Genomic DNA, 115,343 nt, shown 5'->3' with positions numbered 1-115,343 from the left:
ACGGTTCCTCGCCGATGGACATGCCCCATCCTCCGTAGGATCGAAGAGCGCCCCGCCGGTGGGCCGGCGGCGGATGACGCGCAACGTTACCGCTGCTCCGACTGCTCTGTCGTCCCACCCCGGTACGGTTTCCGAGGCTCCCGGCGGGTGACCCGGCATCGGCGACCCGGTTGCGTGGCACCGGTGGGTCATCGCTGGGTTGTCTTCGGCGACCGGTCCGCTACTGGGTCAGCGCATCGCTCCCCGTCCACCAGCACCGATGGGACGGGGCACGGCTCGGAAACCGACTCGGGCCCGCGACTTGACTGACACTTAGGTTAGGTTAACCTAACCGCATGTCGAGCGGACCGACGTCGAACGACGCCCAGCAGAGCCTACGCGGTGTCGACCTCTGCCTGGGCTACCACGGCACCACTGTGGTACACGACGCGGCGATAACCCTGCGCCCCGGAGCGGTCACCGCGCTCGTGGGTCCCAACGGCAGCGGTAAGTCCACTTTGCTGCGGGGGTTGGCGCGGCTGCATCCGCTCGACGGCGGCAGCGTGCTCTTCGCCGACGGCGTCGCCGCTTCGGATCTGCCCGCGAAGGAGTACGCGCGTCGCCTGACCCTGCTCGCCCAGAGCCGGCCGATCCCCAACGGCGTCACCGTCCGCGACGTCGTCGGCTACGGCCGACACCCCTACCGGGGCCGGTGGCGCGCGGACGACCCGGCCGGACCGGCCGCCATCGCCCGGGCGATGGCGGTGACAGGCGTCAGTGCGATGGCAGGTCGGCCGGTGGACGAACTCTCCGGCGGCGAACTACAGCGGGTCTGGCTGGCCACCTGTCTGGCCCAGGACACCCCGGTCCTCCTGCTGGACGAACCCACCACCTTCCTCGACCTGCGGTACCAGGTCGAGATCCTCGACCTGATGCGTGACCTCGCCGACGACCACGGTGTCGCGGTCGGCGTCGTGCTGCACGACCTCAACCAGGCCGCTGCGGTGGCCGACGAGGTGGTCCTGCTGCACGGAGGCCGGGTGCGCGCCACCGGCACCCCGGCCGAGGTCCTCACCGAACACGCCCTGACCGAGACCTACGGCATCCGGATCGAAGTCAGTACCGACCCGCTCAGTGGGCTGGTGACGACCCGCCCCGTGGGCCGACACCCGGCCCGGATCCCGGTCTGAACCCAGACCGGACACGACACCCACTCTCCGAGAAAGAACATGATGTCCCGTACCCGTGTAACCGCCCTGATGGCCGCCGCGACCGCGGTGCTGTTGGCCGCCTGCGGCACCACCGAGAACACCACCGAAGCGGCCGTTGCCACCTCGGCCGCCACCGGCCCGGTCACCGTCACCGACAGCCGGGGCAAGGAGGTCAAACTCGACGCTCCCGCCAGCAAGGTGGTCGGCCTCGAGTGGGGCGAGGTCGAGATGCTCGTCAGCCTCGGCGTCATGCCGGTCGGCGTCGCCGATCCCAAGGGGTACGCGACCTGGGTCAGCGCCGCCTCACTCGATTCGGACGTCAAGGACGTCGGTACGCGCGGTGAGCCGAGCATCGACTCCATCGTGGCGTTGCAACCCGACCTCGTCGTCATGGAGGACGACCGGGGAGCCAACGTGATCACGCAGCTGGAGAAGTACGTTCCGGTGCTCGTCACCAAGGGCAGTGACGCTGCGGACAACCTCGGCCGGATGCGGGCGGACCTGAACATGATCGCCACCGCGGTCGGCAAGACCGCCGAGGCGGAGAAGCTGCTCGCCGACTTCGACGCCGCCATCGCCGACGGCCGGAAGAAGATCGCCGACGCCGGTGCCGCCGGCAAGCCGTTCGCCATCGCCGACGGCTGGCAGGAGGGCAGCACGGTCAGCATCCGGATGTTCGGCGAGGGTGCCCTGGTCTCCCAGATCGGTATCGAGCTCGGCCTCACCAACGGCTGGACCGGCGAGACCGACCCGGCGTGGGGCCTGGGTCAGACCGACGTCGAGGGCCTGACCGTCCTGAAGAGCCCTGACCTTCACTTCTTCTACAACGCCTCAGACGGCACCGACGTCTTCGCCGACGGCCTGAGCAGCAACGCCATCTGGCAGTCGTTGCCCTTCGTCCAGCAGGGCAACCTGCACCGGATGCCCGACGGGGTCTGGACCTTCGGTGGGCCGCTGTCCGGCAAGCAGTACATCGACCAGTTCGTCGACACCTACGCGGTGTGACCACACTGTCCGCGCCCCCGCGTCCGGAGCCGGCCGTCAAGCCGGCTCCGGACGAGCGCCCCTCGGCTCCCCGCGTCGTCGGGGTCTTCGTCGCAGCCACCGCGCTGCTGTTGGTGATCGTGGCGGTGCACCTCACTCAGGGAACCTCCGCCGTGGGGGCGGTCGACCTGCTCCGCCTGCTGACCGGCGGGGACGACGAGACCGCCCGGGTGTTCGTTGCCTCCCGGGTGCCCCGGCTGCTCGCCGGGCTGACCATCGGGGTCGCTCTCGGCTTCGCCGGTGCGGCACTCCAGTCGATCGCCCGCAACCCGCTCGCCTCCCCGGACACCCTCGCCGTCAACGCCGGTGCGCATCTGGCGATCGTCTCGGTCGCCGCGTTCGGTATCGCGCTACCCGCGTTGCCCGCCGGTGGCCTGGCCTTCTGCGGTGGTCTCGTCGCCGCCGGCCTGGTGATGGCGATGTCCTCCGGCGGTCAGGCCGGCACCACCCGGCTGATCCTCGCCGGCTCGGCCACCGCGATGGCGCTCAGCTCGGTGACCACGCTGATGCTCCTGCTGTTCGAGCAGGCCACCATCGGTCTGTTCGCCTGGGGCAACGGCTCCCTGGTGCAGAGCGACCTCGACACACTGACCCAACTCGCCCCCGTGATCGTGGCTGCCGTTGCGGTGTTGATGCTGTTCGGTCACCGCCTCGACATCCTCGCCCTCGGCGACGACACGGCCACCGTACTCGGCATCGACGTACGCCGGACCCGGCTGCTCGTCACCGTGCTGGCGGTGCTGCTGTCCGCCGCGGCGGTGACCCTCACCGGCCCGGTCGGCTTCGTCGGTCTCTGCGCGCCGGTGATCGTCCGGTTGCTGGGCCCGCTGGTACCCGGGGTCCACCGGCACCGGATCCTGCTGCCGCTGTCCGGCATGGCCGGCGTCGGCATCGTTCTCGGCTCCGACGTGCTGCTGCGTGCCCTGATGGGCGCCCAGGCCGGCGTCGACATCCCGACCGGCGTGGTGACCACCCTGTTCGGCGCGGGAATCCTGATCTGGCTGGCCCGTCGGCACCGTGACGCCGGCCCCACCCGTCGCCCGCCCGGCGGTCACGCCGCCGTACGCTCCGTGTTCTTCCACCGCACCGTGGTGGCGGTCGCCACCGTGGTCACCATCGCGGCGGTGCTGATCGGCATGCTCGCCGGGGACACCTGGCTGCTGCTCGGCGACCTCGTCAACTGGGTCAACGGCAGTACCGGGCCGGCGTACACCTTCGTGCTCGACCAACGGTGGCCCCGGGTTGGCGCGGCGCTGCTGGCCGGTGCGGCCCTGGCCGTCGCCGGCACCACCGTGCAGGCGGTCTGCCGTAATCCGCTCGCCGAGCCTGGCATCCTCGGCATCACCGCCGGTGCCGGGCTGGGTGCGGTCTCGCTGCTCACCTTCGTGCCGCTGGCCGGTGTCTGGGCCGTCTCCGGAGTCGCCGGGCTCGGTGCCATGCTGGCCTTCGCCCTGGTGTACGGCGCGGCGTGGCGCGGCGGTCTCAGCTCCGACCGGCTGGTGCTGATCGGCTTCGGTGCGTGGCAGGGTGGCATGGCGATGATCACCTTCGTGATCGTCGCCTACGACCCCTGGAACACCGGCAAGGCGCTCACCTGGCTCTCCGGCTCCACCTACGGCCGGACCGCGACGCAGGTGCTGCCGGTGGCGATAGCACTGCTGGTGCTCACTCCCGCAGTGGTGGCCGCCCGGCGTGAGCTGGACCTGATGACGCTCGACGACGACACTCCACGGGTACTCGGCGTCCGGTTGGAACGGACCCGCCTCGTCGCACTCGGCGCGGCGGCCCTGCTCACCTCGACGGCGGTCTCCGCCGTCGGCGTGATCGGCTTCGTTGGTCTGGTCGCGCCGCACGCGGCCCGTGCCCTCGTCGGCGGCCGGCACGCCCGGGTGATCCCGGTCGCGGTGCTCTTCGGCGCGGCGTTGGTCAGCCTGGCCGACACCTTCGGCCGCACCGTGATCGCACCGGCCCAGATTCCCGCCGGTCTGGTCACCGCCATGATCGGCACTCCCTACTTCGTCTGGCTGCTGTGGCGTTCCCGCGCCGCAGCGCCGCCCCGGTAGAGCGCATCCGACCCGGAGAGGCAACCATGATCGAAACCTTGCCCGTCGCACCGTGGCGGCTGTTCGCCGTCGAGGTCCGTTCGGTACGTCGACTCAGCCCGTCCTTCGTCCGGGTCACCTTCACCGGTCCCGACCTGGACCGCTTCGCCGACAACGGCTACGACCAGCGGATAAAACTGGCGTTTCCGCTACCCGACCAGGTCGGCGTGCACCTGCCACAGGGGCCGGACTGGTACGCGTGCTGGCGGGCCCTGCCGGTCGAGGAACGCAACCCGATCCGGACGTACACGGTGCGCGCGGTCCGACCGGAGCTGAACGAGGTCGACGTCGACCTGGTGTTGCACGGTGACGGCGGGCCGGCGACCCGGTGGGCACGGCGGGTGGGTGCCGGCGACCGGATCGCTGTCGTGGGCCCGGATTCGGCGTACGACGGTGACCACGGTGGGGTCGAGTTCCGGCCCCCGTCGTCCGGGTGCCTTCTGCTGGCTGGTGACGAGACGGCGGTACCGGCGATCAGCGGCATCTGTGAGCGGCTGCCGCACGAGGCACGCGGTCGGGTGCTGCTTGAGGTCCCGGCGGCCGGCGACGCGCTGCCGCTGGTCATGCCGCCCGGTATCCAGGTGACCTGGCTGCCCCGGGGCTCCGGTGGCTACGGCAGCCGGCTCGTAGCCGCCGTCACCGCTGCGGCCGGTGACCTGCTGGCCGGCGCCGCGACCAGCAGGAGTGTGCCGGTCCCGCAACCGGTGAACGATGTGGACGTGGATCGGGAAATTCTGTGGGAGGTTCCCGACGCACCCCCGTCGGCACCGCTCTACGCCTGGTTGGCGGGTGAGGCCGGAGTGATCCGCACCCTCCGTCGGCATCTGGTCGACGAACGCGGCTTGGACCGTCGCGCCGTGGCCTTCATGGGTTACTGGCGCGAAGGTCGCGCCGACCCCTCCTGACCAATGTCGATCATGAGGTTGTCGGCATTCGGGAAGATCGGTGCCGCCGTCAACCTCATGATCGACGGGTGGGCGCTGCTCACGGCACGATGACGGCCCGGCCCTCCAGCGTGCCGTCCAACATCATCCGGTAGGCGCTCATCGCGTCGTCCAGACTGAACGTGGTCGTCTTCGGGCGCACCAATCCGCGTGCGCCGAGCTCCAGCACCTCCAGCAGCTCCGGACGGCTACCCCAGTAGGTGGTCTGGATGCTGACCTCGTACGGCACGGAGAAGAAGCCGACCGACAGCGAGCCACCGCCGATCCCCACGATGGTCAGGTCACCCACGGTCCGGGCGACAGCGACGCCCAGCTTCAGGGTGGCGTCGGCACCGACGAAGTCGAGCACCACGTCGGCCCCCCGACCGCCGGTGATCCTGCGGATCTCGTCGGCGGTGCTGTCGGCCGAACGCAACGTCACATCGGCACCGCAATCCTCGGCGAGACGCAACGCCTCGTCGCGGGTGTCCACCGCGATGACCCGAGCGGCGGTGGTGGCTTTGAGGATCTGCACGCCGACGTGCCCGAGCCCACCGACGCCGATCACCACCGCCGTGCTGGCGGGCGTCAACTTCGGCCAGGACCGGCGGATCGCGTGGTACGGGGTGAGACCAGCGTCGGTGAGCGGCGCGGCGTCGACCGGTTCGAGCCCCTCGGGCAGCGGCAGCACGTGCCGGGCGTCCGGCACCAACTCGTACTCGGTCATGCCGCCGTCCAGCCCCAGTCCGCCACCGCCCCCCGGCACCGGCGCGGCGACCGGATTCTCACAGTAGTTGTCGACGCCGACCCGGCAGCGGGCGCAGCGACCGCAGCCCCAGGGACCGTAGACCGCGACCGGCTGCCCCACCTCCAACCCGGTCACGCCGGAGCCGAGTCGGTGGACCCAACCCGCGTTCTCGTGCCCGAGTGTGAACGGCGGATCCCAGGGCAGGCCGCCGGCCTCGAAGTCGTGCATGAGATGCAGGTCCGAGTGGCAGGCACCGGCGGCGCCGATCCGCACCACCACCTCACCCGGGCCGGGTGTCGGCTCGTCGACCTCGACCAGCTCCGGCTCCGTCTTCCAAGCGGGTAGCCGTAGTGCACGCATCCCAGTCTCCTGTCGGTCGGTGACACCTCTCTCCGGCTCCCCGGCAGGTCCCGACCCAAACCCCTCGGCAGGTGTTTGGTGTCATCAAGGTGGGCGTCCCTCCCGGTGGCCTCCGTCAGCGCGTCGTCCGGAGACCACCGTCGGCGGCACCGTCGTCAGCGACCGGCCATCGTCATCTGCCGGATCGCCCTGGCCGTCGCCATCCCGCCGGCACCTTTGCCCATCGTCCGCGACGCGTGCCCGAGGCCGCCCGCACGGCCGAGCATGCCGCGCAGCACCTGCCCGGGCTTCTGTTGCTCACCCATGTAGGCGGTGACGACGATCAGGGCGCCGGTCAGCGCCGGGATCGCCCACTGCAGCGCCTTCATCTGGCGTTGGCAGGAGGCCACGTTCGACGGTGTCTGCTGGTTCGGCTCGGTGACTCCCTCGACCGAAGGCTGACCGGCCCTGGACATTCGCATACCGAGCAGCCGGCTGTACCCGGTCACCGCCAGGGCACTGACGGTGAGTGCGGTCTTCACCGTGCTCGCCCGGCCGACGCCGGCCTGAACGGCCATGCGCGGACTTTCGGTCACCAGCTCGCCTACCGCTCCGGCGAGGTGGGCACCGATCGCCGCAGCGTTGACCGGTGTCCACCGGTTCCAACCGGTCGACGCCATCGGGAGCCGTTGGGTCGAGTCACCGATCCGGGCCGCGGCACCGTTGACGCCGAAGGCGCCCATCAGAGAGCCGCCGAACCAGGCCGCCAGGCCCAGGTCGTGCATCGAACGCAGTGCGGTGTGGCTGTCAGACATCTGGGTCCCCTTCCACCGTGTCGGGCGCAGCGGCTTACCCAGGTTGGGGACCGCTAATCGCGCGACCGGGCGAGGCGGGCGAGCCGCCGCGGGCCCCTTCCCCCTCAGGCGCCGGTGGCTCGGTCGCGCGCGGGGTAGCCGAGGATCTCGACGAGGTCGCCGGTGGCTGCGGTGAAAGCGTCGTAGATCTCGTCATCGAAGTGATTGCGCCAGTCTCCAGCCTTGCCCTTGCGGTAATGGGAGATGCGGCCCGAGTCCTCCTGCTCCTTCCGCATCCTGGAGAAGCTGTAGCGGTCGAGGAGTTCCGTCAACTCGGACGGCGGCAGGACGATCCCGCAGTGCCGCATGAGTTGATCCACCTCGTCGAACTGTGACTCGCCGGTGAGGGCTTCGTACCGGAACAGGCGGAACTTGTCCGTTGGCTTGGCGATCGCCCACGACCGGAGGCTCTTGAAGAGCTTTCGTTCGACGAGGCGGTCGATCACATGCAGCATCCCCTCCTTCATCGGCCTCTCCTGCAGAATGCTCCGAGCCTGCAGGATGTCACCCATCGGCGCATGTGAGTTCCGCAGGGAGAAGTAGCTGGAGACGACGATGTCGCGGGGATCCCGGATCACGAAGAATGCGCGATGGTTGTCGGATTTGGATATGGTTCGGAACCGTCCGTAGCCGCGAAAGACCGCGAGTGCCGCACGCCCCGGCGGGATGTCGTTCAGGCGTCCTTTGTAAAAGCGCGGGTCGTAGGGGAGGAGCCCGGAATTGCGGTACACGATAGGGTCACTGAAGAGTGCCTTCACCCATTGGCTACCCGTCTTGTGCACCGTGCAGTGATAGATGTTGTCGTATTCGCAACGAGCAACCACCGGAACTGTGAGTCGCAGCCTGGCGTTGTGGGCCTCAAGCTGTGCGCGTCGCACCACGACACGCACCGAGTTGGGTGCGTGTTGCTTGGCGAAGTCAAGAGTTCGATTGATCATCGCTCTAACCTTATCCGTGCCTGCGGGACGAAGGGGTCCGATGCTTGTTCGTCGGGGCTCGGGTCAGCCAGAACCCGTCAGGCTTCGCCTTCTCCGCACCGTACGACGACGTGACGCTAGGAATATCCCCGACCGTCCTATTAAAGTCAATCCCCGCTGACGTGTGCGGCCGGTGCGACGATACCTACGACCATGGGTGTCGGCGCAGATACCTTCTGATTCGTCGACGGATACCGGTCCGCTGTGCCGCGAGTCGATTACATAACGTACGTCAGGCTGAACCAGAACGTCAGGGCCGCAGCACGGCCCGCCGCCGGCCGAGGTCGCGCCGGAAGGCGAGGTGGGCGGCGGCGCCGGTGATCAGCGCGACAAGCGCCACCGACGCCGGTAGCGCGACCGTCGCGACAAAGACCAGCAGCAGGAAGACCGCTGTGGCAGCTCCGGTCGCCTCCACCGCCGCCACGACGGCCCGTCGGCGGTTGCCGTCGCCCACCGTCACAAGGAACGCGACCGCGCCGACGAAGGTCGCCGTGGCGCCGACGAGGATTGCCAGGGACGAGTCCTCGAGGGTCCACCTTCGATAGGGGAAGTTGTGTGGGGACTCCGGGATCATGGAGAGGCGGGACGAAACCGTCAGCTGTGGACAGTCAGCCCGTGGGGAGGTCGGCGGCGAAGCTGGCGACCCGTGCGGCGAACGGATCGGCGGCACGAGCCCAGGTGAAGTGGTCCACCGTGGTGCCGGGTGGTGGGGAGAACCGCTCCCGCTCGACGCGGGCCGAGGTCAGCTTCGCGCAGAGTCGATCAAGGGTCGGGTGCGGCGTGTACTGGTCGCCGTCGACGCTGATCGCCAACACGGGGGTGCGGATCCGACCCACCGCCGCCTCGGCGTCCAACCCGTCGATGGGTGGGAAGCAGCCGGTGCGGGCGGTGTGTGCCCAGTCACGGATCACCCCGCGTGCCTGCCGGCCGCCGAAACCCCAACCTGGCCAGACTCCGAGCAGTCGGGTGGTGGCGGCGATGCCACGGGCATAGGGCAGTACGCCGTAGCGCCGCAGACCGGTGAAGTCACGCCAGTAGGGGATGCCGACCGCGACGAGGGCCAGCCCGTCGACCTCGTGTTCGCGGTGCAGGGCCAGGTGCAGCACAGCGGCCTGACCGCCGAGGGAGTGACCGAGTAGCAGGCTTCGGCGGCCAGCGAGCCGGGGTTTGAGCGCCGTCAGCACCGTCCCGATGTCGGTGGCCAGTTCGGCGTAGCCGTACCGGCAGGAACGGCTCGGGCGGGGGGTGCTCTCGCCGGTGCCGCGGAGGTCCGCCACGGCCACGGCCAGACCGACGGCACGCATCTCGACGGCGAAGTGCCGGTAGTAGCGGGCCGGCACCCCCATCGCCGGCACGACCAGAACCACCGGGGCGTCGGTCACCCCCTCCGGCTCCGGGTAGACCTGCACGCCGAGACGTGCGCCGTCGACCTGAACGAACTCCTGCTGGTACTCCCGCGTGTCCACGGCCACATGTTACTGGCTGGTAGGCAGTGGTGGCGTGCCGCCCTGCGATGGCGTCTGCCGGTGGTCCGTGGCGCTTCGACGGGGTCGGGCTCGGAGTGGTAGGAGGCGGCCACCGGCCAGCTCCTGCCGCCGACGACGGGCATAAAAGCCGGCGGTCGGGGTGTTGCCCAGAGCAGGTCCGGCAGCAGCGTCCGCGGCGTGCCGGGCGGGTGTCCGCACCGGCTGTCGGGGCGTACGGCTACGCTCGCTGCGGCGTGTCCGCGCCGGGCCGACCGCCGACGACGCGGGGGAGCACATCGCCGAGACCGGGGAGTACGACCAGTTGACCGCAGAGCCTGACACCCTGTATGGGGCCGACGACCTCACCCACCTCGAGGGGCTGGACGCCGTCCGCAAGCGGCCCGGCATGTACATCGGCTCGACCGACAGCCGTGGCGTGGGTCACCTCGTCAACGAGATCCTCGACAACTCGACCGACGAGGGCGTCGCTGGCCACGCCACCGCCATCGAGGTCGTCCTGCACGCCGACGGCTCGGTGCAGGTCGACGACGACGGCCGCGGCATCCCCACCGACGTGCACGCCCGCTCTGGCATCTCCGGCGTCGAGCTGGTGCTCACCCGCCTGCACGCCGGTGGCAAGTTCGGTGGCTCCGGCTACAAGACCTCCGGCGGCCTGCACGGCGTGGGGGCCTCGGCGGTGAACGCCCTGTCCCGCCGCTTCGACGTCACCGTGCGTCGGGGCGGCAAGGTGCACACCATGTCGTTCCGGCACGGGGTGCCGGGCATCTTCGACGGCGACGGTCCCGAGGCGCCCTTCACCGCCGGCCCAGGGCTCCAGGTCGTCGGCGCCATGAAGCGCGGCAGCCGCACCGGCACCTCGATCCGCTACTGGCACGACCCCCGCTACTTCGAGACCGGTGCCACCCTCGACCACGACGCCGTGCGGGCCAAGCTGCGCAACACCGCCTTCCTGGTCCCCGGCGTCGGCTACACCCTGCGCGACCGCACCACGGAGGAACCCACCGAGGAGCGCTTCCACTATCCCGACGGCCTCACCGACATGGTGGAGTTCCTCGCCCCGGCCGGCGATCGGCCGGTCTCCGGCACCCTGCTCGTCACCGGCGAGGGGACGTACCGGGAGAACGCCGCCGACGCCAACGGGGTCATGCAGTCCAACGTGCAGCGCCGGGCCGAGGTCGAGATCGCTTTCCGCTGGGGCACCGGATACGAACGCACCGTCGAGTGCTTCACCAACACCATTCGCAACGCCCACGGCGGCACCCACCGGAAAGGCTTCGAGCGTGCGTTGGCGCGCACCCTGGCTGATGCCGTGCGCACCGCCCGGGGTCTGCTCAAGGCCAAGGAGGACGCGCCCACGCTCGACGACGTGCTGGAGGGCATGACGGCGGTGGTGCACGTCCGGGTGCCCGAGCCGCAGTTCACCTCGCAGACCAAGGACGAGCTATCCACCGCCGGGATCACGAAGGTCGTGCAGGGCCTGGTCGAGCAGCACGTCAAGTCCTGGCTCGACGACCGTAGGACGCGTACCGAGGCGCGTACGGTCCTCCAGAAGATCGTCGACGCGTCCCGGGTACGCCTCACCCAGAAGCAGCAGAAGGACGCGGCCCGGCGCAAGACCGCCCTCGAAGGTGCGGCGATGCCCGCGAAACTCGTCGACTGCAGAGCCTCGGGCATCGACAGGAGCGAGCTGTTCATCGTGGAGGGGGACAGCGCCCTGGGCACCGGTAGGCTCGCCCGCTCCGCCGAGTACCAGGCGCTGCTGCCGATCCGCGGCAAGATCCTCAACGTGCAGAAGGCCAATCTGCAGCAGGTGCTCGACAACGCCGAGTGCGCGGCGATCGTGCAGGTGCTCGGTGCCGGTTCCGGGCGCACCTTCGACCTGTCGGCGCTGCGCTACGGTCGGGTGCTCATCATGGCCGACGCCGATGTCGACGGGGCGCACATCCGGACGCTGCTCATCACCCTCTTCGCCCGGTACATGCGACCGTTGATCGAGGCGGGCCGGCTCTACGCCGCGATGCCGCCCCTGCACAAGATCACCACCAGAGGGCGTAACCCGGAGACCGTCTACACCTACACCCAGGCGGAGATGGAGGCGACGGTGCGCCGGTTCGAGAAGGCCGGCAAGCAGATCGTCACCCCGGTGCCCCGGTTCAAGGGTCTCGGTGAGATGGACGCCGACGAGCTGTGGGACACCACCATGAACCCCGCCACCCGCGCCGTACGCCGGATCACCCTCGACGACGTCGACGCCGCCGAGCGGATCCTCGAACTGCTCATGGGGGAGAAGGTCGAGCCGCGGCGCAACTGGTTGATCGACTCCGCCGACCGGGTCGACCGTGACGCCATCGACGCCTGACCATCGCGTCTGTCGGAAGGAAAGCTGAGCCATGGCACGCCGCAAGGAGACGAAGGTCGACCATTCCGCGTTCGACCGGGCCGGCGCGCGGGTCATCGACAACCCGCTCACCACCGAGGTGTCCGACTCCTACCTGGAGTACGCCTTCTCGGTCATCCACTCCCGGGCGCTACCCGACGCGCGCGACGGCCTCAAGCCGGTGCATCGACGCATCCTCTGGTCGATGTACGAGCAGGGTCACCGCCCGGACCGGGCGCACGTGAAATCCGCCCGGATCGTCGGCGACGCGATGGGTAAGTACCATCCGCACGGCGACACCGCGATCTACGACGCGATGGTCCGGCTGGCACAGGACTTCTCACTCAACGTGCCACTCATCGACGGGCACGGAAACTTCGGCTCCCCTGACGACGGGCCAGCGGCGGCGAGGTACACCGAGGCCCGGATGTCACGCGAGGCCATGCTGCTCGTCGGTGAGCTGGGCGAGGACACCGTCGACGTCGAGCCCAACTACGACGGCTCGCTGACCCAGCCCACCGTGCTGCCGGCCGCCTTCCCGAACCTGCTCGTCAACGGTGCCGCCGGGATCGCCGTCGGGATGGCGACGAACATGATCCCACACAACCTGGGTGAGGTCGTCGCGGCGGCCCGGTGGCTGATCCGGCACCCGAACGCCACCCTCGACAAGCTGATGGAGTTCGTGCCCGGTCCCGACCTGCCCACCGGCGGCATGCTGCTCGGCCTCGACGAGGTACGTCGGGCGTACGAGACCGGTCGGGGCGTGGTGCGGATGCGCGGCAAGGTGGAGATCGGGCCACTGGAGGGCAGCCGGGGCCGGCAGGCCATCACGGTTGTCGAGTTGCCCTACGGTGTCGGCGCGGAGAAGGTCATCGCGGCCATCACGAACGAGGTGACCAAGACCAAGCGGCTCACCGGGATCGCCGACGTCAAGGACCTCACCGACCGGGAGAGCGGCACCCGCCTGGTGATCGAGTGCAAGGTCGGTGTCAACCCGCAGGCACTGCTGGCCGACCTCTACCGGTTGACCCCGCTGGAGCAGTCCTTCGGCGTCAACAATCTGGTGCTCGTCGACGGTCAGCCGCGCACCCTGGGGCTCAAGGAACTGCTCGAGGTGTTCCTGGCCCACCGCTACGAGGTGGTGACCCGGCGCAGCGCGTACCGCAAGCGCCGGCGGGAGGAGCGGCTGCACCTCGTCGACGGTCTGCTCGTCGCTCTGCTCGACATCGACAAGGTTGTCAAGCTGATCCGGGGCAGCGAGGACGCCCAGGCGGCCCGTAGCGGCCTGATGCGCCAGTTCGGGCTCTCCGAGACTCAGGCCAACTACATCCTGGACACTCCGCTGCGCCGGCTGACCAAGTACGACCGGCTGGAACTGGAGGCCGAGCAGCAGAAGCTGCGTGCCGAGATCGCCGAGCTGTCGACGATCCTGGACGACGATAACGTGCTGAAGAAGGTCGTCTCGGACGAGTTGGCGGCCGTGGTCAAGCAGTTCGCCGCACCCCGGCGGACGACGCTCGTCGACGGTGACCTCAAGGAGGTGCTGGCCGCGTCCGTGCCGGCCGGGCCGTTGGAGGTTGCCGACGATCCCTGTCAGGTGATCCTGTCGGCCACCGGGCTGGTGGCCCGCACCGCGGCCGAGTCGGAGGAGTCCGCCGAGGGGCGTCGCCGGCACGGTCGGGTCAAGCACGACGCGGTACGCGCCGTGGTACACACCACGGCCCGGGGACGGGTGTTGTTGGTGACGAGCGCCGGCCGCGCGTTCAAGGTGGACGTGTTGCCGCTACCGGTGCTGCCGGAGCAGGCCGGCACCGTGTCGTTGCGCGGCGGTATGTCCGCCGCCGAGCTGGTGTCGTTGGAGCCGGGCGAGACCGTGGTCGGTCTGGCCCCGCTCGGTGCCTTGGCCGAGGGCTCACCTGGCCTGGCACTCGGCACCCGGCACGGCGTGGTGAAGGTGTGTGCCCCAGACTGGCCGGTGCGCTCCGACGAGTTCGAGGTGATCGGGCTGCGCGACGGAGACGCAGTGGTCGGGGCTACCTGGCTGACCGACGGCGCCGAGACGCTCGCCTTCCTGACCAGTGCGGCTGCATTGCTGCGGTTCCCTGCTGGGACGATTCGGCCGCAGGGGCTCAAGGGCGGCGGGATGGCTGGCGTCGCCGTGCCGTCCGGTGCGCGGGTGGTGTTCTTCGGCGCGGTCCGCACCGACGACGCGGAGCACGGTGAGCCGATGGTGGTCACCTCGACCGGCGCGACGGTCAAGGTGACGCCCCTGTCGGCGTACCCGGCGAAGGGGCGGGCGACCGGCGGGGTGCGTGCCCACCGGTTCCTCAAGGGCGAGACCGACGTGGTGGTCGGCTGGGTCGGCCCCCGGCCGGTGGGCTCGACGGCCAACGGCGATGCGGTGGAGCTGCCGGCGGCCGATCCGCGCCGCGACGGCTCCGGCTTCGCGGTCATGCTCGGCCCGGCCGTGGTCGGCCACCAGATCGACCGTGAGTGAGGCGTGCTGCTGTCCCGGCACACCGACCTCGGCCGCGCGCATCCGGCAGCCCGGCCCGCTCCAGACTGTTAGGCAAGTGAGGAAACCTCGACCCGGTGGGCGAGGCCAGCAGTGGGCGACCGCAGCAGAGCTTCAGTGCGCCTCTGCGACTCGCTGGTGCCGTAGTGCGTCGATCACCGCGTCGACCACCCGTTGTCGTCCGCGTCCGTCCACGGCCGCCCAGGCGCGGGCTGACAGCTCCGCCCGGCGTGCCCCGTCGTCGAGTAGTGCCGCGAGGGTAGCGACGGCGGCGCGGGTCGCCGGACCGCCGCTGGCCAGCGCGGGCAGCTCACCGAGCCCGGCGACCAGACCCGCCTGCACCACCCGGTGGTACGACTCACGCTGGTTGTCCACCACACAGACCAGCGCCGACGGCGCCCCGAGGCAGCAGAGTTCCCAGGTGGAGGTACCAGCGGCGCTGACCACCAGGTCCGCCGCGGCGATCAGGGCGGGCAGCGTACCGGTGGGCGGCACCGGCAGCAGCGACTGCCCGGGCCCCGGCGTCAGTCGGGCCATCCGCGCCGCCAGTTCGGGCCGGCCGACGACGACGGTGAGTTCCATCGGTTGGCCGGTCGACAGCAGCATCTCGGTCAGCGTCGGTGCCGCGCCGGCCGCGTCGGTGCCGCCGAAGAAGGCCAGCACCGAGGGGGGATCCACGGTCACCGCCGGGCGCGGGGCCGCTGGCCGGGCGGCCAGCACACCCTCGCGCAGCAGGGCGTACCCGCTGCCGGCCAGCAGCCGGCCCGCCGGTACCGCCAGGTCGGTGGCGAAGTTCTGGTCGAGATAGAGGTCGGCGTCCTGGCCGCGGGTGTCCCCGTCGACGATGGCCAGGGTCAGCACCCCGGCGGCCCGCAGCGCGCCCGCACCGGCCGGATCCAGCTCGTACGAGTCGAGGACCAGCACGTCGAGGTCGTGCCGGCGGGCCATGGCGACCAGACCGTCCGGGGTGTCCGGGCCGGGTCGCAACGCGATACCCCGGACGGTGAGCTGGTCGGCCGCCCAACCGACGCCGTCGACCGTGCCGAAGACCTCGACGGTGGCACCCCGGGCCTGGAACTCCTCACCGAGGGCGAGACAACGGACCAGGTGCCCGACACCGCGTAGCGGTCCGGCATCGCAGCGCAGCCCGACGCGTACCGTGCTCAGCGTTCCTCCAACCGCTTCTGACGGACATCGGCGTTGAGCGTGCGCAGGGCCGGCTGACCGTCGAGCCAGTCGGCGAGCTTGGCCAGTGGCACACTGACGTCACCGAAGTGGTCGACCACCGCCCGGACCAACTCCCAGTCGCGGTCGGTGTCGAGGGTGAGGCGCAGATTCGAGCGGGCCGGGGTGAGGGTGACCCCGAGCACCCGGAACACCTCCGGATGCGCGTACGCGTATGAGGTCACGTGCACGCGATGGTGTTCCGTGGCGAGCCGGTCGACGGTTCGCAGCGCGTCCGCCCTGATGATCTCCACGTCCAGCCCCCGGGGGAGGGTGCGTGCGATCGACGTGCTGGCGTAGTCCAGCCCCGGCACGGCCCGGTACACTGCGGCGACCAGACTGACGATCTCCGGGTCCAGCAGTGGACAGTCGGCGGTGAACCGCATGACCGCGTCGGCGGGGTGAGCGTCCAGGGCGCCGACGAAGCGGGTGAGTACGTCGTCGACCGGCCCCCGGTGCCAGGCGACACCGAGCCGGTCGCACTCGGCGACGACCGCGTCGTCACTGCTGTCGCTGCTGGTCGCCACGACAATTTCGGCGAGCACGCCGCTGTCCTGGGCGGCCCGCACCACCCGGCCCAGTACGGTGCGTCCGGCCAACGGGCGCAGCACCTTACCGGGCAGCCGGGACGAGCCCATCCGCGCCTGTACGATGCCGACGATCCGGTCGGTCACTGCTGTCCTCCCTGCTTCGTGGCGATGGCGGCACGGGCCCGGCGTTTGGCGGCGCGTGCACCGCGCTTGGCCATCCGGGCCGGGGTGATGGCCAGCCGTCCGACCTTGTAGCTGAGCGAGCCGCTCAGCAGGTTGATCTTCGCTTCGGCCCGGCGGAGTGCCCGCTCCCGAGAGGTGAGCAGGTCCTCGGTCCACTTCAGCAACGCGGCCAGCCGGGTGTTCTCCTCCTGCTGACGCAGCCACGCCTCACGGAGCTGCTGGTAGCTGCGGGGGCCCGGCGGCGGGTCGGTCGGGCTGGGCGTGGCTGTCACCTCCGGCTGCGTCGCGGCCTCGACGACGGCCCGGTCGAAGTCGCGTCCGGCGACCCCACCGAGCACCACGGTCAGCCCTGCCACGTCCAGTGTGGACGTCCACGGGTGGGCGTACCCGCCGGTGAGCAGGTCGGCGGCGAAGTGTCTCAACGTCCGGGCCAGCACCACGTCGACGGTCAGCGGGGTGTCGGCCGTCCAACCCCGGTCGAGTACCGCCCAGCGATCACCGTCGACGACCAGGTTGTCCGCCCGGGCCACGGCTGCCGCTCCGGCGACGAGCCCCTGCTCGGCCTGGCCGTCGAGCCAGTCGGCGTACCCGCGCAGCAGCCGACGCAGCAGTGCCGTGTCCCGGCGCAGGCACCCGTCGAGCAGCAGGCTGCGCAGCAGACGTCCGTCCGGCACCGGACCCTCCGCTGCGGCCGGGTCGCGGTGGGCCGACTCCGAACCGGAATGCACCGCGTCGGGTGAGGTGCAGGGCACGGTGATGCCGCTGGGGTGCCAGTGCCAGCCCTGCGGCCCGTCCCGCACCTCGACGACGGTGCCGCCCACCGCGTCGGCGACGAACGCCACCGGCAGCCGGTCGGCCCCCTCGGACCCGGGTGGCGGGTTGTCCGACCGGTCGACGCGCCGTAGCCGGTGAGCCGCGTCGCCGGTGTCGGCCGGCTCGGGGTCGTGCCCGGGACCGGTTGGCCGGCGGGCGAGGACCAGCCAGGACGGGGCCAGTTCGGCGGCGCGTCCCGCGTGCAGGGCGTCCACGGCCAACCGGGCCGGATCGGCCAGGACGAACTGACCGGTGTACCCGGCGGTGCAGGCGGTGTGCAGCACCGCGTCGAACAGCCCGCTCGTGGTACGCCGAGCCAACTCGTCGACGGTCAGCAGCGCGGTGGTCAGGTCGGGACGCGGATAGCCGGCATAGCAGGTGCCGGGGAGCATCCCGGCATCGTCCAACCGCTGACGTACCTGCTCCAGGCTGCCCGGCCGGCCGGCGTCGAGCACCCCGCCCACGGTCCAGTCGGCATCGTTCCGGCCGGCGTACCAGCTCCCGGCGGCGACCAGCCGATGTACGCCGAGAGGATTGTCCAGACGTAGCAGCAGGTCGCCGCCGGGACGGACAGCCGCCACCAGGCGGGCCAGCAGCCCGCCCCAACCGAGCCGCTCACCCTCGACCGACTCGACCGCGTCCAACCCGGCACCGGCGATCACCACGTCGTACTCCTCGCCGGCGGGCAGGCCGTAGGGTCCGGCGACCAGCACCCGGTCCACCCGTCCGGCCACCGCCGCCGCATCCGGGTAGCCGCGCAGCAGGCAGGTGAGCCGGGCGTGGGCCAGCGCGTCGAGCAGCGCCGGGCTGTGCGGCCCGGCCAGCAGCACCCGAGCGCCGGCCGGCACCAGGTGGGCGGCCAGCGCGGCGAGGGGGCCGTCGTCGGCCGCTTCGACCCGGTCGGACCAGGTGAGCATCTCGCCACCGGGCAGCGTCACCGCTGACGTGGTCTCGGTTGTCACGTCGTCTCCTCCTGCGGGTACGCCCACCCCAGCAGCTCCCGCAGCGCGGCAGGCGGGTGGCGGTGCTCGGTGCCCAACTCTGCGTGGGCGATGTCCACGGCGGTCGGCAGGTGCACCTGCTCGCCGTGTAGTTGTGGCCACTGCCGGCGGATGCGGGCGGTGCCGCCGAAGGTCGGGTCCTCGTCGGCGAGCACCATCGGGTCGCCGTACACGGCTGGTTCGCAGCCGGCCGCTATGCCGTAGAAGATGGCGCTCGTCAGCCGGTTGGAGGCGACCCGGCGGTGCCGGCGCAGCTCGACGAGCTGATTGTCCAGGAACCGGGGGTCGGTGTCCTTCCACCAGTGCCCGCGGTAGCCGTGGCAGATCACCCGGAAGCCGGCGTTCTCGTAGAGCCGGCGGACCCGTCTCATCCGGTGCTCGTGCCAGTACAGGCAGACCGTCACCGGGCCGGGTTCGGTGTCCCGGATCCGTGATATCAGCTCCTTGTGGTCGCCCTTGACGTGCTGGCCCTCCCAGCCGTGGAACGGGTACCAGATGGTGCCCTCGCGGGGTGGCTGCGGTTCCTCGGCAGCCTGCATGGCCAGCAGGTAGACGAACGGTGCCCCGATCACCGTGACGTTGCGCCGCCCGACCGACCAGGCCCGCCGCCGGGTCTGCTCCGACCAGAGCAGACTCGGCGTGCGTTCGGCGTACGGGTGGCCGGGGGCGAGGCCGTCGCCGATGTTCCAGCCGTGCTGGACGTACCCGTTGATGCGGGGTGGATGGCCGTCACCCAGCCCCGCGTAGCGGGCCAGCACGTGGGCGTGACCGTAGAAGTGGTTCGCGTGGTGCATCGGGCATTCCCTCAGGCGGCGGGCCGGAGCGATACGCCGCGCAGGGCCGCGGCCAACGCGTCGATGACGCGGTCCTGGTCGGCATCGCGCAGTCCAGGGTAGAGCGGCAGCGACAACTGCTGGGCGTAGAAGGACTCCGACACGGGGCAGCTGCCACGTCGGTAGCCGAGATCGGCGAAGGCCGGGTGCCAGTGCGCGGGAATGTAGTTGACCTGGACGCCGATGCCGGCGGCGCGCATCCGTTCGTAGAGTTCGCGGCGACGTCCGTCGAGCACCCGGATCGGATACAGGTGCCAGGCCGGTGCGGCCCAGTCGCGCCGGCCGGGGACGATTACGCCGGGCAGCTCCGCGAGGGCCGCGTCGTAGCGGGCCACCAGTTCGGCGCGGCGGGCGAGGAAGGCACCGAGGCGGCGTAGCTGGCTGCGGCCGAGTGCGCACAACACGTCCGGTAGCCGGTAGTTGAGGCCGAACTCGTGCACCTCCTGGTGCCAGCCGCCTTCGTCCGGCCACCGCAGCTCGTCGGGTTCACGGACCAGGCCGATGTTGCGGAACCGGCGGGCCCGCTTGAGTAGTTCCGGATCGGTGGTGGCCACGGCGCCGCCCTCGGCCGTGGTCAGGTTCTTGGTGGGGAAGAACGAGAACGTGGTCAGGTCGGCCAGCGATCCCACCGGCCGGCCCCGGTAGGTGGCTCCGATCGAGTGGGCCGCGTCGGCGAGCAGCAACGCGTCGGTGCCGTCGAGCGCGGTGCGCAGGGCATCGTAGTCGGCCGGGTGCCCGGCGTAGTCCACCGCGGCGACGACCTTCGTCCGTTCGGTGGTCGCTGCGGCCACCGCTGCCGGGTCCAGGGTGAACGTCTCCTCTTCCACGTCGGCGAAGACGACCCGAGCGCCGAGGGCGACCGCACTGCTGGCGGTGGCCACGAACGTCATCGGCGGCACGATCACCTCGTCGCCGGGGCCGACACCGGCCGCCGCGTACGCCACGTGCAGTGCGGCGGTGCCGTTGGAGACCGTCGCGACCCCGGCGCCACCGGCCCACGCGGAGATGTCCGCTTCGAAGGCGGCCACCTCCGGGCCGGTGGTCAGCCAGTCGCTGCGCAGGGCGGCTACCACGGCGGCGACGTCGTCGTCGGTCACCGACTGGCGTCCGTACGGAAGAAAAGAAGAGGTCATGCCGCGATGCCGAGCATCTCGCGTAGCTGGGGCACGGTGAGCCACTGGTCGTTGGTGTCCGACTGGTACGCGAAGCCGTCCGCTACCGGCTCGCACCCGAACGGGGGCTGGTAGCCCCAGGTGGCGATCGTCGGCTGCACGATGAACCGGTCCTTGGCGATCAGCGTCCGGCGGCTGTCGTCCGGGGCGATCATCTCCTCGTGCAGCTTCTCGCCGGGGCGGATACCGATCTCGTGGGTGGTGGCCGCCGGGGCGACAGCCTCGACCAGGTCGAGGATGCGCATGCTGGGGATGCGGGGCACGAAGAGTTCACCGCCCTGCATCTGGTCGAACGAGTCGATGACGAACTGCACAGCCTGGTCCAGGGTGATCCAGAAGCGGGTCATCCGCTTGTCGGTGATCGGCAGGCTCTTGCCCTCGGCCGCGAGCCGCCGGAACAACGGGACCACCGAACCACGGCTGCCGACCACGTTGCCGTAGCGAACCACCGCGAAGCGGGTCGGGTGCTGCGCCGCGTAGTGGTTGGCGGAGATGAACAGCTTGTCGCCGACCAGCTTCGTCGCACCGTACAGGTTGATGGGGCTGGACGCCTTGTCGGTGGAGAGGGCCACCACCTTCTGTACGCCGGCCTCGATGGCCGCGTCGACGACGTGCTGCGAACCGGTGATGTTCGTGGCGATGAACTCCGACGGGTTGTACTCCGCGGTGTCGACCTGCTTGAGGGCGGCGGCGTGCACGACATGGTCCACACCGTGCATGGCCCGGGTCAACCGGTGCCGGTCCCGGACGTCGCCGATGAACCAGCGCAGCCGCGGGTCGTCGCCCAGCTGCTGACGCAGTTCGTACTGCTTGAGTTCGTCGCGGGAGAAGACAACCACCCGGGCCGGATCCGTCTCGGCGAGTAGGTGCCGCAGGAAGGTCCTGCCGAAGGAACCCGTTCCCCCTGTGACGAGGATGGACGATCCGTTCAGCTCGCTCAACTGGTGCTCCCGTGTGTGTCGGATTCGCGGTCGGCCTCGGCCGGCCGGGTGGGAACGCTAGACGCGGCGGGTTAACGGGCCCATGCCCCGCGGTTAACCGCATGACGTACAACGGTGAATGGCGGGCACCCAGCTGGCGAACACCTGTCGTCGTCGCGGCGTGCCCACCGACTCGCGTCGACCTGACCGCTAGGGTCTCGACCCGACCGGGAACCGGGGCGCGGACGGCCGCCACCCGCCCGGTCGCGTCGTGGGAGGGACGATGACCGTCGAGATCGAAGCGGCACGCGCCGAGCACGGGTCGCCGGATCCACGCGGGTGGGCGCCGGACCACCGCCGACGCCTGTTGCTGCCCCTGCTCATGGTGGGTGGCTGGTTGCTGGCGACCGCCTGGCGGATCTGGCTGGCCCGGCACGCCGGTATGCCGTTCGCGCACACCGACGAGGACAGCTACCTCAACACCGCACGCGCCCTGGCCGGTGGCCCGGGCGGCTTCAGCAGCGAGAACGAGACGCTACGCCGGATCGGCTACCCGCTGCTGATCGCACCGGCCTTCCTCCTCGGCCGGGAGTTCTCCGACACCTACCTGCTCGTACGGGTGATCAACGCGGCGCTCAACGCGACGGTCCTGCCGCTGGCGTACCTGCTCGGCCGGCGGCTGCTGGCGCTACGGCCCGTTCCCGCCTTCGTGGCGGCCCTCGCCGCGGCGACGCTACCGGCGGTGGTCTTCCACACCACGGTGGCGATGACCGACGCGGTGCTCGGACCACTGCTGCTGGCCTGGTTGCTCGCCGTGCACCGGCTCGTCGACCGGCCGGGTCTGGCCACCGCGACGATGTGCGGCGCGTTCGCGGGCGCCTGTCATCTGATGCATTCGCGCGGCGTGGTGATCGTTGCCGGGTACGCGCTGCTGGCTTTGGTCCTGTTCGTCCGCCGTCGGCTGGGTCCGGCCGCGCTGCTGGCGGCGGTCATTGCGGTGCTGGCCGCAGTGCTGACCAACGAGGTGGGGATACGACTGCTCGGTGAGTCGGTGCAGCTGCTCGGCAAGCCGGCAGATGGCAATGCCGCGCGGGCGCTCACCTCGGTGCGGGGGCTCTCGCAGGTGCTGGCGTCGGTCGGCACGCAGCTCTGGTATCTGACGGTCGTCACTTTCGGACTGGCCGGTCTGGCCGGTGCCGAGGCGGTGATTAGGGTGTTCCGTCGGGGCGGTGCGGCCACCAGGTGGACGTTCGGTGTGGCCCTGCTGGTCACCGTCGGGGTCGCCTTCGGTGCGGAGCTCGTCCTGGCCGGGGTGCCGGACCGGGTGCCGGACGCCATCTACGCCCGCTACGTGCAGATGTTCGCCTCGTTCTGGTTGCTTGTCGGTGTCGGACTGCTGTTCGGCACGGCGTACCGTCCGTTGCTGCGCCGGGCCGGGGTCGCCGTGCTGCTGCTCGCGGTGGGCGGTGCACTGATCCGCCTACGCCTGGACCGCGCCGAGGCCCGGGGTGTGCCGCTGCGGTGGGGTGGATTCAGCGCACCGGACCTGGTGGCCCTGACCGACGGGTGGCAGCAGATGCGTCCCCTGGTCGGCTCGGCCATCGGGATCGCCGGTTGTCTGCTGGTCGTGCTGGTGCTCGCGGTCCGTCGACGCAACACGCGTACCGTACTGCTGGCGGTGATGCTCACCGCGCTTGTCGTGGTCAACGTGGCGACCACGCAGGTGCTCATGCAGCGGCTGGTTCGCCCGCTGGCGGTGGAAGGTACGCCGGTACCTGGTGTGACCGAGTTGGGTATCCGGTCACCTGAGCGGGTCGCTGCCTCCACCGGCGTGCCCTACCAGCTCCGCTTCAACCTCAGCCATCAGGTCACCTGGACCGAGGTCCCGTGGTTCGGGGACCGGCCGCCAGTCGACGCCGACGTGGTCTTCGCGCGTTGGGCGCCTGGCGAGCCGGGGGACTGGGACGGCACCCGGTTCGGCTTCGTCCGGCTGGGCGGCGACCCGCAGCGGAAGTGGGCCGGGTGGCGGCGCGGCTGACACCCGGCATTCCCCAATCGACGGCAAACACCACTCGTCCGCTACGTGAACAATGAGTGGACGAAACGTCGCTGATCAGCGAACACGACGGTTGATGCGCTCCAGGGAAATGGGTATCACCGTGATTTCCCGGCCGTCATGGGTCTCCTGGCGGCCGGTTCCCTCGACGAATCGGAACCGGCGGTTCATCTGACGCACCACCGTGTTGTGGGCGAGCACCTCACCGTCGAGCCGCTCCAGGTCCAGCACGTCGAACGCGTGGTCCACCGCCTCCCGCATCACCTCCAGCCAGGCGGGCAGCGTCTCGCCCCGGTCGGCCAACCCCTCGGCGTCCAGGTAGAAGCCCCACCCGCCGGTACGCGGCTCGGACAACCGTAGGTCGAAGAAGGCGACCGCGCCGCTGGGCACACCGTCCCGCAGGTAGGTCAACACCTGGCGGGTGGGGTCCTGGCGAACCGCCGACCACCACCGCCGGTGCTCCTCGGCAGTGATGACGTGACTGGTCTTGCTGACCTGCCGATTGATTTCCTGATTACGCCAGGACAACATCAGGTTAACGTCGTCCTCGGTGGCGTCACGCAACACGTACCGCTCGCTTTCCGTCTCGTTCACCTGTCCCGGGGCACCCTAATCACGATTCACCTGGCTGTACACTCCGCCGCATGAAGGAATTGAGTCGGGCGCAGATCCGCGACCTCATGGGCGAGGTTCTCAAGAACCAGGGCAAGGCGTTGCCCTCCGACGACGCCGCCGACCTACGCGAGATCGGTTTCCGGTCGCTTGACTTCTCCGAGTTGGCGCTGCGCGTCGAGGACGCCACGGGAGAGGAACTCAACTTCGACGCGCCCGGGCTGCGTCGGATCACCACCGTCGGCGACGTGCTCGACTTCCTCGTCGAGTTGCAGCGGCAGTGAGCGTCGAGACCGTCCCGCAGGCTCCCGTCCACCCGGCGGGGGCGGACAACCGGGTCGTCGTCGACGGTACCCCGCTGACCTGGCGTGACCTGCCGGAGCTGATCCTGCCGGAGCCCGCGGCCGTGCTGGTCCACTCCGCCCGGTACGCGCTCGCCGCCGCCCGGCACCACGCCGCGCACGGCACCGAGCTGCTGCTCAGCACCGCCAGCCGGGTCGACGCGGCGATGCGTGACGACCTGCGGGACACCGGGTTCGTGGTGACCGAACTGGGTGCGCAGACAACCGGGGAGGCAGTGACCACGGGTACGCGTACCGCCGAGCGTGGCCGGTTGTGGCTACTGACCTCCGGATCCACCGGCCGTCCCAAGCGGGTCGGTCACACCCTCGAATCGTTGACCACCGTCCGGGGGCAGCAGCCCGCACGGACCTGGCTGTGCCCGTACGCCCCCGGCACGTACGCCTGGTGGCAGGTGGTCACGCTGTCGCTGACCCAGCCCGGACAGCACCTGGTGGTGGTGGAGCCGGACCAGCTCGACGACTGGCCGGCGCTGGCGGCCGAGCACGGGGTGGACGCCGCCTCCGGCACGCCGACCTTCTGGCGGCGGGCCCTGCACCGTGACCCGGACGGGCTGGCCCGGGTGCCGCTCCGTCAGCTGACCCTCGGCGGCGAACCGGTGGACCAGACGATCCTGGACCGGCTGCGGGAGGTCTTCCCGGCCGCTCGGATCTCCTGGATCTACGCCTCATCCGAGGTGGGCGCGGCCATCGTGGTGCACGACGGACAGGCCGGGTTCCCGGCAGACTGGCTGGACCGCGAGGTTGCGGGGCGTCCCACCATCGGGGTCCGCGACGGGGAACTGGTGATCACTTCGCCGTACCACGGTGCCGGGCTCGACGGTCCGGTCCGCACCGGCGACCGGGCGCAGCTGGTCGGTGACCGGGTGCTGATCACCGGCCGGCTCGACGCCGACGAGATCAACGTCGGCGGCAGCAAGGTCTCGGCGGGTCTTGTCCGCGACGTGCTGACCGCCCACCCGCAGGTGGCCTGGGCGCGGGTCACCGGTCGACGTGCCCCGCTGCTCGGCCACATGGTCGTCGCCGAGGTGGTACCGACGGGAGGTGTGGCCGACCCCCGGCCGGTGCCTGCCGAGGCGATGGTGGACGAGGCGACGCTGGTGCGCTGGTGCGCCGACCAGTTGCCCGAGTACGCGGTCCCACGGCGGATCCGCGTACTGACCGAGATTCCCGTCAAGGAGACCCTGAAGAGCGATGTCTGACCCCACCACCCCCGCCCGACCCGTACCGCCCAGCTCCGTGGTGCTGGTCTCCGGCGGCTCCCGCGGCCTCGGCCTCGCCATCGTCACCGACCTGCTCGAAGCGGGTCTGAAGGTGGCCGCCTTCGCCCGTACCGTCACCCCCGAACTGGCCAAGCTCGCAGACGCCCATTCGGAGCGGGCACACGTCGGCTCGGTCGACGTCACCGACCTCGCCGCCGCGCAGGCGTTCGTCCGGGCGGCCGAGGAGCGGCTCGGCCCGATCGACGGTGTGGTGAACAACGCCGCCGTCGGGCAGGACTCGCTGCACGTGCACACCGCCAACGCCGACATCGCCCGGATCATCGAGACCAATTTGACCGCTCCGTTGCAGCTCACCCGGCTGGCCGTACGCCGGATGCTGGCTCAGGGCCGGCGGGGACGCATCGTCAACATCACCTCGATCTGTGCGCAGCGCGGCTTCCCGGGCTTGGTGGCGTACTCCGCGACCAAGGGCGGGATGGACGCGGCGACCCGTTCGCTCGCCCGGGAACTCGGTGGGCGGGTGCTGGTCAACGCGGTCGCGCCGGGCTTCTTCGCCTCGGAGATGTCGGCGGTGCTCGGCCAGACCCAACTCGACCAGATCGTGCGCCGTACGCCGACCGGTCAGCTGACCGAGCCGGAGGAGGTGGTGCCGGTGGTGCGGCTGCTGCTGCGCGACCAGACGAACATCAACGGCCAGGTCATCGTGGTGGACGGTGCCGCCTCGATCTGATTCGCCGCAGCCGGTGGCCCGCACCCACGGAGGTGCGGGCCACCGGGTGTCCGCCATGCTCGCCGCCGCACCCCGGCACCTGCGGGTGACGGCGGCAGCCGACTCGGGTGACGCCGTCACCCGTAGCCATCTGGGTGACGGACGCTGCGCCGGCTGGTACGCCCCGCCGGTGCCCGGCTGGCGGGTCGCGATCGACGCCGAGTGCACCGACGCTGCACCACCGGTGACGTTGGCCCGCCGGTTCGGGTCCACCGATTTCTGGGGCCGGTGGACCCGGGTGGAGTGTCTGGCCAAGCTCGCCGACGTACCGGTGGCCCTCTGGTGGCGTCGACATGGTCTGGAGGTGCCGCCCGGCACTGTGTGGCTGTGGCGCACCCTGCCGCTGGCCGACCTGGTCGTCACCGTCGCCTTCGCCCCGGCGGACCTCACCGACCGCGTCGACCTCAACCGGATGGGCCGGTCCCGTTCCGACGGTGGCGCCTCGAACGTCGGGTGACCCCCGCAGAATCCGCGCCCGCCAACGCCAAGACACTTTCGCGCGTCGGGGGCGCGTCTACCCGTCCGGTTGGGCGAACCCGATCGGTGGGCCGTCGTCGGTGATCCCGAGCACCGACCAGCCGCGCAGCGCCACGAAGAACGGCAGCGACTCGGAGAGCAACTCGTGGACCAACTCGTCGCCGCCCGATGGGCGATCGAACCGCGCCCCCAGCTTGTCGACCAGCCGGGCGTGCAGCCGGCGTAGGACCTCGTCGTGAGCTGCGTTGTCCGCCGCCGGCCTGCTGCTCGCCGGGAGCAGATGACGGCCCAGGTAACGAGTGGTGATGGTGTCCTGGAGTCGAAGCAGGGCGTACGCCAGCTCCTCCGCCCGGGGTCGGAGACCGCGCCAGGGTTCACACCTGGCGACCAGCAGCGCCGCGACGGTGACAGCGGCCATCTGTTCCAGGGCGGGCTCGATGTCGTAGTCGCGACGGCGGGGCCGGTAGGTGAGGGCGACCAGGGGATACCGGCGGACGGTGTCGTCGACCTCCCGCAGGCTCGCGGCCCAGGCCCTGCACCGCTCCCGGGTCACGTCGACCCCCTCGTCGGTCAGGCTCCGCGTGAGCAGGCCCACCCCGTCGGTGCCGCGCACCTGGTCGTAGATGGTCAGTGCGAACCGGTTGCGGACCGTCAGCCCGGTGATCAGCTCGATCAGGTAGGTGGCCAGCGCGGCGAAGAAGCCGAAGCCGAGGGCGCCGGCCGTCACGGCGAACAGCTTCTGCGCACCGGTGTCCGGGGTGATGTCGCCGAAGCCGAGTACGGTCAGCAGCCCGGTGGCGTAGTAGAGGGCGTCGACGAAACCGGCTGGTCCGTAGCCGGTGATCCGGTGATAGCCGTGCAGGTTCGGCCAGACGACGAGTGCGACCCCCAGGATCAGCGGCCCGAGCCAGGCGAGGAACGTGCCGGTGACCAGGATCGGTCCCGCCCACACCAGCGGCGTGCGGCGGGGCGTGCGACGTCGGCCGGCGGTCAGCGACGAGGCCCGCCAGACAAGCCGCCGGACCGTACGGGCGATAACTCCCTCCGCGTCCGGATGAAGCACGGTGAGCCAAACGTCGACCACCACCACGGCGATCAGGGCCAGACCCGCCGTAACCGTCACGAAGGTCATACGCAGAGGTATACCTCTCGCCCGGCAGAAGCCGGTACGACGCGCCCGGACCCCGTCAGACGAGATCCCAGCTGAGCGCGGTGCCGCGCGCCACGTCGGCGGTGAAGCGGCGGCCCAGCACCCGGTCGATCTCCACCGGGGGGAGACCACCGGCCGGTCGGATCGACCGGACATTGTGCACGGTCACCTCGTCGCCCGCGCGCACGTCCGCCACCACGTACAGCGAGCGCCGGAAGCGCAGGCCCTCCTGCTCGGCCGGAGTCGGCCCGACCACCGTGCCACCCAGTGCCGCGTACGCCCGCTCAGACTCGACCACCAGGGCGGCCAACTCGCTGGGGTCGAGGGAGAAGTCGGAGTCCACCCCGCCGTCGGCGCGGTCCAGGGTCACGTGTTTTTCGATGAAGCAGGCGCCGAGCGCCACCGAGGCGACCGGCACCCCGATGCCCGGAGTGTGGTCGGACAGCCCCACCGGCACGCCGAACGTGTCGGCCAGCACCGGGATGCGACGCAGGTTGCTGTCAGCCGGCGGTGCGGGATAGGAGGCGGTGCAGGCCAGCAGGATGATCCCGCCGGCACCACCTTCCCTGGCGGTGCGTACGGCGGCGTCGATCTCAGCCAGGGTGGCCATCCCGGTCGAGATGACCATCGGCTTGCCGGTGGCCGCGACCAGCCGGATCAGCGGCAGGTCGACAAGCTCCGATGAGGCGATCTTGTAGGCAGGGGCGTCGAGTTCCTCCAGCAGCCGCACGGCGGAGGCGTCGAACGGGGAGGAGAAGACGGTCAGCCCCTGGGCACGGGCTCGCTCGAAGATCGGCCGGTGCCACTCGTACGGGGTGTGCGCCTTCTCGTAGAGCCGGTACAGGTTCTGGCCACCCCACAGCTCGTGCCCGCCGGAGATGCGGAAGTCCGGCGTGTCCACGTCTATGGTGATGGTGTCCGGCCGGTACGTCTGCAGCTTCAGTGCGTGCGCGCCGCTGGCTGCCACCGCATCCACGATGGACAACGCGCGGTCCAGGTCACCGTTGTGGTTGCCGGACATCTCCGCCACCACGAAGGGGCGCTCCCCGGTGCCGACCAGATGCGACCCGATCTTCAGCGTCATTCCGATCCGTTCCCGTGCGTGCGTACCAGTGTGCGATTCTGTGCCGTGCCGCCCGGCGTCGAGTCCGACCCGCCTGCGGGATTCCCGACGTCGTTACCGCGTACCCGACCGGCGAGCCGGTGGGCCCGGCGCAACGCAGCGTACGCCAGGTAGCTGTCCCGGCCGACCAGTCGGTGTTTGAGTCCCGACACCCCGCCCGGTCGGGGGTAGCCGCCGCTGGGCAGGTACCTGCGGTAGTGCGCGGCGACCCGCCGGAAGAAGTCCCGGCGCAGATGCGGGTGCAACCGGTCGTCGTTGCCCACCACCACCAGGAAGTGGCTCACCATCAGATCGAACAGTTCGGCCTGCCAACGCCCGTCGGGATAGCGGTGACGCAGCCAGGCGAACAGGCGGTCGTACTGCTCGAAGGCGTCGAAGTGCCGACCGCTGCGGGTCGAGGTGATCGCGCCCTGGCGACCCTGGCGGTAGAGGTAACAGACCCGGTTCAGCACACTGATGCGTTCCGCGCCGATCAGGAGTGGATGACTGAACGGAATGTCCTCGTACCAGCCGGGATGGAAGCGCAACCCCAACTCGGCCATGAACTCCCGACGTACCACCTTGTTCCAGGCTGTGTGCTGGACCCGCAGCAGTTGCGGTCGATCGGTCAGCCGGACCACGCCGGGGGTCGCGCGCAGCAGCCGACTGCTCGCGTCCACCTCCTGGCGCCCGCACTCGTGCACCCGAAGGTGATCGATCATCATCACGTCCGGGTGGTCCACGCGCAGCCGCTCCAGCACGGCCGGGATCGTCCCGGCGGGCAGCCAGTCGTCGCTGTCGACGAACCAGACGTAGCGACCGGTGGCCACGTCCAGACCCTCGTTGCGGGCCAGCCCGAGGCCGACGTTGCGGTCGAGGTGCAGCACGCGCAGACGGGGATGGTCGACGGCACACTCACGCAGCAGTTCGCCGCACCGGTCCGGTGAGGCGTCGTCGACGGCGACCACCTCGACCTCGGTCATCTCGTCGCACGGGATGTCGGCGTGGATCGAGTCCAGGCACTGACGCAGGTACGCCTCGACGCCGTAGACCGGCACGACGATGCTCAGCAGCGGCGTTGGCGTCGGCTGTGTGACCACCCGGAAACTTTCGGGCATCCGGGTGGACGGACCTGAAACCTGACGTGGCCGGGTGCGGTGCAGTTTTTGAACAGCCGACGAGTGTCAGGTTAACGGTGCGCGGACTCGTAAGGTCGACGAGGCATGCGGTGGCGTGCCCGCCACCCGGGTAGGGTGCCGGCGGGTCACACCAGCCCGGCTACCGCGGGAGCATCCGGCAGCCGTCGGGGTGGCCGGGAGGAGATGGGCATGCGAGTGATGTGGTCGAGAACCGGATGGTGGGCATGACGAGTACGTCCCTTGCGGCGTCGGCGACCACCTCACGCGAGCGTACGGACGCCGACCGTCTGCCGTCGCTGACCGGTCTGCGGTGGATAGCCGCGCTGCTGGTCTTCGGCTTCCACGCCGGCACCATGCGCATCATCGCCGATCCCGGCCCGCAGGCGGTAGTGGGAGAGATCTTCACCCTGGGCCTGTCCGGGGTGCAGTTCTTCTTCATCCTCAGTGGCTTCGTGCTGGTCTGGTCCGCGCGTCCCGGCGCCTCCCGGCGTCGGTTCTGGCGACGGCGATTCGCCAAGATCTATCCCAACCATCTGGTGCTGTGGGCGCTCGCCATGCTGGCGATGCTCTGGTTCGCTGATCCGATCGACCCGGTGGCGGCACTGGAGAACCTTCTCCTGGTGCAGGCCTGGGATCCCCGGCCGGGCCACTTCTACAGCATCAACAACGTCAGCTGGTCGCTCTCCTGCGAGCTGTTCTTCTACCTGTGCCTACCGTTGGTGCTGCCGACGGTGCGGCGGGCCCGCCCGTGGCTGCTGTGGGCCGTGGTGGTCGCGGTGCCGCTGCTGATCCTGGCACTCTGGCCCGGGCAGGCACTGGTACCGGAGTCGGATCGCTGGTGGTTCACCCAGGTCTTCCCGCTGGTCCGATCGCTGGAGTTCTGGATGGGCGTGGCCGCGGCCGAGCTCATGCTGCGTGGGCGCTGGCGGGGGCCACGGCTACCAATGGCAAGTCTGATCTTCGTGCTGACCTGGGTGGCGGCCTCCCAGTGGATCCGGGCGGAACTCTGGGCAGCGCTGCTGTCCGCGGCGTACGTCCTGGTGATCGCCGCGGCAGCGGACGCGGACGTGCACGGTCGGCGCTCGCCGCTGCGCTCCCGCACGATGGTCTGGCTCGGCGAGGTCTCCTTCGCCTTCTACCTGGTGCACGTCTTCGTGATCATGACGATCCTGCGGCTGACCGGGGACTGGGGCACCGGCCTGCCCGGCTGGTGGGGCCCGCTCTCGGTGATCGGCTTCCTGCTGCTCACCCTGGGACTGGCCGCTCTGCTGCACCGGTACGTGGAACAGCCGATGATGCGCCGCCTGGCCTCGCCACGTTCCGGCCGGCGAAGCGGCGCGGCACCGTCGGCGTCGGCTGAACCCGGTGCGCACGGGCTGCCCCGACAGCGGGTGTCCGGCGGTGACCCGGACCCTGCCACGAGCGCGGAGAGTCACCGCGGCGTCACGCACGCGCCGTAGCATCGGCCCGGTCGCAGCCCGTGGCGGCACCGACGCTCGCCTTTCGATCCGCTCCCGGTACGGCCACCGACGCCGTACCGACATCTCCGAGGTGCCGTCATGGAGAAGGCAGTTCTCTACCAGTTCCTGATCGAGGTGCCACGCGCCGCCGCCATCTGGTCGGTCCTGCTCGTGATCGCGTTGGGCGTACTCACCGCGTTGGTCGTCCGCCCCGAGCCGGTCGCGCCGGTGGACCGAGCCGCCGACCGGGACGCGGCCCGTTCCGCGACCGACGAGGCCGACAAGCGCCGGTACGCCGGGGAGGTGGCGGTCGCGGCAGTCGGCGCCGGGCAGAACGCCGAGCGACGACGTACGGCCTGGCGGGTTGCCCAGGCGGAACTCGACCGCGCCTGGGCCAGTTACGACGAGGCGGAGGCCGCCGCCCGCCGGCTGGCCGGGGGCGCCGCACTGCCGACCCCGCGTACCCCGCGTACCCCCGCCGAGTATGCGGCCCGGGAGCGCTGGCTGCACCGAGCCGCGATGGCGGCCTACTGGCGCGGCGACCTGACCGCCCGGCAGCTCAGCGACGTGCTGGCGCACCGGTCGGGCTGGGATGCCCGGCGTCACCCGGCCGCGCAGGAGGTTGTCCTCGCCCGAGTGGTACGCGACAACCGGCTGGCCGCCTACCGGTCGGCCGTCGAGCGGGAGCGTGTCCGGTGGCGGGAGGCGGAACTGGCCGCTGAGGCGGCGCATGCCCTCTCCGCCGAGGCGTACGCGGCGGCCGATCGGCTCCGATTGGAGCGGCTGCCGGTCCGGAGCCGGGCCAGCGTCGCACCTGCCGACCTGCTCCGACGGTGGGACCCGGCACGGCTTGGTCGGAATTCCGTGAGCTGGGTCACGTTCCTCGAGAACTCGGTCACTCTTCGTAGGTGATTCGATTGGCGTAGCTATCGCCGGGTGCGTTGTCCGTAAGTCGTCCGGTTGTTACCCCGAGGCGACCGGTACGCCGTCGGTCCCATTCCGCTCCGCCCGCTCCCAGGTATCCGAAAATTGCTGAGCTGGATCATGTTTATGCAGGTCAGAGCGGGTTGGCCGGGAGGTGACCGGCCAGTAGTGTCAGCACGTCCGGTGCGGTAACCGATCGCAGAAAGCGACGCCGTACCGACCCGCTCAATCGTGATCTCACGAACCGGGGACCCACTGCACCACTGGGGTGAATCCGCGAGTCTCGGCCCGCGGTAGGGCGTCTTCCCGCCCGAATCCGTCAGCTAACCCGGTCGGCGGTGATGGAAGGAGAACCAGCCCTCGTGCAGTCCGATGTGATTCCCCCGTTTCCCTGCCTCCACGGCACCGCGGTGCCCGTGCTTGCCGGCCTGAGCGCCGCGAGCTGACCCCGGTCATCGCCACCGCCCGGTTCTTGCCGGGTGCATCCCTGAACGGCCCCTCCCGCTCATCCGGGCGGTCGTCGGCGTCCAGACGCCGACCCGACCGCCGGAGCCGGCATGCCGTTCTCCCCTCAGCCAGTGGAGGAACCATGAAGCGCACCCTTTCCCGCCGGCTTCGTCGGCTGGTCACCGAACGTCCCTACCAGATCGTCGCCGGCTCCGCCGCGGCACTCGTGCTGGCCACCGGCACCGGCGCGGCCATCGCCGGCACCGGGACCGCCCCGGCCCCCACCCGTACCACCACCGCTGCCGCAGAGCTGCTCGCCGACACCGCGGTGACACCGGAGGCGATCCGGGCTGAGGTCGCCTCGCCCCAGGCCGCCGCGAAGACTGCCGTACCGAGAAGTGCCGTGCCGGCCAGCGCGGCACCGGCCAGCGCCTCGCCGTCGCCGAAGCCCAGCCCGACGACTGCGGACCCTGACGTGGCCAGCAAGGAGCCGGCGCCGGCTCCGCCTGCCTCGAAGATCCTCGAGTACGACCACCAGGCACAGACCACGGGCTACTACTGCGGCCCGGCCGCCGTACGAAACGCGTTGAGTGCCGCGAGCATCGAGCGGGGACAGGACGCACTCGCCACCCAACTCGGCACCACGTACGCCGGCACCAACTCGGCCGAGGACACCACCCGCGTCCTCAACGCTGTCGTCGACGGCGACCCGTACGAGACCACGATGATCCGTGGCGGTGCCGCCACGCCGGCTCAGATGGACCAGCTCCAGGCGGACGTGGTCGCGGCCATCGCCGACGAGCGAGGCGTCGTGGTCAACGTCGCCGGCAGTGTGACCGACACGAACGGCCGCTGGCACTCTTTCCCCGGCGGCCACTACGTCGCGGTGGTCGGCTACGAGGACTCTGGCCGGATGGTGAAGATCGCTGACTCGGCCGACGTTTCGTACCCGTCGTACTGGCTCAGCACCACCGACCTGGCCAACTGGGCCGCCACCCGCGGATACTCGGCCTGATCACGCCGGTCCCACCGCAGGCGGCGGGTGCGGATCAGGTCTTGCATCCGCACCCGCCGTCGGGCGACTCGGCGTCGGTTGATTACCCGCTGCTGCCGTCGGGGCACCGCCGATGTCGCGGTCTCGCCGGACAGCGGTCCAGCGGCAATCCAGCTCGCGCCGGACCGCAGCGAGGAAGACCTCGGCGTACGAGTCGGCGGGGAAGTCGCCCAGGTAGCGGCGACGGGTGGCCCAACGGGCCTCCGCAGCCGGGTCGGTGTCGAGCAGCCGGGTCAGGACGTCGTCGAGACCGGTCAGGTCCCGGCGCAGCACGTAGCCGGCGGCGGCCAGCGGAAAACGTTCGACGAACCGGTCGCCGTCGGTGCCCATGTCGGTCACCGCGTACGGCTTGCCCGAGTAGAGCCAGTCGGAGACCACCCCGGAGACATCGGAGACCAACGCGTCCGCACGGTTGACACAGTCCGCCAGGGTGAGCCGGCTCGCTGCGGCACCGTAGACATGCACCCGGCCGGACCGGGCCCGGTCGGCGGCGAGCAGGTCGTGCAGTCGTGCCAGCTGCCGGGCCGAGGTCGGGTTCTGCGCGGTGTAGGGGTGGGCACGTAACACGACCGTGGCCCCCCGGTCCAGCAGGCGTCGCAGCAGCGGCTCCGCCACCGGCAGCGAGCAGTAGTCGGCGTCGGCGTTGTGCCCGGTCCACGTGGGGGTGTAGAGCACTGTCGGGTTCCGGGGCGGCGCCGGTCGTGAGCACACCTCGATCGCCTCGACCTGGGGGCGGCCGACCACCACGAACTTCTCGGCGGGGATGTCGACTCCGGCGCGGGCGTACCGCTCGATGGCCGCCTCGCCGGCGACGAAGATCCGATCGAAGACCGCCGAGACCGGGTTGGCGCTGGGGGCCTTGTCACTGTCACCGTGATGCAACTGCACGTGGGTGAGTTGGGTGAACCTGATGCAGTGGCTGTTCTTGGCTCCGTGGTTGACGTAGAACGCGACCCGCAGGCTCGGTACCAGGACCTCGTCCATACTGCGGGTGGTGGGGCAGTACACCACCGGGGCGGTGGTGGCCGCCGCCAGCGGGGCCAGGAACTCCGATTCCCGCACCATCACCACGAAAGGGCGACCGATCCGTTCCAGGTACGGCAGCCACATGGTGACCTGGTACTCGGAGCCGGTTGGGGCGGAGAAGTGCAGGACGAACTCGGGTTGGTGCCGGCGTAGCGCCCGGGCGACCACCGACCCGTCGCGCGGCGGCCGGAACCGCCGCCGGGCCAGGTCGAGGGCGACCGCCCCGATCGCGACGCCCACCAGCAGCGTCACCGACAGTCCGACGGTCGCGGGTGACGCCACCAGCGCGGTCAGGGCCAGCAGGGCGAGCAGTGTCGCCACGGCATCCCCGAGCACCACCGCGACCTGCGCCACCCAGGTGCGTACCGGCAGGTTGGCGGCGCGGATCTCCAGGTTCCCGGCTTGGCGCAGCGGAGCGGCGAGCAGCACCAGACCCAGCAGTACCACGGCGGTCCCGGCCAGGGCCGGATCGAAGCCGGCGTCGAGCTGCCGGGCGTAGCCGACGAGCACCGCAGCGGCGATCAGCGTGGTCTCCGCGACGTTGTCGGCTGCGGGCCGCACCCGGCGTTCCCAGACCGTGGCGGCAAGCGCCGTCACGGCCAGGCAGAGCCCCCAGACGGTGGCGCCGGTGAGTGCGACCACCAGGAAGCTCAGGATCGCCCCACCGGTGGCCAGGCTGCGTGCGGCCAACTTCCGGACCAGGTCACCACGCATGTCGGTGTCGCTTTCGCGGTCGGGTGGCGGGACGGTCAGCCGACGGCAGCGACGTCGGCTGACCGGTCGGTCTGGGCGGGTACGGCGACGGCGACGGGTGCCTCGCCCGGCGGCCTGCGGACGTCGATCACCTGACCGGTCAGGTCCGAGATCAGGACGTCGAGCGACGACTGGGCAACCGTCTCGGCGGCGAGCAGCGTGTGCTCGGGTTCGGCGCCGAACGCCTTCGTCCGCATCGGGGTGGCGGTCCGCTCCGGGTTGATGATGTTGACCCGTACGCCGGACTCCGCCCACTCGTCAGCGAGCGCCTGGGTGAGGTTGACCAGGGCGGCCTTGGTCGCGGAGTAGAGCGCGTAGTCGGCCCGACCACGGGTGTACGAGCTGGAGGTGTATAGCAGCAGTTGGCCCTTGGTCTGCTGGAGGTAGGGCAGGGCCTGTCGGGCGACGGTGACCGGGCCGACGAAGTTGACCTGGAGTACCCGGTCGATGGTCTCCTGGTCCATCTCGGCGAGCGCGCCCTTCTCGAGGATTCCGGCGGTGACCACGACGTGGTCGATGCGGCCGGTGGCCTCGAAGGCGGTCCGTAGCGCGGCCTCGACGTCCTCGGGGCGTTCCACGTGGGTGCCGGTGCTGGAGCGGCTGAACGGGAAGACCTGGGCGCCGTAGCGGCGGGCCAGATCGGTGAGGTCGTGACCGATGCCGTAGCTGCCGCCGAAGACGACGATCGTGCGGCCGGAGACCTCCTCGCTGTAGGCGCGGTGGTCGGTCAGCCGGGGCACCTTGGCGGCGGCCAGTTGGAACAGTTTGTCCGCCAGGTGCACGTCGACCGGGTGGGTGACCTTGATGTTCTCGTCCGAGCCGTCGATCACCTTGATCGGGGTCTCGGGGAGGTAGCGCAGCACCACGCCGCAGTCGTCGGTGGCGGCGAAGTTCGGGTCGCCCTCGGCCCGGCGGTACGCCTCCCGGATGGTGCCGGAGCGGAACGCCTGCGGGGTCTGCCCCCGACGTAGCGTGGCCCGCACCGGGATGTCGGTGATGCACTCGTTGGCGTCGACCTGGATGATCGTGTCGGCCGACGGGATGGCCACGTCGACGGCCGCGTAGGTCCACAGCGCGTTCACGCATTCCCGGACGATCCGGCCGCTGAGCAGCGGGCGCACCGCGTCGTGGAAGAGGATGTTGCAGTCGCCCCCACCGACCGCGTCCAGTGCGACCCGGGTGGTGGCGTTGCGGGTGTCACCACCCTCGATCACTTTGGTGACCTTGCGGAAGCCGGCCTTGTCGACGATCTTCTGCGCCTCGGCCACGTGCCCGGCGGCCATCAGCACGATGATCTCGTCGATCTCGGGCGCGGCCTCGAAGACTGCAAGCGTGTGCTCGATGATCGGCTTTCCGGCGATCTTGAGTAGCTGCTTGGGGATGCCCAGACCCAGCCGGGTGCCGGTGCCGCCGGCCAGCACCACCGCCACCGTCCGTGTGGGTCGCCACGGCGCTCGGTCCTGCGGCGTGGGACCCGGATCGGTGGTCTGGTCCTGCGTCATTGCGGTCCTCGCTCTCGGGGTGCATGACTGTCGTGCGTTACATGAACGGAAGGTTCCGCCGACACGGCGACAGAGTGAACCATAACGCGTGGGCCGCGTTGCCCCAACGGGACAACGCGGCCCACAGCGCCGCTCGTTCACCCAAACTCTACTTGCCGTTCGTGAACGCCTCGTAGGCCGCCAGTACCTCGGAGGTCGGGCCGTCCATCCGAACTTCGCCGGATTCCAGCCAGATGGTTCGTTCGCAGGTGTCCCGTACGGAGGAGAGCTGGTGACTGACCAGGAAGACCGTGCCGGCGCTCTCCCGCAGCTCGCGCACCCGTTGCTCGCTGCGCTTGCGGAACGCCTTGTCCCCGGTGGCGAGCGCCTCGTCGATCAGCAGCACGTCGTGCTGTTTCGCGGCGGCGATGGAGAAACGCAGCCGGGCCGACATGCCGGAGGAGTAGGTGCGCATCGGCAGCGAGGCGAAGTCGCCCCGCTGATTGATCCCGGAGAACTCGATGATCTCCGGCACCTTGCGTCGTACCTCGTCCGGTGGCATGCCCATGGCCAGGCAGCCGAGCGTGACGTTGCGTTCGCCCGGCAGGTCGTTGAGCAGGGCGGCGTTCACGCCCAGCAGCGAGGGCTGCCCCTGGGTGTATATGGCCCCCCGCTCCACCGGCAGCAGTCCGGCGATGGCCCGCAGCAGGGTCGACTTGCCGGAGCCGTTGGTGCCGATCAGCCCGATGGCCTCGCCCCGGTACGCGGTGAACGAGACCCCGCGAACCGCGTGCACCTCTCGGACGTTGGGCGCGGAGTTGCGGCTGACCATCCGCTTCAAGGCGGCGACCGCGCTGAGGTTGTTGCCGCTGCCCCCGTGCACCCGGTAGACGACGTGCGCGTCGTCCACGACCACGGTGGGGATCCGTTCCTGGATCTGGGGGAGGGTCATCGTCACATCATTGGACATTTCAAGGTTAACCACGGCCGTACTCCTGTTCGCCACGCCAGAAGTAGAGGTATCCGCCGACGCCTGCGACGAGCGCCCAGCCGAGCGCGATCAGCCAGGTCAGGAGCAGCGAGTCGGTGAGCAGGTGAGTGTTCTCCAGCAGGGAGATCCGGGCCAGCTCGATGTAGACCAGCATGGGGTTGAACTGCACGACGGTGGTGGCCCAGCCCGGCAGGTTCTCGGCGAACAGGTCGACGCTGTAGAGCACGCCGGAGCCGTACATCCAGGCCCGTAGGACGAAGGGCATGACCTGTTTCAGATCGGTTGCCTTCGCGCCCAGCCGGGCCATCACCATGGTGAGCCCGGCGGTGAAGACCGTCTGGACCAGCAACGCCGGCACCAGCATCAGCCAGCTCAGGGTGATCGGCTCACCGGTGACGACCACGATGCCGATCAGCACCACCATCGAGCCGAGCATCTGCTGGAACTGGGTGGCGGTGATGGCCAGCGGCAGGGACGCCCGGGGGAAGTGCAGGGCGCGGATCAGGCCGAGGTTGCCGCTGATCGCCTGGGTGCCGTGCATCAGGCTGGTTTGGGTGAAGTTGAAGATGAACAACCCGGTGGTCAGGTAGGCGATGAAGTTGTCCATGCCCCGGGTCTGTTCGAGCACCAGACCGAAGATCAGGAAGTAGACCGCCGCGTTGGTCAGCGGAGTGAGCACCTGCCACAGTTGCCCGAGGCGGGCGTTGCTGAACGAGGCGGTTAGCTTGGCGTGGGAGTACTCGGAGATGAAGTGCCGGTAGCGCCACAGTTGGCCGCTGTAACGACCGAACGAGGGCCGCTCGCCGGCCACCCGTAGCCCGTGTCGGGCGGCCAGTTGGGCTGGGGTGAGGCCGGAGTCGGGGTCGGCCAGCAGGTTGGCCATGGGGATGGGCGCTCCGATCTGTCGTGCCGGCGTTATGTCTCGCGGTGAGTGAATCTAGCGCGGGTCGGTGTGTGGAGCGCCGCCCCCGGTCGCTGGCTGGACAGTAGTCCGAAATACGTCGGGACGCAACCGTAGCGTCGTTGCGCTAAGCTGTCCCGGTGACAGTCGAGAAGAGTCCCAGGTGACGGCCGAAAAGAGGCGCGCCCCGGCCGGTGCGGCGGTGCTCCGCGATGAGATCACCTCGGCCATCCGTCGCGCCCTCATGCAGGAACTCGCCGCAGTCGGATACGGCCGGCTCTCCATCGAGGCGGTGGCCCGCCGGGCCGGGGTCGGCAAGACCGCGATCTACCGCCGCTGGAACTCGAAGCTCGACCTGGTGCTGGACGTGGTCTCGACTGCCGCGAGCCGGAAGCTGCCGATGCTCGACACCGGCACCCTCGACGGCGACGTCCGGCTGCTCCTGCTGGTCGTCAGCGGGGCACTGGGCCATCCGGTGGCATCGCAGATCATCCCCGACCTGCTCGCCGAGGCGGCGCGTAACCCGCAGATCGCCGGGACTCTGCAGGGCGCGTTGAAGGACTACCAGGACCGCATCGGCAACATCGTCATCGGGCGCGCGGTGGAGCGCGGCGAGCTACCCGGCGGCGCCGACCCGCGGACCGTGGCGGACCTGATAGTCGGGCCGATCTACTGGCGGATGGCCATCGCCCGGTTACCACTGGACCCACCCGAGCTGGACCGGATGGCACGGGCCGCCGTGGCTGCACTGAGAGTGGCCTGCGCCGTGCCGAGCGACGATCGCGTCTGAGGCCGTCCCGAAACCTCGCAGCGGCTGCGGCGTGCCCCGCCGATGACCGACAGTGGCGGGAAATCGGTCCGGATGCCGGTGTGGTGTGTCCGGACCGAAGCCCCACCGTGCCGGATCACCGCCTGGACCTGCACCGGTGCGCGCCCGACCAGTGATTCCTGAACGGCAGACGGACGCACCGTGAACGCTCTTTCTGTCCCCCGTTAACGGCCGGCTAGTATCACATCCCGAACTCGCGAAACAGTCTTGCGATTGGGAGGACTACATGACGGGGCAGCACCCGGCCTTCATACCGCCAGCCCGCCCGATCATCGGCGAAGCCGAGATCGAGGCGGCTGTCAGGGTGTTGCGCAGCGGCAAGGTGGTACAGGGTCCCGAGGTCGCCGCGTTCGAGCAGGAGTTCGGCGAACTCGTGGCCGACCGACACTGTGTCGCCGTCAACTCCGGCACCTCCGCCCTCCAGCTGACCCTGCTGGCGCTCGGCGTCGGCCCGGGCGACGAGGTCATCGTGCCGTCGTTCTCCTTCGCGGCCAGCGCCAACGCGGTGCGACTGGTCGGCGCTGCGCCGATCTTCGTGGACATCGAGTCGGGCAGCTTCTGCCTCGACCCGGAGGCGGTCGCCGCCGCGGTCACCCCGCGGACCGTCGCCATCGTGCCGGTCCACCTGTACGGTCACCCCGCCGCGATGGACCGGATCATGGCGGTGGCGCAGCGGCACGACCTGGCCGTCGTGGAGGACGCCGCCCAGGCCCACGGTGCCAGCCTGAACGGCACCCCGGTCGGCGCATTCGGCACCGCCGGTTGCTTCAGCTTCTATCCCACCAAGAACATGCACTCCCTGGAAGGAGGCATGATCAGCACTGCGGACGCCGGGCTGGCCCGCACCCTGCGGCTGCTACGCAACCAGGGCATGGAGCAGCGGTACGCGAACGAGATCGTCGGGGCCAACATGCGGATGACCGACGTGGCCGCGGCGATCGGCCGGGTACAGCTGACCCAGCTCGCCGAATGGACCGAGCAGCGCCGCGCGAACGCCAAGTACCTCGACTCGAACATCACCGGCATGATCACGCCGCCGGTGGCCGACGCCGCCCGGCACGTCTACCACCAGTACACCGTCCGGGTCCGGGGCGACCGGGACGCCGCCCAGACCCGCCTGCAGGAGCTGGGCATCGGCAATGCCGTCTACTACCCGACCCCGATCCACCGGCTCAAACCGTACCTGGACGAGGACGGCCAGCCCGGCCCCTGGGAACTGCCGGAGACCGAGCGGGCCGCTGCCGAGGTGATCTCACTGCCGGTGCACCCCACGCTGAGCGCCGACGACCTCGATCGGATCGTAGAGGCCGCGAACCTCGCCGGTGGTGCCCGGTGAACCCGCGACACGGCGGCAGACTGCGCGCCGGCCTGATCGGCCTCGGCGCGATGGGCCGCAACCACGCCCGCGTACTCTCCGGGCTGGACGGGGTGGAGCTGGTCGGGATCGTCGAACCGGCGGGTGACCAGGGCGGCCTGTTCCGGGCACCGGTGCTGCCCGACCTCGGCGAACTGCTGGCCCTGGGCATCGACTACGCGGTGATCGCCTGCCCGACCGCACTGCACGAGCAGGTCGGCCTCGAACTCGCCGCACACGGGGTGCCCGCGCTGATCGAGAAACCGATCGCGCAGTCGGTCGAGGCGGCGACCCGCCTGGTCGAGGCGTTCGAGAGCCGTGGGCTGGTGGCCGGGGTCGGCCACATCGAGCGGTACAACCCCGCCCTGCAGAGCCTGCGGAATCGCCTGGAGGCGGGTGAGCTGGGCGAGGTCTACCAGGTGGTGACCCGACGGCAGGGCCCGTTCCCGCACCGCATCGCCGACGTCGGCGTGGTGATGGACCTCGCCACCCACGACATCGACCTGACCAGCTGGGTGACCGGCCGGGAGTACGTCTCGGTGTCGGCCAGGACGGTCTCCCGCAGCGGCCGACTGCACGAGGACATGGTCGCGGTCGTCGGTCAGCTCTCCGACGGCACGATGGTCAACCACCTGGTCAACTGGCTCAGCCCGCTCAAGGAGCGGTCCACGGTCATCACCGGTGAGCGGGGCTGCTTCGTCGCCGACACCCTCACCGCCGACCTGACCTTCTACGCCAACGGCGCGATCGGCACCGAGTGGGAGGCGCTACGGGCCTTCCGCGGCGTCGCCGAGGGGGACATGATCCGCTACGCCATCCCGAAGCGCGAGCCGCTGCTGGTCGAACACGAGCGCTTCCGGGATGCGGTCGAGGGCAAGGAAAGCGACATTGTCACCCTCCGGCAGGGACTGCGCACCGTCGAAGTTGCCGGAATGGCACTGGAGTCGGCGCGCAACGGCGACACTCGCTCTCTTCCGTCTCCCGTCGGCGCGTAGCGCTCGGACGCCTCCCTTGGATAGTTCGCGCTCTCCGGAGCCCATCGGGACAGGACAGTCCATGGAGTTCGACCACCAACCGAATGATCACGGCAATGGGCGGGTCGTGATGCTGGTAGACAGCTCCGTGCGAGGTGATTCCCGGTCCGCGAAGACTGTGCGCTCGATGCGTGAGGCTGGCTGGGAGGTCATCGTGCTCGGCCGGTCGCCCGACGGCCAGCCGCAGACGGCCGAGTGCGAAGGAGCTCCGGTGTACCTCGTGCCCGTGCCGACTCCGTTGCATCGGGAGCGCCACGAACTCCGCAGATCCCTGCTCCGCTGGCCACTCGCGTACCCCAAGACAAAGACCGCGAGTGACCGGGCGCAGCGGCTCGCCGCCTGGCGGGCCGACGTCCGGGTACGGCGGATCGCGTTGCGGTCCGGTTCTCATGGAACCGGTGCGGGGATCGTCGAGCGGTTCCGGCTGGCAGCTTCCGTGCTGGGCATCGGACTGACCGAGCGTGTGGTCGGTCTGCGGTCCCGGCAGACGAAGGCCGCTCAGCAGGGGCGGCGGGTCCTCGACGGCCGGCTCGACCGAATTCACGCGTACGTGTGGCGGACGGTGCGCGGCGACCGGTGCTGGCGCCGTTTGGAGCCGCTGCTCTGGGACTACGAGCTCGCGTTCGCTGAGCCGCTGGACCGGCTCGAGCCGGAACTCATCCACGCCAACGACTTTCGGATGCTCGGCGTCGGCGCACGGGCCGCGTTGCGGGCTCGTGGCGAGGGGCGTGTCGTGAAGCTGGTCTGGGAGGCGCGGGAGTACTTGCCGGGCTTGAAGCCGCGATCCGCCGACGCGCACTGGCGGCTGGCCAACATGGCGCACGAGAGGGAGTACTCCCGGTACGCCGACGCGGTGATAACCGTCTCCGACACACTTGCCGACCTGCTGAAGCGACGCCACCGGCTGTCACGTCAGCCGTACGTGTTACTCAATGCACCGGAGCTGAGTCAGCCGGCCGATGCGGACGGCGGGGCGGCATCGGATGTTCGGCAGCAATGCGGCCTGGCACCTGAGGTGCCGCTGCTCGTCTACAGCGGCGCCGTAGCCGAACAGCGAGGGATCGCAACCATGATCAAGGGTTTGGTCGCGATGAGCGACGTGCACCTGGCCCTGGTGGTGCTGGATCCCTCGGCGGCCTATCTGACGGCACAGCTGTCCAGAGCGGCGGCAATGGGGGTCCGGGAACGGATACATGTGCTGCCCTATGTGCCGCACTGGCAGGTGGTGTCGTTCCTGACGTCGGCCGATGTCGGCGTGATTCCGATCCACCGTTGGCTCAACCACGAGATTTCCCTGATCACGAAGTTCTTCGAGTATTCCCACGCCCGGCTGCCGCTGGTCGTGAGCGATGTCCGGACGATGGCGGAGGCGACCCGGAGAAGCGGGCAGGGCGAGGTGTTCCGGGCCAAGGACGTGGACGACTACGTTCGTGCGGTACGTGCGGTCCTGGCGGATCCACACCGATACCGGGCCGCCTACGAGACTCCGGGCATGCTGGACGAGTGGACTTGGCGCTCCCAGGCGTCCGTACTCGATCGCGTCTACCGCGAATTGGTGCCGGGCCCGACAGGTCCTTCGCTGCGGAAGGAGTCCGTCGATGAGACGGCGGAAACCCGCTGGTCCGCGCAGGCGGCGAGCTGAGCCCCGCCCACGTTCGTAGTGCAGCGAATGGTCCGACGGTACATCGCACAGTCGTTCTGACAGCGGCAGGGCATCGACCGGCCGAAGGCAACAGAGAGGCAGAGAGTCGAAAGATGGAGCTGGACGCGGCAAGGCAGCCGGGCACCCGCGGGCGGGTCGTCATGCTTGTTGATAATGCCGTCAACGGGGACTCCCGGGTGCAGAAGATTGCGCGCTCGGCAGCGGAAGCAGGCTGGGAGGTGACACTGCTCGGCCGATCCCCGGACAAAGACGTGCACACCTGGCAGCTGGGGCAGGCAGAGGTTCGACTGCTGCCGATGTCGAGCCCGCTCAGCACCCGACGTCACCAGTTCCGTCGTAGCTGGATTCGGGGTCCACTCGGCTACCCGCCCAACGGCGTGGCGGCCAACCGCGTACAGCAGATGAAAGCGTGGCAGGCGGACCTGCGGGTCCGCCGGGCCGAACTGGACCTCGCCGCCGCGTCGGGCACGCCGACAGGACTCCGGCGGCAGGTGCTTCGCGCCGAGCTGCTCACCGCCAAGGTGCTCGAACGGTGGGTCCGGCTCCGCCGCAACCAGTCGCAGCGTGCCCGGGAGGCTCGCCAGCGGCTCGACGGCCCGTGGGATCGGCTCTACACCCGCTTCTGGCAGTCCGTCAGAGGTGACCACTCCTGGCGTCGACTGGAACCGGCACTGTGGGACTGGGAACTCGCCTTCGGGAAGGTCGTCGACCGGCTCAAGCCGGACCTGATCCACGCCCACGACTTTCGGATGATCGGTGTCGGTGCCCGTAGCGTACTGCGCGCCCGCTCTGCCGGCCGTACCGTGAAGCTGGTCTGGGATGCGCACGAGTTTCTGCCTGGCATTCGGCCCCGTCGAGACGATGCACGATGGATGCCCGCGCACTGTGCACACGAACGTGAGTACGCCGTGTACGCAGATGCGGTGATGACTGTGTCGGACGGTCTTGCCGAACTGCTTCAGGAGCAGCACGGCCTTGCGGAGCGACCAGAGGTGGTTCTCAACGCGCCCGGCAAGCTCGACAGCCTGGTCGACGCCGATGAGTCGACGCCCGATCTGCGCCAGTTGTGCGGCATCGACGGGGCCACCCCATTGCTGGTTTACAGTGGCGCGGCGGCCGAGCAGCGGGGCATGGGGACCGTGGTCGAGGCGTTGCCGCAACTCGGCGAGGTCCACGCCGCTTTCGTGGTCAACTCGCCGTCCGGCCGTTACACGCGGGGTCTGGTCGCCCGGGCTGAAGAGCTCGGCGTGGCCGACCGGCTGCATGTGCTGCCGTATGTGCCGCACCACCAGGTGGTCTCCTTCCTCGCGGCGGCCACTGTGGGGGTGATCCCGATCCATCACTGGCCGAATCACGAAATCGCCCTGATCACGAAGTTCTTCGAGTACTCGCATGCCCGGCTGCCGATGGTCGTTTCCGACGTACGGACCATGGCCGCGAAAGTTCGGGAGACAGGCCAGGGCGAGGTGTTCACCGCTGAGGACGTAGCCGACTTCGTGCGCGCGGTTCGCGCAGTGTTGGCCGACCCGGCGCGCTACCGCGCCGCCTACGACCGGCCCGGCCTCCTGGAGCAGTGGACGTGGGAGGCGCAGGCGCAGGTGCTGGACAGGTTGTACTCCCGCCTGCTGCCCGATCGGCTCGCGTCGACCCCGGACGCGGATCTGACCGTCGAGGCGACCTCACTCTCGGTCGGAGCGCCCGGGTGAACCAGCCAGACGTGACCGTCGTCGTCGCCGTCTACAACACCATGCCGTACCTCACGGACTGCCTGGAGTCGCTGGTCGGGCAGAGCATCGGCCTGGAGCGGCTCGAAGTGGTCGCGGTGGACGACGGCTCGACCGACGGCAGTGGTGAGGAACTGGATAGCTACGCCAAGCGGTACCCGGGCACTGTCACCGTGCTGCACCAGCCCAACTCGGGAGGCCCGGCGGGGCCGAGCAACCGGGCCTTGGAGGTCGCGCAGGGGCGTTACGTCTTCTTCATCGGCTCGGATGACCACCTGGGACCGGAGGCGTTGGAACGACTGGTGGACGCCGCCGACCGGTGGGGTTCGGACGTGGTGCTCGGCCGGATGGTCGGCACCAACAACCGCTACGTGCACCAGGCCATCTACGCCAGCACCGAGGAGCAGGTCGACCTGTTCGACAGCGACCTGCCTTGGTCGCTGTCGAACACCAAGCTGTTCCGGCGAGACCTGATCGAGCGGCACGGCCTGCGGTTCCGCGAGGACATGCGGATGGGCAGCGACCAGCCCTTCACCCTGGAGGCGTGCGTACGCGCCGGGCGAATCTCGGTCCTGGCCGACTACGTCTACTACTACGCAGTCAAACGGGACAACGCGCAGAACATCACCTATGCGAGTCGGTTCGAGGAGCGGCTGCGCTGCGCCGAGGAGCTGATCGACTTCGTCGTCGGGCTGATCGAGCCCGGGCCCCGACGCGACGCGATCCTGCTACGGAACTTCAGCTGGGAGGTGGCCAAGCTGCTCCGGGCAGAGTTCCTCGAACTCGAACCGGTTCTGCAGGAGCAGGCCCACCAACGAATCCGTCGGCTGCTCGTGAGCTACCTGACCGACGGCATCCGGCACCGCCTCGCGGCCGCTGTCCGGTTACGCCTGCTGGCCGCCCGACACGGCGACCTGCACCACCTTCGTCAGTTGATCAGCCAGCAGAGGGACAAGTCACTACCCGAGCTGACCATCGTCGGTGACCGCTGCTACGCCCACTACTTCGGCTTCCGTGACCCGGAACTGGGCTTTCCGGACGAGTGGTACGACGTCACCGAGCGGGCTGCCAAGCTGGCGGTCAAGCTCAGCGTCACCGACCTGGCCTGGGGACGCGACGAAACCGGTGCAAAGACGTTCGTGGTCACGGCGCACAGCCACGGGGCACACCTGGCCGGGTTCACGCCGGAGGCGGTGGAGGTCAGCATCGGCGAGCTGCCGGCCGTCGTCACGCTGCGTCCGGGCGGGCCCGGTACCGTCGTACGGGCGCAATGGCCACTGAACCAGTTGCTCACCCTCGGTGTACCGGGTGGAGAGCCGCGCAAGGTCGAGGTCAAGCTCAGCGTGCTGGGTGGGGCGGCCACCACGTCGCTGCGGGCGGAGGGACGCCTCGCAGTGCCTCGCCGGGCGGCATGGCACGGATTCCGCTTGTGCCTGGTCACGCCCTACACGGACAGCAAACACCGGATCAAGTTGATGATCACGTCTGTCACGCCGCGCCGGACAGTCGCCCGTTTGGCCACCAAGTGGTCGTCGAGAGGAAAGTAGTCCCATGAACATCTGCGTCGTCGCCCTCGGGAAGATCGGCTTGCCGTTGGCCGTGCAGTTCGCCGCCAAGGGACACCGGGTGGTCGGCGCCGACGTCTCCGAGCGGGTCGTCGAGCTGGTCAACGACGGGGCCGTACCGTTTCCGGGCGAGGCGGACCTGGACGTCAGGCTGAAGGAGGTGGTGGCCGCCGGTCTGCTGTCGGCGACCACCGACACCACCGCAGCGGTGGCTGGTGCCGAGGCGGTCGTGGTGGTCGTGCCGCTCTTCGTCGACGCTGACGGCGTACCGGACTTCGGTTGGATGGACGATGCCACCCGGGCCATCGCCGCAGGTCTGAAGCCGGGCACCCTCGTCAGCTACGAGACCACGCTGCCGGTCGGTACGACCAGGGGCCGCTGGGCGCCGATGCTGGCGGAGGGTTCCGGGCTCACCGCCGGTACGGACTTCCACCTGGTCTTCAGTCCGGAGCGGGTGCTCACCGGCCGGGTCTTCGCCGACCTGCGCCGGTATCCGAAGCTGGTCGGTGGCCTCGACGAGGCGTCCGGCGAGCACGGTGTGCGCTTCTACGAGGCGGTGCTGGACTTCGACGAGCGGCCCGACCTGACCCGCCCGAACGGTGTCTGGGACCTGGGCTCGGCCGAGGCGTCCGAGCTGGCGAAGCTGGCGGAGACGACGTACCGGGACGTCAACATCGGCCTGGCGAACCAGTTCGCCCGGTTCGCCGACACGGTGGGCGTCGACGTCATGAAGGTGATCGAGGCGTGCAACACCCAGCCGTACAGCCACATCCACTCTCCGGGCATCGCTGTCGGCGGGCACTGCATCCCGGTCTATCCACGCATGTACCTGTGGAACGACCCGACGGCCACCGTGGTGCGCTCGGCCCGGGAAGCCAACGTCGCCATGCCGGAGTACGCCGTCGATCTGCTGGCCGCCGCCTACGGCGACCTGACCGGCGTCGGTGTGCTGGTGCTCGGGGCTGCCTACCGGGGCGGTGTCAAGGAGACCGCATTCTCCGGTGTCTTCCCGACGGTGCAGGCGCTACACCGGCGAGGCGCGAAGCCGTACGTCAGCGACCCGATGTACACGAACGAGGAACTGGTGGCGCACGGTCTGCCGGGCTACCACGGTGAGCCGGTCAGTGCCGCCGTCGTCCAGGCCGACCACGCCGAGTACCGGACGCTCGGCTCCGCTGATCTGCCCGGTGTGACGGTGCTGGTCGACGGACGCCGGGTCACTGAACCATCCAGGTGGCCGAATGTCCGTCGGGTGGTCATCGGCGGCTGAGGCAGCCGTACCGGGGCCCGGCGGCTACCGCCCGGGCCCCGGCCCTACCCAGGTCAGCGACCCTGCCGGGGCGGGTTGTCCGGGTCCCGCGAGACGATCTCGCCTCGCTCGTCGACCCAGCCCTTCGGCCGGGCCGGGTTGCCCGCGACCAGTTGGTAGGGCGCAACGTCCCGGGTGACCACCGAACCGGCCGCGATCATCGCGTACTCGCCGACCTCGACGCCACAGACCAGGGTGGCGTTCGCGCCGATCGAGGCACCACGGCGTACCACCGTGGGAGTGATCTTCCAGTCCGGGTTCTGGGCACGGGGCCGCAGGTCATTGGTGAAGACCGCGCACGGGCCGACGAACACCTCGTCCTCCAGGAGCACCCCCTGGTAGACGGAGACGTTGTTCTGGATCTTGACGAGATCGCCGACCGTCACGCCCGCGTCGACATAGACGTTACGGCCGATGACGCAGCCGGCGCCGACCCGGGCCGACGATCGGATGTGGGCCAGATGCCACACCTTGGTGCCGTCGCCGACCGTGGCTCCGGGCTCGACGTCGGCGGTGGGATGGACGAAGACGGAGGGCGGGTTCGTGTCAGTCAACTTCAGGTCCCATCGGGTGTGCACGGTCTGGCGGAACTCGGCGCAGCATACCGGGCCGGTGACGACCGGGATCGTGCCCGAATCCGTTTACGCTGCTTGCCGATCCGCCGGCACCATCAGCAGCGCACGCGCAGGGTACGCGCCGAACTGGACCCGCCCGTACGACGACAAGGACGTCCCGTGTCGATGACCGACCAGGTTGCCACCTCCCCGGCGGCGATCGACGAACCCTCCGCTTTCGGCCGGTCTTGGCCCGTCGTCGGCCGGCTCGGTGCGGTCGTCGCCGGGCTGCCCGCAGCGCTGACCGACGGGGCCGTCCTGGTGTTCGCGCTCTGGACGCTGCTGTACCACGCCGCACTCCCGCTCGGCCTCGCCCCGTCGTGGACGTTCCGGGTCTGGTTGGTGACCAGCCTGGTGTCGGCTCTGCTCGTCCCGCTGATCCGGTGGCGCCACCGACGTGGTGTGCCAGCAGACCCGGTCGGCGCACCGGACACGATGGACGCAGCGCCGGATGCGACAGGCTCGGGTCCGGCGTCCGGCGCCGATCCGGCGGCGGCACGTACCGGCCGGACAGCGGTCGCCCGGCGTACGTTGACGGTACTGGTCCTGGTCTTCGGCACCATCGCGGCGGTCACCGCCGGGCTGGCCGGTACGCCGACCGGTGCCGACCTGACCTGGTGGGTGCCGGCCTCGGCCGGAACGACGGCGGCTACAGGTCTGGTTCTGCTGGCCTGGCGGACCCGACGGGAAACTGCGGCGATCCGGCCGCCGGGAACGACCGGCTGGCAGTCGGCGTACGCGCTGCTGACCGCCGGGGGTGCTGCCGCCGCCTCGCTCATCCTGGCGCGTAGCACCCCGGACGACATCTACTACGTGGGGCGATCGGTGTGGGTCGCCGAACGCGACGACGTCCCGCTCAACGACTTCCTGTTCAGCGAGAACGTGCTGCCGGCGATGGCGTCCCAACCGCCGATCGCGAGCATCGAGGTACTGGCCGGCGCGTTGGCCCGTTTCCTCGGCATCTCCGCTGCCTCGGCGACCTGGTACCTGCTGCTGCCGGTCATGGCGGTGCTCGCCGTGCTGGCTCTCTGGCGGCTGGTCCAGCGCTGGGCGCCGCGGCGTCCGGTGCTCGCCTTCACCGTCGCCATCGCCTTCCTCGCGTTGGTCTGCGGCCCCGACGCCGCCCTGGGCAACTTTCACCTACCCCGGCTGTACCAGGGCAAGGGCATGTTCGTCTCCGCGGTCGTGCCGTTGATGTGGCTCTACCTCACCCGCTGGTTCGACGACCGGTCCCGGTGGGGACTGCTGTTGATCACCGCGCTGTCGATCACCGCTACCGGGCTCACCACCACGGCGGCGATCGTCCTGCCGCTGCTGGTGGGCGGGGCGGGGCTGATGATGCTGCTGGTGGGTCGATGGAGATCGGCGCTCGCCGTCGGTGCCGCCGCGCTCACCTACCCGATCGGCGCGGTGGTGGTCACGCAGCTGACTCTCGGCTCGGCCAACGAGGCCGCCGCCGACGTCAACTTCTACGACGCCGCGCACACGTACCGTCGGACGTTCGAGGTCGGCATCGTCGGCGTGATCGGTGGACTCGCGCTGTGGTGCGGGCCGCTGCTGGCCCGCCGCGGCAGTCCGGCGTTACTGGCGGCCGGCGGCACCGTCACGCTGAGCGTGCTGCTGGTGCCCGGGGTGCTGGAGTGGCTCAGCGCGCTCACCGGCATCTCCGTGGTGCTGTGGCGGGTGTCGTGGTTGTTCGCCCTGCCGGCGCTCATCGGTCTGCTGTGCACGGTCTGGTTGCCGACCCGGCTGTCGGCGGTGCGGGCGCTGACCGGTGTGGTGCTGGCCGGCGCGATGGTGGCCTCGTTCGCCGCCTACGCGGTGCCGATGTGGGACGAGCGCAGCGGGGTGCTGGTACACGACGGGCCGACCTGGAAGATCCGCACGAAACAGCTGGCCATCGCGAGGTTCGTCGTGGGTCTCGACCGACCGGACGGCCTGGTGTTGGCCCCGGCGAGCATCATGCGGACCATCCCGCTGCTGACGACCCGGACCCGGGTGGTCCTGCCGCGTGACTTCTTCCTGATCGAGTACGACCTCGATTCGCAGTTCTCCCAGGACCGGTTGCTGGTGACCCGGTTCGCCAACGGGGGCCCGGCCGCCCAGCGGCCCGCCGCCGAGGAGGTGGGCGCCGCGCTGAAGCGGCTGGACGTGGGCACGATCTGCGTGTACAGCCAGAACCGTTACGCCCGGCAGACCGGTGAAGAGTTCGGCTACACCACGTTCGCCAGTCGGAGGGCGGATCCGCCCGTGCACCCGAACGCCGTCACCTGCCTTCGTCGCGGGTGAGCCGACACCCGGGCGTCACCACGTCGATGTCTCGCGTTAAGGTCGCTGCTGCGCTGCTGCGCTGCTGCCGGGACGCGGCCGGCCGTCGATCTCGATAGGGAGAGCCACCCCTTGTTCGGCATGTTGACTGTGCGCGTCGGAGTGGCGGCGCGCGGGGCCCTACTGGTGGGGGCGTACCTCCTCCTGCTCGTCACCGGCGCGCTCGGCCAGGTCGCCGCGTTCGTGGTCGCCGCCCTGGCGGCGGTACTCGGGGAGTTCGCCGTGCAGCGGTGGTCACCGGCCACCGCGACGCTGCTGGGGAAGGCGGGCCTCGGTCTGGGCTACCGCCAGCTGGCCCGCGACGTGTCCGTCGTGCTGCTGGTCGTCGCCCAGGTCACGCCGACCGGCGGCGCACTGACCCTGCTGCTCCTGTTGCCCACCCTGGTGTGGGTGATCGCTGTCTTCGCGGGAGCGTTCGAGCGGATCATCGACCGGCGTAGTCCTGGCGGTTCGATGGTGCGCAACATCGACCTGGGGCGGCTCGGTGGGGGGCCGCAGCTGCCCCGGTGGGCCGTGGCGCTCAGCGGCGACCGGCTGCCATGGGTGAACGCGCTGCTCGTGCCGGCGGCGGTGGCCGCCGCCCTTGCCGGCACGGTGACGCCCGTCCACCTGGCCGGCGTGATCGCCGTCGGGTCGGCCGCCGTGGTCGGCGCGATGCTCGCCTGGATCTGGCTGCAGGGCCGGGGCACCGGGCACGGCCACCGGTTGTCGGCGGTGCAGCGGTGGCTCGACAGCTACCGTCCGGAGGTCGCCCTCTACTTCGCCGGGCCCGGGAAGGACATCTACCAGGCCAACATGTGGCTCGCACCGATCGAGGCGGTGGACCGGCCGACGGTGGTCTTCCTCCGTAACCGGGCGGCCCTGGCGGAGCTGGCCGACACCCGGCTGCCGGTGGTCTGCGTGCCGCCCGGTGCGGATTTCATGAATCTCGGCAAGACGAGCATCCGGGTGGCCCTGTATCCCGCCAACGCCGGGGAGAACATCCACATGCTGCGGGAGCCCGGTGTGCGGCACGTCTTCGTCGGTCACGGCGACAGCGACAAAGCCGCCAGCGTCAATCCGTTCTGCAAGGTCTACGACGAGGTCTGGGTCGCCGGCCCGGCCGGCCGGGAACGTTTCGCCCGCGCCGGGACCGGTGTACGGGACGTGAACGTGGTGGAGATCGGTCGGCCGCAACTGGCCGGTCTGCGTACCGCCGCCGGGTCCGCCGAACGCACCTTCACCGTGCTCTACGCACCCACCTGGGAAGGTTGGCTCGCCAACGACCCCTTCCACACCTCGGTGCTGTCGATGGGGGAGCGGATCGTCGCCGAACTGCTGTCGATCCGGCCGGAGGTCCGGCTGATCTACAAGCCGCATCCGCTCACCGGAAGTCGGTCGGGGCGGGTCCGGGCGGCACACGAGCGGATCGTGCAGCGCATCCGGGCCGCCGGTGGCGACGTCGACGCGAGCAACCTGGACGGGCCGGCCCACCGGGTCGTCACCGGTGCTGTGCCGGCACTCTTCGACTGCTTCAACCAGACCGACCTGCTGGTCAGCGACGTGTCGAGCGTGGTGTCGGACTTCGTGCAGAGCCAGCGACCGTACGTGGTGGCAAACCCCGGTGGGCTACCCGAGGACGAGTTCCGACGTTCCTTCCCGACCTCCCGGGCGGCGTACCTGCTGGCCGCGGACTGTGCGGAGCTGAAGGAAATCGTCGCGGTGACGCGGGCCGGTGACGATCCGATGACCGGGGCCCGCCGGGAGCTGAAGACCTACCTGCTCGGCCCGGCCGACGCCAACCCGTTGGACCGGCTCGCCGAGGAGGTCGGTCGGCTCTGCCGCTGACCTCCATCGTCCGCCGGATAGCGTCGATCGAGGACCACGACCTCACCGTCCGGTGCCCGGCGGCACCGACCGGGCCGACGACCCCGACACGCCGCCGGAGCACCTGCGGTACGTACCTTGGCCGCCCCGGGCCTGTGCACCGGGCCGCTCGTCTGCAACCATCTGGTCGCAGATAGTCGAGCAAACCGAACGGGGAGGCCGGGTGCGCATCCTGCTGGTCGAGGACGACCGACGGGTGGCCGCCGCACTGTTGTCGGCCCTGACCCGACGCGGATACGAGGTGGAGCACGCCGCCACCGTCGCCGCCGCGCTCTCCGCCGCCCCCTGTGACCTGGTGCTGCTCGACCTCACCCTGCCCGATGGCGACGGCACCGACGTGTGCCGGCAGCTGCGGCGGCGCAGCAACCAACTCGGCATCATCGCCGTGACGGCCCGCGGCGAGGAACGCGACCGGGTGCTCGGCCTACGGATCGGCGCGGACGACTACGTGGTCAAGCCTTTCTCGATGGTGGAGCTCCAGGCCCGCATCGAGGCGGTGTTGCGGCGGGCCGCGCACGCGGCGCCGGAGCGCAATCTGATCGAGGTCGGGTCGGTGTACATCGACGTGGCGGCCCGTACCGTTGCGGTGGCCGGGCGGTCGGTGTCACTGACCCGCAAGGAGTTCGACGTCCTGCTCTCGTTGGCCCGGCAACCCGGGGTCGCAGTGGCCCGCGACCGGATCCTGCTCGACGCCTGGGGCACCACGTTCGCCGATCGGCACACCGTCGAGGTGCACGTCGGGTCGCTGCGCGGCAAGCTCGGCGACCCGCGGCTGGTGGAGACCGTCCGCGGCGTCGGCTACCGGCTTCGGGGCGAGTGAGGAGCCGGCGTGCGACGGCGGTTGGTGATCAGCTATCTGCTGCTGATGGTGCTCGTGGTGGTGGCGCTGGGCACACCGCTGGCGATGACGCTCACCACCCGGGAGACCGATCGGGTACGCGCCGACCGGCTGGCCGACGCCACCCGCTTCGCGTCGCTGGCCGGGCCGGCTCTGCGCGATGGCACGCCCGGTCCACTCGACCACGAACTGGCTAGCTACGACGAGCTTTACGGCATAGGCGCGGCAGTGGTGGACCGGGACCGGCGGGAGGTGGTGGCCTCGGCGAGCTGGCGAGCGGCCCCGGGTACCCGGGAAGCGTTGGATGTCGCGCTTTCCGGCCAGCAGACCAGCGGACCCGACTCGGTCTGGCCGTGGGTGGACGGGCCGATCGTGGTGGCGGTGCCGATCAACGACGGTGGCGAGGTGCTCGGCGCGGTGGTCACCGCCACCCCGGCCGACGGGGTCCGGCGTACCGTCGCCACCTGGTGGACGCTTGTCGCCGCGCTGGGCCTACTCGCGGTGCTGGCCTGCGTGCTCACCGCTTTCGGGCTGGCCGGCTGGGTGTTGCGTCCGGTCACCGAGCTGGACGCGGTCACCCACGAGATCGCCGAGGGCGATCGCGGTGCCCGGGTGCAGCATCGGCTGGGGCCACCGGAACTGCGCCGCCTCGCGACGAGTTTCAACCACATGGCGGACGTGGTCTCCGACGTGATGGACCGCCAGCGTGCCTTCGTCGCGCACGCCAGTCACCAGCTCCGCAACCCGTTGACCGCGTTGCGGCTGCGGGTGGAGGAACTGGGGCCGAGCGTCACCGACGAGCAGGGGCGCACCGAGCACCGGTTGGCGTTGGAGGAGACCGACCGGCTCGCCCTGCTGCTCGACGCGTTGCTCACCCTCGCCCGCGCGGAGCGCCGCGAGAACCAGCGGGTCGTCGTGGACGCGACGGCGGTGGCCGGGTCCCGGGTCGCGGCCTGGGAGCCGCTGGCCCGCCACCGGTCGGTCACCCTGAAGCTTGCCGTCGAACCCGGCCCGGTGTACGCCCGGACCGTGCCGACCGCCATCGACCAGGCCCTCGACGCCCTGATCGACAACGCGGTGAAGTTCAGCGGCGCCGGTGGTGAGGTGACGGTCACGGTGGCGGCCCGCGATGGCGGGACGACCCTGGAGGTACGCGACACCGGCCCGGGGATGACCCGCAGCCAGCTCGGCCGGGCCACCGAACGGTTCTGGCGGGCGCCGGAGGTGCAGAACGTCGACGGTGCCGGGCTGGGTCTGACCATCGCAGCGGTGCTGGTCGACGCCTCCGACGGCCGGCTGACGATGCACCCGAACTCACCGCGCGGGCTGGTCGCCGCGCTGTGGTTCCCGCAGCCGGCGGAGCTGCCCGACTCTTCCGATCCGGTCGGCGCGGCTGGATGGTCGGTATCCACCGAACCGGCGTCGTCCGCGGTGGCCGGAGCGTAGCGCCGCCCGACGGAAACGGCTGGGCAGGGAACCCCGGCCAGCACCGGGAGCCCCGGCACACGGTCCGTCTGATCAGCGTGGTCAGGGTTTGCTGGACCGGTAGTAGGCGACAGCGCCCGGGTGCAGTGGCAACGGGGAGGTGGCGATGGCCGAGCGGGGGCTCATCCGGCCGGCCGCCGGGTGCGCGGCAGCCAGCTCGGAACGGCGTTCCATGAGCAACCGGGTCACCTCGCGGACCAGCGACGCCGGCAGGTCGGCCCGCACCACCAGATAGTTCGGGTTGGCCACGGTGGTGACCGGGTCGACGCCGTACACCGAGCGGGGGATGTCCCGTGGTACGTACACCTCGGGGTTGCCCCGGCGTAGTGGCGCCGTCCACTCGCCGAGATCGACGATACGGGTGCGGGTGTCCTCGGCGAACTGGGCGACCGCGCGTACCGGCAGCCCACCGGAGAAGAAGAAGGCGTCGATCCGACCGGCGCGCAACGCGGCCACCGAATCGTCGAGTCCGAGGTGTTCCTGTCGTACCTGAGTCCCGTCGAGACCGGCCGCGGCCAGCAGCCGATCAACTGTGATCTTCGTACCCGAGCCGGCCGCGCCCACCGAGACCCGTCGGCCGCGCAGGTCGGTCAGGGTCCGCACCGGGCTGCCAGCGGTGGTGACCAGGTGCAGCAGGTCGTCGTAGACCCGGGCGACCGCCACCACCGGTGGATCCGGACCCGGGTCGGCCTGCAGCACGTCGGCCTGGGTGAAGCCGAGTTCGGCCTCCCCGGCGTTGAGTAGCTGCACGTTCTCCGCCGAGGCCGCGGTGACCAGCACCTCCGCCCGCACCCGGGGTAGTTCCCGGTTGAGGATGGCCGCCAGCGATTCGCCGAAGGCATGGTAGACGGCGGTGGGGCTGCCGGTGGCTATCCGGATGACCACCGGTGCACCCGGATCGTCGCGGCAGCCGCCGAGGCTGGGCAGGGCCAGCAGCACGGCTAGCGCCAACGTCACGCGGGCGCCTCGCCACCGCCGGGCTCGCACGGGGTACCGGGTACGGGTCACGGGCAGCACTGTGCGCCGCCGGACCCGGATGGCGCAACCCCGGGACGACGTAGCACGGTACGGCCGGGCGTCGGCCGCCGGGTCAGGCCACCGGCCGCTGCACCGCCTCCTCCGCCGCGTACCGCAGGATCTGGTCCCGGTCGCGGCCGTGGGCCACGCTGACCAGGAAACAACCGGTACTCGGCCGCAGCAGCGCCGGCACGTCCAGTAGCGCTGCGCCGCGCACCAGGACCGCGCCGAGCTCCCGGTCGGTGATCCGCACCCCGAGGATGTGCCGCCGGACGTGTCTACCGCCGGCCAGCAGCGCGGCCCGCCAGGCGGCGGCGGCCAGCCGGGTGCGCCACAACCGGCGGGCCGTCGAGGCACCCGGCACCGAGCCGCCGAGCATCTCACGCCGGCCCCGTCGCCAGCCGTTCTCCACGATCGCCGCGTACGTCGGCCGGTGCTCCCGCTCGACGTGCAACCGGTGCAACTCGTATCGGCGGCGCAGCCCACCGACGGCCAACTCGTGCCGGACCGGGATGTCGAGTCGATCGAGGAGCTGCCCGGTACGCCGCGCCGCCTCCTCCCGGTTGAACTCGATGGTCACCGGCTGGACGGGTTGCTGCGCGGCGAGCCGGTTCCCGGGCATGGCGGGCGGTGGCATGCAGCGCAGCAGGCAGGCCGTCTCGAAGGCGTCGGCCAGGGTCATCCAGTCCAACGGTGCCGGCGCAGGCCGGGCCGACGGTGTGGATGGGTGGGCCGTCGCGGGGCGGGACCGGTCGAGCAGGATCGGTTCGGCAAGCACCGGGAGGGCCTCCTCGTCGCGTCGGGTCCTCATACGGTGACCCGGGACACGGATCGGCGGTACCGATCCGGTCCAGCCTTGAGGAAATCTTGCGTCTGGTTACAGCTCCGAAACGATCACGTCGACCTGACCCGGTCGACCGGGCACACCGGACTGTTCACACACCGTGTACTTCAGGTCCCGCAGGGTCGTCACCAGTGCCCCCACCGAACGTGGCCGGGCGCCGGCGAGCAGCAGGTCCCGCACCAGCCGTCCCTTGGTGGCCTTGTTGAAGTGGCTCACCACCGAGCGCACCGGCACCCCGTCGACCTCCCGCTCGTGCAGCACCCGGACGGTGAGGGTGCGCTCGGCCAGCTCACCGCGGGGCGTCCAGGCCGCCGCGTACGCCCCGGAACGCAGGTCCAGCACCGGGCCGCGACCGGCCGCCGCGGTCAGCGCGGCCCCCAGGTCCCGGCGCCACAGCGCCGGCAACGAGCCGATGCCGGGCAGCCGGGCCCCGATCGGGCAGCGGTACGGCGGGATGCGGTCGGCAAGCCGCACCGCTCCCCACAGCCCGGAGCTGACCAGCACCTGCCGCCCGGCCGCGCGCTGCGCCGACGGGGGAAGGCTGGCCAGGTCGAGAGCCTCGTAGAGCACTCCGGTGTAGATCCGGCCGGCAGGGGCGGTGGCGGCCTGCCGCAGCCGGGCGTTGCGCCGCAACTCGCCGTGCTGCCCGGGGTTGAGTCCGAGTGCGGCGAGCGCCGTCTCCGCAGACCCGGCGCTGAGGTCGACGAGTGCGGACAACAACGTCTCCCGTACCGGGTTCAGCTCCGGCAGGGACAGCCGATCCAGGTCCAGTCGGCGTCCAGAGCCGGACTCGGCTTTGCCCTCCGAGGGCGGCAGCAGGATGAGCATGGGTGACTCTAACGCCAGGGTCGCAGCGGCTCCGGCGGATGGTACACCCGGAAGCCGCCCACCTCGGCGAGCAGTGCCTTGCCGACCCGGTCACCGAGCATCTCCCGCAGCCGCCGGTCCGCCGGGGCATCGGCGGCCAGCACGTACCCGGGCCGCTGCGCTCGGGCCAGCCGCCACCAGTACGCCGGGTACCGGTTCTGTCCGGGTCGCAGCCCGTCGTCCACCACGGCGCAGATCACCTCCTCGTCGGTGTTGAAGACCAGGCGGTTGCAGGTCCAGTATTCGCCGTACACCTCGCGAAGGCCGGCGGTGCGCACCATCTCGGCCAACTGGCGGGCCTGTCGTTCCTCGGTGCGCCCCGGAGCCGCGCCGGTGGTGGCGAACAGCACTGTCGTCGCCAGCGAGCCGGCCGCCAGGGCAACCAGTACGGCGGTGGCCGTCGCACCGACCACCCGGCCCGCCACGCCGGTGATGCCCCGTCGGGCGGCGACCGCCGACACCCACAACGGCCAGAGCACCGCTGGCATTGACAGTTGCAGCACCGACAGGTAGCGGGCGTTGCCCAGTGGCTCCGCTGCCGCCAGCGGACTGCGCACGTACGCCAGCAGGGTCAACGCGGCGCCTGCGAGCAGCGTGAGGTGCACGACCGGACCGACCCGGTCGTCGCGTCCGCTGGCCCGCCGGTAGGCGAGCCCGGCGAGCGTCGCCGCCGCCACCAGCAGCAGAGGGTAGAGCAGACCGAACCAGTTCTGCCAACGGGCGCAGCCGTCGACCGGGCAGAGGCCGGAAGCCAGCGGCACGCCCTCCAGCAGTCCACCGTCGAGCCGTCGCGACCACGGTGGCACCGGCCCGTTTCCACCGCTGATGCCACGCAGCACCGACAGGGAGTCCTGCCCGGGTGGTGCCACCAGGTTGTCGCGGATCATCGGGGCGAGTCCGACGGTGAAGCCGACGACGAGCAGCAGCCCCGCCCGGCCGAGCAGTTCCCGGCGCAGGGTCCACACGAGCGCCAGGCCGACCATCGCCAGGTACGGCACGATCAGCCAGTCCGACCACAGTGCCACCCCGGCGAGCAGACCGAAGCCGCCTACGGTCAGCGCCCGGTGCCGCACCGTTCCCCGGGCCAGCGCCACCACGACCAGCAGCATCGCCAGCACCGCCACCTTGACCTCCGGTCGCCCGCCGACCGCGGTCACCTGGTCCCGGACGACCCGCTCGGAGCCGAGCGCCAGCAGCCCGACGATCACGGTGGCGAACCAGGGTGAGCCGATCTGCCTGGTCAACCGGTGGATCAGCCAGAGGAACAGCGCGTAGAGGGCGAGCACCGGCAGTCGGAGCACCGGCCAGCTCGGGCCGGACACCGCGAGCAGCGGCGCGGCCAGGTACGACTCCAGCATGCCCATGTACCGCTGTCCGTACAGGAAGATCGGCTGCTCGCGGCCCTGTGCGATGTGCAGCGCGGCCAACCCGAAGGTCGCCTCGTCGCTGTTGGAGACGGGCACGGTGGTCAGCACCAGAGCCAGCCGGTAGCCGACTCCGACGATCCCGAACAGCAGGGCGACCGACGCCGGCCGGTCGAGCCGTTGCCGTCGCCCTGGTTCCGCCGCTGCCTGTGGCACGACCTCGCCCCCGTCGCCGTCCGACCGGAGTGTGTCACGGCGACGACGTCGGGCGTGGCGGTTCGGCTCAGCTCACGTGGCCGAGGAGACTGGTCTGTGGCAGGGTTGCTTGCGTGTCACCGACTCCCGCAGGCCGACTGGCCGTACCGAACCTGCACCGGGCCGCGCGGATCGAGGACGCCGTGCACGGCCTGGTGGAACGCCGGCTGCGGCGGACCGGCTGGCGGATGAACATCATCGCGTACACCGGTTACGGGGGGCCCGGTTGGGTGCGGGTGATGTGCCGGGTGCTGCTGGGGCGGCCGGACACCCGCCAGCGCGGCCGGCTGGAGAAGGTCCGGGGGTGGCGCAGCTTCACCACCCTGCCGGCCAAGCACGTGACCGTGACCATCGAGACCGGTGGGGTGGTGCACGAGGCGCAGGCCGACCGCAGCGGCTTCGTCGACACCGTGGTCGCGGCGGGCCTGCCACCTGGTTGGGGTACGGTGCGGCTGGGCGTGCCCGACGCCGATCCGGTCGAGGCTCCGGTGCGCATCCTCGACCCGGAGGTGCGCTTCGGCATCCTCTCCGACATCGACGACACGGTCATGGTGACGGCGCTGCCCCGGCCACTGCTCGCCGCGTGGAACACGTTCGTCCTCGACGAACACGCTCGCGCGGCGGTGCCCGGCATGGCGGTGCTCTACGAGCGGTTGGTCACCGCTCACCCCGGCGCGCCGGTGTTCTATCTGTCCACCGGCGCGTGGAACGTCGCGCCGACGTTGACCCGGTTCCTGTCGCGGCACCTCTACCCGGCCGGGCCGCTGCTGCTGACCGACTGGGGACCGACCCAGGACCGCTGGTTCCGCAGCGGCCGGGAACACAAGCGGGCCACCCTGGCCCGGCTGGCCAAGGAGTTCCCCGACGTACGCTGGCTGCTCGTCGGCGACGACGGTCAGCACGACCAGGAAATCTACCGCGAGTTCGCGGTCGCCCACCCGGACAGCATCGCCGGGGTGGCGATCCGTCGGCTGTCTCCCACCCAGGCGGTTCTGGCCGGTAGCCTGCCCGTCCCGCACGACAGTCCCACCGAGGGGCCGGTGGGGCAGAAGTGGCTCTCCGCCCCCGACGGCGCCGGCCTGTGGACCCTGCTGCGCGGGGCGGGTCTGGTCTGAGTCTGCCGTCCCCACCGGCTGTTTCGGCTGCGCACGGTGAGCGTGGCGGGTCAGGTAGCTGCCGGTCGTGGGTCTGTCCCCGCCGATGGGCGCCGAGGTGCGGGCCCGAGGTGTTCGGGTGTCCGTCGCCGTGGGCGGCACAGGTAGAGCGCCAACAGGGTGATCATTCCGGTGACGGATTCCGGGGACATGCCGAGCTGGTTGTTGGCCGGCAGATAGGCGATGAGGATCCAGAGTTGAGCGAAGATCAGTAGCGGTAGTACGCGTCTGGCGACGAAAGCCTCCGACCACACCCGGGCGAAGAACCACCCGACCAGCCCCATGAACAGCGCGGCGCCGGGGAAGGTGAGGTCGGAGGCGAGCCAGGGGTAGATCGTCGCCCAGTACAACTGGGCGGGCCAGCCGGTGGCGTTCTCCGTACGCTCCGGGTAGCTCGGGTTGTCCGACGCGTCCACACCGAGCTGCTGTTCGGCGAGGAGGGTCGCGGCGGGTGCGTTGCCCAGGCCGTTGGACCATTCGAACGGCACCTGTAGGTTGTGTGCCAGTCCCAGGTAGCCGTGGGTCGGGTAGAACAGCACGGCGGCGATGCCGTGCGCCACGTGGGGGCCGGTCACGTCGACCACGGCGGGGTTGGCCTTGACCATGTCGCTCGTGCCGAAGACGGTGCTGCGCGCCGCCTGGCTGAAGACCATGTAGACCGTGAAGGCGACGACGATCGTGGCACCGAGCGCGAGAAGTCTGCCGCGTCGCCTTCCCATCCGGCGGCGGGTTGTCACCGCGACGACGAGCAGTCCCGCCCCCAGCATGACCGAGACGTCGCCGAGGCCCTTGAGCGTGCCGACGAAAAGGTAGTACGTCACGTGGAAGGCGAGGCCGAGCAGGCCGAACGCCCGGATCGGCCAGGACAGCCGGCGCCAGTACACCACCAGGAGCGGTGCCAGCATGGTGCCGCAGACACCGAATAGTGCGAGCAGCGTCAGGATTCCGTTGCCCTGGCCGGCGCCCTGCGCGTACGCGTCCAGTTTGTGCAGGTAGGCGTCGGCTGGGTCGCGCACGTTGGACCATATGCCCGTCGGCCCTGTCGCGCCCAGCGTGGCCAGTGCGGCGGCGCTCGCGACAACGTGGTAGCCGGCTGCGACGACGAGAAGTTTCCGGACCGTGGTGTATCGGGTCGGTGTGACGCGGCGGAACCTGGCGGGTGGGCAATGCCACATGTGGACGGTGTATCCGAGGGCGAACAGAGCGGTGGCGCCGAACACGAAGACACACAGTTGCGTCCCGTTCTGCACCTGCTCGTCCAGTTCGCTGAGCCAGAAGACAGCGAAGGTGCCGAGCATCCAGGACAGGGCGAGCAGTAGCGGAAGCCAGATCGATCGCTGGCTGGGCGGCTCCCACGTGTCGGACTCCTGCCCTGCGGCTGGCGAGGCCGTAGCGACCCGGCCGTCTGGATGTGGTCGCAGTTCCCAGTCGCGTTCCGCATCTACGGATGCCACCTACAGCACCTTCCGGTCGGGCTCGCCTCCGCTGCACGGGTCGTGCGCGGCTGGTCAGGGCGGATCACCACCGCGCTACCGGATCAGGGCTCGCTGCCGTGCCAATCCACCCGGTAAGAGAATAATCGTGGCTTAACACCCATTTTCGGCTGTTTGTCCTTTTGGTGGTGATGCATCCGGTAGACCTCGTCTAGGGGGCATCGGCCTCCGCTCCTGGCAGAAGCGACAGCTATGAAGGGATCTCGATGACACCTTTTGAGCCCGAGGCGACGGTCCTCGTCACCGGCGGCACCGGCTCGTTCGGCCAGACGATGGTTCGTCGACTGCTCGACAGGGGCGTGGCCGAGATACGAGTCCTCAGCCGGGACGAGGCCAAACAGGATGCGATGCGGCACGCGCTCGCGGACGACCGGGTGCGATATCACCTCGGTGACGTCCGGGATTTCGAAACCGTGCTGCGTGCCACCCGCGACGTCGACCACATCTTCCACGCCGCCGCGCTCAAACAGGTCCCGGCCTGTGAGTTCTTCCCGATCGAGGCAGTCCGGACCAACGTGTCGGGCAGCGCCAACGTGGTGGAGGCGGCAGAGCGTCAGGGTGTCCGCTCCGTCGTCCTGCTGAGCACCGACAAGGCGGTCCAGCCGGTCAACACGATGGGAATGACCAAGGCGATCATGGAGAAGCTGGCCCAGGCGCACGCCCGCAACCACCCCGACAGCGACACCACGGTGTCCTGTGTGCGCTACGGCAACGTGATGTACTCACGCGGCTCGGTCATTCCGTTGTTCGTCAAGCAGATCCGGACCGGGCGGGCACCGACAGTCACCGATCCCGACATGACCCGCTTCCTGATGTCACTCGCGGACTCGGTGCAACTGGTCGAACACGCGTTCGCGCACGCGCACCCCGGAGACGTCTTCATCCACAAAGCCAGCGCCTGCCGGGTCGGGGAACTGGCGCTGGCCATGTGCCAGCTGTTCGACGCACCGGAGAAGTACGACACGGTGGGCGCACGGCTCGGTGAGAAGCTGCACGAGTGCCTGGCCAGCGCGGAAGAGGTGGCGCGGGCCGACGATTTCGGTGACTTCCTGCGGGTGCCGATGGACGGCCCTACGGTGCACTCCCTGCCACCCAGTCTCGCCATCTCCGGAACGGCCGTCGTGCAGGAACTCAACTCGGCGAACGCGTTGCGCCTGGACGTGTCGGAGATTAGGGAGGTGCTGCTCGGCCTTCCGGAGATCCGGGCAGAACTGGCCGTACGCGAACCGGCCCTGGTGTCATGAAGGTCGCGCTGACCGGAGCCGGCGGATTCCTCGGCTGGCACGTGCGGGTACTGCTCCGGGCGGTGGGCTGGCCCGAACCGACGGTGCTGACCCGGACGGAGTTGGCCGACCCGGCGGTCGCCGCCGACCGGATCGCCGGCACGGATCTGCTCCTGCACCTCGCAGGCGTCAACCGGGGTAGCCCGGCCGGAGTGGTCGCCGGCAACGTGGGTTCGGCACAGTCGCTCGTCGACGCCCTGCAACGGTGCCCCAACCCGCCGAAACGGGTGGTGTTCGCCAACTCGGTGCAGGCCGGCAACGCGACGCCGTACGGCGACAGCAAGGCGGCGGCGGCCAGCACACTCGCCGCGTCCGCCGGAGTCGGCTACGACTTCGACGACGTCCTGTTGCCCAACCTCTACGGCGAACACGGGCGCCCCTTCTACAACTCGGTGGTAGCCACCTTCTGCCGGATACTCGCCGACGGCGGCCGGCCGGACGTCCGGGGGGATCAGGAACTGGAGCTGGTGCACGTACAGGACGCCGTGGCCCGGCTCGTCGGGCTGGACGCCGGGCACACCTGGGACCCGACCATGCCGGCGGTACGGATCGACGTGCCCCGTCTCGCCGAGTGGCTGACCGACCTGTCGATCGTCTACCGGTCCGGGGAGTTCCCGTCGTTGTCCGACCGGCACGCCGTGCGCATGTTCAACACCTACCGGTCACACTGCTTCCCGGAGCACATGCCCCTGCCGCTGACCGGACGGACTGACGGAAGGGGAAGCCTGACGGAGGTCGTCCGGGCCCAGGGCGGTGGTGGGCAGTTCTTCATGTCGACCACCCGGCCCGGCATCACCCGGGGAGACCACTTCCACCTGGCGAAGGTCGAACGCTTCGCCGTCGTGCGCGGTGCCGCCGAGATCCGGCTCCGCCGGGTCGGGTACCAGGAGGTTGTCCGCTTCCCGGTCAGCGGGGAGTCCCCGGTGGTGGTGGACATGCCGACGATGTGGGCACACGAGATCACCAACACCGGGACCGAGGAGCTGCTGACGCTGTTCTGGACGAATGATCTGTTCGACCCGGGCCGTCCCGACACCTATCCGGAGCGGGTGTGCCAACCCCCGGCGCGGACCACCGGAAGCGACGGTACGCCGGGGGGCTGCGACCACGCGCCGACGGCTGATCAGCAGGATCCGCCCGAGGAGGCCGGGCAGTGACCCGCCGGATGGACGTGCTCGACCACATGCTGTCCACCGTGTGCCGGCGACACGGGTGGGCGGGCTTCCGGCGTCGGAGATGAGGTCGACGATGAGACTGCGGATACCCGGTTCGTTGCGCAACCGGTGGACGCGCGCGGTCGCGCTCGTCGCCGTCCTGGCTGTGCTGGTGGTCGGCGTCGGCGCAGGGGGCTGGCTCTATCTCCGCTCACTCGACTCGAAGGTGACGCGGGTCGACGCCTTCCGCGACATTCCCGCCGAGCAGCGGCCCGTGCCAGACGAGGCGCTCAACTTCCTCGTCGTCGGCACGGACCAGGCCGAACAGCCGGGTGGGCCGCAGCGCAGCGACAACATCATCCTGGTGCACGTCCCGCACAGCCAGGACCGGGCGCACCTCATCTCCATCCCCCGCGACACCTGGGTGAACGTCCCCACCGTCCGCCCGGAAGAGCAACGGCGATCCGCGAAGATCAATGCCGCGTACGCCTGGGGTGGGGCGCCGCTGCTCGTCCAGACCGTGGAGGAGTTCACCGGCGTCCGGATCGACCACGTCGTGATCGTCGACTTCGCCGGCTTCGGCCGCATCATCGACACGTTGGGCGGGGTCGAGGTCGCCGTCGACGCACCGTTCACCTCCTTCGCCGCCGGCGGCGCCGTCCTACCCCCCGGTACCCACCGGATGAACAGCGCGGTCGCCCTGGAATACGCCCGCGAACGTCACCAGTTCGCCGACGGAGACTTCAGCCGGATCCGCCACCAGCAGGCGATATTCGTCGCCGTGCTGCAGGAGGTGACCCGCAAGGGCATCCTGGCCGAACCGGCACGGCTCGACGGCTTCCTGCGAAACCTCGCCGGTGCCGTCCAGGTCGACGACGATCTGTCCATCGCCGACACCGCGTGGCGGCTGCGACGGATCCGGGCCGACCGGGTGACCACGGTGACCAGCCCGTCGGCCGGAGTCGGCATGATCGGCGACCAGAGCGTCATCCTGCCGGACCGGGCTGCCGCCGCCGGCCTGTACCAGGCGGTCAAAAACGACGAAGTCGACCACTGGCTGGCCGAGAACCCGTCGTAGGCCACGTTCGTGGACGCTCGGGCAGTGGCGTGAACGCAGCCCGCCCGGCCCGACTCGTCCGTGACCGGGAACGGCTGTCAGCGGCGTAGCTCGTCGAGGAACACACCGAGGGCGACGGCGTGGACGCGGTAGTCGAGAGACTTCAGTGCCCGCTCCCGCGCCGCCACCCGAAGCCGGTTCCGGTCCTGTTCGCTGAGCCTGGTCGCCAGCCGGATCGTCTGCACCAGGCTCTCCACCGAGTGATCTGGGCAGACCAGCCCCTCCACCCCGTGGTGGAGATAGTCGCCCATGTCGCCGGTCAGATTGGCGATCACCGGTACGCCGTTGGCGAGGCTCTCACAGAATTTCGTGGAGAATCCCGCGTTCGCGGCCCGCTCCGGCCGGCGGAGCAACACCGTGAAGTCCGCCTGCTGCACCACAAGCGGGACCTGCTGCTGCGACAACCGCCCCAGCACGTGCACGTTGTCCGGCAGCGCCCCACCGGCCAGCGCCGCCACCTCCGCCCGGGACGGGCCGAGGACGCGCAACTCCACCGGCGCCGCCGCGTGGTGCGCCCGCCGCACGGCCAGCACCACGTCGGAGAGCAGATCCTTGTTGTTCCGGCCGGGATTTCCCGCGTACGCGACGACCAGTGCCGGTCCCCGCCGCGCCGGAGGCGCCAGCAGCGGAAGGTTCTGGACGTCCACGGTCGACGGCACGCGGACGACGGCACCGGTGCGGGCGGCGTAGTAATCGGTGAGCAGGGAACTGATGGCGATGATGCCGTCGCAGCGCGGGTAGTGGTACCGCAGCGCCAGTTTCATACTGGCGTTCAGCGGACCGTACGTGCCACCCCTGACGTACCGCCCGTCGTACCAGTCCACCACGTCGGCCACCAACGGCACCCGATGTCGGGTACACCAGCGGCGGAGTTGGTGGGCGTACCGTTCCTGTCCCCCGTGCAGGATCACGTGCGAGGGTCTCGTCGGCTGCTCCTCCAGCCACCGCACCGTGCGTCGGCCCCAGGTCACGAAGGTCCGCACCGACGCGTGCAGCAGGCCCGACCCGGCCGGCGGTGCCTCGCCGAGGCCCACGTGGCAGACCGTTCCTGGCCCGTCGAAGCCGGACAGCGGCGTCGGGACACGCGGCTGCGGGTCACCGCTGGCCACCACCACGTGCCGGCCGCCGGCCGCCAACGAGCCGACGAGCCCGAAGACCCGCCGCGAACTGGCTTCGCCCCACGGGAACAGGAACGGGCCGACACAGGCGATCCACTCTCCGGAACGCTTCACGCCGGCTCCCGCGCGTCGGCCAGCCGTGGAGCACCGGTACCCGCGGCCTGGCGGAGCACCTCGGCGAACCGGGTCGCCACCCGTTCCCGCCGGTGGTGGCGTTCCGCGTGGGCCCGACCGTTGCGCCCGAACTCGTGCCAGGAGGACGAGTCGAGACACAGTTTCCACAGCTGTTCGGTGACCACGTCCTCCTCGGGCGTCCCGACCACGATCCCGGCGCCGGCCGACCGGACGTACGCCATCGAGGCGAGTTCGGCGGGGCCGTGCCCGAAGATGGGCCGGCCGGCGGCGAGGTACTGAGGAATCTTCGTGGACACCGAGTAGTGCGTGTAGCGCCGGGTGTCCTCGGCGAAGCTCTCGACGTGCACCAGGATGTCCGCCTCGGCGAGCACGGCAGGCACCTCGTGGCTGGCCAGCGACCGCCCGAAGTGCACGCCGGGAATCCCGGCGAACTCCCGACCGTAGCGCTCGGCGTCCTCGGTCGGGCAGTGCACGGTGAGCCGCACCGGGGTGGCTGCGGTGCTGATCGCCGCCGCGCCGGCGGCGATGGTGCGCAAGGACCGCCAGCGGCCCAGGTGCAGCGCCCCGACGTAGACGAGGTTCGCCGGTCGGTCGCGTGCCGGTGTGACCGGAGGCGGCGGCGCGGCGAAGAAGTCCGCATCCACCGAATTGGTGAAGACGTCGAACGGGATGCCGTACCGGCGCTGGTACTCCTCGGCCATCGGTCCGCTGATCGCCATGCCGCACGGGGCGAGCCCGACGAGGTCACGGACCGCGGCGTGCAGCCGGGACGCCGCGAAGCCACCCAGTTCACGGCGGCCGTACAGGGTCGCCGGCCAGTCGTCGGTGAAGTGCGGGACCACCGGTACCCGGCAGTGCCGGGCGGCGTGGGCTGCCAGCCGGGTCAACCGGACGCTTCCGAGCATCGAGTAGACCACGTCGGGCCGGTACTGCCGCATCCAGTTGGTGACCCGAGAGGGCAGGTGCAGCGGGCTGAGGTCACCGAGCGCGACGAGGTGCGTGTACCAGGCCGCCACGGTCGACCGCCGGTCGGCGGCGTCGCGGACGGCGGTCAGCGCCGGCATGCTCTGCACCGGCCCGGTGCCGTTCCAGCCCAGCATCCGTAGCGCGAGGTACTGCGGACGGGGATAGTGCTCGCGCGGCGGAAAGTGCAGGAACTCCGTACACACCTCCGTCGACGGTTCGGAAGGGGAGGTGTACACCTGCGCCAGCCGGTCCTTCGGCCAGCCGTGGAAAAGGTTCGACAACGTGATCGTGGTACCGGTGGAACGGTCGAACGGCATGTGCCCGACCACCAGCACCTTGGGAAACTGCGCCGTGCGCGGCGCAGCGTCACGCGGATGTGTCATCGCGGATCACCCTCTCGAGTGTTCGGGCAGTACCCGGACGGGTCAAGGCACGGCGGTAGCCGTGCACCGCCGCCGGTACGACCGTGAGCAGGTAGCAGACCGCGCCGACGTACGGCACGGCGGAGATGCCCCACCACTTCGCGCCGTACCACTTGGCGACGAGTGACAGGCCGAGATAGGCGGCGTAGCCGATCAGTTGCGGGCGGACGACCCCGGCGGCGTTCTGCACCATGAACACCGGCGAGGTGGCCGCCACGACCAGCCACCACAGGGCCAGGCCCGGCAGCAGCCAACGGTCGCCGAGCAGCGGTACGGACAGCCAGGTGGCGAACAGCCACTCACCCGACAGGACCAGGGCGGTGGCCGGCAGCAGCACGATGACCGTGGACACGACGGTCATCCGCCGGGCGGTCCGACGGACCCAGGTCACCCGCCCGGCGGCGAGCGCTTCGCCGTGCGCCGGCCAGAACGGCTGGTTCACCAGCATCACGATCACGCCGAGCTGGATGAACAATCTGGCCGGGACCGCGTACGCGGTCACCTCGGCGAGACCTCTGGTGTGCGCGATGATCAGACTGTCGGCGTTGTCGGCGACGGTCATCAGGACGGTGACGACACCGAACAGACCGCTGATCCGCAGGAGTTGCCGGCCGGTGGCCGGGTCCAGCGCCCGCCACGCCGGCGCGAGATCGGGCAGGGTCCGGCGGAAGGTCCAGCCGGTGTTGACGACGTTGACCAGTACCGGGCCGGCGACGGCGGCGGTGACCACCACCACGGCGTCGAGGTCGGCGTGCACCGCTGCGAGTGCCAGCGGCAGTGACGAGGCAGCCCCGGCGGCCTGCCACAGGTTGCTGCGTGCCCCCATCCGGTACGCGAACTGGACCCGGTTGACCAGGGACAGGGGCATGTTCAGCAGGAACGCGGTCAGGCAGGCCAGGGTCAGCGCGCGGGCGTCACCTGAGGAGATGGAATCTGGTGCGTTGAAGACGGTCCGCCACGGGACCAGACCCGAGGCGAGCCAGAGCAGCGCGCAGCCGGCCAGGGCGATGCCCGTCACCATGGCGTACGCGCTGGTGACGTAGCGGCGGGCCAGCCGGCTGTCACCGCTGGCGCAGCACGGTGCCAGTCGGGTGAGCAGGCCGTTGCCGAGTCCCAGGTCGGCGAAGGCCGCCATGCCGGTCAGGGCGATCACTGCCATCCACAGGCCGTAGAGGTCAGGGCCGAGGTACGACAGCGTCACCGGGATCAACGCCAGCGGCACGACGGCGCTCACCGCGCGTCCGATCACGGCGGTGACGACCCAGGAGGCGACCGCCGGGGGGTGCGGGCCGCGGGACGAGGACCCGACGGTCCGACCTGTCGCGTCGGTGACTGACCGCGACGGTGACCCGCGCTCCACGAGGGCGTGCCCGGCTACCCCGGGTGGTTGGTGACCGCGTCGGGAGGTCGGCCCGGCGCTCACCGGTCAGCCCGAGTGGGTGCGGCGCAGGGCGGCGTGTGCCGTGTCCGCACCATGACTCACCCCGCCCCTCCGGCCCGACAACCGGAACAACGCGACGATCAGCGTCCAGTTACGCAGATAGTGCTTAAGCCCCCAATAGGGGCAGGACGTGGTCCGCGGTCACCCCGGCCGCAGCCACAGGACACCCAGCGGGGGTACCCGCAGCGCCACCGAAGCGGGTTGACCGTGCCAGGGGAGGTTCTCGGCGTGCACGACACCCAGGTTGCCGACACCGGAGCCGCCGTAGTGGTGCGCGTCGGTGTTGACCACCTCCGCCCAGGAACCGGCAGCCGGAAGACCGACCCGGTAGCCCTCAAGCGGTAACGCGGAGAAGTTCGCCACACAGACCAGGGTCGCCCCGTCGGGCGCGATCCGGACGAACGAGATGGTGTTGTTGGCGACGTCGTCACCGGCGAGCCAGCGGAAACCGGCCGGAGAGGTGTCCTGCGACCACAGGGCCGCAGTGTCCCGATAGACCCGGTTCAGGTCACCCACCAGACGTTGCACACCGGCCCGGGCCGGATCGTGCAGCAGATACCAGTCGAGACCGCGTTCCTCGCTCCACTCCCGGTCGTCGGCCAACTCACAGCCCATGAACAACAACTGCTTGCCCGGGTGCGCCCACATGTACGCCAGCAGTGCGCGCACGTTCGCCAACCGCTGCCACGTGTCACCGGGCATCTTCGCCACCAGCGAGCCCTTGCCGTGCACCACCTCGTCGTGGCTGATCGGCAGCGTGTAGTTCTCGCTCCAGGCGTACGCCAGGGAGAAGGTGAGCTGGTGGTGGTGATGCTGCCGGTAGATCGGGTCCTTCGACGTGTAGAGCAGGGTGTCGTGCATCCAGCCCATGTTCCACTTGAACCCGAACCCCAGCCCACCGTCGCTCGTCGCCCGGGTCACCCCCGGCCAGGCGGTCGACTCCTCAGCGATCATCACCACTCCGGCGTGGTGCTTGTAGACCGTCGCGTTGACCTCCTGCATGAACGCGATGGCCTCCAGGTTCTCCCGGCCGCCGTGCACGTTGGGCGTCCACTGCCCGTCCTGCCGGGAGTAGTCCAGGTAGAGCATCGAGGCGACCGCGTCCACCCGCAACCCGTCGACGTGGAACTCGTCGAGCCAGTAGAGCGCGTTGGCGACCAGGAAGTTACGCACCTCCCGACGGCCGAAGTCGAAGACGTAGGTGCCCCAGTCGGGGTGCTCGCCCCGGCGCGGGTCCGGGTGCTCGTAGAGCGGGGTGCCGTCGAAGCGGGCCAGCGCCCACTCGTCCTTGGGGAAGTGCGCCGGCACCCAGTCCAGGATCACTCCGATCCCGGCGGTGTGCAGCCGATCCACCAGGTACCGGAAGTCGTCCGGGTCGCCGAACCGGGCCGTCGGCGCGTAGTAGCCGGTCACCTGGTAACCCCAGGAACCACCGAACGGGTGCTCCATCACCGGAAGGAACTCCACATGGGTGAAGCCCAACTCCACCACGTACGCGACCAACTGCTCGGCCAACTCCCGGTAACCCAGGCCGGGCCGCCACGAACCCAGGTGCACCTCGTACACACTCATCGGGTCCTGGTGCGGCTGCCGCCGCGCCCGTCGGTCCAACCACTGTGCGTCCGACCACCTGTACGTCGACCGGTGCACCACCGATGCGGTGGCCGGCGGCACCTCCGCGTACCCGGCCAGCGGATCGGCCTTGTCCCGCCAGTACCCGTCCGCGCCCAGCACCCGGTACTTGTAACGGCTGCCCGACGTCGCGCCGGGCACGAAGATCTCCCACACCCCGGTCGAGCCGAGCGAGCGCATCGGCCAGCCGTCGTCGGGCGCCCAGCCGGTGAGGTCGCCGACCAGCCGCACCCCCCGAGCGTTCGGGGCCCACACCGCGAAGGCCACCCCGCCGTCGATGACCCGGGCGCCCAACGCCTCCCACAGCCGCTCGTGCCGGCCCTCACCGATCAGGTGCAGATCCAGCTCGCCGAGGGTCGGCGGAAAACGGTACGGGTCGTCCTGCCCCACCCCGTCGACGTCCAGCCGGTAGTCGAGTACCTCACCGGGAACGGTGGCCTCGAAAACGCCGACGTCGTGCACCCGTTTCATCGGGTGCCGCTCCTCGCCGACGAGCACACCGACGTCGCCCGCGCCCCGGCGCAGGGCGCGGATCACCGTACGCCCGTCGGCCGGGTGCGCGCCGAGCACGGCGTGCGGGTCGTGGATCTCCCCGGAGATCAGCTGGTCCATCGGGTGTCGTCCTTCTGGGCAGGAGCGGTAGGTGCGGTGCCGGACAGGTCGGTCGGTACGTCCTGGACGGTCAGGGTGAGCACGTGCGCGGGTTGCAGGTACGGGTCGAGTCGGACCGCGTTGCGTTGCCCCCAGTCGTAGCGGGCGCCGGTCAACTCGTCATGCACGGCGAACCGGTCGTGCCAGTCCAGACCCAGCGCCGGCATGTCGAGGATGATGTTGCCCCACTGCACGGTGTGTGAGTCGAACGAACAGACCACCAGCACCGTGTTGCCGGTCTCCGGATCATGCTTGGACCAGCACAGCAGGGCCGGGTTGTCGATGTCGTGGAAGACCAGGTTACGTAGCCGGCGCAGGGCCGGATTCTCCCGCCGCACCCGGTTGAGGATGGTGATGAACGGCGCCAACGAGCGACCCCGCGCCTCGGCGCCGGCCCAGTCCCGGGGTCGCAGCTGGTACTTCTCGTTGTCCAGGTACTCCTCCGCGCCGGGGCGCGCGACATGCTCGAACAGCTCGTAGCCGGCGTACATGCCCCAGGAGGGGGAGAGCAGCGCGGCCAGCACCGCCCGGATCTTGAACATCGGCGGTCCGCCGTGCTGCAACGAGGCGTGCAGGATGTCCGGTGTGTTGGGCCAGAAGTTCGGCCGCATGTAGTCGGCCGCCGCCACCAGCTCCGCGCAGTACTCGCGCATCTCGGCGGCCGACGTCCGCCAGGTGAAGTACGTGTACGACTGGGTGAAGCCGACCTTGGCCAGCCCGTGCATCATCGCCGGCCGGGTGAACGCCTCTGCCAGGAACAGCACATCCGGGTCGACCTTCTTGACTTCGGTGATCAACCACTCCCAGAAGTGCACCGGCTTGGTGTGCGGGTTGTCCACCCGGAAGATCTTCACACCCTCGCCGACCCAGTGCAGCACCACCCGCAGCACCTCGGCGCGGATGCCCTCGTAGTCGTTGTCGAAGTTCAGCGGGTAGATGTCCTGGTATTTCTTCGGCGGGTTCTCCGCGTACGCGATGCTGCCGTCGGCCCGGGTGGTGAACCACTCCGGGTGCGCGGTCACCCACGGGTGGTCCGGCGCGCACTGCAACGCCAGGTCCATCGCCACCTCCAGGCCGTGCCCGGCAGCGGCGGCGACGAAGTCCCGGAAGTCTGCCGGCGTACCCAGGTCGGGGTGGATGGCGTCGTGTCCGCCCTCGGCGGCGCCGATCGCCCACGGCGAACCCACGTCGTCCGGACCAGCGACCAGGCTGTTGTTCGGGCCCTTGCGGTTGACCCGGCCGATCGGGTGGATCGGTGGCAGGTAGAGCACGTCGAAACCCATCGCCGCCACGCCGGGTAACCGCTCCATGGCGGTGACGAACGTGCCGGAGCGGGCCGGGGCGTCCACCGTCGCCGGGATGGCCCCCTCCGAGCGGGGGAAGAACTCGTACCAGGCGGAGAAGAGTGCCCGCTCGCGGTCCACCCAGATCCGGTACTCCTCGCCGGTGGTGACCAGCTCCCGCACCGGGTGCTCCCAGAGCAGGTCGGCCAGATCCAGCGCCGGACTCACCCGCTGTGGCAGCGGCCGGTCGGCCGCGCCCAGAGCCTTCGCGGCCTTCTTCAGGCGGGCCTGCTCGGCCTTCGGTACCAGCGCGGCGGCGGCGGTCAGGACGCGTACACCCTCGGCCAGGTCGTTGGCCAACTCAGCTGCCCCCTGACCGGCGGCGATCTTCTTGGTGACCGCGTTGTGCCAGGTCAGGTAGGGGTCGCTGAACGCCTCTACGGTGAACATCCACCCGCCCACCGCATCCGGCACGATCGTGGCGTGCCACCGGTCCTGGCCGGGTTCACCCGGACGCATCCGGGTGAACGGCCGGGCCGTCCCGTCCGGGCCGAGCCACACCACGTTGCAGCCGAGCGCGTCGTGCCCCTCGCGGTAGGCACGCGCCGACACCGGCACCGCCTCGCCGACCACCGCACGGGCCGGGTAGCGACCGCAGGAGACGACAGGGGAGACGTCTTCGATCGGGAACCGTCCGCTCACCGCCCCAACCTACTGCCCGAGATCGCCTCGCGCGCGGCTGACCGTAGTTGCTCCGATCACCCCGGTCGGTTGATCGCGCAACGTGCAGGAATCGCGCTACGTGCAGGAGCGGTAAAGGTCGAGGGTACGGGCGGCGACAGCGTCCCAGGAGAAGTGTTCGACGGCGCGGTGCCGCCCGGCCCGGCCGAGTGCGGCGGCCCGTTCCGGGTCGGCCAGCAGCTCGTACAGGCGGGCGGCCAGGTCGGCCTCGAAACGTGCCGGGTCGACAGGCGCGCCGTCGAGGCCAGCCTGCTCGATCGGAACCAGCAGGCCGGTCTCGCCGTCGGCGACGACCTCGGGAATACCGCCGGTGGCGGTCGCCACGACGGCCGTCTCGCAGGCCATCGCCTCCAGGTTGACGATGCCCATCGGCTCGTACACCGAGGGGCAGACGAAGACGGTGGCGTGGGTGAGCACCTGGACCACCTCGGACTTGGGCAGCATCTCGGCCACCCAGACCACCCCGGAGCGGCTCGCCCGCAGCTCGGCCACCAGTCCCTCCACCTCGGCGGCGATCTCCGGCGTGTCCGGCGCGCCGGCCAGCAGCACCAGCTGGGTGTCCGCCGGCAGCTCCCGGGCGGCCCGCAGCAGGTGCGGTAGGCCCTTCTGCCGGGTGATCCGCCCGACGTAGACCACGCTGGGCAGGGCCGGGTCGATGCCGAGTCGCGCCAGCACGTCGGTGTCCGGATCCGGGGCGTACTGCGCGGTGTCGATGCCGTTGTAAATGACGTGCACCCGGTCCGGATCGACCGTCGGGTACGCGGCCAGCACGTCCCGGCGCATCCCCGCACTGACCGCCACGATCGCGTCGGCCGACTCGTAGGCGGTGCGTTCGCACCACGAGGAGAGCGCGTAGCCGCCGCCGAGCTGCTCGGCCTTCCACGGGCGAAGCGGCTCCAGGCTGTGCGCGGTCACCACGTGCGGCACCCCGTACAGCAGCTTCGCGGTGTGCCCGGCCAGGTTCGCGTACCAGGTGTGGCTGTGCACCACGTCCGCACCGGCACATCCGGCGGCCATTTCCAGGTCCACCCCCATGGTCCGCAGCGCGGCGTTCGCACCGGTCAGGCCCGCCGGCTCGGCGTACGCCCGCACTCCCGGCTCGGTGCGCGGCGCGCCGAAGCAGCGCACCCGCACCTCGGTGATCCGGCGTAGCTCCCGGGCCAGGTACTCGACGTGTACTCCCGCGCCGCCGTAGACCTCCGGCGGATACTCCCGGGTCAGCAGGTCCACGCGCAGCCGTGCGGAGTCCGTCATGTCCGGCACCCTAGTGCAGAATCCGCCACCGCACCCGGCTGCACAACTGTGCCGTACGAGTGGTGAACCGGCAGCGGTATGGATAGCGTCTGTTCATGGCTGCCAAGGTGCTCGCGATCGTCCTGGCCGGCGGAGAAGGTAAGCGCCTGATGCCGCTGACCACGGACCGGGCCAAGCCGGCCGTCCCGTTCGGCGGGATGTACCGCATGGTCGACTTCGTCCTCTCCAACCTGGCCAACGCCGGCTATCTGAAGATCGTCGTGTTGACCCAGTACAAATCACACTCCCTCGATCGGCACATCACGAAGACCTGGCGGATGTCGACCCTGCTCGGCAACTACGTCACCCCGGTGCCCGCGCAGCAGCGCCGTGGCCCCTGGTGGTTCGCCGGCTCAGCCGACGCGATTTACCAGAGTTTCAACCTCATCCACGACGAACAGCCCGACTACGTGATCGTCTTCGGTGCCGACCACATCTACCGGATGGACCCCCGGCAGATGGTGGAGGACCACATCGCCTCCGGTGCCGGGGTGACCGTCGCGGGCATCCGGCAGCCGTTGTCGACGGCCGACCAGTTCGGTGTCATCGAGGTCGGCGAGGACGGCCGTCGGATCCGCGCCTTCCGGGAGAAGCCCACCGACGCCGTCGGCCTGCCCGATGCGCCCGACGAGATCTACGCCTCGATGGGCAACTACGTCTTCACCACCCGGGCGCTCGTCGACGCGGTCGAACAGGACGCCGACGACAAGACGAGCAAGCACGACATGGGCGGCAGCATCATCCCGATGCTCGTCGAGCGCGGCGAGGCGAACGTCTACGACTTCCGTGACAACGAGGTGCCCGGCAGCACCGACCGGGACCGCGGCTACTGGCGTGACGTGGGGACGCTCGACTCGTTCTACGATGCGCACATGGACCTGATCAACGTCCATCCGGTGTTCAACCTCTACAACTTCGACTGGCCGATCTACACCGAACAGCCGCCGTTCCCGCCGGCCAAGTTCGTGCACCAGTGGGGGGAGCGGGTCGGTCGGGCGGTCGCCTCGATGGTCTCCCCCGGCGCGGTGATCTCCGGTTCGCTCGTGGAGAACTCGGTCGTCTCACCGAAGGTGAAGGTCCACTCCTGGGCCCATGTGGACGGATCGGTCCTGATGGAAGGTGTCGAGATCGGCCGGCATGCGGTGGTCCGCCGGGCCATCCTCGACAAGAACGTCTACGTACCCGAGGGCACCGAGATCGGTGTCGACCTGGAACGTGACCGGCAACGCTACACCGTCTCGGACAACGGCGTGGTGGTCATCGGCAAAGGACAGAAGGTGGAACCGTGAGTGCGAGGAGTGAGCTTGCGAGCCCCGCAGTCACGAACGGAAGGGGAGTTCGGTGAGTGCGAGGAGTGAGCTTGCGAGCCCCGCAGTCACGAACGGAAGGCTGGCTTCATGAGTGTTCACGCGCGTGCCGGGCAACCGGCCGAGTCCGCCGACCTGGTCGACGTACCGCGGCTGGTGACGGCCTACTACGCGGAGCATCCCGACCCGGCCGACCCGGCGCAGCAGGTTTCCTTCGGCACTTCCGGGCACCGCGGGTCGAGTCTGCGTAACGCCTTCAACTCCGATCACATTCTCGCCGTCACCCAGGCGCTCTGCGACTACCGTCGGGAGCAGGGGGTCGATGGTCCACTTTTCCTCGGTCGGGACACCCACGCGCTGTCCGCACCGGCGGCCGTGGACGCCCTGGAGGTGCTGGCCGCCAACGAGGTTTCCGTGCTGCTGGACAGCCGGGACGGTTACACGCCCACTCCGGCGGTGTCACACGCCATCCTCACGTACAACCGGGGTCGGACGACCGGTCTCGCTGACGGCGTGGTGATCACCCCGTCGCACAACCCACCGGACGACGGCGGTTTCAAGTACAACCCCACCCACGGCGGTCCCGCCGATTCCGACGTCACGAAGTGGATCCAGGACCGGGCGAATGCTTTCCTCGCCGCCGGGCTCCGGGGGGTACGCCGCGTGCCGTACGCGCGGGCCCGCGCCGTCGACACCACCGGAACGTACGATTTTCTCGGCCGCTACGTCGACGACCTGCCTGCGGTGCTCGACGTGGATGCGGTCCGCGCCGCAGGGGTCCGCATCGGCGCGGATCCGCTCGGTGGTGCCAGCGTCGACTACTGGGGTGAGATCGCCGACCGGCACCGACTCGACCTGACCGTGGTCAATCCGACGGTGGACCCGACCTGGCGGTTCATGACCCTCGACGGCGACGGCAAGATCCGGATGGACTGTTCGTCACCGAACGCGATGGCGTCGCTGATCGCCAGGCGTGCCGATTTTCAGGTGGCCACCGGCAACGACGCCGACGCCGACCGGCACGGCATCGTCACGCCCGACGCCGGGTTGATGAATCCCAACCGCTATCTTGCCGTCGCCATCGCGCACCTGTTCCGTACCCGGCAGCGGTGGGGCCGGGACGCGGCGGTCGGCAAGACCCTGGTCTCATCTTCGATGATCGATCGGGTCGCCGCCGACCTCGGCCGTCCGCTGTTGGAGGTGCCGGTCGGCTTCAAGTGGTTCGTGCCCGGGTTGCTCGACGGTGCGGTCGGCTTCGGTGGCGAGGAGAGTGCCGGGGCGTCTTTCCTGCGCCACGATGGTGGCACCTGGACCACCGACAAGGACGGGATCCTGCTCTGCCTGCTCGCGGCCGAGATCATCGGTAGTACCGGGCGCACGCCGAGTGAGCACTGGGCCGAGCTGGCTGACCGCTTCGGTGCCCCCGCGTACGCCCGTATCGACGCACCTGCCACTCGGGAGCAGAAGGCCGTGCTCGGCAGGCTTTCTCCGGAGCAGGTCAAAGCGACCGAGTTGGCCGGGGAAGCGATCACCGCCACGCTCACCACGGCCCCCGGTAACGGCGCGCCGATCGGTGGTCTGAAGGTGACGACGGAGAGTGGCTGGTTCGCTGCCCGTCCCTCCGGCACCGAGGACGTCTACAAGATTTACGCCGAGTCGTTCCAGGGCCCCGACCACCTTGCCCGGGTGCAGCAGGAGGCTCAGGACTTGGTCGCGGAGGTGTTGGCGGCGTAGTGGCGGGGGTCGAGGCGGACGGCGCGGCGTCGGTGCGGTAGCTGATGGCAACCGCACCCGAGGTCGCGCCGTTCCTGATGATCCGGCCATCCACTTCCACGGCGACTACCGTCCCGGTCGGGCGTGCGGCCTTGCAGCGGACGTCACCGTCCTGATTTCGCTGGGCTGCCGTCGCCGGTGTGACTGGTGGCCGGGTCCACCGGGGCTGGTGGCGTGGCACCGGCGCCATCGCGCGTCCGGTGGTCGTTCCGGCCCGACCGTGACCGGCCGCGGCCCCGCCGTACGACGGCGACGAGACCGATGGCCAGCACACCGGCCGCTTCGGCGCCGAGCACCGCCGCGGTGGCGCCACCCGGGCCGAGACCAGGCAGCTGAGCTGCCAGACCGATCGCGAGTACGCCGGCGGTAAACACGGTGAGCCGGGTGGCAGCACGATAGTTGCCGTCACTGATCAGGTAGAGGCAGACGGCCCAGCGAAGCGTGAGGAGCGGGAGGGCGAGTGCGAGCAGTTGCAGCCAGACGTCCGCTTCGGCGATCGGTAGCCGGAGCAGATCGCCGGTGACCCACGGGGCCAGGAACACTCCGGCGCACGACCCTGCCACGGCGATGGCCATGATCAGAATTTCGCTTTCTCGCGGTGCCGCGTCCTCGGTGGCCAGTTGATGCCGACGCCGTACCCGGACGGCCATCGGCACGCGTAGCCCGCTGTAGAGGACGGAGGTGAATGCCTGGTACACGGCGATCACGACTCCGTAGCTACCGACGATCTGTGGCGTGGCCACCATGGACAGGGCCAGACTCCCGGCCCGGGTGCCGGCAGCCTCCGCCGCGCTGTAGCCGAGCAGTTGCCGGTTGCTGCCCAACGCGGACGCTCCGGAACGCCAGGAGAGGCCCTGCCAGAAGGGTGGGCGTGCGGCGTGTCCACGGCACACGAGTAGTTCGCACGCCGCGAGCTGAAGCAGTGATCCGATGGCCAGCGCCGCGGTGAGCGGTGCCCCGGCGAGCAGGATCGCCAATGCGGCCACCCGGCTCAGGGTGATCACCAGGGACATCGCGACGAATCGCAGTTGACGGGTCAGGTCGGCGAATTGCAGCTCGGACAGATTGTTGCCGACCATCCAGATGGCCGATACGGCGAGGGCAGTCGGCAGATACCCCTGCGCCGAGTAGAAGGCGGTGACACCGCCGGCAACGACCAGCAGCACCGGTGCGGCGATGAGGACGCGGAGGCTACGCACTGCCGAGCGTTCCTGTTCGCTTCCGGCGGTGTACAGCAGCGTGGTGCCACCCGCGAGAAGCATGGAGACCACGATCAGCGCTGCGGTCATCACCGTGTACGCGGCGATCTCGTCGGTTTCGCCGCGACGCGCGCTCAGCGCCAGCATCACGGCGTTCAGGAGGCCACTGACCAGCGGGGCAGCCGATGCCATGAGCGTCTGCGCACGTAGTTTCGGTGCGGTGGGCGGTGTGTCCCGGGCGGGCAGGTGCGGACCGGTCCCACTGTCGTCCGACGAGGTGCCGTGCCTGTTCTTCACGGAATGGAACCGAAACAATATGGTGCCTCATCCTCCGCCAGCCGGCGATTCCGGCTGTGCTCACCCTGGCCGTATGTCGGGTGAACGATTTTCAGTAGACGTGTGTTACGGGTGGGGCGCGACCTTTCAGATTCTTTCGGTTGGCCGATGGGCTTGCGTCGCGCGGAAACGAGAATCGTGTCGACCCGCGGGGCGGGTCGTTCGTGGGAGGAGAAGAGCTGCGGTAGAAATGACCAGTGTCCGGGAGTCCCGAAGTCACCTGATCGTCGCGGCCACGGATCGCCCTCTGGCGTGCGGCGCCGGCTGCGGTGTTTCCGGCTGCGGAGTCGTCGGTGTGGTGTCAGGGCGGTTATCGGAGGCTGGTCGTGTCGTCCAGGACGGCTCGGTTCCGACGATCGACAGGCGTGCTGCGACATCAAGCAAGAGTAGGAGCCAACGTGCGACCTTCCGGCCGTGTGCCGTCGGCGAGATCCCCGGAGCCGAACCCCTACCGCGTCCTGGCGACCTGTGATGTGTTCGAGCCCGGCTACCGTGGCGGCGGTCCGGTGCGGTCGCTCGCCGCGATTGTGGACACCCTGCCCGACGGAGTCGAACTCACACTGGTCACCGGTGACCGGGACCTCGGTTCGGTGACGCCCTACCCCGGCTTGTCCAGCCGGTGGGTGCGACGCAACGAGCGGGCGACCGTCTTCTACCTCTCGACCCGGAGCTTGCGTTCCTGGTCGACGCTGAGTCGGAAGCTGCGGAAAACCACCTTCGACCTTCTGTATGTCAACAGTTTGTGGTCGCCTTTCTCCGTGTTCCCGATCGTGGCCAGCGCCCTCGGACTGGTGTCTGCGCGACAGGTGCTGATCGCACCCAGGGGAGAGTTGTCGCCCGGTGCCCTACGCCTGAAAGGCGGTAAGAAGAAGATCTTCCTCAGGGTGTGGCGGCCGATGCTGCGCCGTCTGCAGGTGCGTTGGCAAGCGTGCAGCGACCTGGAGCGGAAACACATCCTCGACGCATTTCCGGCAGCCGAGGTGTTGCTCGGCAGCAACGGCGCCTCCCTGCCGAGCATGCCGATGCGGGCCACCGACCGGGACGCGCCGGAAACCCGGTTGCGGCTGGTCTTCATCAGCCGCATCTCGCCGATGAAGAACCTGCTACTGGCGCTTACGGCGGTACGTCAGGTCACGGAGGCGGTGTCGCTCGACATCTACGGTCCGATCGAGGATCGGCAGTACTGGGCGCGCTGCCAAAGCATGATCAACACGATGCCGGCGAATGTGGAGGTCGGCTACCGTGGCGAGTTGGCTCCTGACCAGGTTCGGCCTACCTTTAATGGCTATGATGCGTCTCTTCTGCCCACCCTTGGGGAGAACTTCGGTCATGTGATCCTGGAGAGTCTCGCTGCCTCCTGCCCGGTGATCTGCTCCGACCGCACCCCGTGGAGCGACCTCATCGAGGCTGGCGGGGGTGTGGTGATCCGATCACTCACCGAGCGGGAACTCGCCACCCGCATCGGGCAGCTGGCCCGGACGTCGTCGGAGGCGCGGTTACGGGCGCGGTTGCGGGCAGGCGAGGCGTACCTTGCTTGGCGACGTGCCACTCCCGATGTTCACGTCCTGACGCTGGCCCGTGACTCGAGACGAGGAACATGACGGTCGTCGTGCTGCGCCGGAAGCACCGTACGCCCGGCTGGCGACGAAGGTCGTGGAGAGGATGACGTAGGCCGCCACGGCAAGCCAACGATGGGCCATTCACCCCGTCCTGTTCGACTGCACTCGTCGGTGAGGGGCCGCACGGTGCGCGGTCCACGTCTGTCGCGGGATCCACCGTTGCCGCGCGGCACGCAGGTCGGTGAGCATCTGTTGCCAGGGCGGAGGTCGGTAGCTGCACCTCTGCGCCAACGCGTCCGCGTTCAGTGACCGGTCACAGACGAACGTGTCGTGCGGCACGACGTCACCAGGCCAGCGGTATGTCTCCGCGACCAGGCGCAGCAGCTCGTACTTCGAGATCGGTAGCGCCGCGACGTGGTACAGACCGGTGAGATCCTCCTGCGGAAGCACCACCGACCGCAGTAGCCGGGCGAACTCGACAGTCGTGATGCCACTGTAGATCGCCTTGGTGTAGCCGGACACGACGGAGTTCTGGGAGAGGAACCAGTCGATCAGGGACCGATTGCCGTTCAGCTCGTGCCCGACGATCGACGTGCGCAGCGTCAGCGCCGGTGCACGGTCGACCTCACCGAGCAGCTTCGACCGCCCGTACAGGTCCGGCGGGTCGGGGACGTCGGTCTCCACGTAGCCACCCCGGTCACCGGAGAAGACACAGTCCGTGCTGACGTGCACCAGCCGAGCGTCGCGCCGTGTGCACTCCTGCGCCAACTGGTGCGGGAACAGCGCGTTGACCGTGACGGTGTGCACGGCGTTCTGGACCTCGGGCCGTTGTTTGATCACGCCCACGCAATTGACCACGACGTCCGGGCGGACGTCGTCGAGCAGCCGGCCGATCCGCCCCTCGGCGAGGATGTCCACCCCGCTGGTTACCCGCTCGGCGACTGCCGGGGGAAGGCCGACGGTCCCGCGCGCGGCGCCGCGAACCTCGATGTCGGGGGAGTCGAGCAGTTCCTGCATGAGGGTGTGTCCGAGCATGCCGGTGGCGCCCAGGACCAGTAGGCGTCGGCTCATCGTCGCCCTCGCTTTCGGTCGGAGCAGCCGCGGTTGGTGGCGGCAGCCGTCAGCAGTCCGGCGAGGAACTGCGAGTTGGTGGCCTCGCTCATGTGCAGCCGGTAGTGGTCGAGGCCGGCTCGTCCCAGGTTCCGCAGGTGGGGACGGGGGGTCCCGCGGGCGAGTCGGATGGTTCGGGCCAGCTGCTCGGCGTCACCGGGCACGGTGGTGAAACCGGCGCCGGCCTCGCGTACCACCCGGGCGGCATCGCCTGGCGCGCAGGCCAGTATCGGCAGGCCGCAGGCCAGGATGGTCTGCACCTTGCTGGGCATGGTGATCCGGAACAGCGGCTCGTCCGCGAGACAGACGAGCTGGATGTCGGCGGCGGCCATCACGGCTGCCATCCGCTCCGCTGCGACGGGGGCGACGAAGTGGACCCTGTGGAGGCCGAGTTCCTCGGCCCTGCCGCGTAGGGCCGGTTTGCTCACTCCGTCGCCGACCAGGACGAGATGGACGTCGGTGAGGTCGCGGAGCCGGCCCATCGCCTCGATCGCGACCCGGAGATCCTGCGCCGGCCCGTGGTTGCCGCCGTAGAGAATCACGAAGTCGTCGGGTGAGAGCCCGAGCCGGGCTCGCAGGTCCGGGTCGGGCTCGGTGGGCTGCATGAGTTTCTCGTCGGCCCAGTTGTAGACGACCGACACCTTGTCCGCGGGGACACCACGTTCGATGAGGATGTCCCGCGAACCGGGAGAGGCGACGGTGACGTGCTCGGCCCAGCGGTACGTCAGGGCGGTGAAGCTGCTGAGGGTCCCCTCGGTGACCCGACGCGTCAGACCGCGGGTGAGAAACCCGGTGGCGAACACCGAGTCGGGCCACAGGTCCATGACCATCAGCAGGTACGGGGTTCCCCACCGTAACCGGGCAGCGAGAGCCGAGGCCGCCGCCGTCGCCGGCGACGAGTACACGAGCGCCACATCGGCGGTGCGCAGCAGCGGCGTACCCAGCAGCGTCGACGACGCCGCCCAGGTCAGGTAGTTCGCGGCACGGCCGACGGCGGACCGGTCGTGGCTCGGGTGCAGCGGGGTACGCAGCACCCGCAGCCCGTCCACCCGGTCGGCGATGCGCCGTCGGCGCGGATAGTCGGGGTGCACGACGCCTGTCGGGTAGTTCGGCACCCCGGTCAGCACGTCCACCTCGAAACCGAGCCCGCGGAGGGAACGACTGAGTCCCAGGGGGATCGGTACCGGCTCCGGTGGAAAGAACTGGCTGATCAACGCGACACGGGTGGCCGTCGGGTCGGCCATCTCGGACCCGGTCACACGCTGTCGACGTCGGTCGGTCGCCCGACCTCGTCGAGCTGCGTGCGGATCTCCGGCAGGGTCAGCAGCAGCGACATGATCTCCGGTACGGCCAACCGTCGGGCGTTGTGCGAGTGGTAGTCGGCGAGGTGCTCGTCGCGGGTGTCGCCCTCGTCGAAGTAGAGGGCGTAGTTCAGGTCGCGGCTGTCCACCGGCACCCGCAGAAAGTTGCCGAAGTCCTCGGCCCGGGCCAGGTCCTCCCGGCTGGCGAGGGTCTCGTACAGCTTCTCGCCGTGGCGGATGCCGAGGACGTCGAACTTCGCCGGTGCGCCGAACAGGTTGCACAGCGCGGTGGCGAGGTCCGCGATGGTGCACGCGTCGGCCTTGCGAATGAAGATGTCGCCGGGCTGACCGTGCCGGAAGGCGTGCTCGACCAGTTCGACGGACTGGCCCAGAGACATCAGGAACCGTGTCATCGACGGCTCGGTCACCGTCGGCGCCACACCGTTTCGGATCTGCTCGACGAACAGTGGGATGACCGAGCCCCTCGAACACATGACGTTGCCGTAGCGGACGCAGCAGACCCGGGTCCGAGCGCCGGGGTTGTTGCGGGCATGTGCCTGGGCGACCTTCTCCATCAGCGCCTTGGTCATGCCCATGGCGTTGACCGGGTAGACGGCCTTGTCGGTGCTGAGCAGCACCAGCGTCTCGATGCCGTTGCGCTCGCAGGCGTCGACCACGTTGGCACTGCCGAGCACGTTGGTTCGAACCGCCTCCAACGGGAAGAACTCGCAGGACGGGACCTGTTTGAGGGCGGCGGCATGGAACACGAAGTCGACGCCGCGGGCAGCCTTGTGCACGCTGTCGGAGTCCCGGACGTCGCCGACGTAGTAGCGCACCCGATCGTCGCCCAGCCGGTGTCGCATGGCGTCCTGCTTGGACTCGTCGCGGCTGAGGACGCGTACCTCGGCAGCGCCGGCGTCGAGCAGTCGGGAGACCATCGTCTGCCCGAACGAGCCGGTGCCGCCGGTGATCAGAAAATGGCGGCCCGAAAGTGAGGAGTTCACATTTCCTCCGTCTTTCTGCTGCAGCCCCGTAGGGCTGACTATTCGCATCGGATTGGACGATACAACTCGCTGGTGGCAACGGAGCGGCAATTCGACGACGGGTCGTCGAACCGTCGACGTGACAATTCTTCGTACCTTTGTGGGCGTTACTTGTGGATGCCGCTGATCGTTGAACTCCGGTCCGTTGCCGGCGCCATTCCGGAGCCGGCCGTGCGAAGGGTGGGGCGATGACGAGAGTCATGACCGTGGTCGGCACACGACCGGAGATCATCCGGTTGTCCCGCGTCATGGAGCGGTTGGACCGGACAGTCGACCACCTGCTCGTACACACCGGACAGAACTGGGACAGGTCGCTGTCGGACGTCTTCTTCGCGGAGATGCGGATCCGGGAACCTGACCGCTTCCTCCGGGTGGACACGTCCTCGCTCGGGCGGGTGCTCGGTGGTGTCCTCGTCGGCGTGGAGGAGACGATCCGTGAGCTACGACCGGACGCGCTGCTCGTGCTCGGCGACACCAACAGCGCCATCGCGGCCGTGATGGCTCGACGGATGCGGGTGCCGGTCTACCACATGGAGGCGGGCAACAGGTGTTTCGACCTGAACGTGCCGGAGGAGACCAACCGTCGCCTCGTCGATCACGTCGCCGACTTCAACCTGGTCTACAGCGAGCATGCGCGGCGCAACCTGCTCGCCGAGGGCCTGCACCCCCGGAGGATCCTGCACACCGGCTCACCGATGCGGGAGGTGCTCGACCACTACCGGCCCGAGATCGAGGCGTCGACCGTCCTGCGTCAGCTGGAGCTCGAACCCGGGGGCTACTTCGTGGTCAGCGCCCACCGCGAGGAGAACGTCGACGATCCGGCCCGGCTGCGCCGGCTGCTCGACTGTCTCCGGCTCGTACGCGTCGAGTGGGGCCTACCCGTGCTGGTGTCCACCCACCCACGTACCCGTAAGCGGTTGGAGTCGCTCACCGACGACGGCACAGACCTCGACGGCATCGCCTTCCACGAGCCGTTCGGCTTCTTCGACTACGTACGCCTGCAGACCCAGGCCCGGTGTGTCCTGTCCGACAGCGGCACGATCAGCGAGGAGGCCGCGATTCTCAACTTCCCCGCGGTGACGCTGCGCGAGTCCATGGAGCGTCCGGAGGCGCTGGACGCCGGGGGCATCATCATGACCGGCCTCGACCGCGACGGGGTCGTCGAGGCCGTCCGGGTGGCGATCGACCAGGTGGCGGTGGCCGGTGTACCCTGCCCGGCCGACTACCAGGTCTGCGACACCTCCCGGTTGGTGGTGAACTTCATCCTGTCGACGGTGCGACGGCACCACGACTGGGCGGGCATCCGCCGCTGAACGACACGCCCGAGGGCTGGTGACCGGAACCGGTCACCAGCCCTCGGCGGTGCGGCGGTCGTCACCGGGGCAGCGGCAGGCCGCCCAGGGCCGTGTGGCCGAGCCGACCGGTCGGCTCGGCACTGAGCCGGGCCAGTTCGGCGACGACCTTCTCCGGATCGTCGAACGGGTCGAGGCTGCTGATCTCCATCGGGTCGAGCGGAGGCACCACGACGTGCGACACCAGCGGGTGCAGCGGACGGGCATCGGGCTCGCCGGTACCCAGCAGGTCCTCGTGCAGCTTCTCGCCCGGACGCAGCCCGGTGTAGACGATCGGTACGTCGCTGCCGGCCTGCTCGGCCATCTGCCGGGCCAGGTCGACGATGCGCACCGGCTCGCCCATGTCGAGCACCAGTGCCTCACCGTCACGCCCGATCTCGGCGGCCTGGAGGACCAGGTGCACCGCCTCCTGCATGGTCATCAGGTACCGGGTCACCTCGGGATGGGTGACGGTGAGCGGGTTACCCGCCTCGATCTGCCGTTGGAAGGCGGTGACCACCGAGCCGCGGCTGCTCAGCACGTTGCCGAAGCGGACACTGAGGAACGTGCCTGGAAAGCGTGAGGCGGCGTGCGCGGTCAGCCGTTCGGTGATCCGCTTGGAGTAGCCCAGGACGCTTATCGGGTCGGCGGCCTTGTCGGTGGAGATGTTCACGAACTTCGCCACGTCCTCGCAGGCGTCCAGCACCGACAGGGTGCCCCACACGTTCGTCTTAACCGCCTCACCTGGGTGCCGTTCGAGCAGGGTGAGGTGCTTGAGCGCGGCGGCATGGAAAATGATCTCCGGGCGGCGTTCCCGGATGATGCGCCGGATCGCCTCGTCGTCACGCAGGTCCGCCAGGATCAGCTCGGGTCCGTCCAGCATCGCCCGGCCGTCGAGCGACATCTGCAGGGCGTGCAGCGCCGACTCGTCGCGGTCGAGCATCATCAGCTCACCCGGGTCGGCCTTCATCACCTGCCGGCACAGTTCGGAGCCGATCGAGCCGCCCGCGCCGGTGACCAGGATCCGCCGACCGGTGAGGCCGTTGGTTCGTACCGCCATCTCGGTGACCACCTGCCGGCGACCGAGCAGGTCGCTGATCCGCACGTCGCGTACGTCGGTCACGGTGATCCGGTGGTCGACCAGATCGCGAACCGGCGGGAGCACCTTGAACGCCGTACCGGTGGTCAGGGTGGCCTCCCGGATCTGCCGGATCAGCGCGGCGTCGGCGTTGGCGACCGAGAAGATGACGGTGGTGGCGCCGGTGCGGCGTACCGCCTCGGCGACGTCACCACGCCCACCGAGTACCCGGATGCCGTCGACGCAGAGATCGCGCTTGTCCGGGTCGTCGTCGAGGGCTCCGACCGGTCGGTAGCGGCTACGCGGGTCGGTCAGGAGCGCGCGGAGCAGTCCCTGGCCGGCGTCGCCCATGCCGAACAGCAGTACCGGGACCGACGAACGGACGTCCGGGCGTAGGGCCAGGTCGCGCCGGTGCCGGTAGGCGAAACGGACGGCGAGCATGGACAGCAGGGCGAGCGCGCCGCCGACCAGCGGGGTGCTCGCCGGCACCGGACGTTCGGGCACCGGCAGGACACCGAGCAGGACGATCGCAACGGTGGTGAGGGCGGTTCCGGCCAGCCCGCGAACCTCCTGGAGGCTGCCGAGCGGGTGACGCCCCGAGCGCACCCGGCGTGCCCCGGCCACCGCCACGTGCAGCCCGGCGGCGATCAGCCCACAGCCGGCGGCGCGGGTCAGCTGGGTGGTGGTCAGGGCGAACTCGTAGCGGGTCCAGGCGGCGGCGATGAATCCGCCGACCCAGGCCGTGGCATCGGCGGCGAGGAACGCCGAGGTACGCCACCGGATCCAGGTCCGGCGAACCTTCGGCTCCGGGCGCCGGCTGAGCTGTGTGTCCCGCATGTGCGGCTCCTGTGCTGTCGACCACTTCCGCCCGGGGGGAACGGAAGGAGCGATACGCTCTTGTCCTTGTTACATGCTGTTTGAGTGCTTAGTAGCCTTTTAGGCGATTGATAGCGGATCGCTCGATTCGGGTGGCCAACCGATCCGTCGGGCCCGGCTGCCGGTCGGATCAGCGGGCCGGCACGCCCTTGACCACGACACCGGCGGGCACGTCACGAACCACACAGGCGCCCGCGGCGACGGTGCTGTCCCGACCCACCCGCAGCCCCTGCAACACGGCGGCGGTGGTACCAACGAGCACGCCCTCCGCCAGCCGGCACTCCCCGGAGACCGCGGCCAGCGGATTCACCGACACGTGGTCTGCCAGCTCGCAGTCGTGCCCGACGGTGCAGTTCTGGTTGAGATGCACGTGCCGCCCGAGAGTCACGTTCGTGGTGACCCGGGCCCCGGCGAAGGCCACCAGGCCGGGGCCGTACCGCAGATCCACGCCGAGCGTGGCGTCGGGGTGCACCAGACTGGCAGCTGGTATGCCGTACCGGTCGATCCGTTCGGCGACCGACCGTCGGACCCGTGGGTCGCCGATGCCGATGACGTGGTGGGTGTCGGCGGGTGCCTCGGAGAACCAGGACACCCCACCGAGGTAGGGCACATCGAGCCGCTGCACCCGCTTGAGATGCGCCTCGTCCGGACGGTCGTCGACGAAACCCAGCACCTGCCAGCGGGGTAGGAGGGCAGCGACGTTCATGGCGTGGGCGATGGTCAAGACCTCTCGACCGTGCCCGCCGCAGCCGACGATCACCAGCGGTACCGTCACGCCGCTGGGACCCCGCTCCGGGTGGCCAGGAATCCCTCGATCGCCGAGAGCACGGCGGTGACCTGCGGCTCGGTGAGAGCGCTGCCGCTGGGCAGGGTCAACCCCTGCGCGTAGAGCTGCTCGGCGGCACCGGTGAGCCGGCTCTCCGCGTCCGCGTACGCCGGTTGCAGGTGCATCGGCTTCCACACCGGACGGGTCTCGATGTCGCGGGCGGACAGGTGGTCGGCGAGATCCGCCGCGGTCCAGCCGCACCGGTGCGGGTCGACCCGCACGCTGGTGAGCCAGCAGTTCGAGTCGGCGTCCTCGGCGCCGATCAGGTCGACCCCCGGGACCGGGGCGAAGAGCTTGGCGTAGCGGTCCCGCAGCCGACGCCGACGGTCGATCATCCCATCCAACCGGACGAGCTGCGCCCGGCCCAGCGCCGCGAGCAGGTTGCTCAACCGGTAGTTGTAGCCGGTCTCCCGGTGCTCGTAGTGCCGAACCGGCTCACGCGCCTGGGTGGACAGATGCCGCGCCCGGTCGAGCAGCGCCACGTCGTCGCCGACGAGCATACCGCCGCCGGAGGTGGTCATGATCTTGTTTCCGTTGAAGGAGAGAGCGCCCACCCGACCGAAGGAAGCCGCCGGCCGGCCGAGATGGGTGGCGCCGAGCGCCTCCGCGGCGTCCTCCACGACCGGAACGTCAGCGGCGGCGCAGATCGGCAGCAGCGCGGTGTAGTCGGCGCAACTGCCGAACATGTCGACCGGGATCACCGCGCCGACCCGCGCGCCACGCGAACGCAGCTCCTGGAGCAGCTCGGCGACGAGCGCGACGTCGATGTTGCCGGTCCGGGGATCGCAGTCGACCAGTACGGGTCTGGCCCCGGTGTAGCGGACCGCGTTGGCGGTGGCGACGAACGTCAGTGTGGGTACCAGCACCGCGTCCCCCGGACCGACGCCCAGCCCGAGCAGCGCCAGGTGCAGCGCTGCGGTGCCGGAACTGACCGCAACCGCCCCCCGGGTACCGACCCGGGCGGCAACCTCCCGCTCGAAGGCGTCGAGATCGGGGCCGACCGGTGCCACCCAGCCGGACCGAAGCGCCGCGATCAGGTACGACTCCTCCAACGGCCCGATGTCCGGCGCGGACAGGTGGATGGTGCCCGTCATCGCCGGCTCCCGAGGAACTCGGGCATGGTGGCGCTGCCGTCTGCCGAGATGCCGTCCCGGCGCAGCACGGTGCCGACGGTGGCGGTCAGGATCGACAGGTCGAGGCGCAGGCTGCGGTTGGTCACGTACGCCACGTCGAGCGAGAGCTTGGCGTCCCAGTCGAGGCTGTTGCGACCGCGTACCTGTGCCAGCCCGGTGATGCCCGGGCGGACCTCGTGCCGTCGCGCCTGGGTGGGGGAGTACCTGCTGAGATATTCGGGAAGCAGGGGGCGGGGGCCGACGACGCTCATGTCGCCGCGGAGCACGCACCAGAGAGTCGGTAGTTCGTCCAGACTCGTGGCCCGTAACCACCGGCCGAGTGGGGTGAGTCGGTCGGCGTCGGTCAACAGCCCCCGGGCCGGGTCGGGGGACCGCATCGTGCGGAATTTGATCAACTCGAACGGTTGGTCGTCCCGCCCGATACGGCACTGCCGGAACAGCACCGGTCGGCCCAGGCCCAACGCGACCGCCGCCGCGACCACCGCCATCACCGGCACGGTCAGCAGCAACAGAACGATCGCGACGACCACGTCGAACAGCCGTTTGACTGGATCGTTGGGCCGTGTGGGCCGGGTCGGGCGCGCCGGTGCGGTCACCGAGGATACGGGCACCGTTCTGACCTCCGTACGTCAACCGGTCATAGCAGACAAACGGGTTGTATCAGACTGTTGTTCCGGTGCACCGGAAAATAGCGACAGTCGACACGGATCCCGACAGGTCAACCCGCCGGGACACGCAAAGGACACGCGTCCCGGCGCGTCGCGTCAGCTCGGGTGTGTCGGGTCGGAGCTGGTCAGAGTTCTGATTCGAGTGCGTCGAGCCGCCGCTGCAACATGGTCCGCAGCGGTAGCGACTCGCCGTCCCGGGCACCCTCGCCGATGATCAGCGGGGGCGGGTCGGGTTGCGGATCGGCGCCGAGAAACCGGGCGCGCAGCGAACGCGGCACAGTCAGCAGGTGAAACCGACCGTCCACGTCGACCGCCCGGCTGTGGGCCCGGTCGATGTACCAGCCGTACAGACCGGTCCGGTATCGGGCCCGCCCGTCATGGGACCGGGCAACAAGTCGACTGGTGGCCAGGCCGCGCCGCCGAGCCTCCTCGACGAACGCGCCGACCAGCGACGCGGCCTCCGCCTGCTCGGCCTCCCGGCGGCGCTGCGCGGCAGCCGCGTGCGCCCGCACCGCCCGCTGCCGCGTCTCCCGCCAGTCCGGGTCGCCGTCACTCGCCACGCCCCGACGGTACGCCACCGACCAGTTCACCTCGACCTACCCGGCGGCTGAGGGCCTCCTCAGAGCAGCCCGGCCCGGCGCAGCGCGTCGGCCATCGCGCCGTCGGCGGGAGCCGCCGAGCCGCCGCGTCCCTGGCGGACCTGCCCGCCCTGCCCGCCACGTCCCTGCCCGCCACGTCCCTGGCCGTTGCGTCCCTGGCCGTTGCGCCGGCCCCGCCCCTGCTGATCGCTGCCACTGTCGCCCCGAGCACCCCGGCCGGCGGCCGGGTCCGTCTCGTCCTCCAGACGCAGGGTCAGCGAGATCCGCTTGCGCGGAACGTCCACGTCCAGCACCTTAACCTTCACCACGTCACCGGACTTGACCACGTCGCGCGGATCCTTGACGAAGGTGCGGGACATCGCCGAGACATGCACCAGACCGTCCTGGTGCACCCCCACGTCGACGAACGCGCCGAACGCGGCCACGTTGGTGACCACACCCTCCAGCACCATCCCCGGCGTCAGGTCGCCGATCTTCTCGACGCCATCGACGAAGGTCGCCGTCCTGAACTCCGGTCGGGGGTCGCGGCCCGGCTTCTCCAACTCGGCGAGGATGTCGGTGACGGTGGGCAGGCCGAACGTGTCGTCGACGAAGTCGGTCGCGCGCAGGCCGCGCAGGATCGTCGACCTGCCGATGACCGACCGCAGATCCTGACCCGTGCTGGCCAGGATCCGCCGCACCACCGGGTACGCCTCGGGGTGCACGCTCGAGGAATCCAGCGGGTCGTCACCGCCGGGGATGCGCAGGAAGCCGGCGCACTGCTCGAACGCCTTCGGCCCGAGCCGGGCCACCTTCCTCAGCTCGGCTCGGGTACGGAACGGTCCGTTGGCGTCGCGGTGCAGCACGATGTTCTCAGCCAGCCCGGCACCGATGCCGGAGACCCGGGTCAACAGCGGCGCGGAGGCGGTGTTGACATCGACACCGACACCGTTGACGCAGTCCTCCACCACCGCGTCCAACGACCGGGAAAGCTTCACCTCGGACAGGTCGTGCTGGTATTGCCCGACACCGATGGACCGAGGATCGATCTTCACCAGCTCGGCGAGCGGATCCTGCAACCGGCGGGCGATCGAGACCGCGCCACGCAGCGACACGTCCAGACCGGGCAACTCCTGCGCGGCGTACGCGGAGGCAGAGTAGACCGACGCACCGGCCTCGGAGACCACCACCTTCGTCAACTTCAACTCCGGATGCCGCCTGATCAGGTCACCGGCCAGCTTGTCGGTCTCCCGACTGGCGGTGCCGTTGCCGATGGCCACCAGTTCCACCCCGTGGGCCGCGGCCAGCGTGGCGAGGGTGTGCAGGGACGCGTCCCACTGCCGGCGCGGCTCGTGCGGATAGATCGTGTCGGTGGCGACCACCTTGCCGGTGGCGTCCACCACCGCCACCTTCACCCCGGTACGCAGGCCCGGATCCAACCCCATCGTCGGCCGGGCACCGGCCGGCGCGGCCAACAGCAGGTCACGCAGATTCGTGGCGAAGACCCGGACAGCCTCCTCCTCAGCGGCCTGCCACAGCCGCATCCGCAGGTCCGCCCCGAGGTGGATGAGAATGCGGGTACGCCACGCCCAGCGCACCGTGTCGGCGAGCCAACGGTCGGCGGGACGTCCCTGGTCGCTGACCCCGAACCGGCCGGCGATGGCGGCCTCGTACCGGGTCGGTCCGGTCACCACCTCGTCGTCGTCACCCTCGGCCTCCGGGGCCATGGTCAGGTCGAGTACGCCCTCCTTCTCGCCCCGGAACATGGCCAGGATGCGGTGCGAGGGCAGCTTCGGGTACGGCTCGGCGAAGTCGAAATAGTCGGCGAACTTCGCCCCGGCGCTCTCCTGCCCCTCGCGTACCCGGGACACCAGGCGGCCCCGCGACCACATCTGCTCGCGCAGCGTGCCGATCAGGTCGGCGTCCTCGGCGAACCGTTCGATCAGGATGGCCCGCGCCCCGTCGAGCGCGGCGGCGTCGTCCGCCACGCCCCGGTCCGCGTCGACGTAGGCGGCGGCGGTCCCACGCGGATCCTGGGACGGGTCATCGAGCAGGGTGTCGGCGAGGGGCTCCAGGCCGGCCTCCCGCGCGAGCTGCGCCCGGGTCCGCCGCTTCGGCTTGTACGGCAGGTAGATGTCCTCCAGGCGGGACTTCGAGTCGGCCGCCCTGATCTGCGCTTCCAGAGCCTCGTCGAGCTTGCCCTGGGAACGGATGGACTCCAGCACCGCGGTGCGCCGCTCGTCCAGCTCGCGCAGGTACCGCAGCCGTTCCTCCAGGGTACGCAGCTGGGTGTCGTCGAGCAGGCCGGTGGCCTCTTTCCGGTACCTCGCGATGAACGGCACGGTGGCACCACCGTCGAGCAGTTCCACGGCCGCGCGTACCTGGCGCTCGGCGACGCCGAGTTCCTCGGCGATCCGTTGATGAACAGAGAGGGTCACGATGTCGCTCCGCCTTCGGGTGTGGGTTCCGTGGTGCATTCTGCCGGGCTACCGTGGCGATCATGGAACCACCTGTGGACCCTCGGGCGCGCCGGCTCTTCGGCGGCAGCGCGCGGGCCCTCGGCGACCTGGCGACCAGCCCGTTCCGGGCCGACCGGGACCGCATCGTCGGCTCGCCGTTCTTCACCCGGCTCGGCGGCGTCACCCAGGTGGTCAGCCCCGGCGGCACCGGGCTGCTGGTGCACAACCGGCTCACCCACAGTCTGAAGGTCGCCCAGGTGGCCCGCTCCATAGCCGAGCGGCTCACCGCCGACGCACACCAACGCGATCTGGTGGAGAAACTGGGCGGCTGCGACCCGGACGTGGTGGAAGCCGCCGCGCTCGCCCATGACCTCGGCCATCCGCCCTTCGGCCACCTGGGAGAGCGGGTGCTGGACCGGCTGGCCCGGCACCGGCTCGGCCTGACCGACGGATTCGAGGGCAACGCCCAGTCGTACCGGATCGTCACCTCGACCGAGATCCGGGGCGCGGCGACCACCGGCCTGGACCTGACCGCGGCGGTGCGGGCGGCGATGCTGAAGTACCCGTGGACCCGGCTGGACCACCCCGACCCGCACCCGCGCCTGATGGATCCGCCGCCGCGTGGCGCGACCCCGCCGCCAGACGACCCGGACAGCGGATCGGCGAAGTTCGGGGCCTACCTGACCGAGCTGGAGGACCTGCGGCAGGCCCGGGCACCGTTCGTCGGGCGGATCGCCGACTGGCAGCAGACCGTCGAAGCGTCGGTGATGGACACCGCCGACGACATCGCCTACGCCATCCACGACGTGGAGGACTTCTACCGGGTCGGGGTGCTCCAGCAGGGTACGGTCGCCGCCGAGTTGATGGCCTGGCAACGCGAGAGCGGTCACCTGCGGGCCATCACCGACTCCGCACTGGTCACCTCCGCCCGGCGGCCCGGCTCGTCGATCGAGCGGCTACGCCGCCAACTGCACCAGAAGGACGCCTGGATCGCCGACGACGAGGCGTTCGCCGCCGCCGTCGAACACGTCCGCGAGGAACTCGTCGAAGGGCTGCTGGCGTTGCCCTTCGACGGCTCGATCGAGGCGGAACAGTACGTCGCCCGCTTCTCCGCCAGGTGGACCACCCGTCTCGTGGACGCGATCGCCGTGGTCCCGCAGCCCGCTGTGCGCTCCGGGCACGTGCTGCTCGCCCCGGCACAGTGGCACGAGGTGCAGGTGCTCAAGTTCGTCCACCACCGGTTCGTGCTGGCCCGTCCGGACCTTGCGTTGCACCAGCGTGGTCAGGCTCGGCTGCTCGACACCCTGGTCGAGGCGCTACGAGAGTGGCTGCTGGATCCGGAGGAGGAGTCCCGGCTGCCCCGGAGACTGCACGACCTGGTGGAACTGGCGGAGGCGGAACTGCACCCGCGCACCCAGGACCGGATCGGTAAGGCACGGGGCCGGGCCATCGTCGACTTCGTTGCTCAGCTCACCGACAGCCAGGCGGTGGCGATGCTGGACGCCATCTCCGGCCGCTCCGGCGCCCTCTGGACCGACGCCTTCGTGCTGTGAACAGAAGGGCACCGGATCAGGCGATGGCCTGCCACCAGCCGTCGACCGCAGGTGGGTCGTCGACCACCACCCGCTCGCCCGGTCGTGGCACGGCCAGCCGCACGTCGCGCGCCTTCGCCTCGGCCCAGACCCGGTCCACCGGCTCGGACCAGTCGTGCAGGGCGAGGTTGAACGTGGCCCAGTGCACCGGCAGGAACAGCCCACCACGCAGGTCGAGGTGGGCGTCGACCGCCTCCTCGGGGAACATGTGGATACCGGGCCAGGCCCGGTCGTACGCGCCGATCTGCATGAGCGTGACGTCGAACGGCCCGTGAGCGGCACCGATCTCCGCGTACCCGCCGAAGTAGCCGGAGTCGCCGGTGTAGTAGGCGCGGCGTTGCCGCCCGGCCACCACCCAGGAACCCCAGAGGGTGCCGTTGCGGCGCAGACCCCGACCGGAGAAGTGTTGGGCGCCGGTACAAGTGATCTCCAACTCGGCTACCTGGTGGGTCTGCGACCAGTCCAGCTCGATGATCCGTTCCGGTGGTACGCCCCAGCGGTCGAGGTGGGCACCGACGCCGAGCGGTACCAGGAACGGTGCCGCCTGCCGGTCGGTCAGTTCCCGCACCGTGCCCATGTCGAGATGGTCGTAGTGGTCGTGTGAGATCAGGATCGCGTCGAGCCGGGGCAGTTCGTCGAGGCGTACCGGCGGTTCGTGCAGCCGGCGCGGGCCGACCGCGGTCGAGGGGGAGCATCTGTCGCTCCACACCGGGTCCAGCAGCACCCGTCGACCCTCGATCTCGATCAGCGCGGAGGCGTGGCCGTACCAGATGACGTTCAGTTCCCGCGCCGGGTCGATGTTCGTCTCGGCGGCCGGCCGCAGCAGTGGCACGGGTGCCGCCGGCCGGCGCTTCTGCTTGCCGAAGAGCAACTCACGGACGAGGCTGCGGTCGGAGACCGGCACGGTCGTGCGGGTGTCCGACCGGTTGTGGAAGGTGCCGTCCCGGAACTGTGGTGACCGGGCCGCCCGTTCGGCGCGGACCCCGGCCAGCCGTCCGCCGATGGCGGCCGGCACGTTCCGTACGGACCATGCCGCGCCGGCGAGCCCGGCCAACGCGGCCAGACTCGCCGCAGCCCCGGTGATCCGCCGACCGGTGGTACGTCCAGTAGACTCGTTCGGCGCCCGCATGGTCCCCCCCTCGGTTGATCCCGAAGTCCACGGTAGCCGCCGTCGGCGGTGCAGCCGCCGTTGTGGGGGCGGTACGTGTGCCCACGGTTTGCGGCGCCGGTGCCGTCGAACCGCGATGGTCACTCGGCAGGGAGAATCGTACGTGCGCCCGTCGATGGGTTCACGGGGCGAGGACGACCTTGACGCAGCCGTCCTGCTTCTGCTGGAACATCTCGTACGCCTGCGGTGCCTGCTCCAGCGACACCCGGTGGGTACGCAGGTCGGTCACGCCGAGCGGGTCGTCGTCGGTGAGCAGCGGCATGATCTCGTCGATCCACCGCCGGACGTGACACTGTCCCATCCGCACCTGGATGCCCCGGTCGAACATCTCCATCAGCGGCAGCGGGTCGATCTCGCCGCCGTACACCCCGGAGATGGAGACGGTGCCGCCGCGTCGGACGGCCTTGAGCGCGGCCTTGAGCGCGACGAGCCGGTCGATGCCCATCTTGTCGATCATCGGCTGGGCCAGCTTGTCGGGCAGCAGACCGGCGGCGGCCTGACCCAGTTTGCCCAACGGTGCACCGTGCGATTCCATGCCGACCGCGTCGATCACCGCGTCCGGCCCACGCCCGTCCACCAGGTCGACGAGTGTGCCGGGGACGTCGTCGAGTTGGGACACGTCGAGCACCTCCACACCGTGCCGGCGGGCCATCTCCAACCGCTCCGGCACCAGGTCGAGGCCGATCACCCGGTCGGCGCCGAGATGGCGGCCGATGCGGGCGCAGAGCTGTCCCACCGGCCCCAGCCCGAAGACGGCGAGGGTGCCGCCGGGAGGTGTGTCGGCGTACCGCACCGCCTGCCACGCGGTCGGGAGAATGTCGGAGAGATAGAGCCACCGCTCGTCGGGGCCGTCCGCCGGCACCTTGATCGGGCCGAACTCGGCGTACGGGACGCGGAGGAACTGGGCCTGCCCGCCGGGCACCGCACCGTAGAGGGAGGTGTAGCCGAACAGGGCGGCGCCCTTACCCTCGGCGGTGACCTGGGTGGTCTCGCACTGGGCGTAGAGCTGACGCTGGCACATCCAGCAAAAGCCGCAGGAGATGTTGAACGGCACCACCACCCGGTCGCCAGGTTTGAGCCGGGTCACCCCGGGCCCGACCTCCTCGACGATGCCCATGGGTTCGTGTCCGAGGATGTCGCCGGCCTTGAGGTACGGCCCGAGGACCTCGTACAGGTGCAGATCGGAGCCGCAGATGGCGGTGGAGGTGATCCGCACGATAGCGTCGGTTGGTTCCTCGATCGTCGGGTCGGGGACCTCCTCGACCCGTACGTCCCGTTTGCCCTGCCAGGTCAGTGCCCGCATGCCGACCCCTCCTCGCCGCTGTACGTCTGACCGGACTGCTACCCGTCCGGGGCTGGTTGAACCGGCGGCGGGGTCTCGAACCGGCAGTGGACCACTCGACGGCGGTCCTCCCGGGCACACGTGCCCGAGTGTTCTCGGCAGTGTGATCCCGGCGGTCGGCGGGGCCGCCCGCAAGACAAACGGACCGGCCGCCGTACCGGCATCGGTACGGCGGCCGGTCCGTGTGCCGGCTGCGGCGGTCAGGTGCCGGGGGTGTCGGCGTGTCGGGTGGTCGCTGCCAGGTAGTCGCGGTTGAGGCGGCCGATCGTGGTCAACGGGATTCCCTTCGGGCAGACCACGGTGCACTCACCGGCGTTGGTGCAGCCACCGAAGCCGGCCTCGTCGTGCGCGTCGACCATGTCGACGACCCGGGTGTAGCGCTCGGGCTGGCCCTGCGGCAGCAGCGACAACTGGGTGACCTTCGCGGCGGTGAACAGCATCCCCGAGCCGTTCGGGCACGCCGCTACGCAGGCACCGCAGCCGATGCAGGCGGCGGATTCGAAGGCGGCGTCCGCGTCGGCCTTGGCCACCGGCACGGAGTGCGCCTCCGGGGCGCTGCCGGTGGGGGCGGTGACGTACCCGCCGGCAGCGATGATCGTGTCGAAGGCGTTGCGGTTGACGACCAGGTCCTTGATGACCGGGAAGGCCCGGGCCCGCCACGGCTCGATGTCGATGGTGTCGCCGTCCTTGAACTGCCGCATGTGCAGCTGACAGGCGGTGGTACCGCGCTGTGGACCGTGCGCGTCCCCGTTGATCATGAGGCCGCACATTCCGCAGATGCCTTCGCGACAGTCGTGGTCGAAGGCGATCGGCTCCTCGCCGCCGAGGATCAACCGCTCGTTGAGCACGTCGAGCATCTCCAGGAACGACATGTCCGGAGAGACGTCGTCGACCTGGTACTTGATCATCCGACCCTTGTCCTGGGGGCCGGACTGGCGCCAGATGCGCAGGGTCAGGTTCACTTGTAGCTCCGCTGCGTGGGGTGGACGTATTCGAAGTTCAGATCTTCCTTGTGCAGTACCGACGGCTCACCCGCGGCGGTGAACTCCCAGGCCGCGACGTACGCGAACCGTTCGTCGTCGCGCTGGGCCTCACCCTCCGGGGTCTGGTGCTCGGCGCGGAAGTGGCCGCCGCACGACTCCTCGCGGTGCAGGGCGTCGATGCACATCAACTCAGCCAGCTCGAAGAAGTCGGCTACCCGGCCCGCCTTCTCCAGCGACTGGTTCAGCCCCTCACCGTTGCCCGGCACCCGGACCCGCTGCCAGAACTGGTCCCGCAGGGCGCGGATCTCGTCGATGGCCTTGCGTAGCCCGGCCTCGGAGCGTTCCATGCCGCAGTGCTCCCACATGAGCTGGCCAAGCTCACGGTGGAACGAGTCCACCGTCCGGTCGCCGTCGATCGCCAGTAGTCGCTGGATGCGGTCCTCGACGTCGCGACGCGCCTCGACGGCCGCCGGGTGGGTCGCGTCGACCTTCTCGAACGGGCCGGCGGCGAGGTAGTTGGCGACCGTGTTGGGTAGCACGAAGTACCCGTCGGCGAGGCCCTGCATCAGCGCCGAGGCGCCGAGCCGGTTCGCGCCGTGGTCGGAGAAGTTGGCCTCACCGATGACGAACAGCCCGGGAATCGTCGACTGCAGGTCGTAGTCGACCCAGAGGCCGCCCATCGTGTAGTGCACCGCGGGGTAGATCCGCATCGGGACCTCGTACGGATCCTCGCCGGTGATCCGTTCGTACATCTCGAAGAGGTTGCCGTACTTGGCCTCGATGGCCTTGCGTCCCAGGCGGTTGATGGCGTCGGCGAAGTCGAGGTAGACGCCGAGCTTCGTCGGACCCACCCCCCGGCCCTCGTCGCAGACGTTCTTCGCGGCGCGGGAGGCGATGTCGCGGGGTACCAGGTTGCCGAAGGACGGGTAGATGCGCTCCAGGTAGTAGTCCCGCTCGTCCTCGGGGATCTCGCGCGGGTCCCGGTCGTCGCCCTTGGCCCTGGGTACCCACACCCGGCCGTCGTTGCGCAGCGACTCGCTCATCAAGGTCAACTTCGACTGGTGGTCGCCGGAGACCGGGATGCAGGTCGGGTGGATCTGGGTGTAGCAGGGGTTGGCGAAGTACGCCCCCTTACGGTGGGCCCGCCAGGTGGCGGTGACGTTGCAGCCCTTGGCGTTGGTGGAGAGGTAGAAGACGTTGCCGTAGCCACCGGAGGCGAGCACCACCGCGTCGGCGAACTCCGTGGTGATCTCGCCGGTGACCATGTCGCGGACCACGATGCCCCGGGCCTTGCCGTCGACGACGATCAGCTCCAGCATCTCGTGCCGGGCGTTCATCTCCACGTTGCCCAGGCCGATCTGCCGCTCCAACGCCTGGTAGGCGCCGAGCAGCAGCTGCTGGCCGGTCTGCCCCCGGGCGTAGAAGGTGCGCTGCACCTGTGCACCGCCGAACGAGCGGGTGTCGAGCAACCCGCCGTACTCGCGGGCGAACGGCACCCCCTGGGCGACGCACTGGTCGATGATGTTCACCGAGACCTCGGCCAGCCGGTGCACGTTCGACTCGCGGGAGCGGAAGTCGCCGCCCTTGACGGTGTCGTAGAACAACCGGTGCACCGAGTCGCCGTCGTTGCGGTAGTTCTTGGCGGCGTTGATGCCGCCCTGCGCGGCGATCGAGTGGGCCCGGCGGGGGCTGTCCTGGTAGCAGTACGACCTGACCCGGTAGCCCTGTTCGGCGAGCGTCGCGGCGGCGGAGCCGCCGGCCAGGCCGGTGCCGACCACGATCACGGTCATCTTGCGGCGGTTGGCCGGGTTCACCAGCTTCGCCTCGAAGCGGCGACGATCCCAGCGGGTCTCGATGGGGCCGTCGGGGGCTCTGGTGTCGGCGATCGGGTCGCCCTGGGAGAACAGTTCCACGGTCAGGACACCAATCCGGTGAGTACGGCGAACGGGACCAGGAGGTAGCCGGCGCAGAGCACGACGGCGAAGACGAGAGCCACCAACCGGGCCCGCTGTTCGCCGCCGGGGGTCTGCTGGCCGAGGCTGCGCAGCGCGCTGAACACGCCGTGCCGCAGGTGGAAGCCGAGCGCGACGACCGCCAGGGTGTAGAAGGCCGTGACGTACCAGCGTTCCGGGGCGAAGTCGGCGACCACGTTGGCGTATGGCCGGGACGGGTCGCCGACCGGGTTCAGCGTGCCGGTGGTCAGGTCGAGGATGTGGTAAATCACGAAGAGCAGGATGATCACGCCACCCCAGCGCATGGTCCGGGCCGCGTAGCTGCCCCGGACCTTCTTACGGTGGGCGTAGCGCACCGGGCGGGCGGCTCGGGCGCGCATCGCCAGGATCGTGGCGGCCCCGATGTGCAGGAGCACCGCGGTCAGCAGCCCGACCCGCTGGATCCAGAGGAACCCGGCGCTGGGCAGCAGTGGGGCACCGAGTTCACGCAACCAGTGTGCGTAGTGGTCGAACGATGTCGCACCCGTGAAGATCTTCAGGTTGCCGAGCATATGGGCGATGAGGAACAGCACCAGCAGGATGCCTGTCACCGCCATGACGGCCTTCAGGCCGACATTAGACCGGATGGGCGACCGGGTTCTCGTCGTGACTACCACCTGATCGACGCTAGGAGTAGTTGGATCAGTCGTCCAATGCATCGACGCCGCAGTCTTGATAGCCGTAGGCTATCTAGATGCAGCTCCATCAGCTGAAGTACTTCGTTGCGGTGGCCGAAGTACGACATTTCACCCAAGCCGCGGATCTCGTGGGCATCACCCAACCCTCGTTGAGTAAGCAAATTCACGCCCTGGAGGACGCCCTCGGGGCGCCCCTGTTCGAACGGGTAAGGGGCAACATAACGCTCACCGCGGCAGGGGAGGTGCTGCTGCCACTGGCCACCCGGATCCTGGCCGACGTCGAGACCGCCACCCGGGAGGTACAGGAACTGGTCGGGCTACGGCGCGGCCGGGTACGCCTCGGCGCCACCCCCAGCCTCGCCACCTCGCTCGCCCCGCCGGTCCTCCGCCGGTTCCGCGACGCCCACCCCACCGTGGACCTGCGGATGGAGGAGGGTGGCTCGCAGGACCTTGTTCGTGACCTGCTCAGGGGCGATCTCGACCTCGCGTTGATCATAATGCCTGCCCAGGGGACAGACCCCGGCCTGCGAGCCGATCCGATACTCACCGAGAGCCTGGTGGTCGCCTCGGTCGACCCGGTGCCCACCGCCACGCCCAGTGCCGACCTGCGCATCACCGACCTGCGGGACCAGCCGATGGTGATGTTCCGCGAGGGTTACGACCTGCGCGACGCCACCCTTCAGGCGTGCCGCGACGCCGGCTTCGAACCGGCCCTGTCAGTCGACGGCGGGGAAATGGACGCGGTGCTCAGCTTCGTCGAGGCCGGGCTGGGCATCGCCGTGGTACCCGGCATGGTGGTGGCCCGCCGGGCCGGCATCCGGGTCACCCGACTCGCTCCGCCGGGAGTACGACGCACCATCGCCGTAGCCCGCCGTCGCGACGCCGTGCCCACCCACGCCGGCCGCGAGCTACGCCGCATCCTTCTCGACTACGTGCACACCGCCACCGCCACCGCGCAACTCCCACCCGGCGTCGAACCTCTGCGCTAACCGCTCTCGGCGTCGTCCATGGCGCGGTAGATGCGCTGCTCGGAGACGGGATAGGGGGTGCCGAGGGCCTGGGCGAAGACGCTCACCCGCAACTCCTCGATCATCCAACGGATCCGTCGCACCGCCTCCGACGAGCGTCGCGCCAGGGGCAGCGCGGCCAGCATCTCGTCGTACTCCCGCTGCACCGACGCCACCCGGTCCTGCTGAGACCTGTCCCGTGCGGGACTACCCGGCAGCCGATCCAGCCGACGCTCGATCGCGGTCAGATAGCGCAGCAGGTCCGGCAGCCGGGCGTACCCGGCCTCGGTGACGAACCCGGGGTGCACCAGGCCGGTGACCTGGTTGCGGATATCGGCCAGGGCGGCCACCACGGCCAAGTTCCTCGTCGCGCCGAGTCGCTGCTGCACCGCGTACGCGGCGGCGAGCACCGCCCGTACCCGGTCCATCACCTCCACTACCGTGTCGACCAACTCGGCACGGACCTTGTCGCGCAGCGCGGCGAAACCCGCCTCGTCCCAAGCCGGCCCACCCGCCTCAGCGATCAGTTTGTCGATCGCCGCGCCGGCCGCATCCTCGATCAACGCCTGCACCCCGCCGTGCGGGTTACGGGACAACGCCAGCTTCGCCTCGTTACTGAGCCGCCCCTGAAGGAACTTCGCCGGCGACGGCACGGTCAGCCGCAGCAGTCGACGGGTACCCGCCCAGTGCGCCGCCTCCTGCTCCGCCGGGGAGTCGAACACCTTCACGCCGACCGTGGCACCCTCGTCCACCAGCGCCGGGTAGGCGGTCACCGCGTACCCGGCCCGTACCTGCTCGATGGTGCGCGGCAGCGCACCGAACTCCCAGCCGGTCAGCCCGGTGCCGGCCAGCTCCGGCGCTGCGGCGGCCACCACCTGGCGTACCTCCGCCGTGAGCCGACGTTGCAGGGCCGGCAGGTCCTTGCCCTCGGCGACCGGCTCGTCGTCGTCACCGAGCACCCGGAAGGTGACCCGCAGATGTGGCGGCAGCTTGTCCACCTCCCACGCGTCGCGGGGCACGGTCACCCCGGTCATCCGTCGTAGTTGCCGGGTCAGCGCGTCAAGCAGCGGCTCCGTGCCCGGGGTGATCGCGGCAAGCGCGGCGCGGGCGTAGTCGGGCACCGGCACGAAGTTGCGCCGTACCGGCTTCGGCAGCGATCGGATCAGCGCGACGACCAGTTCCTCACGAAGCCCCGGCACCTGCCAGTCGAAGCTCTCGGCGGGGATCTGGTTGAGCAACGGCAGTGGGATGTCCACCGTCACGCCGTCGGTCGGGGTACCCGGGTCGAACGTGTAGGTGAGCGGCAGGGCCACCCCGTCGCTCCGCCACTGGTCGGGGTAGTCGGCCTCGTCCAGGCTGCCCCGGCCCGCGTTGACCAGCAGTGCCCGGGTGAAGGTCAACAAGTCGGGCCGCTCCCGACGTGCCTTCTTCCACCAGCTGTCGAAGTGCCGCCCGGAAACCACCTCGGCCGGGATCCGCTCGTCGTAGAACTGGAAGATCGTCTCGTCGTCGACGAGGATGTCGCGCCGCCGGGCCCGGTTCTCCAACTCCTCGATCTCGGTCAGTAGCTTCTGGTTGTCCTGCCAGAACTGGTGATGGGTGGTCCAGTCGCCCTCGACCAGTGCGTGTCGGATGAACAACTCCCGGCTCGACACCGGATCGATCCGGCCGAAGTTGACCTTGCGTGAGGTGACCAGCGGGACGCCGAAGAGGGTGACCTTCTCGTACGCCATCACCGCCGCCTGCTTCTTCTCCCAGTGCGGTTCGCTGTAACTGCGCTTGACCAGGTGCGCAGCCAGCGGCTCGACCCACTCCGGTTCGATCCGTCCGTTCACCCGCCCCCAGAGCCGGGAGGTCTCCACCAGTTCGGCGGCCATCACCCAGCGCGGCGGCTTGCGGAACAGCGCCGAGCCCGGAAACAGGGCGAACCTGGCCCCGCGAGCGCCAAGGTACTCGTGTTTCTGGGCGTCCTTGAGGCCGATGTGCGAGAGCAGACCCGGCAGCAGCGACTGGTGCACCTTCGGCGTGTCGATTTCCGCCGGTAGGTCCGCGCCGATCAGGCGTCGTCCACCACCGTCGGGTGCGCCGTCCGCGTCGCCTCGCCGGCGCCGTCCCCGACTCCGGTCGTCAGGGGTACGCAGCACCTGCCGCAACTGGCTGACGATGTCCTGCCACTCCCGGACCCGCAGGTAGTTGAGGTATTCGGCCCGGCACATCCGGCGGAACGCGCTCGACGACAACGCCCGCTGCTGCTCACGCAGGTGACGCCACAGATTGAGGTACGCCACGAAGTCGGATTCGGCGTCGGCGAACCGTGCGTGTGCCTGGTCGGCCTGGGCCTTCTTCTCCGTCGGCCGTTCCCGCGGATCCTGGATCGACAGGGCTGCGGCGATCACCGTCACCTCGGTGGCGCAACCGTTGCGTTCACCCTCCAGGACCATCCGGGCCAGCCGGGGGTCGACCGGCAACTGGGCCAACCGTCGACCGACGGTGGTGAGCCGTCTGGTCAGCTCGGTCTCGGCCGGGTCGATCGCGCCCAGCTCGTGCAGCAGGTTCACCCCGTCGATGATGTTGCGCCGGTCCGGCGGGTCGATGAACGGGAACGCGGTGATGTCACCGAGTCCGATGGCGGTCATCTGGAGGATGACCGAGGCCAGACTGGTCCGCAGGATCTCCGGATCGGTGAACTGGGGACGGGAGTGGAAGTCCTGCTCGTCGTAGAGCCGGATGCAGATGCCGTCCGACGTACGCCCACAGCGGCCCTTGCGCTGGTTGGCGCTGGCCTGGGAGATCGGTTCGATCGGCAGCCGTTGCACCTTGAGCCGTTGCGAGTAGCGGGAGATCCTGGCCGTGCCTGGGTCCACCACGTACTTGATGCCGGGCACGGTCAGCGAGGTCTCCGCGACGTTCGTGGCCAGCACGACCCGACGTCCGCCGTGCGGGGCGAAGACCCGGTGCTGCTCGGCGACGCTGAGGCGGGCGTACAGCGGCAGGATCTCGGTGTCCTGCAGGGCCCGCCGGTTCTGTACCAGCCTGCCAAGTGCCTCCGCGGTGTCCCGGATCTCCCGCTCACCGCTGAGGAAGACCAGGACGTCGCCTGGCCCTTCGGCGGCCAGTTCCTCGACGGCCTCACCGATGGCCTGGATCTGGTCTCGGACGTTGTCCTCGTCGGTGCCTCCCTCGTCGCCTTCGGCGACCTCGACCAGTGGCCGGTAGCGGACCTCGACCGGGTAGGTCCGGCCGGAGACCTCCACCACCGGTGCCGGCTCACCGTCGGGATTCTCGGCGGTCGGTGGGCCGGCGAAGTGTCGCGCGAAGCGGCCGGTTTCGATGGTCGCCGAGGTGATGATCACCTTGAGGTCGGGGCGGCGGGGCAGGAGTTGCCGGAGGTACCCGAGAATGAAGTCGATGTTGAGGCTACGTTCGTGTGCCTCGTCGATGATCAACGTGTCGTACTGGCGCAGCATCCGGTCGGTCTGCAACTCGGCCAGCAGGATACCGTCGGTCATCAGCTTGACCAGGCTGTGCTCGCCCACCTGATCGGTGAAGCGGACCTTGTAGCCGACCACCGCGCCGAGCTCGGTGCCCAACTCCTCGGCGATCCGGTCAGCCACCGTACGCGCGGCCAGCCGGCGCGGCTGGGTGTGGCCGATCAGCCCGTGCACCCCACGCCCCAACTCCAGGCAGATCTTCGGCAGCTGGGTGGTCTTGCCCGAGCCGGTCTCGCCCGCCACGATCACCACCTGGTGTTCGCGGATCGCCGCGGCGATGTCGTCCTTACGTTCGCTGACCGGCAGACCAGCCGGGAAGGTGACCGTCGGAACCGTGGCTTTCCGCTGCTCCAGCCGGCCCTCCGCCGCGACCGTCTCGGCAACGATCTCAGCCAGTACCGCCTCACGTCGCCGGGGGTCACGCAGCTTTCGCAACCCGTCGAGCCGACGTCGCAGGTGCCGCTGGTCGCGGAACATCAACGGCGACAGGCGACGCTGCAACTCGCGGACGGGATCGGTCGCGGCGGGTGAGGTTGGATTCTGCATGGCGTGGCCAAGAATAGGCAGCCGGCTTGTGGTCCGCCTCCCGGTTACCCGTCCCGTCCGATGTGATCCGCCCCCATGGCCGGCACCCGACACCTGCCAGGGGGCGAGGCGGTGTGCGTCTGCGGTTCAGGTCTATCGTTTGACCTTCGGATCTAGGTGAACACGGGGACGCCGATGACGATGCGCGACACCGACCGGGCCCTGGTGCAGGCCGCCAGTGCGGTGGCGAAGCTGCGCTGTCGCAGTGCCGCCCACACCCTCGCCACGGCGGCCCGCACCGCCGAAGGCCGAGTGGTGTCCGCAGTGAACGTGGTGCACGCGGCGGGCGGAACGTGCCCCGAGCGGGTCGCGCTCGCCACCGCCGCCACCCAGGGGGTGGGAGAGTTGGAGACAATCGTCACGGTCGGCGACCGCGGCCGATCCCTCGTCGCTCCCTGCCCGGCCTGCCGCGAACTGCTGGCCGACCATTTCCCGACGTTACGGATCATCGTCGGCTCGCCCGAAACCCCCCTGGTGACCCCTGTGACCAAGCTCCCCAACGGATGACGTGGCGCGGGTCGGGTCAGGCAGCGGCGGACCAGATGGCCCGGAAAGCGGCGGCCTCGCCGGCGAGCCAGCGTTCGATCTCGTCGGTGTTGGCGCGGTCGGGCATCCGGTGGGTGATGCTCCGGCGCACGTCGACCAGGACCGGCTCGGCGTGCGGTAGAACGGCGTCCATGTGCCGGGCGGTCAGGTGTAGTGCCGCCAGCGTCGCCTCCTCGCTGGGCGGGTTCTCGTCGAAGTGCAGGCGTACCGCCTCGGCGTGGCCGTCGGCGTATCGAATACCGAAATGCGGGTTGATCTTGATGGGGAGGTCGCCGAGCATGGCCAGTGCGTCGCGGGTCTGGGCCAGGTCGACACCGGCGGGATCGCCGAGGGAGCGCAGCCACGCCGTCGCGCCGGGCGTGAGCGCCTGGTAGAGCGGGCGCCAGCGGGGCTTGACCACGTCGACCACCTGGGCCAGGTGGGTGCCGCCGGTGTGGAAGGCGACGTCAGCCTTGAGCGCCTTGACGAACTGGCCGTGCGGATTGAACCCGGAGCGGCTCGCCCGCTGCCGGCGCAGGCCACCGACGAAGCTGGCCTTGGTCGGGCCCGTGCGGTCGACGTACCGGGTGAAACCGAGGAGGGTGGCGTACGGCGTGAGGGGGGCGGAGGTAGGCGTGGTCACGAGCATCCTCCCAGCTCAGGAACTCGATTAGTACACACATTCTAATCGACGGTCCTGACATTGCCCAGCGTGCGAAAGGGGCCTGTCGCGTCCGCGCGAACCTTGTGGAGTCCGGGTCTATGTTGTGGATGATCTTGTGGGGTCCGGATTTACCTTGTGGGGCGCACAAGAGCAGGAATCGACGATGGTGCATAATCCATCGGCATGAATGTCGATCTTCCGGGCGAGCCGGCGGCGGCGCCGGCTCGCAACCGGGTACGGGTGCCGGCTGGGCGGTCGTACAGGGTGCACGTCCGGCTGACCGCTGAGGAACTGCGCGATGTGGCGGCGGCTGCGGCGCGGGCGGGGCTGACGCCGACCGGGTACACCGGAGAGGTCGCGGTCGCTGCTGCCCGCGGCGGCGTCGAGACGGCGGCGACCGGTCCGAGCCGGGCTGAGCTGGCGCGGGTGCAGCGGGATCTGCTCGCCGCCCGCACGGCGCTGGTCTGTGCCGCCGATGCGCTCGACGCCGGGCGGGCTCCGTCGGCCGGGAGTGGCGTCGCGGCTTGTTCTGCGGTGGTGGCGCGGCTGGACGCGGTGGCCGAGCGGCTGCACGGGCTACTTCGACGGGTCGCGGCGTGATTCCGCGGGTCCGGCCGCGTGGCGCGGATGTGCGCGAGGTGCTGCGGTATTTGCTGGGGCCCGGTGAGTACGGCGAGCACCGGGATCAGCGGTTGGTGGCAGCGTGGGCGGCGGCCGCCGTCGGCGGGGTGGCAGGTCTGCCGTCGGCGTCGTCCCCCGGCGCAGCAGGCCGGCTGGCTGGTCTGCTGGAACAGCCGGTTCTTGCCGGGGTCAACCCGCCGGCCAAGCCGGTGTGGCATTGCTCGGTGCACAACCACTCGGACGATCCGGTGCTGTCCGACGAGCAGTGGGCGCTGGTCGCGGCCGCGGTTCTTGATGGGGTCGGGTTGGCCCCCGTGGGGGATCTGGCCGCGGTGCGATGGGTGGCGGTGCGTCACGGCGTAGACCACGTTCACTTGGTCGCCACGCTGGTACGCCAGGACGGGCGCACCGTGTGGCCGCGCAACGATTACCGCCGCTGCCAGAGCGTGGCCCGGGAGTTCGAGGAACGCCTCGGGCTGCGCCCGGGTATCCGGACGCCGGCCGTGTCGGGGGTCGGGCATGGGTGAGGTGACGCTGCGGCCGGTGTCGGGCGGGGTGAGCGGTGACCCGCTGGGCGGGTTCGAGGTCGGCTACGTCGGCCTCGACGGCATCGAGCACCGCATTCCACTGGCAGACGCCTGGTCGGCGCGATTCGAGCGGTGCCGCCCGGCGCGGCGGTTTCCCCAGTACAAGGGGCAGAAGCACTTCCCCGGTCGGTGGTGGACGGCGACGATGGGCCATCACGTCGGCTACGAGTCGTGGCTGGAACGCGACCACCTGATGCTGCTGGACTTCGACCCGGCCGTGGTCGCAGTGGCCTCTCAACCGTTCTGGCTGTTCTGGGCCAACGAGCAGGGCAAGATCCGCTCGCACGCCCCGGACTACTTCGCCCGGCTGGCCGACGGCGGCGCCCGTGTGGTCGACTGCCGCCCGCTCCAGCGGATCAAACCGAAAGACGCCGTGAAGTTCGCCCAGACTCGGACGGCCTGCGAGCAGCTCGGCTGGGACTACCGGGTGGTCGGCGCACTGGATGCGATCCTGGTCCGCAACGTGCGTTGGCTGGCCGGCTACCGGCACCCCCGTCACGACCTGCCGGCGGTGGCGGCCACGCTGCGGCAGGTATTCGCCGAGCCTGGTGCGCTGCTGGCCGGCGCGGAGGCGGTCGGTGATCCGATCGCGGTGCTGCCGGTGCTGTTCCACCTGCTCTGGCGCCACATGCTGCACGCGGACCTGTCCACGCCGCTGCACCCGGACACCGTCGTCACCGCGGCGGTGGCAGGGTGACGCCGCGGTCGGTGCTGCGCCCGGGTGACTGGGTGCACTTCGACGGCGGTGAGCACCAAGTGGTGGGACTGGCCGGAGCGTCGGTGCGGCTGCGCTCGGAGGTCGGCGGCGCCGACCAGGTGGTGCTGGCCGGGCACCTGATGGCGTCGCCCGACTTCACGGTCATTGACGGGCGCCCGGCACCACAGGTGGAGCCAGTCGGGCTGCTCGACGCGTTGTCCGAGGACGTGCTCGCCGCGGCCAAGCAGTGGGAACGCCACATCGTGGAGGTCGAGACCGGGCTGCCGCCGCACGCACCGCTCGACGCGACGCCGAGACCCGAGTACGACCCGGCGAAGCACAGCCTGGCCGAGCGGCAGCGCGCCAAAGGCGCGGAGCTGGGCGTCAGCTACCGCACGATCGAAAACCGGCGGCTGCGCTACACCGCTCAGGGGCTGTGGGGGCTGGTCGACCAGCGGGCGGTGCGGACCTGGGAGGTCGCCGGCCGGGCCGATGCTCGGCTGGTCGAGGTTGCCCGGGAGGTCATCGCGGCGCAGACCGACGCCTCGACCGGCACCCGATCCCGCCTGATCCGCCAGGTGATCAAGCGGGTCGAAGAGATCCACGGGCCGGGGGTGGTGCCGCTGCCCGGTCGCAGCGCCTTCTACGAGCTGGTCGACCGGCTCGCCGCCGGCAAGCACACCTTCGGCTCAGCGGTCACCCGCCGACAGATGGCCAACCGGCCTACCGGCGTGTTCACTCCGACGTTCGCCTCCCGCCCCGGTGAGCAGGTGCAGATCGACTCCACCCCAATTGACGTGATGGTGGTTCTCGACGACGGTTTGCCGGTCCGGGCCGACCTGACGATCGCCGTTGACGTCGCCACCCGCACGATCTGCGCCGCGGTGTTGCGCCCGGTCGGCACCAAGGCCGTCGACGCGGCGTTGCTGCTGGCCAAGATGTTGGTCCCGGAGCCGATGCGGCCGGGCTGGGCCAACGCGCTTCGGCTGTCGGCGTCGCGGATGCCGTATGCCCGGTTGGTCGACATCGACATTCGCATGCGGGAGGCGGCGGCCAGGCCGGTGATCGTCCCGGATCAGATCGTCATCGACCACGGCCGGGTGTTCGTGTCGGAGACCTTCGAGCGGGCCTGCAACCGGCTCGGGATCTCCGTCCAGCCGGCCCGCAAGGGCACCCCGACCGACAAGGGTGTGGTCGAGGCCACGAACGCTGCGGTCAAGACCTTGTTCGCGCAGCACGTCGCCGGCTACACGGGCGGCAACCCGATGATGCGCGGCCGTGACGTCGCCGGGGAGTGGACGATCGGCGAGTTGCAGGACCTGCTTGACGAATGGCTCATCGTTGGCTGGCAGCACCGCCCGCACGAGGCGCTGCGTGACCCGCACCAGCCTCGGCGGGTGCTCACTCCGAACGAGAAGTACGCCGTGCTGGTCGCTGTCGCCGGTTACCTGCCGCTGACCCTGACCGGCGAGAATTACCTGGAGTTGCTGCCAGTCAAGTGGCGGCGGATTACCGCCGAGGGCATCCAGATCGATAACCGCACCTACAACGCCGCCGCTCTCGGCCCCTACCGGCACCAGCGGTCCGGAATGGTCGCGCAACGGGACCGGTGGGAGGTGCACTACGACCCCTACGACGTCTCCCAGGTCCACCTGCGCACCCCGGACGGCTGGATCACTGTCCCCTGGACGCACCTGCCGATGGTGTCCGCGCCGTTCGCCGACTTCACCTGGCGTCACGCTCGTCGCCTGGCCGGCAGGGGAGCCACCGAGGCCGAGATCGCCCGGGTTCTCGACGACCTGCTCACCCGTGCCGAGCACGGACCGGACAAGGCGAGCGCCCGCATCACCGCCCGCACCCGCGGCGGTCAAGCCACCCACCGGCCTCAACTGCCCGAGCCTGCCCCACCCTTGGCCATCGACGAGTCCACCGCGCCGGCCGCTGAGGTCATCCCGTTCGGGGTCTTTGACGCTGACGCCGAAGCAGAGAGGTGGATATGACCACCGTCGCCGACGACGACGTGATCATGCCGGAGGAACCGCCGACCACCAAGGAAGGCTGGCGCCGGTTCGTGGACTACCAGCCCGAACCACCGGCCGCGCTCAGCGCCGAGCAACTCCTCGCGCTGACCCGGTCGCGGCGGGCCGCGCACGACGAAGCCCGCCGCGAATACCACGCCGAACTGCCGCTGGTGAACACACCGATCATCCGGCAGATGCTGGGCACCGGTCGGCTGCTGGTCCAGCTCAACCGACGGCAGGTCTCCGCCCGGCGCGGCCTGATCCTGTCCGGCGCATCCGGCACCGGCAAGACCACCGCGCTGACCCAGCTCGGCCGCACCCACGAACGCGCCGTCCGCAAGCGGCACCCTGACAGCCGGCACCGGCTGCCAGTCGCCTACGTCACCGTCCCACCGGCCGCGACCGCCAAAATGCTCGCCGTCGAGTTCGCCCGCTTCTACGGTCTGGAGTTCTCCGCCCGGGCCAACATGCCCGACATCGTCAACGCGGTCTGCGCCACAGCCGCCAACACTGGTATCGAGCTTGTTCTGGTCGACGAGATCCACAACCTCAACCTCGCCACCCGAGCCGGCGCCGAGGTGTCCGACCAGCTCAAGTACTTCGCCGAAAGGCTGCCGGCCACCTTCGTTTACGCCGGCATCGACGTCGAAGCCGAAGGGCTGTTCGCCGGCGTCCGCGGACGCCAGATTGCCGGCCGGTTCACCCTGATCGCGTCCACCCCGTTCGCCTACGGCACCACCGAGCAGCGCACCGCCTGGCGGTCACTGATCGCCACTCTCGAAGCCATGCTGCGGCTGCACCGACACACCCCTGGAACCCTCGTCGGTCTCGATGAACACCTCTACCGCCGCACCTCCGGCATGATCGGCAGCCTCTCCCAGCTCATCCGCGGCGCCGCGATCCTGGCTATCGAGGACGGCACCGAACAGATCACCCGCGACCTGCTCGACCTGGTCCCGGTCGACTTCGCCGCCGAGAAAGCCACCCGAACATCCCCGCCACGCCCGCGCGCCCGCCGGTCGGCCGAGACCGCCGCCACGAGCGCCTGATGTCCCCACGCCTGCCCATCGCCGTCGCGCCCGCCCACCACGAAACCGCCGCGTCTTACATCAGCCGGCTTGCGAACCTGCATGGCATCCCGTTTCCCGAGCTTTGGCAGCAGGTCAGCCGGCCCGGCGCCGCAGGCGGCGGCGCTCGGCTCATCGCCGCTGACCTGCTCGCCGCCGTCACCGGCATACCCGAGAACCTCCTGGCCCGCGCCGTCATCGAGATCCGCCGACCCGAACCCGACTGGCTCGCCTTCCGTCACGAACCGCAACACGGATGTCCCCGCTGCACCGCCCGGCACCCCGGCGGCACCGTCCGTCAACTCCTGCCGCACCACCGCTACGTCTGCACCCGGCACCGCATCTGGATCGGCCCGCCGGACGTGATCGACCAGCCCTATCCCACCCTCGACGAGTTACCCGAGATCGTTGCCGCGCAACGCGCGCACCTGCGGCTCCTACGCCGCCTCGGCCCGGCCGCCACCTACGACGCCGTCCTCACCGGCTTCCTCATCTGCGGCCACCGGTGGGACCAAGACGCCCACCACCCCGACGACGCCCGCCTTGACTGGGGCGAACGCGCCGCCGAACTCATCCCGCACGGCACCGAGGAAACCACCTTCAGCACCTCCCGACTGTTCGCCGCGACCTACCCCGAAGCCGTCAAGATCGCTGCCCTCGTCGGCTCGCTGCACTGGCGCCGCCTCGCCGCAAACGACCCCGCCGGGCAACACCGCTTCGCTGCCGAGATCGGCCGCCGGCTCGGCCAACCCGACTACCGGCCCAAAGTCGTCCACGATCCGATCGCCCACTGGATCGACGACGACTGCTGGCGGCCACCCAGCCTGCCGCGAACCACCTACCGCACCCAACGCGGTTTCGGCGGCCACACCATCCCCAAGGCCCACCAGCACAGCATCGACCGGCACAGGCGCAGCGCCCGATGGTTCGCCCGCAACCGGCGAGGCGGACGCGGAATCCTCTACCACCGCCACATCGGCCCCGTCCTCGCCCGCGACTGGGCACGTCAAATGGATCTGTTCATCGGCACCGTCGCAGCCAGCGCTGAAGCAACCACCTTCTCCGACACCCCGGCCGCCACCATCGTCGGCGACGCCACCGAACCTGTCATTGCCGACTACCAAAGACCCACGGCAGTGAGATCCGACTACCTCGACACCGCCGTCAACCCCGTTCCCTGGCCCACCCGCGAGTCACCACCAGGACCACGCGGAGGACGACCGCTGCTCGGACACGAACGCAAGATTTTCACCACACCAGGACGCTAATCTCGGGCAACCTGCCACCGCATACGATCTCGACATGCAGCGGCTGGCGCTCTTCGATCTGGACAACACGCTCGTCAACCGCAGCGCGGCCTTCCGCGCATGGGCCCAGGAGTTCGTCATCACCCACCGCCTCGACGACGCCGCCTTGACCTGGCTCCTGGAAACCGACGCCCGAACCTCCGGCACGAAAGGCCCCTTCTTCCACGCCGTCCGCGAGGCTTTTCGCCTCGAACAAGCTGCCGACGAACTCTGGCAGCAGTACCGCCAACGCATGCCGGAACTGGTTGCCTGCCGCTCACACGATCTGGAAGCGCTACGCCTGCTGCGCGCCGCCGGCTGGCGGATCGGGATCGTCACCAACGGCATGACCGACAACCAACACGGCAAGATCCACCGCGCTGGCCTTCACACGCTGGTCGACGGCTGGTGCATCTCCGACGAAGTCGGCATCCGCAAACCCGAACCGGCGATCTTCGACATCATCGCGCAGCGCTGCGGAACATCACTGGCGCAAGGCGGCTGGA

The 115,343-nt window shown here is 70.0% G+C and carries 90 protein-coding genes, 2 pseudogenes and 1 riboswitch (2 of these 93 cut by a window edge); of the genes and pseudogenes, 43 read left to right on the top strand and 49 right to left on the bottom strand.

Annotated elements, in window-relative coordinates:
• Positions 1-22: the 5' portion of a hypothetical protein gene (locus tag HCA58_RS10895; RefSeq protein ID WP_240955942.1), read on the bottom strand. 1,688 nt of this gene lie to the left of the window's left edge; 22 of the gene's 1,710 nt are visible here — the first part of the coding sequence; its start codon is at positions 20-22; the stop codon falls past the left edge of the window.
• A 313-nt stretch (positions 23-335) separates the two neighbouring features.
• On the opposite strand from HCA58_RS10895, the gene HCA58_RS10890 reads away from it, so the two are divergent.
• The 4 genes from HCA58_RS10890 to HCA58_RS10875 are packed head-to-tail and all read left to right on the top strand — an operon-like array spanning position 336 to position 5,241.
• Positions 336-1,169: an ABC transporter ATP-binding protein gene (locus tag HCA58_RS10890; RefSeq protein ID WP_169597655.1), complete on the top strand. Its 834-nt coding sequence runs from the start codon at positions 336-338 to the stop codon at positions 1,167-1,169.
• 42 nt (positions 1,170-1,211) lie between these two features.
• Positions 1,212-2,195, top strand: a complete 984-nt coding sequence (locus tag HCA58_RS10885) for an iron-siderophore ABC transporter substrate-binding protein (RefSeq protein WP_169597654.1) — start codon at positions 1,212-1,214, stop codon at positions 2,193-2,195.
• Positions 2,192-4,297 carry an iron ABC transporter permease gene (locus HCA58_RS10880; RefSeq protein ID WP_346775952.1) on the top strand — a complete coding sequence of 702 codons (2,106 nt, stop codon included), beginning with the start codon at positions 2,192-2,194 and terminating at the stop codon, positions 4,295-4,297. Before HCA58_RS10885 ends, HCA58_RS10880 begins: the two co-directional genes overlap by 4 nt.
• 26 nt (positions 4,298-4,323) lie before the next feature.
• Complete coding sequence (locus HCA58_RS10875; protein WP_169597653.1) at positions 4,324-5,241, top strand: siderophore-interacting protein; 918 nt, start codon at positions 4,324-4,326, stop codon at positions 5,239-5,241.
• Positions 5,242-5,320: 79 nt separating this feature from the next.
• Here the strand turns inward: HCA58_RS10875 and HCA58_RS10870 are convergent, their stop codons facing one another.
• From HCA58_RS10870 to HCA58_RS10850, 5 genes are all read right to left on the bottom strand, one after another.
• Positions 5,321-6,367 (bottom strand): NAD(P)-dependent alcohol dehydrogenase, encoded by a 1,047-nt coding sequence (locus tag HCA58_RS10870; protein ID WP_169597652.1) that lies wholly within the window; start codon positions 6,365-6,367, stop codon positions 5,321-5,323.
• Positions 6,368-6,522: 155 nt separating this feature from the next.
• Complete coding sequence (locus HCA58_RS10865) at positions 6,523-7,161, bottom strand: hypothetical protein (RefSeq protein ID WP_169597651.1); 639 nt, start codon at positions 7,159-7,161, stop codon at positions 6,523-6,525.
• A 104-nt stretch (positions 7,162-7,265) separates the two neighbouring features.
• Positions 7,266-8,138 (bottom strand): sulfotransferase domain-containing protein, encoded by an 873-nt coding sequence (locus tag HCA58_RS10860; RefSeq protein WP_169597650.1) that lies wholly within the window; start codon positions 8,136-8,138, stop codon positions 7,266-7,268.
• A 289-nt stretch (positions 8,139-8,427) separates the two neighbouring features.
• Positions 8,428-8,751, bottom strand: coding sequence for a hypothetical protein (locus tag HCA58_RS10855; protein WP_169597649.1), 324 nt, complete (start codon positions 8,749-8,751; stop codon positions 8,428-8,430).
• Between the two features lie 34 nt (positions 8,752-8,785).
• On the bottom strand, positions 8,786-9,643 hold the full coding sequence (locus tag HCA58_RS10850) for an alpha/beta fold hydrolase (protein ID WP_169597648.1): 858 nt from the start codon (positions 9,641-9,643) through the stop codon (positions 8,786-8,788).
• A gap of 322 nt (positions 9,644-9,965) precedes the next feature.
• Here HCA58_RS10850 and HCA58_RS10845 point away from each other — a divergent pair, with 322 nt between their 5' ends.
• Positions 9,966-12,023: a DNA topoisomerase IV subunit B gene (locus HCA58_RS10845; RefSeq protein ID WP_169597699.1), complete on the top strand. Its 2,058-nt coding sequence runs from the start codon at positions 9,966-9,968 to the stop codon at positions 12,021-12,023.
• 31 nt (positions 12,024-12,054) lie between these two features.
• On the top strand, positions 12,055-14,538 hold the full coding sequence (locus HCA58_RS10840) for a DNA topoisomerase IV subunit A (RefSeq protein WP_169597647.1): 2,484 nt from the start codon (positions 12,055-12,057) through the stop codon (positions 14,536-14,538).
• 132 nt (positions 14,539-14,670) lie between these two features.
• Here HCA58_RS10840 and HCA58_RS10835 read toward each other — a convergent pair whose 3' ends face one another.
• From HCA58_RS10835 to pseB, 6 genes are read right to left on the bottom strand one after another with little or no spacing between them, the layout of a single operon-like run.
• A complete protein-coding gene (locus HCA58_RS10835) occupies positions 14,671-15,723 on the bottom strand; it encodes a spore coat protein (RefSeq protein WP_169597698.1) in 1,053 nt (350 codons plus the stop codon).
• The gene (locus tag HCA58_RS10830; protein ID WP_169597646.1) at positions 15,720-16,454 is read right to left on the bottom strand and encodes a glycosyltransferase family protein; all 735 of its coding nucleotides are present in this window, start codon (positions 16,452-16,454) and stop codon (positions 15,720-15,722) included. Before HCA58_RS10830 ends, HCA58_RS10835 begins: the two co-directional genes overlap by 4 nt.
• On the bottom strand, positions 16,451-18,223 hold the full coding sequence (locus HCA58_RS10825) for a class I SAM-dependent methyltransferase (protein ID WP_169597697.1): 1,773 nt from the start codon (positions 18,221-18,223) through the stop codon (positions 16,451-16,453). The genes HCA58_RS10830 and HCA58_RS10825 overlap by 4 nt, the downstream gene beginning before the upstream one ends.
• A gap of 41 nt (positions 18,224-18,264) precedes the next feature.
• A complete protein-coding gene (locus tag HCA58_RS10820) occupies positions 18,265-19,101 on the bottom strand; it encodes a hypothetical protein (protein ID WP_169597645.1) in 837 nt (278 codons plus the stop codon).
• An 11-nt stretch (positions 19,102-19,112) separates the two neighbouring features.
• Positions 19,113-20,273 (bottom strand): DegT/DnrJ/EryC1/StrS family aminotransferase, encoded by a 1,161-nt coding sequence (locus tag HCA58_RS10815; RefSeq protein ID WP_169597644.1) that lies wholly within the window; start codon positions 20,271-20,273, stop codon positions 19,113-19,115.
• Positions 20,270-21,253 (bottom strand): UDP-N-acetylglucosamine 4,6-dehydratase (inverting), encoded by a 984-nt coding sequence (gene pseB, locus HCA58_RS10810; RefSeq protein WP_169597643.1) that lies wholly within the window; start codon positions 21,251-21,253, stop codon positions 20,270-20,272. The genes HCA58_RS10815 and pseB overlap by 4 nt, the downstream gene beginning before the upstream one ends.
• Before the next feature lie 262 nt (positions 21,254-21,515).
• On the opposite strand from pseB, the gene HCA58_RS10805 reads away from it, so the two are divergent.
• On the top strand, positions 21,516-23,270 hold the full coding sequence (locus HCA58_RS10805) for a glycosyltransferase family 39 protein (RefSeq protein WP_169597642.1): 1,755 nt from the start codon (positions 21,516-21,518) through the stop codon (positions 23,268-23,270).
• Positions 23,271-23,345: 75 nt separating this feature from the next.
• On the opposite strand, the gene HCA58_RS10800 is transcribed toward HCA58_RS10805, so the two are convergent.
• Entirely contained in the window at positions 23,346-23,882 is a 537-nt protein-coding gene (locus tag HCA58_RS10800) for a GNAT family N-acetyltransferase (RefSeq protein WP_346775951.1), read from the bottom strand.
• A gap of 50 nt (positions 23,883-23,932) precedes the next feature.
• Here HCA58_RS10800 and HCA58_RS10795 point away from each other — a divergent pair, with 50 nt between their 5' ends.
• Genes HCA58_RS10795 through HCA58_RS10780 form a run of 4 tightly spaced genes read left to right on the top strand, consistent with a single transcriptional unit; the run spans position 23,933 to position 26,708 of the window.
• Positions 23,933-24,184 (top strand): acyl carrier protein, encoded by a 252-nt coding sequence (locus tag HCA58_RS10795; protein ID WP_169597641.1) that lies wholly within the window; start codon positions 23,933-23,935, stop codon positions 24,182-24,184.
• On the top strand, positions 24,181-25,461 hold the full coding sequence (locus tag HCA58_RS10790; protein ID WP_169597640.1) for an AMP-binding protein: 1,281 nt from the start codon (positions 24,181-24,183) through the stop codon (positions 25,459-25,461). Before HCA58_RS10795 ends, HCA58_RS10790 begins: the two co-directional genes overlap by 4 nt.
• Complete coding sequence (locus HCA58_RS10785) at positions 25,454-26,212, top strand: SDR family NAD(P)-dependent oxidoreductase (protein ID WP_169597639.1); 759 nt, start codon at positions 25,454-25,456, stop codon at positions 26,210-26,212. The genes HCA58_RS10790 and HCA58_RS10785 overlap by 8 nt, the downstream gene beginning before the upstream one ends.
• 55 nt (positions 26,213-26,267) lie before the next feature.
• Positions 26,268-26,708 carry a hypothetical protein gene (locus tag HCA58_RS10780; RefSeq protein WP_240956006.1) on the top strand — a complete coding sequence of 147 codons (441 nt, stop codon included), beginning with the start codon at positions 26,268-26,270 and terminating at the stop codon, positions 26,706-26,708.
• Positions 26,709-26,765: 57 nt separating this feature from the next.
• On the opposite strand, the gene HCA58_RS10775 is transcribed toward HCA58_RS10780, so the two are convergent.
• From HCA58_RS10775 to HCA58_RS10765, 3 genes are read right to left on the bottom strand one after another with little or no spacing between them, the layout of a single operon-like run.
• Positions 26,766-27,860 carry a potassium channel family protein gene (locus tag HCA58_RS10775; protein ID WP_169597638.1) on the bottom strand — a complete coding sequence of 365 codons (1,095 nt, stop codon included), beginning with the start codon at positions 27,858-27,860 and terminating at the stop codon, positions 26,766-26,768.
• 55 nt (positions 27,861-27,915) lie between these two features.
• Complete coding sequence (gene pseI / locus HCA58_RS10770) at positions 27,916-28,968, bottom strand: pseudaminic acid synthase (RefSeq protein ID WP_346775954.1); 1,053 nt, start codon at positions 28,966-28,968, stop codon at positions 27,916-27,918.
• Positions 28,959-30,080: a glycosyltransferase gene (locus tag HCA58_RS10765; protein ID WP_169597636.1), complete on the bottom strand. Its 1,122-nt coding sequence runs from the start codon at positions 30,078-30,080 to the stop codon at positions 28,959-28,961. Before HCA58_RS10765 ends, pseI begins: the two co-directional genes overlap by 10 nt.
• 263 nt (positions 30,081-30,343) lie before the next feature.
• Here HCA58_RS10765 and HCA58_RS10760 point away from each other — a divergent pair, with 263 nt between their 5' ends.
• The 3 genes from HCA58_RS10760 (at position 30,344) to HCA58_RS10750 (ending at position 33,965) form a co-directional block, all read left to right on the top strand.
• Entirely contained in the window at positions 30,344-31,579 is a 1,236-nt protein-coding gene (locus HCA58_RS10760) for an acyltransferase (RefSeq protein WP_169597635.1), read from the top strand.
• 99 nt (positions 31,580-31,678) lie between these two features.
• Positions 31,679-32,491, top strand: a complete 813-nt coding sequence (locus HCA58_RS10755; RefSeq protein ID WP_169597634.1) for a hypothetical protein — start codon at positions 31,679-31,681, stop codon at positions 32,489-32,491.
• 224 nt (positions 32,492-32,715) lie between these two features.
• A riboswitch (cyclic di-AMP (ydaO/yuaA leader) is annotated at positions 32,716-32,856 on the top strand.
• A 236-nt stretch (positions 32,857-33,092) separates the two neighbouring features.
• Positions 33,093-33,965 carry a C39 family peptidase gene (locus HCA58_RS10750; protein WP_169597633.1) on the top strand — a complete coding sequence of 291 codons (873 nt, stop codon included), beginning with the start codon at positions 33,093-33,095 and terminating at the stop codon, positions 33,963-33,965.
• Positions 33,966-34,112: 147 nt separating this feature from the next.
• On the opposite strand, the pseudogene HCA58_RS10745 reads toward HCA58_RS10750, so the two are convergent.
• From HCA58_RS10745 to HCA58_RS10730, 4 genes and pseudogenes are all read right to left on the bottom strand, one after another.
• Positions 34,113-35,744: pseudogene (locus HCA58_RS10745) on the bottom strand (CDP-glycerol glycerophosphotransferase family protein); the annotation flags it as partial.
• Between the two features lie 35 nt (positions 35,745-35,779).
• A complete protein-coding gene (locus tag HCA58_RS10740) occupies positions 35,780-37,285 on the bottom strand; it encodes a bifunctional cytidylyltransferase/SDR family oxidoreductase (RefSeq protein ID WP_169597631.1) in 1,506 nt (501 codons plus the stop codon).
• A gap of 148 nt (positions 37,286-37,433) precedes the next feature.
• Positions 37,434-38,216, bottom strand: a complete 783-nt coding sequence (locus HCA58_RS10735) for an ABC transporter ATP-binding protein (RefSeq protein WP_240955939.1) — start codon at positions 38,214-38,216, stop codon at positions 37,434-37,436.
• 25 nt (positions 38,217-38,241) lie between these two features.
• Positions 38,242-39,138 carry an ABC transporter permease gene (locus HCA58_RS10730; RefSeq protein WP_169597629.1) on the bottom strand — a complete coding sequence of 299 codons (897 nt, stop codon included), beginning with the start codon at positions 39,136-39,138 and terminating at the stop codon, positions 38,242-38,244.
• Between the two features lie 181 nt (positions 39,139-39,319).
• Here HCA58_RS10730 and HCA58_RS10725 point away from each other — a divergent pair, with 181 nt between their 5' ends.
• The 7 genes from HCA58_RS10725 to HCA58_RS10695 all read left to right on the top strand — a co-directional run bounded on the left by HCA58_RS10725 (position 39,320) and on the right by HCA58_RS10695 (position 48,595).
• The gene (locus HCA58_RS10725; RefSeq protein WP_169597628.1) at positions 39,320-39,946 is read left to right on the top strand and encodes a TetR/AcrR family transcriptional regulator; all 627 of its coding nucleotides are present in this window, start codon (positions 39,320-39,322) and stop codon (positions 39,944-39,946) included.
• 265 nt (positions 39,947-40,211) lie between these two features.
• Positions 40,212-41,321, top strand: coding sequence for a DegT/DnrJ/EryC1/StrS family aminotransferase (locus HCA58_RS10720; RefSeq protein WP_169597627.1), 1,110 nt, complete (start codon positions 40,212-40,214; stop codon positions 41,319-41,321).
• Positions 41,318-42,334 carry a Gfo/Idh/MocA family oxidoreductase gene (locus HCA58_RS10715; RefSeq protein ID WP_346775950.1) on the top strand — a complete coding sequence of 339 codons (1,017 nt, stop codon included), beginning with the start codon at positions 41,318-41,320 and terminating at the stop codon, positions 42,332-42,334. Before HCA58_RS10720 ends, HCA58_RS10715 begins: the two co-directional genes overlap by 4 nt.
• Positions 42,335-42,584: 250 nt before the next feature.
• Positions 42,585-44,015 (top strand): glycosyltransferase, encoded by a 1,431-nt coding sequence (locus HCA58_RS10710; protein WP_169597489.1) that lies wholly within the window; start codon positions 42,585-42,587, stop codon positions 44,013-44,015.
• Positions 44,016-44,176: 161 nt separating this feature from the next.
• A complete protein-coding gene (locus HCA58_RS10705) occupies positions 44,177-45,742 on the top strand; it encodes a glycosyltransferase (protein WP_169597694.1) in 1,566 nt (521 codons plus the stop codon).
• Positions 45,739-47,307, top strand: coding sequence for a glycosyltransferase (locus HCA58_RS10700; RefSeq protein WP_169597626.1), 1,569 nt, complete (start codon positions 45,739-45,741; stop codon positions 47,305-47,307). The genes HCA58_RS10705 and HCA58_RS10700 overlap by 4 nt, the downstream gene beginning before the upstream one ends.
• A 4-nt stretch (positions 47,308-47,311) precedes the next feature.
• Positions 47,312-48,595, top strand: a complete 1,284-nt coding sequence (locus tag HCA58_RS10695; protein ID WP_169597625.1) for a nucleotide sugar dehydrogenase — start codon at positions 47,312-47,314, stop codon at positions 48,593-48,595.
• Positions 48,596-48,648: 53 nt separating this feature from the next.
• On the opposite strand, the gene HCA58_RS10690 is transcribed toward HCA58_RS10695, so the two are convergent.
• Positions 48,649-49,188, bottom strand: a complete 540-nt coding sequence (locus HCA58_RS10690; protein WP_169597624.1) for an acyltransferase — start codon at positions 49,186-49,188, stop codon at positions 48,649-48,651.
• A gap of 186 nt (positions 49,189-49,374) precedes the next feature.
• On the opposite strand from HCA58_RS10690, the gene HCA58_RS10685 reads away from it, so the two are divergent.
• From HCA58_RS10685 to HCA58_RS10670, 4 genes are all read left to right on the top strand, one after another.
• Positions 49,375-51,537 carry a DUF6077 domain-containing protein gene (locus tag HCA58_RS10685; protein WP_169597623.1) on the top strand — a complete coding sequence of 721 codons (2,163 nt, stop codon included), beginning with the start codon at positions 49,375-49,377 and terminating at the stop codon, positions 51,535-51,537.
• A 120-nt stretch (positions 51,538-51,657) separates the two neighbouring features.
• Positions 51,658-53,403: a CDP-glycerol glycerophosphotransferase family protein gene (locus tag HCA58_RS10680; protein WP_169597622.1), complete on the top strand. Its 1,746-nt coding sequence runs from the start codon at positions 51,658-51,660 to the stop codon at positions 53,401-53,403.
• 202 nt (positions 53,404-53,605) lie between these two features.
• Complete coding sequence (locus HCA58_RS10675; RefSeq protein ID WP_169597621.1) at positions 53,606-54,262, top strand: response regulator transcription factor; 657 nt, start codon at positions 53,606-53,608, stop codon at positions 54,260-54,262.
• Positions 54,263-54,271: 9 nt separating this feature from the next.
• Positions 54,272-55,726: a HAMP domain-containing sensor histidine kinase gene (locus tag HCA58_RS10670; protein WP_169597620.1), complete on the top strand. Its 1,455-nt coding sequence runs from the start codon at positions 54,272-54,274 to the stop codon at positions 55,724-55,726.
• 81 nt (positions 55,727-55,807) lie between these two features.
• Here HCA58_RS10670 and HCA58_RS10665 read toward each other — a convergent pair whose 3' ends face one another.
• The 4 genes from HCA58_RS10665 to HCA58_RS10650 all read right to left on the bottom strand — a co-directional run bounded on the left by HCA58_RS10665 (position 55,808) and on the right by HCA58_RS10650 (position 60,073).
• Positions 55,808-56,773: a TAXI family TRAP transporter solute-binding subunit gene (locus HCA58_RS10665; RefSeq protein WP_346775949.1), complete on the bottom strand. Its 966-nt coding sequence runs from the start codon at positions 56,771-56,773 to the stop codon at positions 55,808-55,810.
• Between the two features lie 82 nt (positions 56,774-56,855).
• Entirely contained in the window at positions 56,856-57,593 is a 738-nt protein-coding gene (locus HCA58_RS10660) for a hypothetical protein (RefSeq protein WP_205808246.1), read from the bottom strand.
• A 66-nt stretch (positions 57,594-57,659) separates the two neighbouring features.
• Positions 57,660-58,454 carry a peroxide stress protein YaaA gene (gene yaaA / locus HCA58_RS10655; RefSeq protein ID WP_169597618.1) on the bottom strand — a complete coding sequence of 265 codons (795 nt, stop codon included), beginning with the start codon at positions 58,452-58,454 and terminating at the stop codon, positions 57,660-57,662.
• 8 nt (positions 58,455-58,462) lie between these two features.
• The gene (locus HCA58_RS10650; protein WP_169597617.1) at positions 58,463-60,073 is read right to left on the bottom strand and encodes a hypothetical protein; all 1,611 of its coding nucleotides are present in this window, start codon (positions 60,071-60,073) and stop codon (positions 58,463-58,465) included.
• Positions 60,074-60,186: 113 nt separating this feature from the next.
• On the opposite strand from HCA58_RS10650, the gene HCA58_RS10645 reads away from it, so the two are divergent.
• Complete coding sequence (locus tag HCA58_RS10645) at positions 60,187-61,227, top strand: phosphatase domain-containing protein (RefSeq protein ID WP_169597616.1); 1,041 nt, start codon at positions 60,187-60,189, stop codon at positions 61,225-61,227.
• A 50-nt stretch (positions 61,228-61,277) separates the two neighbouring features.
• On the opposite strand, the gene HCA58_RS10640 is transcribed toward HCA58_RS10645, so the two are convergent.
• Positions 61,278-62,720 (bottom strand): hypothetical protein, encoded by a 1,443-nt coding sequence (locus HCA58_RS10640; protein WP_169597615.1) that lies wholly within the window; start codon positions 62,718-62,720, stop codon positions 61,278-61,280.
• A 245-nt stretch (positions 62,721-62,965) separates the two neighbouring features.
• Between HCA58_RS10640 and HCA58_RS10635 the strand changes: the two genes are divergently transcribed.
• From HCA58_RS10635 to HCA58_RS10625, 3 genes are all read left to right on the top strand, one after another.
• Positions 62,966-64,003 carry a polysaccharide biosynthesis protein gene (locus HCA58_RS10635; RefSeq protein ID WP_169597614.1) on the top strand — a complete coding sequence of 346 codons (1,038 nt, stop codon included), beginning with the start codon at positions 62,966-62,968 and terminating at the stop codon, positions 64,001-64,003.
• A complete protein-coding gene (locus HCA58_RS10630) occupies positions 64,000-65,199 on the top strand; it encodes an NAD-dependent epimerase/dehydratase family protein (protein ID WP_169597613.1) in 1,200 nt (399 codons plus the stop codon). The genes HCA58_RS10635 and HCA58_RS10630 overlap by 4 nt, the downstream gene beginning before the upstream one ends.
• A gap of 91 nt (positions 65,200-65,290) precedes the next feature.
• Positions 65,291-66,274 carry an LCP family protein gene (locus HCA58_RS10625; RefSeq protein WP_169597612.1) on the top strand — a complete coding sequence of 328 codons (984 nt, stop codon included), beginning with the start codon at positions 65,291-65,293 and terminating at the stop codon, positions 66,272-66,274.
• Between the two features lie 77 nt (positions 66,275-66,351).
• On the opposite strand, the gene HCA58_RS10620 is transcribed toward HCA58_RS10625, so the two are convergent.
• From HCA58_RS10620 to glgA, 6 genes are all read right to left on the bottom strand, one after another.
• Entirely contained in the window at positions 66,352-67,545 is a 1,194-nt protein-coding gene (locus tag HCA58_RS10620) for a glycosyltransferase (protein ID WP_169597611.1), read from the bottom strand.
• Positions 67,542-68,915: a glycosyl transferase family 1 gene (locus HCA58_RS10615; protein ID WP_169597610.1), complete on the bottom strand. Its 1,374-nt coding sequence runs from the start codon at positions 68,913-68,915 to the stop codon at positions 67,542-67,544. Before HCA58_RS10615 ends, HCA58_RS10620 begins: the two co-directional genes overlap by 4 nt.
• A complete protein-coding gene (locus HCA58_RS10610) occupies positions 68,899-70,188 on the bottom strand; it encodes a lipopolysaccharide biosynthesis protein (protein WP_169597609.1) in 1,290 nt (429 codons plus the stop codon). Before HCA58_RS10610 ends, HCA58_RS10615 begins: the two co-directional genes overlap by 17 nt.
• Positions 70,189-70,536: 348 nt before the next feature.
• Positions 70,537-72,639, bottom strand: coding sequence for a 1,4-alpha-glucan branching protein GlgB (glgB, locus tag HCA58_RS10605; protein ID WP_169597608.1), 2,103 nt, complete (start codon positions 72,637-72,639; stop codon positions 70,537-70,539).
• Positions 72,627-74,663: an alpha-1,4-glucan--maltose-1-phosphate maltosyltransferase gene (locus HCA58_RS10600; RefSeq protein WP_169597607.1), complete on the bottom strand. Its 2,037-nt coding sequence runs from the start codon at positions 74,661-74,663 to the stop codon at positions 72,627-72,629. Before HCA58_RS10600 ends, glgB begins: the two co-directional genes overlap by 13 nt.
• A gap of 96 nt (positions 74,664-74,759) precedes the next feature.
• The gene (gene glgA, locus HCA58_RS10595; protein ID WP_169597606.1) at positions 74,760-75,956 is read right to left on the bottom strand and encodes a glycogen synthase; all 1,197 of its coding nucleotides are present in this window, start codon (positions 75,954-75,956) and stop codon (positions 74,760-74,762) included.
• 95 nt (positions 75,957-76,051) lie between these two features.
• Here glgA and glgC point away from each other — a divergent pair, with 95 nt between their 5' ends.
• Positions 76,052-77,284 (top strand): glucose-1-phosphate adenylyltransferase, encoded by a 1,233-nt coding sequence (gene glgC, locus HCA58_RS10590; RefSeq protein ID WP_169597605.1) that lies wholly within the window; start codon positions 76,052-76,054, stop codon positions 77,282-77,284.
• Between the two features lie 108 nt (positions 77,285-77,392).
• Complete coding sequence (gene pgm / locus HCA58_RS10585) at positions 77,393-79,036, top strand: phosphoglucomutase (alpha-D-glucose-1,6-bisphosphate-dependent) (protein WP_169597604.1); 1,644 nt, start codon at positions 77,393-77,395, stop codon at positions 79,034-79,036.
• A 143-nt stretch (positions 79,037-79,179) separates the two neighbouring features.
• Here the strand turns inward: pgm and HCA58_RS10580 are convergent, their stop codons facing one another.
• Positions 79,180-80,571, bottom strand: a complete 1,392-nt coding sequence (locus HCA58_RS10580; RefSeq protein WP_169597603.1) for a hypothetical protein — start codon at positions 80,569-80,571, stop codon at positions 79,180-79,182.
• Positions 80,572-81,008: 437 nt separating this feature from the next.
• On the opposite strand from HCA58_RS10580, the gene HCA58_RS24040 reads away from it, so the two are divergent.
• The gene (locus tag HCA58_RS24040; protein ID WP_169597602.1) at positions 81,009-82,211 is read left to right on the top strand and encodes a glycosyltransferase; all 1,203 of its coding nucleotides are present in this window, start codon (positions 81,009-81,011) and stop codon (positions 82,209-82,211) included.
• Positions 82,212-82,310: 99 nt separating this feature from the next.
• Here the strand turns inward: HCA58_RS24040 and HCA58_RS10570 are convergent, their stop codons facing one another.
• Genes HCA58_RS10570 through HCA58_RS10560 form a run of 3 tightly spaced genes read right to left on the bottom strand, consistent with a single transcriptional unit; the run spans position 82,311 to position 85,584 of the window.
• Positions 82,311-83,240 (bottom strand): SDR family oxidoreductase, encoded by a 930-nt coding sequence (locus HCA58_RS10570; protein ID WP_169597601.1) that lies wholly within the window; start codon positions 83,238-83,240, stop codon positions 82,311-82,313.
• Positions 83,237-84,538, bottom strand: coding sequence for a glycosyltransferase family 4 protein (locus HCA58_RS10565; RefSeq protein WP_169597600.1), 1,302 nt, complete (start codon positions 84,536-84,538; stop codon positions 83,237-83,239). The genes HCA58_RS10570 and HCA58_RS10565 overlap by 4 nt, the downstream gene beginning before the upstream one ends.
• The gene (locus HCA58_RS10560; RefSeq protein WP_346775948.1) at positions 84,535-85,584 is read right to left on the bottom strand and encodes a polysaccharide biosynthesis protein; all 1,050 of its coding nucleotides are present in this window, start codon (positions 85,582-85,584) and stop codon (positions 84,535-84,537) included. Before HCA58_RS10560 ends, HCA58_RS10565 begins: the two co-directional genes overlap by 4 nt.
• Positions 85,585-85,811: 227 nt before the next feature.
• Between HCA58_RS10560 and wecB the strand changes: the two genes are divergently transcribed.
• Complete coding sequence (wecB, locus tag HCA58_RS10555) at positions 85,812-86,936, top strand: UDP-N-acetylglucosamine 2-epimerase (non-hydrolyzing) (protein WP_169597598.1); 1,125 nt, start codon at positions 85,812-85,814, stop codon at positions 86,934-86,936.
• A 61-nt stretch (positions 86,937-86,997) separates the two neighbouring features.
• On the opposite strand, the gene HCA58_RS10550 is transcribed toward wecB, so the two are convergent.
• The 6 genes and pseudogenes from HCA58_RS10550 to HCA58_RS10525 form a co-directional block, all read right to left on the bottom strand.
• Positions 86,998-88,869: a nucleoside-diphosphate sugar epimerase/dehydratase gene (locus HCA58_RS10550; RefSeq protein ID WP_169597597.1), complete on the bottom strand. Its 1,872-nt coding sequence runs from the start codon at positions 88,867-88,869 to the stop codon at positions 86,998-87,000.
• Between the two features lie 169 nt (positions 88,870-89,038).
• On the bottom strand, positions 89,039-89,683 hold the full coding sequence (locus HCA58_RS10545; RefSeq protein ID WP_169597596.1) for an acetyltransferase: 645 nt from the start codon (positions 89,681-89,683) through the stop codon (positions 89,039-89,041).
• Positions 89,680-90,828, bottom strand: a complete 1,149-nt coding sequence (locus HCA58_RS10540; protein ID WP_169597595.1) for an aminotransferase class I/II-fold pyridoxal phosphate-dependent enzyme — start codon at positions 90,826-90,828, stop codon at positions 89,680-89,682. The genes HCA58_RS10545 and HCA58_RS10540 overlap by 4 nt, the downstream gene beginning before the upstream one ends.
• Positions 90,825-91,478, bottom strand: coding sequence for a sugar transferase (locus tag HCA58_RS10535; RefSeq protein WP_346775947.1), 654 nt, complete (start codon positions 91,476-91,478; stop codon positions 90,825-90,827). The genes HCA58_RS10540 and HCA58_RS10535 overlap by 4 nt, the downstream gene beginning before the upstream one ends.
• A 182-nt stretch (positions 91,479-91,660) precedes the next feature.
• Positions 91,661-92,095 (bottom strand): hypothetical protein, encoded by a 435-nt coding sequence (locus HCA58_RS10530; protein WP_169597594.1) that lies wholly within the window; start codon positions 92,093-92,095, stop codon positions 91,661-91,663.
• A gap of 59 nt (positions 92,096-92,154) precedes the next feature.
• Positions 92,155-94,615: pseudogene (locus HCA58_RS10525) on the bottom strand (Tex family protein).
• Between HCA58_RS10525 and dgt the strand changes: the two are divergent.
• Positions 94,614-96,125, top strand: coding sequence for a dGTP triphosphohydrolase (gene dgt / locus HCA58_RS10520; protein WP_169597592.1), 1,512 nt, complete (start codon positions 94,614-94,616; stop codon positions 96,123-96,125). The pseudogene HCA58_RS10525 and the gene dgt sit on opposite strands and share 2 nt — an antisense overlap.
• A gap of 16 nt (positions 96,126-96,141) precedes the next feature.
• On the opposite strand, the gene HCA58_RS10515 is transcribed toward dgt, so the two are convergent.
• The 5 genes from HCA58_RS10515 to HCA58_RS10495 all read right to left on the bottom strand — a co-directional run bounded on the left by HCA58_RS10515 (position 96,142) and on the right by HCA58_RS10495 (position 102,265).
• A complete protein-coding gene (locus HCA58_RS10515) occupies positions 96,142-97,293 on the bottom strand; it encodes an MBL fold metallo-hydrolase (protein WP_169597591.1) in 1,152 nt (383 codons plus the stop codon).
• 160 nt (positions 97,294-97,453) lie between these two features.
• A complete protein-coding gene (locus tag HCA58_RS10510; protein WP_169597590.1) occupies positions 97,454-98,635 on the bottom strand; it encodes a zinc-dependent alcohol dehydrogenase in 1,182 nt (393 codons plus the stop codon).
• A gap of 239 nt (positions 98,636-98,874) precedes the next feature.
• Positions 98,875-99,636: a succinate dehydrogenase/fumarate reductase iron-sulfur subunit gene (locus tag HCA58_RS10505; protein WP_169597589.1), complete on the bottom strand. Its 762-nt coding sequence runs from the start codon at positions 99,634-99,636 to the stop codon at positions 98,875-98,877.
• Positions 99,633-101,570: a fumarate reductase/succinate dehydrogenase flavoprotein subunit gene (locus tag HCA58_RS10500; protein WP_169597588.1), complete on the bottom strand. Its 1,938-nt coding sequence runs from the start codon at positions 101,568-101,570 to the stop codon at positions 99,633-99,635. Before HCA58_RS10500 ends, HCA58_RS10505 begins: the two co-directional genes overlap by 4 nt.
• 2 nt (positions 101,571-101,572) lie before the next feature.
• Positions 101,573-102,265, bottom strand: a complete 693-nt coding sequence (locus tag HCA58_RS10495) for a succinate dehydrogenase cytochrome b subunit (RefSeq protein ID WP_346775946.1) — start codon at positions 102,263-102,265, stop codon at positions 101,573-101,575.
• 77 nt (positions 102,266-102,342) lie between these two features.
• Here HCA58_RS10495 and HCA58_RS10490 point away from each other — a divergent pair, with 77 nt between their 5' ends.
• Entirely contained in the window at positions 102,343-103,275 is a 933-nt protein-coding gene (locus HCA58_RS10490; protein WP_169597586.1) for a LysR family transcriptional regulator, read from the top strand.
• On the opposite strand, the gene hrpA is transcribed toward HCA58_RS10490, so the two are convergent.
• Positions 103,272-107,330 (bottom strand): ATP-dependent RNA helicase HrpA, encoded by a 4,059-nt coding sequence (hrpA, locus tag HCA58_RS10485; protein ID WP_169597585.1) that lies wholly within the window; start codon positions 107,328-107,330, stop codon positions 103,272-103,274. The genes HCA58_RS10490 and hrpA overlap by 4 nt on opposite strands.
• 174 nt (positions 107,331-107,504) lie before the next feature.
• Here hrpA and HCA58_RS10480 point away from each other — a divergent pair, with 174 nt between their 5' ends.
• On the top strand, positions 107,505-107,876 hold the full coding sequence (locus tag HCA58_RS10480) for a cytidine deaminase (protein WP_169597584.1): 372 nt from the start codon (positions 107,505-107,507) through the stop codon (positions 107,874-107,876).
• A gap of 16 nt (positions 107,877-107,892) precedes the next feature.
• Here HCA58_RS10480 and HCA58_RS10475 read toward each other — a convergent pair whose 3' ends face one another.
• Complete coding sequence (locus tag HCA58_RS10475; protein ID WP_169597583.1) at positions 107,893-108,537, bottom strand: hypothetical protein; 645 nt, start codon at positions 108,535-108,537, stop codon at positions 107,893-107,895.
• A gap of 204 nt (positions 108,538-108,741) precedes the next feature.
• On the opposite strand from HCA58_RS10475, the gene HCA58_RS10470 reads away from it, so the two are divergent.
• The 7 genes in view from HCA58_RS10470 to HCA58_RS23485 are tightly spaced (at most 34 nt apart) and all read left to right on the top strand, a layout consistent with a single transcriptional unit that may run on beyond the window.
• Entirely contained in the window at positions 108,742-109,158 is a 417-nt protein-coding gene (locus HCA58_RS10470; RefSeq protein WP_169597582.1) for a hypothetical protein, read from the top strand.
• Positions 109,155-109,706 carry a hypothetical protein gene (locus tag HCA58_RS10465; RefSeq protein ID WP_169597581.1) on the top strand — a complete coding sequence of 184 codons (552 nt, stop codon included), beginning with the start codon at positions 109,155-109,157 and terminating at the stop codon, positions 109,704-109,706. Before HCA58_RS10470 ends, HCA58_RS10465 begins: the two co-directional genes overlap by 4 nt.
• Positions 109,699-110,463 carry a TnsA-like heteromeric transposase endonuclease subunit gene (locus tag HCA58_RS10460; protein ID WP_205808240.1) on the top strand — a complete coding sequence of 255 codons (765 nt, stop codon included), beginning with the start codon at positions 109,699-109,701 and terminating at the stop codon, positions 110,461-110,463. The genes HCA58_RS10465 and HCA58_RS10460 overlap by 8 nt, the downstream gene beginning before the upstream one ends.
• Positions 110,460-112,463, top strand: coding sequence for a Mu transposase C-terminal domain-containing protein (locus HCA58_RS10455; RefSeq protein WP_169597580.1), 2,004 nt, complete (start codon positions 110,460-110,462; stop codon positions 112,461-112,463). Before HCA58_RS10460 ends, HCA58_RS10455 begins: the two co-directional genes overlap by 4 nt.
• A complete protein-coding gene (locus HCA58_RS10450) occupies positions 112,460-113,533 on the top strand; it encodes a TniB family NTP-binding protein (RefSeq protein ID WP_169597690.1) in 1,074 nt (357 codons plus the stop codon). The genes HCA58_RS10455 and HCA58_RS10450 overlap by 4 nt, the downstream gene beginning before the upstream one ends.
• Positions 113,533-114,819, top strand: coding sequence for a TniQ family protein (locus tag HCA58_RS23490; protein ID WP_240955933.1), 1,287 nt, complete (start codon positions 113,533-113,535; stop codon positions 114,817-114,819). Before HCA58_RS10450 ends, HCA58_RS23490 begins: the two co-directional genes overlap by 1 nt.
• A gap of 34 nt (positions 114,820-114,853) precedes the next feature.
• Positions 114,854-115,343 carry the 5' portion of an HAD family hydrolase gene (locus HCA58_RS23485; RefSeq protein ID WP_240955931.1) on the top strand. Its footprint extends 176 nt past the window's final position, so 490 of the gene's 666 nt are visible here — the first part of the coding sequence; the start codon lies at positions 114,854-114,856; its stop codon lies off the right edge, out of view.

Origin of the sequence: Micromonospora sp. HNM0581 (genome assembly GCF_012726175.1) — a bacterium.
Lineage (GTDB): Bacteria > Actinomycetota > Actinomycetes > Mycobacteriales > Micromonosporaceae > Micromonospora.
Note: the sequence above shows the minus strand (reverse complement) of the source record. Positions and strands in the feature narration are given on the sequence as shown.

Coding starts and splice junctions, on each gene's coding strand:
- HCA58_RS10890 (WP_169597655.1), top strand. CDS start 336: ATGTCGAGCGGACCGACGTCGAACGACGCCCAGCAGAGCCTACGCGGT.
- HCA58_RS10885 (WP_169597654.1), top strand. CDS start 1,212: ATGTCCCGTACCCGTGTAACCGCCCTGATGGCCGCCGCGACCGCGGTG.
- HCA58_RS10875 (WP_169597653.1), top strand. CDS start 4,324: ATGATCGAAACCTTGCCCGTCGCACCGTGGCGGCTGTTCGCCGTCGAG.
- HCA58_RS10870 (WP_169597652.1), bottom strand. CDS start 6,367: ATGCGTGCACTACGGCTACCCGCTTGGAAGACGGAGCCGGAGCTGGTC.
- HCA58_RS10865 (WP_169597651.1), bottom strand. CDS start 7,161: ATGTCTGACAGCCACACCGCACTGCGTTCGATGCACGACCTGGGCCTG.
- HCA58_RS10860 (WP_169597650.1), bottom strand. CDS start 8,138: ATGATCAATCGAACTCTTGACTTCGCCAAGCAACACGCACCCAACTCG.
- HCA58_RS10855 (WP_169597649.1), bottom strand. CDS start 8,751: ATGATCCCGGAGTCCCCACACAACTTCCCCTATCGAAGGTGGACCCTC.
- HCA58_RS10840 (WP_169597647.1), top strand. CDS start 12,055: ATGGCACGCCGCAAGGAGACGAAGGTCGACCATTCCGCGTTCGACCGG.
- HCA58_RS10825 (WP_169597697.1), bottom strand. CDS start 18,223: ATGCTCACCTGGTCCGACCGGGTCGAAGCGGCCGACGACGGCCCCCTC.
- HCA58_RS10820 (WP_169597645.1), bottom strand. CDS start 19,101: ATGCACCACGCGAACCACTTCTACGGTCACGCCCACGTGCTGGCCCGC.
- HCA58_RS10815 (WP_169597644.1), bottom strand. CDS start 20,273: ATGACCTCTTCTTTTCTTCCGTACGGACGCCAGTCGGTGACCGACGAC.
- HCA58_RS10805 (WP_169597642.1), top strand. CDS start 21,516: ATGACCGTCGAGATCGAAGCGGCACGCGCCGAGCACGGGTCGCCGGAT.
- HCA58_RS10795 (WP_169597641.1), top strand. CDS start 23,933: ATGAAGGAATTGAGTCGGGCGCAGATCCGCGACCTCATGGGCGAGGTT.
- HCA58_RS10785 (WP_169597639.1), top strand. CDS start 25,454: ATGTCTGACCCCACCACCCCCGCCCGACCCGTACCGCCCAGCTCCGTG.
- HCA58_RS10780 (WP_240956006.1), top strand. CDS start 26,268: ATGCTCGCCGCCGCACCCCGGCACCTGCGGGTGACGGCGGCAGCCGAC.
- HCA58_RS10775 (WP_169597638.1), bottom strand. CDS start 27,860: ATGACCTTCGTGACGGTTACGGCGGGTCTGGCCCTGATCGCCGTGGTG.
- HCA58_RS10760 (WP_169597635.1), top strand. CDS start 30,344: ATGACGAGTACGTCCCTTGCGGCGTCGGCGACCACCTCACGCGAGCGT.
- HCA58_RS10755 (WP_169597634.1), top strand. CDS start 31,679: ATGGAGAAGGCAGTTCTCTACCAGTTCCTGATCGAGGTGCCACGCGCC.
- HCA58_RS10750 (WP_169597633.1), top strand. CDS start 33,093: ATGAAGCGCACCCTTTCCCGCCGGCTTCGTCGGCTGGTCACCGAACGT.
- HCA58_RS10740 (WP_169597631.1), bottom strand. CDS start 37,285: ATGACGCAGGACCAGACCACCGATCCGGGTCCCACGCCGCAGGACCGA.
- HCA58_RS10735 (WP_240955939.1), bottom strand. CDS start 38,216: ATGACCCTCCCCCAGATCCAGGAACGGATCCCCACCGTGGTCGTGGAC.
- HCA58_RS10730 (WP_169597629.1), bottom strand. CDS start 39,138: ATGGCCAACCTGCTGGCCGACCCCGACTCCGGCCTCACCCCAGCCCAA.
- HCA58_RS10720 (WP_169597627.1), top strand. CDS start 40,212: ATGACGGGGCAGCACCCGGCCTTCATACCGCCAGCCCGCCCGATCATC.
- HCA58_RS10705 (WP_169597694.1), top strand. CDS start 44,177: ATGCTTGTTGATAATGCCGTCAACGGGGACTCCCGGGTGCAGAAGATT.
- HCA58_RS10695 (WP_169597625.1), top strand. CDS start 47,312: ATGAACATCTGCGTCGTCGCCCTCGGGAAGATCGGCTTGCCGTTGGCC.
- HCA58_RS10685 (WP_169597623.1), top strand. CDS start 49,375: ATGACCGACCAGGTTGCCACCTCCCCGGCGGCGATCGACGAACCCTCC.
- HCA58_RS10680 (WP_169597622.1), top strand. CDS start 51,658: ATGTTGACTGTGCGCGTCGGAGTGGCGGCGCGCGGGGCCCTACTGGTG.
- HCA58_RS10660 (WP_205808246.1), bottom strand. CDS start 57,593: ATGAGGACCCGACGCGACGAGGAGGCCCTCCCGGTGCTTGCCGAACCG.
- yaaA (WP_169597618.1), bottom strand. CDS start 58,454: ATGCTCATCCTGCTGCCGCCCTCGGAGGGCAAAGCCGAGTCCGGCTCT.
- HCA58_RS10635 (WP_169597614.1), top strand. CDS start 62,966: ATGACACCTTTTGAGCCCGAGGCGACGGTCCTCGTCACCGGCGGCACC.
- HCA58_RS10630 (WP_169597613.1), top strand. CDS start 64,000: ATGAAGGTCGCGCTGACCGGAGCCGGCGGATTCCTCGGCTGGCACGTG.
- HCA58_RS10625 (WP_169597612.1), top strand. CDS start 65,291: ATGAGACTGCGGATACCCGGTTCGTTGCGCAACCGGTGGACGCGCGCG.
- HCA58_RS10615 (WP_169597610.1), bottom strand. CDS start 68,915: ATGACACATCCGCGTGACGCTGCGCCGCGCACGGCGCAGTTTCCCAAG.
- glgB (WP_169597608.1), bottom strand. CDS start 72,639: ATGGACCAGCTGATCTCCGGGGAGATCCACGACCCGCACGCCGTGCTC.
- glgA (WP_169597606.1), bottom strand. CDS start 75,956: ATGACGGACTCCGCACGGCTGCGCGTGGACCTGCTGACCCGGGAGTAT.
- glgC (WP_169597605.1), top strand. CDS start 76,052: ATGGCTGCCAAGGTGCTCGCGATCGTCCTGGCCGGCGGAGAAGGTAAG.
- pgm (WP_169597604.1), top strand. CDS start 77,393: ATGAGTGTTCACGCGCGTGCCGGGCAACCGGCCGAGTCCGCCGACCTG.
- HCA58_RS10570 (WP_169597601.1), bottom strand. CDS start 83,240: ATGAGCCGACGCCTACTGGTCCTGGGCGCCACCGGCATGCTCGGACAC.
- wecB (WP_169597598.1), top strand. CDS start 85,812: ATGACGAGAGTCATGACCGTGGTCGGCACACGACCGGAGATCATCCGG.
- HCA58_RS10550 (WP_169597597.1), bottom strand. CDS start 88,869: ATGCGGGACACACAGCTCAGCCGGCGCCCGGAGCCGAAGGTTCGCCGG.
- HCA58_RS10540 (WP_169597595.1), bottom strand. CDS start 90,828: ATGACGGGCACCATCCACCTGTCCGCGCCGGACATCGGGCCGTTGGAG.
- dgt (WP_169597592.1), top strand. CDS start 94,614: ATGGAACCACCTGTGGACCCTCGGGCGCGCCGGCTCTTCGGCGGCAGC.
- HCA58_RS10515 (WP_169597591.1), bottom strand. CDS start 97,293: ATGCGGGCGCCGAACGAGTCTACTGGACGTACCACCGGTCGGCGGATC.
- HCA58_RS10510 (WP_169597590.1), bottom strand. CDS start 98,635: ATGCGGGCACTGACCTGGCAGGGCAAACGGGACGTACGGGTCGAGGAG.
- HCA58_RS10490 (WP_169597586.1), top strand. CDS start 102,343: ATGCAGCTCCATCAGCTGAAGTACTTCGTTGCGGTGGCCGAAGTACGA.
- hrpA (WP_169597585.1), bottom strand. CDS start 107,330: ATGCAGAATCCAACCTCACCCGCCGCGACCGATCCCGTCCGCGAGTTG.
- HCA58_RS10480 (WP_169597584.1), top strand. CDS start 107,505: ATGACGATGCGCGACACCGACCGGGCCCTGGTGCAGGCCGCCAGTGCG.
- HCA58_RS10470 (WP_169597582.1), top strand. CDS start 108,742: ATGAATGTCGATCTTCCGGGCGAGCCGGCGGCGGCGCCGGCTCGCAAC.
- HCA58_RS10460 (WP_205808240.1), top strand. CDS start 109,699: ATGGGTGAGGTGACGCTGCGGCCGGTGTCGGGCGGGGTGAGCGGTGAC.
- HCA58_RS10450 (WP_169597690.1), top strand. CDS start 112,460: ATGACCACCGTCGCCGACGACGACGTGATCATGCCGGAGGAACCGCCG.
- HCA58_RS23490 (WP_240955933.1), top strand. CDS start 113,533: ATGTCCCCACGCCTGCCCATCGCCGTCGCGCCCGCCCACCACGAAACC.